This is a genomic window from Methylomonas sp. Uni0011, from assembly GCF_056850255.1.
Map to the genome: position 1 here is coordinate 1 of NZ_JBVVNO010000005.1, position 115343 is coordinate 115343.

General features: G+C 55.1%; 97 protein-coding genes (1 of these 97 running past the window's edge). 28 read left to right on the top strand and 69 right to left on the bottom strand.

Going from position 1 to position 115343, the window contains the following annotated elements; all coding sequences use genetic code 11:
* Positions 1-182: 182 nt before the first annotated feature.
* On the bottom strand, positions 183-2126 hold the full coding sequence (locus AC0IM9_RS08650; RefSeq protein ID WP_482803727.1) for a hypothetical protein: 1944 nt from the start codon (positions 2124-2126) through the stop codon (positions 183-185).
* 106 nt (positions 2127-2232) lie between these two features.
* Positions 2233-2709 carry a GNAT family N-acetyltransferase gene (locus AC0IM9_RS08655; protein ID WP_278211783.1) on the bottom strand — a complete coding sequence of 159 codons (477 nt, stop codon included), beginning with the start codon at positions 2707-2709 and terminating at the stop codon, positions 2233-2235.
* A gap of 216 nt (positions 2710-2925) precedes the next feature.
* Here AC0IM9_RS08655 and AC0IM9_RS08660 point away from each other — a divergent pair, with 216 nt between their 5' ends.
* A complete protein-coding gene (locus AC0IM9_RS08660; protein WP_482803728.1) occupies positions 2926-6615 on the top strand; it encodes a PAS domain S-box protein in 3690 nt (1229 codons plus the stop codon).
* Positions 6612-7592, top strand: coding sequence for a response regulator (locus AC0IM9_RS08665; protein WP_482803729.1), 981 nt, complete (start codon positions 6612-6614; stop codon positions 7590-7592). The genes AC0IM9_RS08660 and AC0IM9_RS08665 overlap by 4 nt, the downstream gene beginning before the upstream one ends.
* A gap of 69 nt (positions 7593-7661) precedes the next feature.
* On the opposite strand, the gene AC0IM9_RS08670 is transcribed toward AC0IM9_RS08665, so the two are convergent.
* The 4 genes from AC0IM9_RS08670 to AC0IM9_RS08685 are packed head-to-tail and all read right to left on the bottom strand — an operon-like array spanning position 7662 to position 12063.
* Positions 7662-9020: a DUF4129 domain-containing protein gene (locus AC0IM9_RS08670; protein WP_482803730.1), complete on the bottom strand. Its 1359-nt coding sequence runs from the start codon at positions 9018-9020 to the stop codon at positions 7662-7664.
* Positions 9017-10273, bottom strand: coding sequence for a DUF58 domain-containing protein (locus tag AC0IM9_RS08675; RefSeq protein WP_482803731.1), 1257 nt, complete (start codon positions 10271-10273; stop codon positions 9017-9019). Before AC0IM9_RS08675 ends, AC0IM9_RS08670 begins: the two co-directional genes overlap by 4 nt.
* A 4-nt stretch (positions 10274-10277) precedes the next feature.
* The gene (locus tag AC0IM9_RS08680) at positions 10278-11204 is read right to left on the bottom strand and encodes an AAA family ATPase (RefSeq protein ID WP_482803732.1); all 927 of its coding nucleotides are present in this window, start codon (positions 11202-11204) and stop codon (positions 10278-10280) included.
* Positions 11205-11223: 19 nt separating this feature from the next.
* Positions 11224-12063, bottom strand: coding sequence for a S26 family signal peptidase (locus AC0IM9_RS08685; protein ID WP_482803733.1), 840 nt, complete (start codon positions 12061-12063; stop codon positions 11224-11226).
* A 263-nt stretch (positions 12064-12326) separates the two neighbouring features.
* Between AC0IM9_RS08685 and AC0IM9_RS08690 the strand changes: the two genes are divergently transcribed.
* The 4 genes from AC0IM9_RS08690 (at position 12327) to AC0IM9_RS08705 (ending at position 16218) form a co-directional block, all read left to right on the top strand.
* Positions 12327-12785: an EVE domain-containing protein gene (locus AC0IM9_RS08690; protein ID WP_278211776.1), complete on the top strand. Its 459-nt coding sequence runs from the start codon at positions 12327-12329 to the stop codon at positions 12783-12785.
* A gap of 28 nt (positions 12786-12813) precedes the next feature.
* A complete protein-coding gene (gene fliK / locus AC0IM9_RS08695; protein WP_482803734.1) occupies positions 12814-14310 on the top strand; it encodes a flagellar hook-length control protein FliK in 1497 nt (498 codons plus the stop codon).
* 104 nt (positions 14311-14414) lie between these two features.
* Positions 14415-15422: a class 1 fructose-bisphosphatase gene (locus AC0IM9_RS08700; RefSeq protein ID WP_445370695.1), complete on the top strand. Its 1008-nt coding sequence runs from the start codon at positions 14415-14417 to the stop codon at positions 15420-15422.
* A gap of 88 nt (positions 15423-15510) precedes the next feature.
* Positions 15511-16218, top strand: coding sequence for a helix-turn-helix domain-containing protein (locus AC0IM9_RS08705; RefSeq protein ID WP_140912921.1), 708 nt, complete (start codon positions 15511-15513; stop codon positions 16216-16218).
* Position 16219: 1 nt separating this feature from the next.
* Here the strand turns inward: AC0IM9_RS08705 and AC0IM9_RS08710 are convergent, their stop codons facing one another.
* Positions 16220-16984, bottom strand: coding sequence for an ABC transporter permease (locus tag AC0IM9_RS08710; RefSeq protein WP_140912920.1), 765 nt, complete (start codon positions 16982-16984; stop codon positions 16220-16222).
* Positions 16981-17886 (bottom strand): ABC transporter ATP-binding protein, encoded by a 906-nt coding sequence (locus AC0IM9_RS08715; protein WP_482803735.1) that lies wholly within the window; start codon positions 17884-17886, stop codon positions 16981-16983. The genes AC0IM9_RS08710 and AC0IM9_RS08715 overlap by 4 nt, the downstream gene beginning before the upstream one ends.
* Before the next feature lie 119 nt (positions 17887-18005).
* Here AC0IM9_RS08715 and ppx point away from each other — a divergent pair, with 119 nt between their 5' ends.
* Together ppx and AC0IM9_RS08725 are read left to right on the top strand one after the other, a co-directional pair.
* The gene (gene ppx / locus AC0IM9_RS08720; RefSeq protein WP_482803736.1) at positions 18006-19508 is read left to right on the top strand and encodes an exopolyphosphatase; all 1503 of its coding nucleotides are present in this window, start codon (positions 18006-18008) and stop codon (positions 19506-19508) included.
* Positions 19502-20734 (top strand): hypothetical protein, encoded by a 1233-nt coding sequence (locus tag AC0IM9_RS08725; protein ID WP_482803737.1) that lies wholly within the window; start codon positions 19502-19504, stop codon positions 20732-20734. Before ppx ends, AC0IM9_RS08725 begins: the two co-directional genes overlap by 7 nt.
* Positions 20735-20825: 91 nt before the next feature.
* On the opposite strand, the gene rpoS is transcribed toward AC0IM9_RS08725, so the two are convergent.
* Complete coding sequence (gene rpoS / locus AC0IM9_RS08730) at positions 20826-21806, bottom strand: RNA polymerase sigma factor RpoS (protein WP_140912916.1); 981 nt, start codon at positions 21804-21806, stop codon at positions 20826-20828.
* Positions 21807-22661: 855 nt separating this feature from the next.
* Positions 22662-24320 carry an ATP-binding protein gene (locus tag AC0IM9_RS08735; protein ID WP_445370697.1) on the bottom strand — a complete coding sequence of 553 codons (1659 nt, stop codon included), beginning with the start codon at positions 24318-24320 and terminating at the stop codon, positions 22662-22664.
* Between the two features lie 217 nt (positions 24321-24537).
* Here AC0IM9_RS08735 and ald point away from each other — a divergent pair, with 217 nt between their 5' ends.
* On the top strand, positions 24538-25653 hold the full coding sequence (gene ald, locus AC0IM9_RS08740; RefSeq protein ID WP_445370698.1) for an alanine dehydrogenase: 1116 nt from the start codon (positions 24538-24540) through the stop codon (positions 25651-25653).
* A gap of 57 nt (positions 25654-25710) precedes the next feature.
* Entirely contained in the window at positions 25711-26472 is a 762-nt protein-coding gene (locus AC0IM9_RS08745) for a symmetrical bis(5'-nucleosyl)-tetraphosphatase (protein WP_482803738.1), read from the top strand.
* 67 nt (positions 26473-26539) lie between these two features.
* Here AC0IM9_RS08745 and AC0IM9_RS08750 read toward each other — a convergent pair whose 3' ends face one another.
* Positions 26540-27517, bottom strand: coding sequence for a malate dehydrogenase (locus tag AC0IM9_RS08750; protein WP_140912912.1), 978 nt, complete (start codon positions 27515-27517; stop codon positions 26540-26542).
* Between the two features lie 210 nt (positions 27518-27727).
* Between AC0IM9_RS08750 and AC0IM9_RS08755 the strand changes: the two genes are divergently transcribed.
* The 4 genes from AC0IM9_RS08755 to AC0IM9_RS08770 all read left to right on the top strand — a co-directional run bounded on the left by AC0IM9_RS08755 (position 27728) and on the right by AC0IM9_RS08770 (position 32075).
* Positions 27728-28585, top strand: a complete 858-nt coding sequence (locus AC0IM9_RS08755) for an NADP-dependent methylenetetrahydromethanopterin/methylenetetrahydrofolate dehydrogenase (RefSeq protein WP_445370700.1) — start codon at positions 27728-27730, stop codon at positions 28583-28585.
* A 13-nt stretch (positions 28586-28598) separates the two neighbouring features.
* Positions 28599-29954: a glycerate kinase type-2 family protein gene (locus tag AC0IM9_RS08760; protein ID WP_482803844.1), complete on the top strand. Its 1356-nt coding sequence runs from the start codon at positions 28599-28601 to the stop codon at positions 29952-29954.
* A 24-nt stretch (positions 29955-29978) separates the two neighbouring features.
* Positions 29979-31238: a serine hydroxymethyltransferase gene (gene glyA, locus AC0IM9_RS08765; RefSeq protein WP_482803739.1), complete on the top strand. Its 1260-nt coding sequence runs from the start codon at positions 29979-29981 to the stop codon at positions 31236-31238.
* A gap of 474 nt (positions 31239-31712) precedes the next feature.
* On the top strand, positions 31713-32075 hold the full coding sequence (locus AC0IM9_RS08770; RefSeq protein WP_482803740.1) for a hypothetical protein: 363 nt from the start codon (positions 31713-31715) through the stop codon (positions 32073-32075).
* 406 nt (positions 32076-32481) lie between these two features.
* Here AC0IM9_RS08770 and lolD read toward each other — a convergent pair whose 3' ends face one another.
* The 3 genes from lolD to fur are packed head-to-tail and all read right to left on the bottom strand — an operon-like array spanning position 32482 to position 34846.
* Complete coding sequence (gene lolD, locus AC0IM9_RS08775) at positions 32482-33180, bottom strand: lipoprotein-releasing ABC transporter ATP-binding protein LolD (protein ID WP_445370704.1); 699 nt, start codon at positions 33178-33180, stop codon at positions 32482-32484.
* Entirely contained in the window at positions 33173-34420 is a 1248-nt protein-coding gene (locus AC0IM9_RS08780; RefSeq protein ID WP_482803741.1) for a lipoprotein-releasing ABC transporter permease subunit, read from the bottom strand. Before AC0IM9_RS08780 ends, lolD begins: the two co-directional genes overlap by 8 nt.
* 9 nt (positions 34421-34429) lie before the next feature.
* The gene (gene fur, locus AC0IM9_RS08785) at positions 34430-34846 is read right to left on the bottom strand and encodes a ferric iron uptake transcriptional regulator (protein WP_140912906.1); all 417 of its coding nucleotides are present in this window, start codon (positions 34844-34846) and stop codon (positions 34430-34432) included.
* A 114-nt stretch (positions 34847-34960) separates the two neighbouring features.
* On the opposite strand from fur, the gene AC0IM9_RS08790 reads away from it, so the two are divergent.
* A complete protein-coding gene (locus AC0IM9_RS08790; RefSeq protein ID WP_482803742.1) occupies positions 34961-35503 on the top strand; it encodes an outer membrane protein assembly factor BamE in 543 nt (180 codons plus the stop codon).
* An 18-nt stretch (positions 35504-35521) separates the two neighbouring features.
* Here AC0IM9_RS08790 and AC0IM9_RS08795 read toward each other — a convergent pair whose 3' ends face one another.
* The 5 genes from AC0IM9_RS08795 to AC0IM9_RS08815 are packed head-to-tail and all read right to left on the bottom strand — an operon-like array spanning position 35522 to position 38331.
* Complete coding sequence (locus AC0IM9_RS08795; protein WP_482803743.1) at positions 35522-35995, bottom strand: LabA-like NYN domain-containing protein; 474 nt, start codon at positions 35993-35995, stop codon at positions 35522-35524.
* Positions 35996-35999: 4 nt separating this feature from the next.
* Positions 36000-36314 carry a pyrimidine/purine nucleoside phosphorylase gene (ppnP, locus tag AC0IM9_RS08800; RefSeq protein WP_482803744.1) on the bottom strand — a complete coding sequence of 105 codons (315 nt, stop codon included), beginning with the start codon at positions 36312-36314 and terminating at the stop codon, positions 36000-36002.
* A gap of 33 nt (positions 36315-36347) precedes the next feature.
* Positions 36348-36932 (bottom strand): tRNA 5-(aminomethyl)-2-thiouridylate-methyltransferase MnmM, encoded by a 585-nt coding sequence (gene mnmM, locus AC0IM9_RS08805; protein ID WP_482803745.1) that lies wholly within the window; start codon positions 36930-36932, stop codon positions 36348-36350.
* Positions 36910-37965 (bottom strand): NAD(P)/FAD-dependent oxidoreductase, encoded by a 1056-nt coding sequence (locus AC0IM9_RS08810; protein WP_482803746.1) that lies wholly within the window; start codon positions 37963-37965, stop codon positions 36910-36912. Before AC0IM9_RS08810 ends, mnmM begins: the two co-directional genes overlap by 23 nt.
* A 3-nt stretch (positions 37966-37968) precedes the next feature.
* Entirely contained in the window at positions 37969-38331 is a 363-nt protein-coding gene (locus tag AC0IM9_RS08815) for a HopJ type III effector protein (protein WP_482803747.1), read from the bottom strand.
* A gap of 219 nt (positions 38332-38550) precedes the next feature.
* On the opposite strand from AC0IM9_RS08815, the gene AC0IM9_RS08820 reads away from it, so the two are divergent.
* The 4 genes from AC0IM9_RS08820 to AC0IM9_RS08835 are packed head-to-tail and all read left to right on the top strand — an operon-like array spanning position 38551 to position 43030.
* Positions 38551-39201, top strand: a complete 651-nt coding sequence (locus AC0IM9_RS08820) for a polysaccharide biosynthesis/export family protein (protein WP_482803748.1) — start codon at positions 38551-38553, stop codon at positions 39199-39201.
* 26 nt (positions 39202-39227) lie between these two features.
* Positions 39228-40496, top strand: a complete 1269-nt coding sequence (locus AC0IM9_RS08825) for a hypothetical protein (protein ID WP_482803749.1) — start codon at positions 39228-39230, stop codon at positions 40494-40496.
* 1 nt (position 40497) lies between these two features.
* Complete coding sequence (locus AC0IM9_RS08830) at positions 40498-42240, top strand: lipopolysaccharide biosynthesis protein (protein ID WP_482803750.1); 1743 nt, start codon at positions 40498-40500, stop codon at positions 42238-42240.
* 19 nt (positions 42241-42259) lie between these two features.
* Entirely contained in the window at positions 42260-43030 is a 771-nt protein-coding gene (locus AC0IM9_RS08835; RefSeq protein WP_482803751.1) for a CpsD/CapB family tyrosine-protein kinase, read from the top strand.
* 93 nt (positions 43031-43123) lie between these two features.
* Here AC0IM9_RS08835 and acnB read toward each other — a convergent pair whose 3' ends face one another.
* From acnB to AC0IM9_RS08850, 3 genes are read right to left on the bottom strand one after another with little or no spacing between them, the layout of a single operon-like run.
* Entirely contained in the window at positions 43124-45685 is a 2562-nt protein-coding gene (acnB, locus tag AC0IM9_RS08840) for a bifunctional aconitate hydratase 2/2-methylisocitrate dehydratase (RefSeq protein WP_482803752.1), read from the bottom strand.
* A 21-nt stretch (positions 45686-45706) separates the two neighbouring features.
* Positions 45707-46333 carry a Uma2 family endonuclease gene (locus AC0IM9_RS08845; RefSeq protein ID WP_482803753.1) on the bottom strand — a complete coding sequence of 209 codons (627 nt, stop codon included), beginning with the start codon at positions 46331-46333 and terminating at the stop codon, positions 45707-45709.
* A gap of 22 nt (positions 46334-46355) precedes the next feature.
* A complete protein-coding gene (locus AC0IM9_RS08850; protein ID WP_140912895.1) occupies positions 46356-47366 on the bottom strand; it encodes an isocitrate/isopropylmalate dehydrogenase family protein in 1011 nt (336 codons plus the stop codon).
* Positions 47367-47620: 254 nt separating this feature from the next.
* Between AC0IM9_RS08850 and AC0IM9_RS08855 the strand changes: the two genes are divergently transcribed.
* The 3 genes from AC0IM9_RS08855 (at position 47621) to AC0IM9_RS08865 (ending at position 51819) form a co-directional block, all read left to right on the top strand.
* Positions 47621-48535, top strand: coding sequence for an ABC transporter ATP-binding protein (locus tag AC0IM9_RS08855; protein WP_482803754.1), 915 nt, complete (start codon positions 47621-47623; stop codon positions 48533-48535).
* Positions 48532-49827, top strand: coding sequence for a hypothetical protein (locus AC0IM9_RS08860; protein ID WP_482803755.1), 1296 nt, complete (start codon positions 48532-48534; stop codon positions 49825-49827). Before AC0IM9_RS08855 ends, AC0IM9_RS08860 begins: the two co-directional genes overlap by 4 nt.
* A gap of 153 nt (positions 49828-49980) precedes the next feature.
* A complete protein-coding gene (locus AC0IM9_RS08865) occupies positions 49981-51819 on the top strand; it encodes an ATP-binding response regulator (protein ID WP_482803756.1) in 1839 nt (612 codons plus the stop codon).
* A gap of 34 nt (positions 51820-51853) precedes the next feature.
* Here the strand turns inward: AC0IM9_RS08865 and AC0IM9_RS08870 are convergent, their stop codons facing one another.
* Positions 51854-52234: a type II toxin-antitoxin system VapC family toxin gene (locus tag AC0IM9_RS08870; protein WP_482803757.1), complete on the bottom strand. Its 381-nt coding sequence runs from the start codon at positions 52232-52234 to the stop codon at positions 51854-51856.
* A 323-nt stretch (positions 52235-52557) separates the two neighbouring features.
* Positions 52558-53232, bottom strand: a complete 675-nt coding sequence (locus AC0IM9_RS08875) for a response regulator (RefSeq protein WP_140912889.1) — start codon at positions 53230-53232, stop codon at positions 52558-52560.
* 185 nt (positions 53233-53417) lie between these two features.
* On the opposite strand from AC0IM9_RS08875, the gene AC0IM9_RS08880 reads away from it, so the two are divergent.
* From AC0IM9_RS08880 to AC0IM9_RS08890, 3 genes are all read left to right on the top strand, one after another.
* On the top strand, positions 53418-54776 hold the full coding sequence (locus AC0IM9_RS08880; RefSeq protein WP_482803758.1) for a hypothetical protein: 1359 nt from the start codon (positions 53418-53420) through the stop codon (positions 54774-54776).
* Between the two features lie 57 nt (positions 54777-54833).
* Complete coding sequence (locus tag AC0IM9_RS08885) at positions 54834-56597, top strand: hypothetical protein (RefSeq protein ID WP_482803759.1); 1764 nt, start codon at positions 54834-54836, stop codon at positions 56595-56597.
* Between the two features lie 130 nt (positions 56598-56727).
* On the top strand, positions 56728-58158 hold the full coding sequence (locus AC0IM9_RS08890; RefSeq protein WP_482803760.1) for an alkaline phosphatase D family protein: 1431 nt from the start codon (positions 56728-56730) through the stop codon (positions 58156-58158).
* Between the two features lie 34 nt (positions 58159-58192).
* Here the strand turns inward: AC0IM9_RS08890 and AC0IM9_RS08895 are convergent, their stop codons facing one another.
* From AC0IM9_RS08895 to AC0IM9_RS08970, 16 genes are all read right to left on the bottom strand, one after another.
* On the bottom strand, positions 58193-59053 hold the full coding sequence (locus AC0IM9_RS08895) for an HDOD domain-containing protein (protein ID WP_482803761.1): 861 nt from the start codon (positions 59051-59053) through the stop codon (positions 58193-58195).
* Between the two features lie 2 nt (positions 59054-59055).
* Positions 59056-64149 (bottom strand): EAL domain-containing protein, encoded by a 5094-nt coding sequence (locus AC0IM9_RS08900; RefSeq protein ID WP_482803762.1) that lies wholly within the window; start codon positions 64147-64149, stop codon positions 59056-59058.
* A gap of 9 nt (positions 64150-64158) precedes the next feature.
* Positions 64159-64695 carry a YfiR family protein gene (locus AC0IM9_RS08905; protein ID WP_186289602.1) on the bottom strand — a complete coding sequence of 179 codons (537 nt, stop codon included), beginning with the start codon at positions 64693-64695 and terminating at the stop codon, positions 64159-64161.
* A gap of 67 nt (positions 64696-64762) precedes the next feature.
* Complete coding sequence (locus AC0IM9_RS08910) at positions 64763-66751, bottom strand: TOL_0244 family TonB-dependent receptor (protein ID WP_482803763.1); 1989 nt, start codon at positions 66749-66751, stop codon at positions 64763-64765.
* A gap of 375 nt (positions 66752-67126) precedes the next feature.
* A complete protein-coding gene (locus AC0IM9_RS08915) occupies positions 67127-69925 on the bottom strand; it encodes a class I adenylate cyclase domain-containing protein (protein WP_482803764.1) in 2799 nt (932 codons plus the stop codon).
* A 42-nt stretch (positions 69926-69967) separates the two neighbouring features.
* The gene (locus tag AC0IM9_RS08920; protein ID WP_140912880.1) at positions 69968-70567 is read right to left on the bottom strand and encodes a histidine phosphatase family protein; all 600 of its coding nucleotides are present in this window, start codon (positions 70565-70567) and stop codon (positions 69968-69970) included.
* Between the two features lie 30 nt (positions 70568-70597).
* Positions 70598-71344: a phosphate/phosphite/phosphonate ABC transporter substrate-binding protein gene (locus AC0IM9_RS08925; RefSeq protein WP_140912879.1), complete on the bottom strand. Its 747-nt coding sequence runs from the start codon at positions 71342-71344 to the stop codon at positions 70598-70600.
* Positions 71345-71355: 11 nt separating this feature from the next.
* Positions 71356-71832: a PAS domain-containing protein gene (locus tag AC0IM9_RS08930; RefSeq protein WP_445370729.1), complete on the bottom strand. Its 477-nt coding sequence runs from the start codon at positions 71830-71832 to the stop codon at positions 71356-71358.
* Between the two features lie 27 nt (positions 71833-71859).
* Positions 71860-72222: a roadblock/LC7 domain-containing protein gene (locus AC0IM9_RS08935; RefSeq protein ID WP_140912877.1), complete on the bottom strand. Its 363-nt coding sequence runs from the start codon at positions 72220-72222 to the stop codon at positions 71860-71862.
* A 47-nt stretch (positions 72223-72269) separates the two neighbouring features.
* The gene (locus AC0IM9_RS08940) at positions 72270-72914 is read right to left on the bottom strand and encodes a hypothetical protein (protein WP_482803765.1); all 645 of its coding nucleotides are present in this window, start codon (positions 72912-72914) and stop codon (positions 72270-72272) included.
* Between the two features lie 4 nt (positions 72915-72918).
* A complete protein-coding gene (locus AC0IM9_RS08945) occupies positions 72919-73455 on the bottom strand; it encodes a GTP-binding protein (RefSeq protein WP_482803766.1) in 537 nt (178 codons plus the stop codon).
* Between the two features lie 21 nt (positions 73456-73476).
* Positions 73477-74685, bottom strand: a complete 1209-nt coding sequence (locus tag AC0IM9_RS08950) for a hypothetical protein (RefSeq protein ID WP_482803767.1) — start codon at positions 74683-74685, stop codon at positions 73477-73479.
* Positions 74682-75386, bottom strand: coding sequence for a type IV pilus assembly protein FimV (locus AC0IM9_RS08955; RefSeq protein WP_482803768.1), 705 nt, complete (start codon positions 75384-75386; stop codon positions 74682-74684). The genes AC0IM9_RS08950 and AC0IM9_RS08955 overlap by 4 nt, the downstream gene beginning before the upstream one ends.
* Positions 75387-75449: 63 nt before the next feature.
* Complete coding sequence (gene argH, locus AC0IM9_RS08960) at positions 75450-76841, bottom strand: argininosuccinate lyase (protein WP_482803769.1); 1392 nt, start codon at positions 76839-76841, stop codon at positions 75450-75452.
* Positions 76842-76895: 54 nt separating this feature from the next.
* Entirely contained in the window at positions 76896-78215 is a 1320-nt protein-coding gene (locus AC0IM9_RS08965; protein WP_482803770.1) for a sensor histidine kinase, read from the bottom strand.
* A complete protein-coding gene (locus tag AC0IM9_RS08970; protein ID WP_482803771.1) occupies positions 78215-78880 on the bottom strand; it encodes a response regulator transcription factor in 666 nt (221 codons plus the stop codon). The genes AC0IM9_RS08965 and AC0IM9_RS08970 overlap by 1 nt, the downstream gene beginning before the upstream one ends.
* Before the next feature lie 135 nt (positions 78881-79015).
* On the opposite strand from AC0IM9_RS08970, the gene AC0IM9_RS08975 reads away from it, so the two are divergent.
* Entirely contained in the window at positions 79016-79663 is a 648-nt protein-coding gene (locus tag AC0IM9_RS08975; protein WP_482803772.1) for a cytochrome b/b6 domain-containing protein, read from the top strand.
* 98 nt (positions 79664-79761) lie between these two features.
* On the top strand, positions 79762-80877 hold the full coding sequence (locus tag AC0IM9_RS08980) for a hypothetical protein (RefSeq protein ID WP_482803773.1): 1116 nt from the start codon (positions 79762-79764) through the stop codon (positions 80875-80877).
* A gap of 80 nt (positions 80878-80957) precedes the next feature.
* Here the strand turns inward: AC0IM9_RS08980 and AC0IM9_RS08985 are convergent, their stop codons facing one another.
* From AC0IM9_RS08985 to atpD, 12 genes are all read right to left on the bottom strand, one after another.
* The gene (locus tag AC0IM9_RS08985; protein ID WP_482803774.1) at positions 80958-83051 is read right to left on the bottom strand and encodes an EAL domain-containing response regulator; all 2094 of its coding nucleotides are present in this window, start codon (positions 83049-83051) and stop codon (positions 80958-80960) included.
* Complete coding sequence (locus AC0IM9_RS08990) at positions 83048-86041, bottom strand: hybrid sensor histidine kinase/response regulator (RefSeq protein WP_482803775.1); 2994 nt, start codon at positions 86039-86041, stop codon at positions 83048-83050. Before AC0IM9_RS08990 ends, AC0IM9_RS08985 begins: the two co-directional genes overlap by 4 nt.
* Entirely contained in the window at positions 86041-86664 is a 624-nt protein-coding gene (locus AC0IM9_RS08995) for a chemotaxis protein CheX (protein ID WP_140912865.1), read from the bottom strand. The genes AC0IM9_RS08990 and AC0IM9_RS08995 overlap by 1 nt, the downstream gene beginning before the upstream one ends.
* The gene (locus tag AC0IM9_RS09000; RefSeq protein ID WP_140912864.1) at positions 86654-87007 is read right to left on the bottom strand and encodes a response regulator; all 354 of its coding nucleotides are present in this window, start codon (positions 87005-87007) and stop codon (positions 86654-86656) included. Before AC0IM9_RS09000 ends, AC0IM9_RS08995 begins: the two co-directional genes overlap by 11 nt.
* A gap of 333 nt (positions 87008-87340) precedes the next feature.
* Positions 87341-88144, bottom strand: coding sequence for a F0F1 ATP synthase subunit gamma (locus tag AC0IM9_RS09005; protein ID WP_482803776.1), 804 nt, complete (start codon positions 88142-88144; stop codon positions 87341-87343).
* Positions 88141-89580 carry a F0F1 ATP synthase subunit alpha gene (locus AC0IM9_RS09010; protein WP_482803777.1) on the bottom strand — a complete coding sequence of 480 codons (1440 nt, stop codon included), beginning with the start codon at positions 89578-89580 and terminating at the stop codon, positions 88141-88143. Before AC0IM9_RS09010 ends, AC0IM9_RS09005 begins: the two co-directional genes overlap by 4 nt.
* Positions 89573-90328 (bottom strand): F0F1 ATP synthase subunit delta, encoded by a 756-nt coding sequence (locus tag AC0IM9_RS09015; protein WP_482803778.1) that lies wholly within the window; start codon positions 90326-90328, stop codon positions 89573-89575. The genes AC0IM9_RS09010 and AC0IM9_RS09015 overlap by 8 nt, the downstream gene beginning before the upstream one ends.
* Positions 90329-90374: 46 nt before the next feature.
* The gene (gene atpE, locus AC0IM9_RS09020) at positions 90375-90641 is read right to left on the bottom strand and encodes an ATP synthase F0 subunit C (RefSeq protein WP_140912860.1); all 267 of its coding nucleotides are present in this window, start codon (positions 90639-90641) and stop codon (positions 90375-90377) included.
* Complete coding sequence (locus AC0IM9_RS09025) at positions 90638-91324, bottom strand: F0F1 ATP synthase subunit A (RefSeq protein ID WP_482803779.1); 687 nt, start codon at positions 91322-91324, stop codon at positions 90638-90640. Before AC0IM9_RS09025 ends, atpE begins: the two co-directional genes overlap by 4 nt.
* Positions 91321-91599, bottom strand: coding sequence for an AtpZ/AtpI family protein (locus tag AC0IM9_RS09030; protein ID WP_278211722.1), 279 nt, complete (start codon positions 91597-91599; stop codon positions 91321-91323). Before AC0IM9_RS09030 ends, AC0IM9_RS09025 begins: the two co-directional genes overlap by 4 nt.
* A gap of 2 nt (positions 91600-91601) precedes the next feature.
* Positions 91602-92012 (bottom strand): F0F1 ATP synthase subunit delta/epsilon, encoded by a 411-nt coding sequence (locus AC0IM9_RS09035; protein ID WP_482803780.1) that lies wholly within the window; start codon positions 92010-92012, stop codon positions 91602-91604.
* Positions 92009-93445 carry a F0F1 ATP synthase subunit beta gene (gene atpD / locus AC0IM9_RS09040; RefSeq protein ID WP_482803781.1) on the bottom strand — a complete coding sequence of 479 codons (1437 nt, stop codon included), beginning with the start codon at positions 93443-93445 and terminating at the stop codon, positions 92009-92011. Before atpD ends, AC0IM9_RS09035 begins: the two co-directional genes overlap by 4 nt.
* Positions 93446-93682: 237 nt before the next feature.
* Between atpD and AC0IM9_RS09045 the strand changes: the two genes are divergently transcribed.
* A complete protein-coding gene (locus AC0IM9_RS09045) occupies positions 93683-94579 on the top strand; it encodes a hypothetical protein (protein ID WP_482803782.1) in 897 nt (298 codons plus the stop codon).
* Positions 94580-94805: 226 nt separating this feature from the next.
* Here AC0IM9_RS09045 and AC0IM9_RS09050 read toward each other — a convergent pair whose 3' ends face one another.
* From AC0IM9_RS09050 to AC0IM9_RS09130, 17 genes are all read right to left on the bottom strand, one after another.
* Complete coding sequence (locus AC0IM9_RS09050) at positions 94806-95909, bottom strand: M48 family metallopeptidase (RefSeq protein ID WP_482803783.1); 1104 nt, start codon at positions 95907-95909, stop codon at positions 94806-94808.
* Between the two features lie 34 nt (positions 95910-95943).
* Positions 95944-96624 (bottom strand): TIGR00266 family protein, encoded by a 681-nt coding sequence (locus tag AC0IM9_RS09055; RefSeq protein WP_445370748.1) that lies wholly within the window; start codon positions 96622-96624, stop codon positions 95944-95946.
* A gap of 210 nt (positions 96625-96834) precedes the next feature.
* Positions 96835-100374: a hypothetical protein gene (locus AC0IM9_RS09060; protein WP_482803784.1), complete on the bottom strand. Its 3540-nt coding sequence runs from the start codon at positions 100372-100374 to the stop codon at positions 96835-96837.
* Positions 100375-100526: 152 nt separating this feature from the next.
* On the bottom strand, positions 100527-101504 hold the full coding sequence (gene cysK, locus AC0IM9_RS09065; protein WP_482803785.1) for a cysteine synthase A: 978 nt from the start codon (positions 101502-101504) through the stop codon (positions 100527-100529).
* 89 nt (positions 101505-101593) lie between these two features.
* Positions 101594-102496 carry a LysR substrate-binding domain-containing protein gene (locus tag AC0IM9_RS09070; protein WP_482803786.1) on the bottom strand — a complete coding sequence of 301 codons (903 nt, stop codon included), beginning with the start codon at positions 102494-102496 and terminating at the stop codon, positions 101594-101596.
* A 34-nt stretch (positions 102497-102530) separates the two neighbouring features.
* The gene (locus tag AC0IM9_RS09075; RefSeq protein ID WP_482803787.1) at positions 102531-103574 is read right to left on the bottom strand and encodes a sulfate/molybdate ABC transporter ATP-binding protein; all 1044 of its coding nucleotides are present in this window, start codon (positions 103572-103574) and stop codon (positions 102531-102533) included.
* Positions 103575-103750: 176 nt separating this feature from the next.
* The gene (gene cysW / locus AC0IM9_RS09080) at positions 103751-104623 is read right to left on the bottom strand and encodes a sulfate ABC transporter permease subunit CysW (RefSeq protein ID WP_482803788.1); all 873 of its coding nucleotides are present in this window, start codon (positions 104621-104623) and stop codon (positions 103751-103753) included.
* 10 nt (positions 104624-104633) lie between these two features.
* Positions 104634-105461, bottom strand: coding sequence for a sulfate ABC transporter permease subunit CysT (cysT, locus tag AC0IM9_RS09085; RefSeq protein WP_140912846.1), 828 nt, complete (start codon positions 105459-105461; stop codon positions 104634-104636).
* Between the two features lie 112 nt (positions 105462-105573).
* The gene (locus AC0IM9_RS09090; protein WP_482803789.1) at positions 105574-106578 is read right to left on the bottom strand and encodes a sulfate ABC transporter substrate-binding protein; all 1005 of its coding nucleotides are present in this window, start codon (positions 106576-106578) and stop codon (positions 105574-105576) included.
* 201 nt (positions 106579-106779) lie between these two features.
* Positions 106780-108285 carry an alginate export family protein gene (locus AC0IM9_RS09095; protein ID WP_482803790.1) on the bottom strand — a complete coding sequence of 502 codons (1506 nt, stop codon included), beginning with the start codon at positions 108283-108285 and terminating at the stop codon, positions 106780-106782.
* Between the two features lie 129 nt (positions 108286-108414).
* Positions 108415-108588, bottom strand: coding sequence for a YezD family protein (locus AC0IM9_RS09100; RefSeq protein ID WP_140912843.1), 174 nt, complete (start codon positions 108586-108588; stop codon positions 108415-108417).
* Positions 108589-108795: 207 nt separating this feature from the next.
* A complete protein-coding gene (locus AC0IM9_RS09105) occupies positions 108796-111180 on the bottom strand; it encodes a tetratricopeptide repeat protein (protein ID WP_482803791.1) in 2385 nt (794 codons plus the stop codon).
* Positions 111181-111469: 289 nt separating this feature from the next.
* Positions 111470-112129: a hypothetical protein gene (locus AC0IM9_RS09110; RefSeq protein ID WP_482803792.1), complete on the bottom strand. Its 660-nt coding sequence runs from the start codon at positions 112127-112129 to the stop codon at positions 111470-111472.
* 13 nt (positions 112130-112142) lie between these two features.
* Complete coding sequence (locus AC0IM9_RS09115) at positions 112143-113837, bottom strand: putative porin (RefSeq protein ID WP_482803793.1); 1695 nt, start codon at positions 113835-113837, stop codon at positions 112143-112145.
* A 23-nt stretch (positions 113838-113860) separates the two neighbouring features.
* A complete protein-coding gene (locus tag AC0IM9_RS09120) occupies positions 113861-114523 on the bottom strand; it encodes an energy transducer TonB family protein (protein WP_482803794.1) in 663 nt (220 codons plus the stop codon).
* A gap of 9 nt (positions 114524-114532) precedes the next feature.
* Positions 114533-114937, bottom strand: coding sequence for an ExbD/TolR family protein (locus AC0IM9_RS09125; RefSeq protein ID WP_140912839.1), 405 nt, complete (start codon positions 114935-114937; stop codon positions 114533-114535).
* Between the two features lie 86 nt (positions 114938-115023).
* Positions 115024-115343, bottom strand: the final stretch of a protein-coding gene (locus AC0IM9_RS09130; protein ID WP_482803795.1) for a DUF2341 domain-containing protein. It continues 1468 nt past the right edge of the window; the window shows 320 of its 1788 coding nt (coding positions 1469-1788); its start codon lies off the right edge, out of view; it ends in the stop codon at positions 115024-115026.

The following is a 115343-nucleotide window of genomic DNA, read 5'->3' on the forward strand; positions in this document are numbered from 1 at the left end:
ACATAGCAATTAGGTTTACCGTTTCATTGCGCCCAATCCACCATATTATCGAAGACCAAGGTATATGACTGGTAACGAATCAATCTCTGTCATAGAATCACATTAGGTGACAGACCGCAAAGGGTCGAAACCAGCCAATCAACCTCGCAACCGAATAGCGCGGAACAACTCACAAACCCCGGCTATTTCAAACCATACACCTTCAATTGGCTGCAAACCGGCAACTGGTTATCCGGCGCGGTGCAATCCGAGGTGCCGATTCGGTAAATCATCACATACACCCGACCGTTGGCGACCACCGGCGGGATCATTCGCGACATTTTGCCCAGGCCGCCGTTATTGTCGTCGCCGGTGCGGAACAGGCGTTTCAGCTTGTTGCCCGGCAACACCGTGGTCGCGTCGTAGGCGACCAATTGGCCTTCGGCGAACGCCTTATTTGCATCGCCGAATTTGGAATAAACCGCCCAGACAATGGCAGAACCGAAGTCGATAGCGTGCGGAAACGCCGATGCGGCCGAGGGTTTGCCGGAGATCATCAGCAAACCGCCGGGCATGCCGCCGGGAGAGGCGACGCCGACCGAGGCCAGATCGTCGGCTTCGGCGCGGAAGCTGGGCAATTTGCCGTCCAGCGTCGAGAAATCGTAAGCCTTCAACCGCGAATTTTCGCCCCAGACGTAGACGATACCGCCGCTCTGGTCGCGTTGCGCCAGCGCCAAGGCATGGATATGGTGCATCTTGTTGTTTTCCGGATCGCCGCACGGCACGAACCAGCCGTGATCGCTGTGGCCGGCCGCCGGGCACGGCAGACTGCGGTTCAGGTGCTGCGCCCTGTCCCAGTTCTCGTCGATGCCGCCGCCGTAGTAAGTCGCCACCAGCGGCGGTTTGGACAGCAACTGGTTAAAGCGATCGTTTTTCCCCAGATTGAATTTATCCAGCGAATAAATGATGCCGTCCTTGGTGCCTTGCAGCAGCAAACTCGAACCCGGCACCAGCATCGGCCCGGCTGCGCCGAAATCCCAATCCGCACCGGCGGAACCGGCACCGGCCCGGCCGCAGGACACTTCCGAGTCGTTGTCCTGCCACAGGCAATCCTTATGTGCAACCCGCTCGTCAAGAAAGGCTTTGTAATAATCCACTTGCTCCAACAGCGGCCGGGCGCCGCCAAGGCCGGGCTTGAAGCGCAGTTTGATCATGCTTTCCGCCAGATCGACGCCGCCGTTATTGGACGTACCGTTGGAGGTGGCGACGTAGATCATGTCGTCTTCGGTGACCGGTGCGCCGCCGGCGTGCCAGATGCCGGCGCCCCACGAATTGAACGCGGTCGCGCAGAAGATCGCCGCTTCTTTGGAGAACCCCGGCTGCCCCAGCAGCGCGCGGGTATCGTAGGCGACGACAAAACCGTGCGGATTTTTGCGCCCACCCAGCAGCTTTTCCTCGTTGGCGGCAAATGCCATGACCAAGCCGTTATTCGCGGTCAATGCCAGACCGGCGCGCAACTTGGGATAGACATATTGCTTGGTCTGGTTATTCTCCCGGTAAAGCGCACCGGCGTCGTTGAACCAACAGCCGTTGCCTTCCTGCGACCGACCGAAAATCCTCACCGGCGGCGCTTTTTGGCTGCCGTCCGCGGGATTCAAGGCATAGACCCAATAGTCGCGGAGCTTGTTGTCGTTGTTTTTCTTTTGCCAGGAGGCGACGAATAAAGTATTGCTGGCCGGATCGACGATAGGTGTGGCCGATATGCCCCAGGTCGGCGTGTGCTTCCACATATCCATGTCCTGCGAACTGATTTCCGGCCCCAATTTGACGTTATAAAGGGTGGCATTGGTGCGGGCGTTGATGCCGACAACTTCGTTTTTCATCGTCGTGACGACGACCAAATCGTCGCCGTTGGCCGCGTTTTCCAGCACCAATGGCTGGGTTTCGACTTTGGCGTTGAAATCGTAGGTACGCAACAAACCGAAGCGGTCGGGGTTGACGTTATCCTTGTCAAGCAGCACTTCCTGATTGTTGGCGGCGGTGCGGAAATTGTTGCCGGCCCGTTGGGTAATACTGACCGCCACCGCCTGATTGACAAACACACCGCTTAACACGGCCCCGGCAAGACTGAGCGCAATTCGTTTCATGGCGTACTCCGGCTGTGGCAAAAGTCAACTGAGCCTAGAATTTATCGCTCGCCGCTGTCAAGCATTTAATAATCAAGGTTTTTTCTAGTCTGCCCGCCCGCCAACACTACGCCGTTTCAAGATCGTGCAATTGCGCCCGCATCACGCTAACCCGGCTGCCGCGGTATATTTCCTCGGCAACAGGCTGCCACCCCAGTGTTTCGTAAAAAGCAACACGATCCGGGGTAAACAAATACAACTGCTCGTAACCGGCCGCACCGGCTTGGGCCATGACATGCCGCACCAAGCGCCCGCCGATTCCCTGCCGACGAAACTGCGGCGCGACAAACACGCTGGCCAACCAAGGCGTCCACTGCGGTCGGGTTTCCATATCGCAGGCCACAATGGCCGCCGACCCGGCCAGACAACCTTGTCGCTCGTAGACAAAGGTCGATGGAATCAGGCCTGCCTGCAAATAAGCCTGCATCCTGGCGATGCGCATCGGCAAGGTTTCGCCCGGATTCAAATACGCCCATTCCGCTTGGTGCCAGGCGGCCAAAGTTGGCAGGTGATGAGGTGCGGCGGTCAAATCGACGATCGACATACGGTTTTGCTTATGTTGTTGAACTGGCCGGAATTATACGGAAACCCGGTGCCATGGAATCCGCGCTTTTTGCCAGCCCCCAATCTGGTCCGGTTTGACAAGCTCGCCCGCCGCGGCATGTTAATCCACTAACGGCCGGTAATATTCAAGCGTTGCAGCGCTGTCGGCATTCGGCGTAACATCGGCGGCAACGCCATCCCCGCGAGGCATACTCTGATGCTGCAAAAACGATTAATCGCGCTGTTGCTGCTCTTGATTTTGTTGCCGACCTTCGCGACCGGCTGGATGGCCTACCGCTTTGCGATCGACGATATTCTTGGCAACCGTCTCGACGCAGTCAGCCGCGTGGCTGAGAGCCGCCTGGAACAATTGGTGATGGTATTGCGCCGGGCCAATAGCCACACCAATGCCGCTTTGGCAGATTTGTTGGCCGAATGTATGGTCCAGGACCGGCTAAACCGGGACTGCGCCATGCGTAGCGTCAACGATTTCCTGCATCGGGAAGGCGCCGCAGGCGCTTGGCTATTCCGCAGCGATCGGACCGACACGTTGGCGATCGGCAATCCGCCGCTGCCGATCGCCGATTTCGCCCACTTTGGCCGTGACCAGCTCGCCGGCCTGATTCCATCCCTGCCCGATCGCTCCGGCTATTTTTATACGATTGCCGGCGATCCTGGCCAACCGTGGCAACTGGCTGTGTTTTACCAGGAAGCGCCGATCCAGGCCATTTTTGGCCCCCACGCGGTCCTCGGCCGCTCCGGGGAAAGCCTATTGGCCGACCGGCAAGGCATTTTCGTAACGCCAGCCCGTTTCCCGCCGGCCCCAAATCAAGCTCAGGCCACCGCCAACAGTCCTTTGGCCGCCTGCCTGGCCGGAGAAAACGGGCAAGGGCAAGACAAAGATTACCGGGGGCGAGCGGTGATCTACAGCTATCGCCACGTCGCCGAGATCGGCGGCGGCTGCATCCTGGCCCAAATCGAGCAAGACGAAGCCTTCTCGGCAATCCAAAGCCTGAAGCACAACATGTTGCTGGTGGTAACGGCCTTTATTGTGCTGACCGGTTTTACCTCGCAGGCGTTGGCCAAACGCATCGTCGCGCCGATCGCGCGCCTGACCTTGACCGCGCGCCGGATTCGCGACGGCGACTTCAGCCTGCGCGCCGAGGTGAGCGGGCACGACGAAATCGCCGAACTGGCCAGTTCCTTCAATCATATGACCGACGCCCTGGCCGACGCCCAGCACAATCTGGAAACGAAGATCGCCGAACGCACCCTGGCGCTACGTACCAGCGAAGAGCGTTACATCCTGGCCGAGCGGGCCGTCAACGATGGTATCTGGGACTGGAATATCCTGACCCACGAATACTATCTGTCGCCGCGCTGGAATAAAATTCTCGGTTATGCCGCAGGCGAATTGCCGAACGAGGAAGCGATCTTCTTCGAATTGATCCATCCCGACGACAAAGCCAGGGCCAGCGACGCCTTTGCCCGGCACTTGGAACGGAACGAACGCTACTCCACCGAACTGCGCTTACGCCATCGCGACGGCAGTTACCGCTGGGTCCTGGACCGGGGCGAGGCCTTGCGCGACGCAAACGGCCGGCCGGTACGCATGGTCGGTTCGATTACCGATATTACCGAGCGTAAGGCCGCCGAAGCGGAGTTGCTGGAATATCGCGAGCATCTGGAAGAATTGGTGGCGATGGCCACTACGGAAGTCAAGGCCATTGTCCAGACCGCCGTCAACGGGGTGATTTCGATCGACAGCAGCGGCATTATCCGCATGTTCAACCCCGCAGCGGAGAAGCTGTTCGGCTGGCGCAGCGATGAAATCGTCGGCAAAAACGTCTCACTCCTGATGCCGGAACCCGACGCCTCGGCCCACGACGGTTATATCCGCCGATTTCTGGCTCAGCGGCAATCGAGAATCCTCGGTACCGAACGCGAAGTCATCGCCCAACGCAAAGACGGCAGCCGCTTCCCGGCCAGTCTGGCGGTCGGCCACGGCATCATTTCCGAGGGCCGGCACATCTTCGTCGGTTTTATTTCCGATATCACATTGCAAAAACAGGCGGAGCTGGAACTGCGCCAAGCCAAGGAAGCGGCCGAGGCCGCCGCCAAAGCCAAAGCCAACTTCCTGGCCAATATGAGCCACGAAATCCGCACGCCGATGAACACGGTGATCGGCTTCGCCGAGGTCGCCCTGCAGGACGCCAACCTGTCGAATGCCACCCGCAATCACATCAAAACCATCCTCAGCTCGGGTCGGCATTTACTGAGCGTGATCAACGACATCCTGGATTTCTCCAAAATCGAGGCCGGCAAAATCGAATTGGAGTCGGTCTGTTTCAACTTGCCGGTCGCAATCCAGGAAGCGCTGCAAATCATGAGTTTGCGCGCCGCGGAAAAGGGTTTGCGCATCGATCTGGCGGTTGAGGCCGGCCTGCCCCACCTCTTCGTCGGCGATCCGAATCGGCTGCGGCAGATCATATTAAACCTGGTCGGCAACTCGGTGAAATTCACCGACACCGGCTATATTGCCGTCAGCATCGGCCGGGCGGAACAGCCGGAACTGCTGCATTTCGCCATCGCCGACACCGGCATCGGCATGAGCCCGGAACAAACCGAACGCATCTTCGAATCGTTCTCCCAAGCCGACGCCACCACCAGCCGCCGTTTCGGCGGTACCGGCCTGGGCACCACCATCAGCAAACAAATTGTGGAAATGATGGGCGGGCGGATTTGGGTGGAAAGCCAACTCGGCGTCGGTTCGGTGTTCCATTTCACGGTGCGGCTGCCGGAAGCGGCAGCCAACGACGTTTGCCTGTACGAATCGGCTGCGCCGCGCAAACGGGCTTATTACTCGCCGCGCCGCTTCAAAATCCTGTTGGCCGAGGATGTGGAAGCCAACGCGAAACTGGCTAGCCTGCGCCTGGAACAGCAAGGCCACCGGGTACGCTGGGTCAAAAACGGCGCCGAAGCCGTCGCGGCCTACCACGAATCCGACTTCGACTTGATTCTGATGGACTTGCAAATGCCGGTCCTGGACGGCATCCAGGCCACCCGTCAAATCCGCGAACTGGAGCAAGGCAGCCTGCGCCGGATTCCGATTTTGGCGCTGACCGCCAGCGTCCTCAGCCATGAACGCCGGGAGTCGCTGGCGGCCGGGATCGACGCGATTGTCGGCAAACCGATCGACATCGACGAACTGCTGGCGCAGATGGAAAATCTGACGCCGCCCGGTTTCGGCATTGCCAATAACGGCGGAGCGCCCGCGCCCACCAACGAAGCCTCTGTCGATTTCGCACCGCTGGCCGACGTTGCCGACTACCGGAAAGGCCTGAGCAATTGGCTGGACCCGTTGATTTACGCCGACGCGCTGCTTAATTTCGCCGCGCAACACGCTGCCGACGCCGACAACATTCAGCTCAGTCTGGCAAACGGCGACATTGAAGCCGCCAAGCGCAGCGCACACGCCCTGAAAGGCGTGGCCGGCAATCTGGCATTGGTCGACATCGCAGCCTTGGCCACCAACATCGATGCCGAACTGAAGAACGGCACACCGGCGCTGGCCGCAGCCCAAATCGACCGTTTGCGCAGTGCACTTGACCAAGCCGCCGCGGCAGTTCGCCGGCTTGAATTGCCGGAAAAACAGCCGGTGGCCAGCGCGGAAGCCTTCGACCCCGTGCACATCGCCGATCTGTTGCAACAGTTGCTACGGAACCTGGACACGTTGAATCCGGAAAAAGTCGAGCCGGTGTTGCAGGAGCTGGCGCCTTACCTGACAGCAACCGAATTGCAAGCCATCCGCTACGAATTGGACAGCTTCGATTTCGACGGCGCCAAGGCAGCGGTCGGACGGTTGCAGGCCAAACTCGCCGGTGCCGCAGAAGGAGAGCAAGCATGAAAGACAGTTACAAACTGCTGCTGGTCGACGACGAACCGAACAATCTGAAGGTGTTGCAGCAAATTCTGAAAGACCGCTACGAGCTGATTTTCGCCATCAACGGTGAAAAAGCGCTGGCCGCAGCGCGCGACCACCGGCCGGACCTGATTCTGCTGGACATCATGATGCCGGACATGGACGGTTATCAGGTCTGCATCCACTTGAAAGCAGACGCCGGCACCGCGAAGATTCCGGTCATTTTCGTCACGGCGATGGGCGAAACCGAAAACGAGGCCTACGGTTTCGACGTCGGTGCGGTGGACTACATTCAAAAGCCGGTTTCCGGCCCGATCGTGCTGCGCCGGGTCCAGACCCACCTGTCGCTGGTCCGGGTTGAGGAACTGGATGACTTGGCCCGCGCCGCGATCGAAATGCTGGGCGCCGCCGGCCATTACAACGACCCTTACACCGGCGACCACATTTGGCGGATGGCGGCCTATTCGGCGGCGCTGGCCCGTGCTGCCGGCTGGAGCCCGGCGCAAGTGGAAATGATCAAGCTGGCCGCCCCGACCCACGACACCGGCAAGATTGGCATTCCGCACGCGATCTTGAAGGCGCAATCCGGTTTGGCCGGCCGCGATTGGGACATCATGAAAACGCATTCGCAAATCGGCTACGACATACTGAGCAAGACCGACAATCCGGTATTCAAAATGGCCGCCGAAATCGCTCATTACCACCACGAACGCTGGGACGGCACCGGATATCCGGCCGGCTTGGCCGGCGCAGCCATCCCCGAATCGGCCCGCATCATCGCAATTGCCGACGTGTTCGATGCCTTGAGCAGCAAACGGCCTTACAAACCAGCCTGGCCGCAGGAAACGGTCCTGGAAACGATGCGTAGCGGCGCAGGCAGCCATTTCGACCCGCATTTGCTGGAACTGTTCATGGCGATCATGCCGGAAATACTGGCATTGAAGGCGCAGTTCGCGCCTTGAGCCGCGCCCGAACGGCAAGCCGAGAAACAGGCTCATGTCGGCGCTGGGTACGCGCCCGACGCGAGCGTTTCAAATCGATTCGCGATACATTTCCAGATAAATCCGCCGCATGCGTTGCAAGTGTGCCGGGTCGGCGGCGCCGGCCCCGTAGCGGGCTGCTTCGAACAAGTGCGTCAGCTCCTGAGCGTGGCGCTGGACCTGCCGACGCTGCAGCCGGTTGATCTGCGCCAGATATTCGCGCGTATTGCTGAAGCGCGATCTGGGCAATTCGCCGAGCGCAAACAAGCGTTCCATCGCCCGGTAGTATTGGCAAGCGCCGGGCTCGCCCCCGGCGTGGCGTCCGCAGCGGCCCAGATACCAATAATCCCAACGGCTAGCCAGCCAGATCGCCCAAGGCGTCTCCCGCAGCAGATTGCGGAAAGCCAGTATCACGGCCAGCAGAATCAATCCCAGCAACGCGAACATCAAATCCAGCCAATGTTCGCGCAGCCATTGCCGCAGCCAGCGCCACCAATCGAAGACGAGCAATACCGCCGGCTCTAGCGTTTCGCTGAATCCGGCCAGTTGCTCGATCGCCGATTTTTGCCATTGCGGCATATGCGGCCGCTGCGCCGCGACGCGCATTTCCTGCGGCCCGGGCCAGTGCATGCCCGGCCATTGCAAACCTTGGCCGCCGCCGGTTCCGTTTTCGGCGGTCCCGCCCTGGCTTTTAGTTGCGGCGGAACCGGTCTGGCCGCCGGACTCCGCCTGTTCCAGCTCGCCGCCCGGCGCGTGCGGAATATCCTGGCCGAAGCGCGATTCCAGATAAGGCCAACTGACTTGCGGCGTCAACAGGTACAAGCCGCCGCCGAGCAACAAGATGCTCAGCGTGGCGGCCAAGCTGGCGGCGCCCTGCCCCTGGCTGCTCGATGTCCGCGCCAGGCCGGTCAGGCGCAGGTCGTCGCTACGCTGGCCAATCTGGCTGGCAACCAAGGTAAACACGGCGGCCATCAGATACGGCAGGATATAAAACAGCATGGTCCAGTCCGCCCGGTAGTGGGAAGCGGCAAACAGCACCAAGGCCAGCGAAGTCAACAACCCCAGATGCAACTGGCGGCGGCTGGCGGTCGCGCAATTGTAAGCCGCTTGCAGCATCGCCAGCAGGTACAGGCCGGCGCGCGGCATGCCCCACAGCGGCAAGAATGCGAACACGAACAACACCAAACCGAAAAACAACACGAATTTTTGGGCAATGCCGCCCCAGCCGCCGGCTTTTCGGGCTTGGCGCCAGCCAACGGCCAGAGTGCCGCCGAAAACCACCGACCAAAACAGCATTTCCCTGCCGAAGCTGCCGTAGCCGATATCCAAAAACGCGTTGCAGGCCAGCGCCAACAGTTGCGCGGCGAACAACCCGGCATACAGCGATCCGGCAAGTTTGGTTTCGTTCACGAATTGAATACCTCGGTCAAATCGTCGCCTTTGCGCACGGTCAGGCTTGGCACGCCCATCTCCAGCAGGCCCAGGGTCAAATCCCTTGGCCGCGGTGCGGCGGCCATGCCGGCGCCGCTCGGAAAAAAACTGTCGCGATCGAAGCTTACCGCCAGCAAATTGGCGCCTCTGGCGCGCAGCAAAGCCAGCGCTTGGAGCGTCGCCGCGTCCCGGTGCGGCGGTTCGCTGAGCAGCAACACCACCGTCTCGCCGCGCTGGCAATGCAAGGCAATATCGGTCAACAGTTCGGCGTAGGGGGTGCGGCCGTCGCTGTCCGCCACGGCCAAGGCGTCCAATATATGCTGAAAGTGCAAGTCGCCTTTACCGGAAGCAAAGCGCACGGTTTGTGCCCCGTAAGCCAGCAAGCGGCTATGGATGTTTTGGCGGCAGGCATATCCGGCGACCGATGCGGCGATGCGTATCGCATACTCCAGGGTGCTGTGGCGGCCGCGGCCGACATTGGCGTCCTTGGCCAAATCCAGTGCAATGTAAAGGCAAGCCGAAGCCAGCGGTTCGAATTCTTTTACCATCAATTCGTTCATGCGCGCGGTGGTCGGCCAGTGCACGTGGCGCGGGTTGTCGCCGCTACGGTATTCGCGCAGGCCGGCGAACTCGGCCGCTCCGGCGCCCTCCGGCAAACAGTAGGCGCCGCGGTGAATCTGACTGGGCGCACCGAGCAAGGCCAAGGCCTGGATCGGAAACAATTTGGGGTAGATCGTGAATTCTGGCGTCGTCTGTTCTCCGGCGATACGCACTTCCGCCAAACCTAACGGAAACGACGAAGCCAGGCCGACCGGCCCCAGCAGGTAAAAGCCGCGTTTTTCGCATTGCAACGTCAACTCGAAACGGCGGCTAGCGCCGCCGGGGATGTACGAAATCCCGCCGAGCAAGCGAGCACCGGCGGCAGGCAGCGATTCGGCGGCGCCGACAAAAGGCAGATGGTCGGCCAATTCCAGCATAAAGCGCGGTAACAGGCCGCGGTTATGCACTTCGAATTCGAATTTAACCGTATCGCCTTCCAAAGCCCGTTGCGGGGCGATCCGACGGATTGCCACCCGCTTCAACAACAGGTAAGGCCAAAGCAAACCGCTGAGCAAACCGCCGCCGATCAAGGCCGCCAATAGCCAAGGCAGACTTTGTTCGCGGGCGATGGCGGCGGCATAAGCCGCCAACGCAAACCCGGCCAGTATCCAAAACCGGCGTTGAACCGACATCGGCCTACACCACCGGCGGCGGCAATTGGCCGAGAATCTCGGCCAGAATTTCGCCGGCGCTGCGGCCCAGCACCGCCGCCTGCGGCCGCACCAGCAATCGGTGCTCCAGTACCGCCGGCGCGATTAGCTTCACCAAATCCGGAGTGACGAAGGCTTGGCTGCGCAAATAGGCCAAACCTTGCGCGGCGCGCGCCAGCGCCAAGGTCGCGCGCGGGCTGGCGCCCAAACGCAAATCGGCGTGTTTGCGGCTGGCGGCGCCGATACCGACGACGTAGGCGGCCACATCCGGGCTAATATAGACATTTTTCACCTCGGCGCGCGCCGCCAGAATTTGGGCTTCGGTGGTAACCGGTTGCAGGGTCTCGATCGGATGGTTGTGCGCTTGCGCCGCCAAAATTTTGATTTCCTGGTCGATATTGGGATAGCCCATATGCAGCCGGATGAAAAAACGGTCCAATTGCGCCTCCGGCAGCGCATGGGTGCCGGCCATGTCAATCGGGTTTTGCGTAGCCATGACCGTGAATAATTTCGGTAATTCGTAACTTTGGCCGTCGACGCTGACGTGGAACTCTTCCATGCATTCCAGCAATGCCGACTGGGCCCGCGGCGTCGCCCGGTTGATTTCGTCGGCCAATAGCAATTGGGTGAATACCGGGCCGGGACGGAATTCGAAATCCGCGCTTTTCTGGTTGTATACCGCGACGCCGGTGATGTCCGACGGCAATAAATCGGGCGTGCATTGCAGGCGCTTCATGTCGACTTGGATCGACCGCGCCAATGCCCGCGCCAACATGGTTTTGCCGGTTCCGGGCACGTCTTCCAGCAGAATGTGGCCTTTGCAAAGGATGGCGACGCAAGCCAGTTCGATGACCGGCCGTTTGCCGACGATGACGCGTTCGACGTTTTCGATCAGGGTGTGAATGTTTTCCATAGCGAGCTATTGAGTTGAATCAGGAATTCGGACCGGCTTGGCCCAAGATCGGCTTATCGGCAAAAATGACCAGCAAGGCCAATAGCCCGACCGCCAAAGCAGAAGTACTCGCCGCGGCCGCCGACAAGCCCAAATACGCCAATGCCGACAGAAAAATGAAATAGATCGACGGCACGATTCCGGATAAACCGACGTAAATCCCGTAACCGGCAAGTAAAACCCAAACCAGCAGATTCAGGCCGACGACCCAGCGCACCGGATAGTAAACCGCCGGATGCAAGCGATCTTTATTTCTGGCCAGGGCCAGAAACACGATCAAATAAGCCAGTAACAATCCGTAACCGTAACCGAAAAACTCCGGATTTGCCGCAGCGGTCGAATTGTTGTTCAACACATAGAGCACGCTGCCGTCCAACACATTGGCGGGAATCAGATACTGCTGCAGATTGCGTTCGTTGCCGCCAATGTCCGCGGCGATATCCGGAAAACAGAACACCGCGTCCTGCGGCACGATTAACGAGCCTTGCGCCATCCGCAGTTGCGGATACACGGCCACCGGCTGGGCGTTCACCGTCAGGGTTTGCCCGGCAAAACCGACTTGGTCGCCCGGCATGCCCTGAATCCGAGTGATTTGCAGTTGTCCGGCAGCGTCGGTATAGCGGACCAAACGCCCCCGGCTCAATTCAATCCGATTCGACATCACCATGAATGCATTCTGACTCAGTTCGCGATAAGCCGGATTGGCGGACGCCATGCGGCTGACAGGATGGTTCAACGGCGCGTGGATTAGCGGAAATCCGAAAACGATGCCGGCCAACAGGCATAACAGATTCGGCCAAATTCTTAGGCTGGTAAGCATGAAACTCCTGGTTGGGGTCAATTGCAAATGGGCCAGCCAAGCGCCGCGACTGGCTGGTCGGCTCTAGCGTTGTTGCTGGGTAGCGTAAACATAGTCCAAGTTTTGGATTGCGTTGCCATGACTCGCTGCGTTACGGCGGGTATGCAATTGCGGCAGTTTGGCTATGGTTATGGCTATAACTTGATAAACTAAGGCCGCCCCCGGTTTCCGCTACCGGCCGGTTTTGGCCGACAGTAGACCGATTCGAATATCAAGGAGAATTTATGCGTTATTGGCTGATGAAATCGGAACCGGAAACCTTCGGTATCGACGATTTATATGCGCGGCCGCAGCAAACCGAACATTGGGACGGCGTCCGCAATTACCAGGCACGCAACATGATGCGCGACGAGATGAAAATCGGCGACCAAATCTTGTTTTACCACTCCAATTGCGACGAGCCCGGCGTCGTCGGCATTGCCGAGGTGGTCAGGGAAAGTTATCCGGATTTCACAGCGTTCGATCCGGACGACAAGCATTTCGATCCGAAAAGCCATCCGGATAAGCCGACCTGGTTCATGGTCGACGTCAAGTTCGTGCGGAAACTGTCGCGCACGATCAGCCTGCGCGAGCTGAAAACCAAATCCGAGCTGGGCGAGCTGGCTTTGTTGCGCCGCGGCAATCGGCTGTCGATCATGCCGGTCAGCGCCGAGCAGTGGGCGTTTATTCTGGCGCTGGAATAGCCGTCCTGCCGGCGGCAAGGTGACGCTCGTGGAAATCAAACTGCCGCTGGATGCCAATCTGCAAGCCGCCCTGAACAAAGTCAGCACCGCCTTTCCGGAGCTGAAACTGAATCAGGTTCTGGAAGCCAAGATCGCCGTCAATCAAGCCCAATTGAATCTGCTGACGGTAAACATGGCCGGCAAGGCCTTGACGCTGCAGACGCCCCTGCCCTTGCCGTTCGCTGCCGGCCAAAGCTTGCAGCTGCAAGTGGTCAAATTATTGCCGACGCCGGAATTCAAATTGATCGCGCCGCCGCTACCGGCCAATGCCAAGCCGACAGCCGGGGGCGAAGCGCCGCTGCTGAAACTGACCACTGCCGCCGCGCCGGCACAAGTGGCGGCAGCCGGCAATCCGTTACCAAACCTGCAACTCGGCCAGGCCGTGCCGGCCCAGGTGGTCAGCGTCGGCAAACAGGGCGTGACGCTGCAATTGGCTATGCCATTGCCTGCATCCGGCCAACCAGCAACCGATAACGTTGCCGGCCATTCGCCAGCTCAGCCGGTCACGCTGGATAGCCGGCAATTGCTCGAAGCCGATCCGGCCAAACCGGTGCTGGTGCCGGGTAGCCGCATCGAATTGCAACTGGTCAAGGCCGGCTCGCCGCCATTGTTCAGCGTCAGTCTGGCGCCGGCGGACTTGGAAGCTGAACTGGTCGCCGCCGCTTTCAAACAAGCCCTGCCGCAGCAAAGTTCGCCCCTGCTCATGCTGAACCGGCTGGACCATGCCGTCGGCGAATTGATCGCCGATAAAACCGTTGGCGAAACCCTGAAACATCTGGCTTTGCAGATTTTGCGGGCGATTCCGGATAAATCGGCGTTGTTCCAAGCCAACGATCTGAAAACAGCCGTCGCTCGCTCCGGCCTGTTCCTGGAAGCGCAATTGGCGCAAGCCGGCCGGCAGCAGGCGCCGCCTACGTTGGCGGACGACTTCAAGCTCAGACTGAGCAAGTTTATTGCGCAATTGGCGCTGGAATTGAAACCGGCTGCGGCGGAACATTCCGCCTCCGCCAGCGAACCGCTGCTGAGAGAGCTGTTGCAGCAAGCCGAGGGCAGTCTGGCGAAATTAACCTTGGACCAGTTGCATTCGTTGCCGAAAGACGATACGCCGCGTCAGGTTTGGGTGTTGGAGCTGCCTTTCCTGCAAAACGGTAAGCCGGACCTGCTGGAACTGGTTGTGGAGCACGATCGAGACGGCAACGGCAACCCGGCCGGACAGAACAACTGGGTAGTGAGCATTACCATTACCCCGCCGGAACTTGCTACAATACATTGCAAGCTCTCCTGTTACGACGGTAGCGTCAACACCCGTTTCTGGAGCGAATCGGCCGATACGGTCGAAAAAATTAACGCGCGTCTCGACTACCTGAGACGGCAATTCGAAGAAAAAGGATTGAAGCCCGGTTTTATGGATGCCCAACAAGGCAAACCTGCCCAAGAACACTCGCCGATAGCGTCGCCGCAAAGCTTGTTAAGCGAAAAAGTCTAGCTGCCTAACCTTGAACAGCCCGCTCACGTTCAGCCTTTACACTCATTTCCGCTTCGGCCGCCGCGCCGCGGCGTGCGCCGTTCATCCATTGGAGATACAGATTCATGTCTAACCAGCAAGTCACCCTTACCCAGTTCATCATCGAACAGCAGCGCGGTCTGCCGGATGCATCGGGAACTTTTACCTTGTTGCTGAACAACATCGTCACCGCCTGCAAACAAATCTCGCATCGGGTCAACTGCGGAGCCTTGATCGGCGTGTTAGGCAGCGCCGAATCGGAAAACGTGCAGGGCGAGGTCCAGAAAAAACTGGACATCATCACCAACGACATCATGGTCAAAGCCCTGGATTGGAGCGGTTCGTTGGGCGGCATGGCCTCCGAAGAAATCAACGATCCGATCAAGATTCCGAAGCAATATCCGAAAGGCAAATACCTGGTGTTGTTCGACCCGCTGGACGGTTCGTCCAATATCGACATCAACATGACCGTCGGCACCATTTTCTCAATTCTGCGTTGCCGCGAAGGCATCGAACCGGAAACCGAAGATTTTCTGCGCCGCGGCACCGAACAGGTCTGCGCCGGTTTCGTGTTGTACGGGCCGTCGACGATGCTGGTGCTGACCACCGGCAACGGCGTCAACGGCTTTACTTTGGACCAGGACGTCGGCGAGTTCATCCTGACCCATTGCAACATGAAAATCCCGGAAGACAGCAGCGAGTTTGCCATCAATATGTCCAACCAGCGCTTTTGGGAGCCGCCGGTAAAACGCTATATCGACGAATGCGTGGCCGGCGAAGACGGACCGCGCGGCAAAAATTTCAATATGCGCTGGGTAGCCTCATTGGTGGCCGAGGTGTACCGGATTCTGAACCGCGGCGGCGTGTTTCTGTATCCGCACGACTTGCGCGACCCGAGCAAACCGGGCAAGCTGCGTCTGATGTACGAAGCCAATCCGATGGCATTCATCATCGAGCAAGCCGGCGGTTTATGCAGCACCGGCCGGGAACGGATTTTGGATTTGAAACCGAATAGCATCCATCAGCGGGTGCCGTTGATTTTGGGCTCGAAGAACGAAGTCGAACGCATCATTGCCTACCATCAACAGGATTGAACATTTAAAACCAGAAACCGACTCCGGATGAGTCGGTAGCCGGTTGTGACCGGCGCGGCTACCTTATTTATCGGAAATTTAGTTTAACGTGACGATTAAAAATCAAGTCAATTGTGCCAACTGCGGCTTGGACAATATTTGTTTACCGCGCGGCTTGTCGCAAAGCGAAATCAACAACATCAGCCAAGTCGTAAAAGCCCGCAAAACCTTGCAACGCGGCGACTTCATTTACCGGGAAGGCGACAACTTTCGCGGCATTCTGGCCATCAAGTCCGGTAGCGCCAAACTGGTGGCCAACGACAGCCACGGCAACGAACATATTTTGAATATTTTGCTGCCGGGCGAATTGCTGGGATTCGACGGCCTATCGGAAGACAAACACAACTGCGCGGCGATTGCGCTGGAAACCATGAGTTTTTGCATATTGCCGGCCGACAACATGGACGACTTGTTCAAAAACGTGCCGAGTCTGACCAGGGAATTGTTTCGCCATACCGGCGAAAAAATGCTGGAAGACAAAAACCAGTTGGTACTAAGCAAGCGCCCGGCCGACGAGCGGCTGGCCTATTTTTTGATCAGCCTGTCCGAGCGCTTGAAGCGGCGCGGATTTTCCTCGTCGGAATTCAAGTTGTCGTTGACCCGCCAGGAAATCGGCAACCATCTCGGCTTGGCGCTGGAAACCGTCAGCCGGCTACTGAAAAAATTCCAGGACGACGAACTGATCGTGGTGCAGAACCGGTTTATCGCGATCAAAAACCCGACCGGCCTGCGCAACATGCTGTTGCCTTTGGAATAAATCAGTTTTTGATGCCGATGCCTTTGTGCAGTAAAAACAGGCTCAGGCCGGCCAGCAGCAGAATAAAGCCGGCCGTCATCGCAAACGCAATCTGAATTTGCACGTCGCTGACGCCGATCATGCCGTAACGAAAGGCGTTGATCATGTACAAAATCGGATTGCCCTGAGCAACCTTCTGCCAGATACCGGGCAGCATTTCGACCGAGTAAAACACGCCGCCCAAATAGCTGAGCGGCGTCAGGATGAAGTTCGGGATGATGGAAATATCGTCAAAACTGTCGGCGAAGACGGCATTGATGAAGCCGGCCAAGGCAAACAAGGTCGCTGTCAACACGAATACCGCTGCCGCGATATCCCAATGCAAAATTGCCGTGTCGGTGAAGGCCATCGAAATACCGGCCACGACCAAGCCCACCAATACGCCGCGGGCGATGCCGCCGCAAACGTAACCGGACAAAATCACATAATTCGGCACCGGCGCCACCAGCAGCTCTTCGATATGGCGCTGAAACTTGGTGGAATAAAACGAAGAAACCACGTTCGAATAGGAATGGCTGATCACCGACATCAAAATAATGCCGGGCACGATGTAATCCATATAGCGGACGCCGTGCACCAAGCCGATCCGGTCGCCGATCAATTTGCCGAAGATCAGAAAATACAAGGCCGTAGTGATGGCCGGCGGCAGCAAGGTTTGCGGCCAGATCCGGGTGAAGCGGCGAATTTCCTTGATTAAGATGGTCGAAAAGGCCACGGAATAGTTCATTGCACCAAGTCCAGGAAAAGTTGTTCGAGACGGTTGGATTTGTTACGCAGACTCAACACTTCAATCTGCCGGGCGGATAGCTCCTGAAACAATCGGTTTAAACCGAGGCTTTTCGGCACGGCCACTTCCAGACTGCGTTCCGAGACCAATTCGATATGGTAACCGGGGATCGCCGGCACGCCGCTCAGACTGCGCCCGACATCCAGCACGAAATGGTCGGTATGCATCCGGCCCAGCAATTGATGCATCGCCGATTTCTCGACGATCTGGCCGTTGTTGATGATCGCAATATTGCGACACAGGCTTTCCGCCTCTTCCAGATAGTGGGTCGTCAGGATGATGGTAGTACCCTGTTTGTTCACCGCCTGCATCATCTCCCACATCGACCGCCGGATCTCGATGTCTACTCCGGCGGTCGGTTCGTCCAGAATCAGCAGCCGCGGCGAATGCACCATCGCCCGCGCGATCATCAAGCGCCGTTTCATGCCGCCCGACAGCCGCCGCGACACGGTATCGCGCTTATCCCACAGTTCAACCTGGCGCAAGCACTGCTCGGTGCGTTGCATCGCCAACTTGCGCGGAATCCCGTAATAACCAGCCTGGTTGAAAACCACGCTGAAACAGGTTTCGAATTGGTTGAAGTTGATTTCCTGCGGCACCGCGCCGATGCAGGTTTTGGCCGCGACCGGGTCGGTGTCCAGATCGTGGTCGAAGATGCTGACCTTGCCGCTGGTTTTATTGACCAAAGAACTGATGATGCCGATCAACGTGGATTTGCCGGCGCCGTTGGGGCCGAGTAACGCGAAAAAGTCACCGCGTTCGACTTCCAGATCCACGCCCTTCAAGGCCTCGAAGCCGTTGCTATACGTTTTTTTTAAGTTTTGAATGGATAAAGCCGTCATGCTCTAAGTTATAATGGCCGCCGATGAAAGCTGGCGCCAGTTGGGAACGGTATCGCCAGTTAAGCTGCGGAATTCTATCAGACTCCGCCTTCCCCCGTAGTCCGAACAGGAACAGACTCGTGCCTCAGCAAATACCGACCAGCGTCGCCGCGGTCGATCTTGGCTCCAACAGTTTCCACATGATCATTTGCAGTTTGCACGACGGAAAGCTGCAAACCCTCGACCGATTGAAAGAAATGGTGCGCCTGGCAGCGGGACTGGACTCGCAGAAGTACCTGGATCAGGCTACGCAAGAACGGGCACTGGCTTGCCTGGAACGCTTCGGCCAACGCATTCGTAATTTCCCGCCGAACAGCGTGGCCATCGTCGGTACCAACACCTTGCGCATCGCCAAGAACTCGCAACAGTTCATCAAAAAAGCCGAACGGGCCTTAGGCCATCCGATTCATATCATTTCCGGCATCGAAGAAGCCCGTTTGATCTACCAGGGTGTGGCCCACAGTCTGGCCAGCAACGCCAATAACCGCTTTGTGATGGATATCGGCGGTAGCAGCACCGAATACATCATCGGTCGCAACGATGTTGCCCATACCAAGGAAAGCCTGAACATGGGTTGCGTCACGGTTAGCCAGCTTTTTTTTAAGAACGGCGATATCAACAAGCGAGCGTTCCGCAAAGCCACGCTGTTTGCCGAACAGCATTTGGAACCCTTCCAAAACACCTTCCATTCCCAAAACTGGGATGAAGCGATCGGCGCCTCCGGCAGTTTGAAGGCGATCAGCAACGTGCTGCAAACCTCGGGCTGGAGCAACAACGGCATTACGCTGGCCGGCATGGAGCAACTGGTTGCGCAATTGTTGAAGCTGGATAAAGTGGAGCAGATCAATTTCCCGGCATTGAGCCTGGAGCGCCGCCCGGTCTTTATCGGCGCGGTCGCAATCGTCTATGCGACGTTCAAGACCTTGCATATCGAACAGATGACGGTGTCAGACGGCGCGCTGCGCGAGGGCTTGGTTTACGACCTGTTGGGCCGCATCTATAACGACGATATTCGTTCGCAGACCAGTAAACTGATTGCCGCCCGCTACCACACCGATCAACGCCATAGCGAGCAACTGCAAGATACCCTGCGTTACATTGTGCGGCAATTAGAATCACACCCCTGCTTTCAAGACAATCCGGCCAGCCTGCAATTTTTGGAATGGGCGGCGGAGTTGCACGAAATTGGTTTCGAAATCGCCCATAGCCAATACCACAAACACAGCGCCTACATTCTGGAAAACGGCGATCTGGCCGGATTCTCCAAGCAAGATCAATTGCTACTGTCGAAGTTGGTACGCAGCCACCGCAAAAAGCTGCGTCTCGAGCGCTTCGCCGACTTGCCTCATCCCTGGCGGCAAAATGCTCCGGTTATGGCCATCGTGTTTCGCTTGGCGACGGTACTCCACCGAAACCGCCACAGCCAACGTGCCGACTTCAAAATCGATATCGACGGCAACACCATCAAACTCGCGTTTCCGGAAGGCTGGCTGGAACAGGCACCGCTGACCTACGCCGACTTGAAAAAAGAAATGCATTACCTGGAAGACGCTAATTTCGAGTTGATCATCGATCAATGCTGAAGGCTTTGTTATTCGCGCTGTTCTCGACCGCGGCGCTATTGGCAGTAATGTTGCTATTCGCGATCGACGACTCGCCGTTGCCCAGCTTGAATCAGGGACTGACCCGCGACGACATCCAACGCGCCAAACAATTGCTGCAAGTACGTCCCGAAGAGCGGAGTCAACTGAAAACCGTCAATTTGGATCAAAAGGATTTGAATATTGCCGCCAGCTATTTGCTGGACCATTTCGTCGAAAATACCACCCAAGTCCATTTCGGCCAGGATCGAATAGACTGCCAAATCGCAGTATTCGTGCCGGAAACCTTGTTCGGGCACTACCTTGATTTCAGTTTCAGCGTGCGGCAACTAAACGATAGTATTCGGTTAAAGTCGTTCAAAGTCGGCGAAATTTCGATTCCGGATCCGGCGGCAAACCTATTGATTCCAGCCTTGGTCATCCATACGCCGCTAAACGACTACTGGCAAGTTCTGACCCAGTATGTCAAAAATGTGCAAATCGGCCCACAAACACTGGAGATCAGTTATTTGGGCTCAATAGCGGACGCCGCCAAACAGTTGGTGATTCGAAAACACGCCGAGTATCCCAACCTGCACCTGTATCAACAACAAATCAACGATATCGTCAATCGACACGATCCGGACTGGCGCCTGTCCTTGATCGAATTACTGCAACCTTTATTCGCAACCGCTTACCAAAACACCCCCGAAGCCGATGCCATCCAGGAAAACCGCGCCATCATCATCGCTGTGGCCAGTTACATCTACAAGCGCGACTTACGCCGATTTTTGCCCTTGGGTTTGGTATACAGCAAGGAATACCCGGTCTTCGCCTACAAGCGCGTCGATATTCCGCAGCATTTCATCGCTTCGGCCTTGTTGGCGGCAGTGGATGCGTCGTTATTGGGCGAAAGAATGGGCGTGGACAAGGAATTGGGCGACGCCCGGCAAGGCAGCGGCTTCAGTTTCATCGACTTGTCCGCCGATATGGCCGGGAGCCGTTTCGGCCGGATGGCTATCGCCTCCCAGACCAAAGCCAGGCTACTGCAAAAATTAATGGCGGAGACCAAAGACTATTCGGCCATTATCCCCGAGGTACAAGACCTGCCGGAGCATATGGACGAAATGGATTTTAAGCAACGGTTTGAACGCGTAGGCAGCAAACGTTACCAGGAAGTTATTTCGGAAATCGACAAAAGACTGGATGATTTGCCGCTCTACCAATAAAAGCAAATTGCGAAAATGGACACCCAGACAACAACTCGCTCGAACCGGATCCCACTGCGGCAGTGGGACCGGTTGAAGATAATCACGCTAGTTAACTAAAAATGGATTCAAAGGAATAACCGCTGGTTTCCAAGATTTCCTTCAAACGTTTGAGACCATCCATCTGAATTTGCCGCACTCGCTCCCGAGTGACGCCCAATTCCAGAGCCACTTGTTCCAAGGTCGCATTTTCGAAACCACATAGTCCGTAACGCCGACAAATCACCTCGCGTTGTTTCTCGGCCAGTTGATATACCCAATATGTGACGTTATTTTGGATAAAGTTGTCCTGCAAAATTTCCGCCGGGTTACGGCTCTCTTCTTCGGAAATGGTTTCCAATAAAGGCTTGTCGAAATCTTTTCCGAAAGACACATCTACCGAAGTAACTCGTTCATTCAGTTTCAGCATTTTACTGACAGTTTTCGCCGGCTTATCCAAATGTTTCGCGATTTCATCAACGGTCGGCTCATGGTCCAGCTGTTGCGCCAGATTCCTTTGCGCTTTCAAATAAATATTCATTTCTTTGACGATATGAATCGGCAAGCGGATAGTCCGCGTCTGGTTCATAATCGCACGCTCTATGGTTTGTCGAATCCACCAAGTAGCATAAGTGGAAAAGCGGAAGCCGCGGTCCGGATCGAATTTTTCCACCGCTCTGATCAAACCCAGGTTACCTTCCTCAATCAAATCGAGCAAAGGCAAGCCTCGATTCAAATAGCGGCGAGAAATTTTGACGACCAAACGCAAATTGCTTTCGATCATGATTTTTCGCGCTTGTGGATCCCCTTGCTGAGTGCGTTTGCCGTATATCTTTTCCTCGTCGGCCGTTAATAATTGGGACTTACTGAGCTCGTTCAAGTAAGCGCGAGTAGCATCGAAACCGCTATCACTTTGCGAATCACCGCTTTCTATTTCAGTTAATTTGAAATTTTCATTAGGATCGACTTCAACTACATCGTCCTCCACATCCTCAAAAGAAATAAAGTCTGGAATATCCATATCTTTTATTACATCTAAAGTTTCTTCCATCATATTTAATCTCCCAGGTATTTGGCTTGCCGATTCAATTATTTTTTATTATCCAGCCGGATAAGCGATCTTCCTTTATAAACCTCAAGATGCCATGGGCGGTACCCGCCTCTTCTCTCTTGATACGAAGCATGAAAACCAGAGGCTCCACGTGCCGCTAGTGCTTTATTCCGAAAGACTCATAACGGACACTTACCTTAACGGCGTGACGCAGTATAACTTTAAAAGATTCGTCTTATAAATTGAATTCATTGATTTTTTTGCGGCGCACGTCTCTTTTTTTAATTTTATTTTAATCTCGCCATCATTTGATTTTTTCCGTTTTTGGCAGCGTTTTAGCGGCAAAAACTCGAGCTAGTACTTATATTTTGAAAAAATATAGTGATGTAATTCACGGTTGCAAAAAACAGTCCGCATTTTGGCCGAGAGTTATGAGCGGGTTATCGTTCGCCTAAAAGGTAATTGCCCGATGGGTTTGGCGCGGCTTGAAATTGCATAGACAGGCTATTTCGCTGCCTAATTTTGGTAGGTGAGGCGGTAGTCGGATTGGAGACTGTGGCGATGGAGCGGCGATGCGGAACCACGTCCCGCATAGCTCAGCCGAGTGAGCGCTTACCAGCCTGACGCATGACTGCCCCGGTAATACGCGGGCGGGCACGCGCTTAACCCGCGCACACCAGGGCCGGCTTCAAACGTTAGCAGGTTGGTGAAAAACTCTTTTTTGGCTTTGAATGGCTCTATATTTAGTGACGATGAAGCCGCTTTCCTACTAAATGCTGGTTCGATTGAGCAAAATTAGCGTCTCAAATATGGTTTTTCACCAACCTGCTAGGTACCGGCAGCCCATCGACTAACCGATTAATTCCGGTTCTGGGTCCGCCAATTGTGAACGATGCCTTCCACATCCAAATCCTCGGGGCCTTCGCGCCAGCTAGTGTAGTAATCGACATCGTTACTTTTCGGTTCGGGACTGGGCCGATAAATCTGCACCCTGGTCGGTAACGGCGCCGCCTCACCCAACACCAACGCCTCACCGCGGCCCAAAGAGCTCAAAATATCCGCCAGATCGCCCTCTGCTTCCGGTACCAAACCCCGGATATATTGCTGGTCGTCAGGGTTGGTGGTGCGTAAACAAATAAACGAGCTGCATTGCGCCAGCATCGTTTCTGAAAGTTCGGTCGGCCGCTGACTGACCACGCCGATAGAGACGCCGTATTTGCGTCCTTCCTTCGCAATCCGTTCCATCATTTTGCGGGTGCCGTCGAACTGACCGTTTTTTTCGCGCGGGATATAGGCGTGCGCCTCCTCGCAAATCAACGTGATCGGAAATTCGCGGCGGCGCGGGTTCCAATAGTTAAATTCGTAAGCCAAGCGGCCGACCTGGGCCGACACGGCCGGCCGGACGTCGGTCGGCACCGAACTAAGGTCCACCACGGTAATATTGGCTTTTTTGTCGCCAAGGCCGACAAACTGGCGCAACAAGCCGGCCATGCTGTCCGACGAATTACGCTTTTTCGGTTTCAACAAAAAATCGTAGCGCACATCGTTGAACCGACTCTGCATCCTGACCAAAAATTCGTCGAACTGACCGAACAACGCCCCTTTGGTCTTACCGAAGTCTTTACGCTCCTCGTTGGCCGCTTTGAATTGCATATACATTTCCGCCAACGAAAAATAAATCGGCGTATCTATCGTTACCGAAGCCAAGCCAATCGCCTTGGCTTCCTTACGTTTCAATTGCTGCAGAATTTCGCGCATAAACGCCATCTGCATCGAAGCGCCGTTGTCGTCGCGGTCGATGAACAAATCGACCAACTCGGCGTAGCTCATCATCCAGTAAGGCATCTCCATGTCCAACGCGTCGACATAATTGACCTGATCGGCCGGAAACGCCGATTCGATGCTGCCGTCGGGACGCTTCCAGCAATATTCGCCGTGCAAATCCAACATGACCATGTGCGTTTTCGGCATGGCTTTCATCGTGTGCTGGATCAAACTGGTGACGGTCCACGATTTACCCGAACCGGACTGGCCGATGATCGCAAAATGTCGGCCGAACAAGGCCCGCGGGTCCAAGCTCAGGTGGTAATCCTTGTGGCTGGCCAACTGACCGATAAAAAACTGGTAATCGCGAAATTTGGAAAAAATCGCATTGATCTCGCTCAGCCCAACGGCATAGACCGCGGCACCGGGCGTTGGATAATGGCGCACACCGCGAATGAACACATTGTTTTCGGTCAACTCCCCGACCGGAATCAATGCAATGAAACGATCTGTAGCCCGGTTCCCGGCACTATCGAAACGGTCACGTTCCCACATTTTAAACACCAACGCCAACACGCCGATATGCGACTGCCGAATCACGACGTAAGATCCGATATGGCCGGCCAGAATTTCCTCGTCGCCTAGCCGAATGATCGGCGCCGCGGTCGAATGTTCTTCGATGATGCGCGCATCCATGCCGTCGCCTCTCACTTCGGTCAAGTGGCCGATCAGAATGTTTTGGGTGTGGTTCATGACATCCTCTAAGCTGAAACTAACCGCTTAAGCTTAGTCAGTTTTTAGCCCTTCACCCCTTAGAGTGAAGGGTTTACGCCAAAACGACAGTAAAACCCGACAATTGCCTCCCGACTTCCGGCGAAGGGTTCGCAAGTTCTTGAAACTCGGCGACTTCGTCTCGGTCCATTTATTGCTATTATCCAAACAACGCTGGTCAACAACCCATGAGGTGAATATGAAAATCGGGATTCCGAAGGAAATCAAACCCAACGAAAACCGCGTGTCGCTGGTACCTTCCGGAGTAGCGGCCTTGGTAGCCGCCGGCCATAGCGTGACCTTGCAGCGCGGCGCCGGTATGGGCGCCGGCTTCAACGACGAACAATATCAAGCTGCCGGTGCCGGCTTGGCCGACAGCGCCGAAACGGTCTGGGCCGAAGCCGACATGATCGTCAAGGTCAAGGAACCGATAAAGGCCGAATGGCCGCTGTTGCGCAAAGGCCAAACCGTATTCACCTATTTTCACTTCGCTGCCGATCGCGAATTGACCGAAGCCCATCTTGCCTCCGGCGCGACCTGCATCGCCTATGAGACGGTCCAATTGGCCAACGGCGAATTGCCGTTGCTGACGCCGATGTCGGAGGTGGCGGGCCGGCTGGCGGTACAAGAAGGCGCTCACTACCTGGAGAAACTGTACGGCGGCCGTGGCATGTTGCTGGGCGGCGTGCCGGGCGTGTTGCCGGCTAAGGTATTGGTTTTGGGGGGCGGCGTAGTCGGCACCCAGGCCGCTAAAATGGCAGCCGGTCTGGGCGCCCAAGTCACGGTGATGGATTTGTCGCTGGAACGTCTGCGCCATCTCGCCGACATTCTGCCGGCCAACGTGCAACTGTTGTTCTCCAGCCGCCACGCCATCCTGGAACAAATCGCCGAGGCCGATCTGGTAATCGGCGGCGTGCTGGTGACCGGCGCCGCAGCGCCGAAATTGATTCGGAGAGAAGACCTGAAGCTAATGCAACCCGGCGCCGTGATCGTCGACGTCGCGGTCGACCAAGGCGGTTGCGTTGAAACCACCCGTCCGACGACACACGCCGAGCCGATTTATTTGGTCGACGGCATCGTCCATTACGCCGTGGCCAATATGCCGGGCGGCGTACCGCGCACCTCGACGCTGGCCCTGACCAACGCCACGTTACCTTATGTTCTGCAATTGGCAAACAAAGGTTGGCAACAAGCCTTGCGCGACAATCCAGCGCTGTTAAAAGGCCTTAACGTGATAGAAGGCCAGGTCACCTGCGCCGGCATCGCGGAGGCCTTCGCCATCGATTATGTCCCGGCCGAGCAGTTCATCGCGTGACTTACCCCTGTCGACGAAGCCTTGAATTAGCCCGAGACAATTAACGCGGAATCGGCAATGGCGCTCTATGCAATCGGCAGTATTAACGGCAACTACCAAGCCTTACAACAGTTGCTGGGTAAAATCGGATTCGATCCGGCAACGGACCGGATCTGGTTGGCCGGCAATTTAGCCGGCGACAATCCGCAAACGCTGGAGGTACTGCGTTTGGTGAAAAATTTGGGAAAAAGCGCGATTTCAGTACTGGGCGATCGCGACTTGCAGTTATTGTCGGCCGCGGCCGGCTGCGGCAATTCCGTTGCCGGTTTCGAGCCGGTGCTGGCCGCTCCGGATCGGGACGAGTTATTGAAATGGCTGCGCCAACGCGGTCTGATCCACCACGACGCTAAATTGAATTACACCCTGGTACACGCCGGCGTTCCGGCAGAATGGAGTTTCAGCCAGGCCATGACTTTTGCCTATGAAGTCGAATCGGTGCTGTCGCAAAGCCAATATCAGGCCTTCCTGGAACACCACCGCCAAGACCAATCGCGTTGGCATGCAAAACTGCGCGGCTGGAAACGGCTAAATTTCGTTGCCAACGCCTATACCCGGATGAAATATTGTAACGAAGCCGGCAAACTCGATTTCAGCGCCAGCGGCCCGGTGTCAGCGCAACGCGACGGCCTGCTGCCATGGTATCGGCTAACTAACCGTCAGGCCGGACAATTGCGTATCGTGTTTGCCGACGACGCCGGCTTTGAGGACCGGGATTGTTCCGGCGTTTTCCCGCTACCCGACGTCTGCGCACAAATAGCGGTTCGTCTGGCGGACGGCTAAAGGCAATGCAACTGTTTTGACTCAGGCCCCTGATCGGCTTAAAGCGAGCGATACCGGCAGTACCGGGTTATAGCAGATGCTGGATCGCCTGCCGCTCTTCCTTCAATTCCACTTCGTTTTGGCGCAAGCGCTCCAGGCTGAATTCGTTCAGATCCAAACCTTTGACGATCCGAATCTGGCCGTCTACGACCTGAACCGGGAATGAATAAACCAATCCTTCTTCGATGCCGTAACTGCCGTCCGACGCCACAGCCATACTAACCCAGTCGCCGGCATCCGTGCCCTGCGCCCAGAGGCGCATATGTTCGATTGCAGCATGCGCCGCAGACGCCGCGCTGGATTGGCCGCGTACTTTGATGATTTCGGTACCGCGGTATTGCACCGTCGGAATAAAATCGTTGACGAACCAATCGTGCTCGACCAAAGACAAGGCATCCATACCTTTGACTTTGGCATGATGCAAATCCGGATATTGGGTACAGGAATGGTTGCCCCACACGGTGATGTTTTTGATATCCCGGCTTAATACGCCGCACTTTTCCGCAACCTGGCTGATCGCCCGTTTATGATCCAACATCGTCATTGCGGCGAAACATTCCGGCGCCAGATCCGGCGCATTGTGAATCGCGATCAGCGCATTGGTATTGGCCGGATTGCCGGTGACCAGAACTTTGACCTTACGGCTGGCCACTTCGTTTAAGGCTCGGCCCTGATTGATAAAAATCTGGGCGTTATCCAGCAGCAAGTCGCTGCGCAGCATACCCGGACCGCGCGGCTTGGCCCCCACCAAAAACGCATAATCGACATTATCGAACGCCACTTTCGGGTCGTCCGTGATAATGACTTTATTTAATAGTGGAAATGCGCAGTCGTTCAGTTCCATGACCACACCCTGCAATTGTTTCATCGCCGGCGGAATTTCCAACAAGCGCAATACGATAGGCTGATCTAGCCCCAACAGTTCACCCGCCGCCAAATGAAACAACAACGAATAGCTTATTTGACCAGCTGCTCCGGTAACAGCAATATCAACGGGGGTTTTCATCGGGGCTCCTCATCATCTGTGAATGGACTGATCCGGCCCTGGCGGCGCGGTTAGCCGTTTCAATATGACATAAAGTTTTTGCTCAAACAATCTCTAATTCCCGCTTTATCCGGCCGGTTCCGAATGTGAAGCGGGCAAAACAAACTCCGGTATAATGCCGCCACCCAAACGCCAGTCTCCGGCCTCCAGCGTCTTTTATCAGGTAGGTTAATGAAAAAACTGCTCTTCCAATTTGACACCGATGCCCACCCTTCCGTCTTCGATACCGTCGTGGCCTACGATGGCGGCGCCGACCATGTGATCGGCCACGGCAGCCTGACTCCGGACAATGTCGGCGCCCTGGTCGACGGTACCATTTTCACTCGCGCACCGAAGGACAAAAAAAACACGGCGATCTTCATCGGCGGCAGCAATATGGAGGCCGGCCAGAAGTTACTGGCCGCGGTACAAAAACATTTCTTCCCGGGCTTTCAAGTGTCGGTAATGCTGGACAGCAACGGCAGCAATACCACCGCTGCAGCCGCCGTGGCCAAACTGGCCGGCAGCGCGCCGTTGGCCGGCAAAAAAGCCGTGGTATTGGCCGGTACCGGTCCGGTCGGCCAACGTGCGGCAGCGATGATGGCGCTTGAAGGCGCCCAGGTCAGCATCACCTCGCGCCACATTTTCAACGCCGAAAAAGCCTGCTTCGCGATGAAACAGCGCTTCGACGTCGACATCACGCCGCTGGAAGCCGGCGATTACGATAGCCGCGCCGCAGCGATCGCAGACGCCAACATCGTGTTGGCGACCGGTGCCGCCGGCGTCGAATTGCTGAAACCCGAACATTGGCAAGATAACCCTCATCTACAGTTGCTGGCAGACGCCAACGCCACACCACCGGTCGGTATCGGCGGCACCGACGTGATGGATAGAGGTCGGGAGCGGCACGGTAAAATCGTCTGGGGCGCGATCGGCTTCGGCGCCTTTAAACTGGCCCTGCATCGGGCCTGTATTGCCAAATTGTTCGAAGACAACAAGCAAGTATTCGACGCCGAAATCATCTTCGCGCTCGCCAAGGAAATGGCATAGCTGTTTGCCGGCCGTGATTCTCGCTGCCGAATCCGCCGAACGGGCAACTGCCCTGGCCGTCTTTCAGGCCGGCGTGGCGGCGGCCGATCCAGAAACCTGCGTCGGCAATTACCTGCATAAAGCGGGTAACAATCTAGTCATCGGCTGCGGCGGCGACCTCCGTAGCGGCAATTGGCGGCGAATTCATCTGCTCAGTTTCGGCAAAGCCGCTTGCGCTATGGTCAAAGCGGCCATTCGAATCATTCCGGATACGTGGCTGGCAGCACCCGGCATCGCCATCACCAACTACGAAAACGTCGTAGCGGTCGATAACATCCAAGTCTTTGGAACCGGCCACCCGTTGCCCGACCAAGCCGGCCTTCAAGCGGCGGAAACTCTGATCAATCGCCTCAACACCGTCCAAGCCGACGATTTGGTGCTGGCCTTGATTTCCGGCGGCGGTTCGGCGCTGTTACCCTGCCCGGTTGCCGGCGTCAGTCTGGCCGATAAAATCGCCACCACCCAATTGCTACTGGCATCCGGCGCCACCATTCATCAGATCAACTGCGTCCGCAAACATCTTTCGCGTTTGAAAGGTGGCGGACTGGCACGCTTGACCGCGGCCGCCGATCTGCACGCCTTGATATTGTCGGATGTGCTGGACGACGACTTGAGCGTGATTGCCAGCGGCCCCAGCGTGCCGGACGACAGTACTTTCGGCGAAGCGATCGACATATTGCAGAGTTACCGGGTCTGGCCGCAGATACCTGACGCCGTGAAGAACCATTTACAAGCCGGCCGACAGGGACTCTACGCCGAAACCCCTAAATCCGGCGACCCCGTTTTCGAAAACGTCGGTCACCACTTGATTGGCAGCAACGCATTGAGCGTCGATACAGCCGTCGCTGCAGCCAAGTCCTCCGGCTATGCCGCCGAACTGTTCAGCAAACGATTAAGCGGCGAGGCCCGGCTGGTGGCCGAACAGTTGTGTCGACACGCCGTGACAATATCGCGCGATCTGCAGCAACCGCTCGCAATCATCGCCGGCGGCGAAACCACTGTAACGCTACGCGGCACAGGCAAAGGCGGCCGCAATCAGGAACTGGCCCTGGCTTTCGCGATCGCGGCCGAAACCCAAGACTTAAATTGCCGCTGGACCTTTCTCAGCGCCGGCAGCGACGGCCGCGACGGCCCGACCGATGCCGCCGGCGCCATCGTCGACAACGGCAGCCTTAACCGCATCCGCGCCGCGGCTATCGACCCGGCGGCGATGCTGAACGATAATAACGCTTATCCGGCGCTGGACGCCGCCAACGATTTACTGAAATGCGGCGCGACCGGCACCAACGTTGCCGACTTGCAAATCCTGCTGCTGCATCCCAACGCATAACCCGAACCTTACCAGGAGACCACAATGTTTAAGCAGTCAATGACCATCGCCGGCTTTGATGACGAATTGTTCCGGGCCATTGAGCAAGAACGCCAACGCCAGGAAGACCATATCGAACTGATCGCATCGGAAAACTACGCCAGCCCGCGCGTCATGGAAGCGCAAGGCACGCTACTGACCAACAAGTACGCCGAAGGCTATCCGGAAAAACGTTATTACGGCGGTTGCGAGTACGTCGATATCGTCGAGCAACTGGCCATCGACCGCGCCAAGGCACTGTTCGGTGCCGACTACGCCAACGTCCAGCCGCACTCCGGTTCGCAAGCCAATATGGCGGTGTTCATGTCCTTGATTCAGCCCGGCGACACCATCCTCGGCTTGAGTCTGGCGGATGGCGGCCACTTGACTCACGGCGCCAAACCCAACTTCTCCGGCAAAATCTATAACGCCATCCAATACGGCTTGAACAAGGACACCGGCGAAATCGATTACGAGCAAGTCGAAGCGCTGGCTGTGGAACACAAACCCAAATTGATCATCGCCGGCTTTTCCGCCTATTCCAGAATCTGGGACTGGCAGCGTTTCCGCGACATCGCCGACAAGGTCGGTGCCTATTTGGTAGTGGATATGGCCCACGTCGCCGGTCTGGTCGCCGCCGGTTTATACCCGAATCCGGTACCGATCGCCGACGTCGTCACCAGTACCACTCACAAGTCGCTCCGCGGCCCGCGCGGCGGCTTGATATTGGCCAAGCACAACCCGGAACTGGAGAAGAAGATCAATTCCAACATCTTCCCTGGTATCCAGGGCGGCCCGCTGATGCACGTCATTGCCGCCAAAGCTGTGGCCTTTAAAGAAGCGATGACGCCGGAATTCAAAACCTATCAGCAACAAGTCATCAAAAACGCCCAAGCGATGGCCGTGGTGTTCATCAAACGCGGTTACGACGTGGTCTCCGGCGGCACCGACAATCACCTGATGCTGGTTTCGTTGATACCGAAAGGCATCACCGGCAAAGCCGCCGACGCCGCCCTGGGCCGCGCCCACATCACCGTCAACAAAAATGCCGTCCCCAACGACCCGCAATCGCCGTTCGTCACCAGCGGCATCCGCGTCGGCACCCCCGCCCCCACTTCACGTGGCTTTAAAGAAGACGAAGTCCGCCAGGTTGCTCATTTGATGTGCGACGTGATGGATAACATTGAGGACGAGAGTGTGATTGATGCGGTTAGGGAGAAGGTGCATTTGTTGTGTGCTAGGTTTCCGGTTTATTCAGCCGAATAGGATTTGGCTTGTGTGAGTTTGCTTAGATGATGTGTCGCTAACGCGACGGATGTTTTTGATGTCGGGTCTCGGCCCGACAGCCGAGATACTTTTCTTTGCTTGTCCAAAGAAAAGTATCCAAAAGAAAAGACACCCGGATGCCGCTTATCCCCTGCGCTCCTCGCTTTTGAACGGGGTTGCCGAAAGGGGCTTCCTGCCCCTTCGGCAACGCGCCGCATCCATGCGGCGCCCCTACGGGCAAATCCGTTCAAAAGCTCCGGTGCTCGGCGCGGCATATGGGAGAGAACCATGCCGAAAGTTGAAGGGAACCTTGTTTATTTTCTGGTAGCAAAAGAGTAAGGGTGAACACGGGTGTTGCCCACCGTTTGATTCCACGTGGGCAACACCCGTACTCACCCTGCTGCATACCAAAAGGAAACAGCATGATCCAAAGCTATATAAGCACTCAGTTGTATATAACAAGGATATGACATCATGAAACGCATAGCATTCTTATTGTTGGTGAATGTTGTACTTTATGGGTGCGCTTCTCGATCACTAATCCAAGAAGAAAATCCAATAAAAGTAATATCGAATTTTTATAACAGGAATGCGATTGTTGCTACTCCAACATTTGTAGGTAATGTCGTCTGCGGAACACCTTTCATTCTGCTTGCTGAAACAATCAATAAGTTATACACCGGAGATAAAAGCAAGAGTTACAAGTCTTTTATTAACAGCATTTGGTTGCTACCAGGTTGCAGTTGTGGCGCGGTCACAGGGTTGCCGTTTATCCCCATATCTTATGTTCTTGACAAATCAGACTCCGATCCCTTGGGGCTTGAGATAACACCCTAGGATGGGTCAGATACAATAAATCGTAAAACCTAAATTAACGAAAGTTAGCAAACCAGCAGCAATTCCATCTTTTTATGCTCAAGGCCGTAAGGTTCAACGCGGAGCACATCAGCTTTTAATCTTTCTGCAAACTTTACGAATATTAGGCGGTTTCAAATCCCGTTGAGGTTTCCCCCGTATGCCGACCCTCGATAAAAGCTTCGGCGCGCAGGAAATAAGCGGCATCCGGGTGTCTTTTCTTTTGGATACTTTTCTTTGGACAAGCAAAGAAAAGTATCTCGGCTGTCGGTCCGAGAACCGACATTAAAACCAGCCGTCGCGATAGCGACACATAATCCGGAAGACTCGCATCCCTGCGGTCTGGATTCCGGCAATCCATGCCGGAACGACGCACTATCATAGTCTGTCAGCCGTGATGAGCCCTATCAGGCACAATCAACCCATCCTCCATATACAACACATGATCCATCCGCGCTGCCAAATCCGGATCGTGAGTTACAACCAGAAAACTGACTTGCAGCTCGCGGTTTAACTCCAGCATCAGTTGGTAAATCTGCTCGGCGGTTTTACTGTCCAGGTTGCCGGTCGGTTCGTCGGCCAGGACGCATTTGGGTTTGTTGATCAAGGCGCGAGCCACGGCGGCGCGCTGGCGTTCGCCGCCGGACAGTTCGCCGGGTTTGTGTTGCATTCTATGGCCCAAGCCGACGCGTTTCAGTAATTCGGCAGCTTGTTGTTGCGCGGATTTAACCGAATGGTTACCGATCAGTAGCGGCATCGCCACGTTTTCCAGGATGGTAAATTCGCCGAGCAAATGATGGAACTGGTAGATAAAGCCGAGCGAACGGTTACGCAGTTGACTTAACTTCGCTGCACCAATTTGGTTTAAATCCGAACCGTCCAGAATCACCTTGCCTGAGCTGGGCTTATCCAAACCGCCCAGCAGGTGCAGCAAGGTGCTTTTGCCGGAACCGGAGGCACCCATGATGGCGACGCGCTGGCCGGCGTGAATCGCTAAATCGACGCCTTTTAGCACTTCAACATTCAAATCGCCTTGTTCGTAACGCTTGGTCAGCTGTTGGCATTGCAACACGATGGGACTATTCATAGCGCAACACCTCGGCCGGATTGACTCGTGCCGCTTGCCAAGCAGGATACAGCGTAGCCAATAAAGACAGCAGGAACGCGACGCCGGCAATCCAGTAAACGTCGTTCCAGATCAGTTTCGAAGGCACTTCGCTGATGTAATACACATCGGCAGACATAAACTGTACGCCAAAAGCCTGTTCGATGGCCGGCACGATGGTTTCCACGTTCAACGCCAACAACACCCCGCCAACTGTACCCAATACGGTGCCGATGCTGCCGATGATGCAGCCCAAGACAATAAAGATACCCATCACCGCGCCATTGCTCAGCCCCTGCGTTTTCAGAATCGCGATGTCGCCGCGCTTGTCGGTCACCACCATGACCAGGGTCGAGACGATATTGAACGCCGCCACCGCGACAATCAGCAGCAGGATGATAAACATTGCCCGTTTTTCGGTTTGTACCGCACGGAAGAAGTTGCTGTGAGCTTTGGTCCAGTCGCTGACGCGATAATCGTCGCCTAAGGCGTCGGCCATACTTTGCGTGATCATCGGTGCATTGAACAAATCGTCCAGTTTAAGCCGCAAGCCGGATACCGCCTGCTCCAGACGGAACAGCTTAGCGGCATCGTCGAGATGCATCAGCGCCATGTTGCGGTCGTATTCGTACATACCGACTTTGAATACGCCAACCACGGTAAAGCGTTTCATGCGCGGCAAGATGCCGGCCGGGGTAGAGTTGATTTGCGGGGTGATGATCGTAACTTTGTCGCCGATCATCACGCCCAGATAACTGGCCAGCTCGGCACCCAACACCACGCCGAATTCGCCTGGGACCAAATCCTTCAGGCTGCCGAACATCATTTTTTCAGCCACTTCTGATACTTTCGCTTCCTGTTCCGGCAGTATGCCTTGCAGCAAAGTACCGCTGACCTGACGATCGGCATTGATCATGACCTGACCGTGAATGAACGGTGCCGCACCCAACACGTGCGGCATTTCGCGGGTGCGTTGTTCCAAGGCCTGCCAGTCGTCCAACTGACCGTAGCGGCCGGTGACGGTACTGTGCGCGGTCATGCCTAAAATCCGCTCGCGCAATTCGGCTTCGAAACCGTTCATGACCGACAGCACGGTAATCAGAGCGGTTACGCCCAGGGCGATCCCCAACACCGAAGTTAGCGTAATAAATGAAATAAATTGGGTGCGCTTTTTGGCACGGGTATAGCGTAACCCGATGTACAGGATGAGAGGTTTGAACATGCTGGAGAGTTAGGGGGTTTTACAGGCGGCGCAGTAGCCGTAAAGATACAAGCTATGATCGGTCAGGGTGTAACCCAGCCGGTTGGCGATTTCGGTTTGGCGCTTTTCGATGACTTCGTCGGTGAATTCGTCGACTCTGCCGCACTTCATGCACACCACGTGGTCGTGATGCCCGCCGCTATTCAGTTCGAAAATCGAATTGCCGCCCTCAAAGTGGTGGCGATTGACCAAGCCGGCAGCCTCGAACTGGGTCAACACCCGGTAAACGGTCGCCAACCCGATTTCTTCGCCTTCGGCCAACAAAATTTTGTAGACTTTCTCTGCAGACAGGTGCCTGTCGTCCTGTTGTTTTTCCAGAATCTCCAAGATTTTGACTCTGGGCAGAGTGACTTTTAAGCCCGCGTTACGCAAATCCTGAGTTTCCATAGCCTGTCCTCGTATATCCAACCATCCGGCCATTGTATCGTTTTTTGCACCGAGCCGCAGACAGAATTGTGGGATAATGCCGGTCCGTTTGTCGCAAGACCACCAACATTTCTCATGAAAAAATCGTCTATTCTGCTCGTGGCTGCCGCCGGATTTGGATTCAGCGCCTGCAGTACCATTCTGAATAATCTGCCGGGTGTTTATACGCTGGATATCGAACAAGGCAACATCATCGACCAAAGCATGGTGAACCAACTACGGCCGAATATGACCAAACGTCAGGTGCTGTACATCATGGGATCGCCGATGCTGACCGATGCCTTTCACGAGAGACGCTGGGATTATCTCTATTCGGAACAGCCCGGCGGCGAGAACCGGATGCAGAAACGGATTTCGTTATTTTTTGAAGGCGACAACCTGATCGGCGTGCAAGGCGACTTCCGCCCCAGTTCGCTGCCAGTGGTCAAGGAATCCACCGAAACCAGCGTCGACGTGCCGAAACGCGATCTGGACCGCTCAATGTGGGAAAAAATTACCGGCTTGTTCGGCGATGACCCCGACCCGTTGACCAAGCGGAGCATCACCAACGCCAAAGAAGCCACCTCCTCAGCCGAAAAAGGCAAGGAACTGGTCGAAGAAGGCGCTGAACAGAAATAAACCGCATCCCTACGCGGCTTACAACAAAAACGCTTCCGCAATCGCGACGAAATTGTCGGCAGCGGCGATCAAGGCCGGGGCGGTCAGGCTACGCACCCCGTAGACATCGCAGGCCACACCGAAATCGCGTCTCACTTTATTCAGCAAGATTTCGAAATCGCCGTCGCCGGACAACAGTACGACCCGATCGACCTGTCGGGCAAAATCCAGCACATCAACGGTAATGCCGACATCCCAATCGCCCTTGGTACTGCCGTCGCGACGCTGGATATAAGGCTTCAGCTTTACCGTAAAGCCTATGGTTTTCAGAATATTCTGAAAACTTTGTTGCTTGCTGTCGCCACGATCGATTGCATAAGCAAACGCCGCCACGACCTGTTTATCGTTAGTGGCATGGCGCCAAAATGCGGTGTAATTGAAATGCTTTTGGTAGCGCTCTCGCGTCGTGTAATAAATATTCTGCACATCGGCAAAAATCGCTACCCGCTCCATCGGCTTATTTCAAAAACGAGCAGCAATAGTCGCTGGCAGTTTTGACTTTCATGGTAAATGCCGCGTTGGCCGGCACATTGAACGACTCGCCGCCTTTCACCGCTTGCCAAACATCGCTGCCGGGCAGTTGCACGTCCAATTCGCCGGACAGAATCTCCATTAACTCGGGGTCGGCGGTATTGAACGTATATTCGCCGGGCTGCATGAAACCCAGGGTCTTTATGGAGCCATCGGCAAAGCGAATGGTGCGGCTGTTGACTTTGCCGTCGAAGTAAACGTTGGCTTGTTTAACGATAGTGACGTTATTGAACTCTGACATTGTCCTGACTGACTGGTTAAAAAAGGAGGGCAATCATAGCAGATCGCCCCATTTACGCAGAATAAAAAGCCTGGGGGCTCCGGGCTTGTCGAACTGGCTCAGCACCAGCTCGGTTTCGAATTGGCTCGGGTCGAGACTGCGCATCCATTCCGCCAACCGTTCGGTTTCAGCGTCGCCCCCGGCGTGTCCGGGATAGGCCAAAACGGTAATGATTCCGGATTTGGCGAGCAGCCGGCACGCAGCAGCCATTGCTTTAAGAGTAGAATCCGCCCGGGTAATGACGGCTTTGTCTCCACCAGGCAAATAACCCAGGTTAAACATGACCGCTGCCACGCTACCCATCACACTTTCGGGCAAGACTTCAAGCAGATCGGCGTGACTGACCAAATGCAAGGTTACCCGCCTTTGCAAGTCGTGAGCCAGCAACTTTTGGTAGCTACTGACCAGGGCTTGGCGCTGCACGTCGAAACCAAAAACATGGCCTGTGGGACCGACCGTTTCGGCCAAAAACAGCGTATCGTAGCCGTTGCCGAGTGTAGCATCGACAGCGATGCTACCCGGCCGCAAACAGGATTTGACGGCAAGCTGGGCCGCGTTAACCAGAGAAATGCGAGGCATAGTATCGTTTTATATCGCAAGTTGACGGCAACGGCGCACGCTGCTGCAGAAAATCGGCAAAACGTTGCGCGTACCAGGGGATCAATAAACTGCCCTTGGCCCCGAAGCCGTTGAAGATGTGTAGACAGGAATACTGCGGATGTCGGCCTATCAGCGGCTCCTTATCCAGCGTCGCCGGCCGAATCCCTGTTTGGTGGCGGATCACCCGAATTCCGGCCATATCCGGCACGACCGTCTGCAAATCTGCCAGCAAGGCTGTTTCTGACGCAGGCTCCGGATCCAGATTCAAATTTACCGGATCAAAGGTCGCTCCGGTTTTGAATGTATCAGGAGTCAGCGGCAGCAACCAATGCCCATAATTCAGGATTCGACTCGGCAAGGGCGTTTGACTGGTGCAACTCAGAATCACCCCTTTCGCCGGCTGAAACGGTAAAGAGCCGAACCAGGGGTTGGTGCGCGCCATATGACCCTCGCAGAATACGATGCACCTGGGCTTGAGGTCCTGCCAGCGCAAATCAGCCCCCAGACAAATATCGGCATAATCGAACTCAGTCTGCCGATACTCGCCGCGCGAGATCAACCAAGTCCGTAAAGTGTCAAGCAAGGCTTCGGTCATCAGATACCCGGTCTGCAGCTGGTGCAGCGTACCGAATGGCGACAAGATCTCGGGAATGCCGGGGACCAATGCTTGTAAGTATTCGGCATATTCGGTTTGCTGCAGACGGCGTTCGGCTTGTCGCTTTTGCGTCGAATCGGACAAAATTTTCCACATCGGCTTTTCGACGTAGAATTCGCTGCCGAAGACACGCCGCAAGCGGTCATAGCAGGCCTTGGCTGCCGGCAATAATTCAGCAACGTTAGATTGCAAGACCAGTCGCTTACCGCTAACCGGATTGATCAGACCCGCCGCGACCCGAGACGCATTGCATTGGCCGTCGTCGACCACACAGACGCGTAGCCCTCTGCTAGACAATTGCCAGGCCAACAGACTGCCGGCAAGCCCCTGCCCGACAATCAGAACATCGACGTCCATCAACTATTTGGCTTGCAACGCCTCGCCGTCGAATGCGATGCCAGCCCAGCCGTCGCGCATGAAATTTCGGATATTTTGGTGATCGCTGCCGCCCGGATTGCCTAGCACGTCTTTCCGGTAATAGTCGCCAAATAAGGCTAAAGTGTGTTGTTCGGACAGGCCATGTATCCTGGCAAACGCGAAAATTCGGCATGACCCCTCGTTCTGCCCAGCCTCGTTTATCAGGCAAGGCTCGAAACCGTTACTGAATCGGGTTGGCCTGTATTCGTAATGGTCGGCAATTACGACCATCGTTTCTTTAAAATCAATAGCTTGGTTATTTTTTAACTTTTCGAGAAAATCGCTCAGCGATATTGGACTATTCATAAAATTCCCATATTATTCGCTCTGTTACAGCCAAAACCGCACAAAACGACTCAATTAAAGGTTATAATTCAAATCGAGGCCTTGTTGCTCGGCACCGCCACTAGCAACAGTCAGGATTGTCTTATTATTGTTATATTCCGTACTTACCATCTGGGCAGCCTGCACAACCGATCGGTTCTTACGGATTTCAACCTCAATAACATCATAAAGGGATACATTTTGAAACAGATAATTACACTTTTATCTTTCTGCCTGTTTTTCCCGGTCGCTACGCTAGCCGAGCCCGATCCAATATCCCAGCCCCCGCAAGCGGAACCCAGCCAATTAACCCCGGCCCCTACGCAATCGCCGAGCCCGAGCGTCATCATCGAACAAACCAACTTCGCCTCCTATCAACTTTCGCCCGGCGATGCTTTGGAAATCACGGTTTGGAAGGAAGAAGGCCTACAACAGTTGCAGATTTTGATCTCCCCGGACGGCACGATCATTTTCCCACTGATCGGTACGGTCGGCGCGGCCGGCAAAACCATTACCGAGCTGAAAGATAATCTCACCACCCGGCTGTCAGATTACATCGCCGATCCGTCGGTCAGCGTTAAGTTGCTCAACAACCAAGGCAACTCCGTGTTCGTGATCGGCAAAGTCAACAAACCCGGCCAGGTATTTTCCGGCCGCCGCCTCGATGTGTTGCAAGCGCTAAGCTTGGCCGGCGGTTTAACGGTATTTGCCAAGGAAGGGTCAATCAGCATCATCCGCCGCACCGGCGACCAGGTTAAAGTCTATCCATTCGATTACGACGACGTAATTAGCGGAGAAGATTTGGAGCAGAATATTCTTCTGGAACCAGGGGATACGGTAACCGTACCCTAATTGGAACTAGATAGGCGTTACTATCTATGAAGATTAAAACGGATTTTTTGTTACCGGCGTTGGTTTTGTGTTCTGGTAACGGTTACGCGCTGGATTTCTTGTTTGAGCCCGATTTTAGCTTTAAAGAACGCTACGACGATAACTTGCGTTTACAACTCAACCCGAAGCGCACTAATTTCATCAGTACTTTTTCCCCTGGTTTTATGGCCGGTTATTTAGCTAATAACAACGAATTCAAGGCTAATTTTAAGTGGAATGAGTTAATTTACCATGGTGAGTCTGCATTAGACTTTTCTGAGAAAATTGGCAGTATTAGCCATCAATATCGAAGCGAATTGTTTAAAACTGATTTGGCAGCTAGCTATTCAGAGCAAGCATCTTTAACGACTCAGTTAGACGAAACGGGCTCTGGAGACCTTCAAACCCAAGTTGCACGAACATCAAAATCAATTTCTCCAAACTTAACTTACTTCCTGAGTGAAAAAAACTCTTTATTGTTTGGACTTAATTACACAGATGTGGCTTTTGACAGACCGGCAAACTTAACTACACCACTTGGCTTTTCGGATTATACAAACCAACAGTTTAGCGCAACAGCAATTCACACTTATTCAGAACAACTTTCTTTTAATATTTCTGGCAGTTACTCAGAATTCGAATCAGCAAGCAACGGCCCCGGTTTATTTTTCGGACTACCTGTCGATACGGCTTTCTCTCAAAAGTCAACCACACTTAACTATCAAGCCGGACTGCAATACGCTTTTAGCGAACAAACCCGATTTTCGTTATCAGCCGGGATGCGTGACACCGATACTGATAGCACCCAAACCACAAAGCTATTCGGGACTCAAACAATAATTAACAATTTTTCAAGGTCGAGTAAATCCAGTGGTCACGTGTTTTCGGCAAACTTAAGCCGAAGTGCGGAGTGGGGAAGTTTAAATTTTAACGCTGGACAACAGTTAAATCCTGCAAGCTCTGGAACCCAACAAACGTCCACTTCGTTCTCTGCAGGGGCCAACTATAACTTTAGCGAACGCTGGACAGCTGGTGTAAATGCAACTTATCTTTCTGTAGACTCAGTTTCTACCTTTCGTGACACTAATACGAGTAATAATAGAAGTGTACTCAGCTTTTCCCCCAATATCAAATGGCATTGGACCGAAGAAGTCAGTTTGGATTTTTCATACTCTTATCGACAACAACAATTTGAATCCAACAGCCAAACCGCCATCGGCAATAGCGTGCAATTTCAGTTCTCATACCAACCTCAAATCAATCGTCAGGTGAAATAGCGTGGAAAATCAAACCCTCGACATCAAGGATTATCTGAAGATCATTAAGCGGCGCAGAAAATTTTTGTATATCCCTTTCTTGCTGATTGCTCTTGTCAGTCTTTTATTGGCTGTCTTATTACCGTCAATTTTCCGCTCCACCGCCACCATCTTGATTGAAGCCCAGGAAATTCCATCGGAATTGGTTCGTTCCACGGTCACGACATTCGCCGACCAAAGAATTCAGGTCATAAGCCAGAGAATCATGACGCGACCAAATTTGAGTGAAATCATCAAAAAATACGATCTCTACGCCGACGACCGCAAGAAGAAAACAGAGGAGGTTATTCTGGAAAAAATGCGTAAAAGCATTAAGGTTGAAACTATTAGCGCTGATGTCGCAGATCATCGTAGCGGCGCAGCTGCGCAAGCCACGATTGCGTTTACGTTAACATTCGATGACAAGTCACCTGCTTTGGCTCAGAAGGTAGCCAACGAATTAACCTCATTATTTTTGAAAGAAAACATCAAATCCAGAACCGAATCAGCGGAAAATGCGGCACTATTTTTAAGTGAAGAATCCAAGCGCCTTAAAGCCAAAACCCAGGAAATTCAAAATAGTCTCGCTACTTTCAAGGAACGTAACCTAAATCAATTACCGCAAATCAGCGCACTGAACCAACAGGAATTGACCTCACTCAGCAACCAGCTTTTATCGCTAGACAGCCAAGAGCGTTCTTTAAATGATCGGCGATTTTATCTGGAAGGCGAATTGGCGCAGATCGACCCTAACGCGATGGCAAGCAATGCCGCAGGCAATCGCGTTTTCGACATGAAAGACCGACTCAAAGAATTGCAATCACAGTATCCATCGATACTATCCAGCCATTCACCGAACCATCCCGACGTAATAAAAATAAAACGCGAGATCGAGTCTTTACAAAAAGAAATTGGCTCAAATTCGGATATTAATGCCTTGAATGCAGAATTGACTGACAAAAAAGCCGAATTGACTTTACTTTTAAAACAATATTCGGATAAGCATCCCGACGTGCAAAAGTTGCAAAAACAGATTTCCGCTCTACAACAGAGCTTAGTCGATGCAAAACAGAGTGAATATACCAATACAACCTTGCAACCTGACAATCCTGCCTATATTACATTAAAATCCCAACTCGATTCAGTTAAAACCGAGATCGATTCACTGAATTACACCCGCGGTCAAATTAAGGCAAAAATGGAAGATTTACGCAACAGCTTGCGCCAAGCTCCATTGGTTGAAAAGGAATACACAGACTTGTTGCAGGAATTGGACAACACTAATATACGATATCGCGAAGTAAGTGCGCGGGAAATGGAGGCACAAATTTCGCAACAATTAGAAATGGAAAGAAAGGGCGAGCGCTTTACGTTAATCGATCCGCCGCAAGAGCCGTTGGAACCGGTTAGTCCGAACCGAATTGCGATACTTATTCTCGGTTTGTTAGTAGCGATCTGCTCTGGCTTCGGTGCGGTAGCGCTAGCCGAAATATTCGACCCAACCGTAAACGGCCCCAAAGCGGTTACGGCTATCTTGGGAATGGAACCACTAGCAGCGATCCCTTATTTGGAAAGCGAGACAGAAAATAGATCGCAAAGCACCAGGCGAAAATTAGTGCTAGTAGGCTGTGTCGCAAGTGGCTTGTTAGCTGCCATTATTTTCCATTTCATGATCATGCCGCTCGACGTATTCTGGTACAAACTGTTGCGTGTAATTGGCAATTAACAGGCCAAGGAAATTAGGAATGAACTCAATCCAAAATACTGTAGAAGCTAGTAGTGGTAACGTCCGCTTCGACGACAAAGTCAACATCGCCTATACCCAAACCCGGATCCATAAACCCGACCAGAGCCTGCTCAAGCAAAATCGGGTTCTTTGTGCCGATTCGCCAAGTAAGTGGCTTGAATCTTATCGGATGTTGCGGACCCGTTGCGTGCAGCAAATGGATGCGATGGAATGGAAAACGGTTGCCATCACCAGCACCAGCGGCGGCTCCGGCAACAGCTTAACCGCAGTCAATCTGGCGATCAGCGTAGCGATGGAGTTGGATAGGACGGCGTTATTGGTCGACGCCAATCTGCGTAATCCGAGCATAGACCGTTTATTCGGCATCAAAGCCGATTCCGGTCTCAGCGACTATTTGTTGAACGATAAGGAAATCAGCTCGATGCTGGTCAATCCCGGCGTGGAGCGGTTGGTGGTACTTCCCGCCGGCAAGCCGCTGTTCAATGCCACCGAGATGTTGCGCTCGCCGAAGATGGTCCGGCTGGTCAACGAATTGAAAAGCCGTTATCCGTCGCGGATTATCATTTTCGATATGCCGCCGATCCTGTCGCATGACGATACGTTGGGATTCTCGCCATACGTGGACAGCGTACTGTTGGTAGTGGAAGAAGGCCATACCAAAACCGACGAACTAAAAAACGCTGCATCTTTACTAAAAGACGCTAACGTTTTGGGTGCAGTGTTTAACAAGGCTACCGACAACAAAATCGGCTTCAACGAGGCGGCGTAACAGCCGTATTACCCCGCCGCAAAGCAGCAAATTGACCAACAGCTAAACAGCCGGACCTACCTGCGACTCAGGTAGGCCGGTTGTTTAGCTAGTCTATGAAGCAACTTGCTTGGCTTTATCCTGGTAACTGTCGATCTGGTCGAAGTTCAGGTAGCGGTAGGTATCGGCGCTGGATTGTTCGATTGCCGCTGCATACTGCATATACTCTGCCGCGCTCGGAATTTTTCCCAGCAACGAACAGACCGCTGCCAGTTCCGCCGACGATAAAAACACGTTGGTATTGTTGCCCAAACGGTTGGGGAAGTTTCGCGTCGACGTCGACACCACGGTCGCCCCGTCCGCCACCCGCGCCTGGTTACCCATACACAGCGAGCAGCCCGGCATTTCAGTACGGGCACCCACCTTACCGAACGTGCCGTAGTAGCCCTCTTCCACCAATTGGTTTTGATCCATTTTGGTTGGCGGCGCCACCCATAACCGGGTCGGCAGCGCGGCGGTTTTTTCCAACAACTTGCCGGCGGCGCGGAAATGGCCGATATTGGTCATGCAGGAACCGATAAACACCTCGTCGATTTTGGTGCCGGCCACTGCCGACAACGGCTTGATATCGTCCGGGTCGTTCGGGCAAGCCAAAAGCGGCTCGGTGATTTGGTTCATGTCGATTTCAATGATTTCGGCATATTCGGCGTCCTTGTCCGCTTCCATCAATACCGGCTTATCCAGCCAGTCCTGCATTGCTTTGATCCGGCGTTGGATGGTCCGGGCGTCGCCGTAACCTTCGGCAATCATCCATTTCAACAAGGTGATGTTGGAGTTCAGATATTCACGGATCGGCGCTTCGTTGAGTTTGATAGTGCAACCGCCAGCCGAACGTTCCGCCGACGCGTCGGAAATTTCGAAGGCTTGCTCGACTTTCAAATCCGGCAAACCTTCGATTTCCAGAATCCGCCCGGAAAACACGTTCTTTTTGCCTTGTTTGGCGACGGTCAGCAAGCCGCGCTGGATCGCCGCGTAGGGAATGGCGTTCACCAAGTCGCGCAAGGTAATGCCGGGTTGCATTTGGCCTTTGAAACGCACCAGTACCGATTCCGGCATATCCAGCGGCATGACGCCGGTCGCGGCGGCAAACGCTACCAGACCAGAGCCGGCCGGGAAGGAAATACCAATCGGAAAGCGAGTATGCGAGTCGCCGCCGGTACCGACGGTATCGGGCAACAGCATCCGGTTCAGCCATGAATGAATCACGCCGTCGCCGGGACGCAAGCTAACGCCACCACGGGTCATGATGAAATCCGGCAAGGTGTGCTGCATTTGCACGTCGACCGGTTTGGGATAAGCGGCGGTGTGGCAGAACGACTGCATCACTAAATCGGCCGAGAAGCCCAGGCAAGCCAGGTCTTTCAATTCGTCGCGGGTCATCGGTCCGGTGGTGTCTTGCGAGCCGACCGTGGTCATCTTCGGTTCGCAGTAACTGCCCGGCCGCACACCGGCCACGCCGCACGCCTTGCCGACGATTTTTTGCGCCAGCGTATAACCTTTGCCGGTATCGGCAGCGGCGCCCAAGCGGCGGAATACCGTTGAAGCCGGCAAGCCCAAAGCCTGTCTGGCTTTGTCGGTCAAACCGCGGCCGATAATCAACGGAATCCGGCCGCCGGCGCGGACTTCGTCGAGAATCACGTCGGTTTTCAGTTTAAATTCGCACACCACGTCGTCGGTGCCGTGGCGTTTGACGACGCCCTGATAGGGATAAATATCGATCACGTCGCCCATCGCCATGCCGGCCACATCGCATTCGATCGGCAACGCGCCGGAATCTTCCATGGTATTGAAGAAAATCGGCGCAATCTTGCCGCCGATGCAGACGCCGCCGGCGCGTTTATTGGGAATGTAGGGAATATCGTCGCCCATGAACCACAACACCGAGTTGGTGGCCGATTTGCGCGAAGAGCCGGTACCGACCACGTCGCCGACATAAGCCACCGGAAAACCCTTGGCTTTCAGTTCGGTAATTTGCTGCTCGGCATTGGTGATGCCATCGCGCGGCATTTTCAGCATCGCTTTGGCGTGCAACGGAATATCCGGCCGCGACCAAGCGTCCGGCGCCGGTGATAGATCGTCGGTGTTGGTTTCGCCGGTGACTTTGAACACAGTGACAGTCAATTTCTGCGGAACTTCCGGCCGGCTGGTAAACCATTCGGCGTCGGCCCAAGATTGCAGCACCTGTTTGGCGTAGACATTGCCGGCTGCCGCTTTTTCCTGGACGTCGTGGAAGGCGTCGAAGATCAGCAGAATTTGCGACAATGCCTTAGCGGCTATCGGCGCCAAGGTGGCATGATCCAACAGCTCGATCAGCGGAGCGACGTTGTATCCGCCCAGCATCGTGCCCAGCAACTCGGTGGCTTTTTCCGGCGTAATCAGCGGCGACGACGCTTCGCCTTTGGCGATTGCAGTCAGAAAGCCGGCTTTAACATAAGCCGCTTCATCGACGCCGGCCGGAATTCGGTTTTCCAGCAAATCGATTAAAAAATCTTCTTCGCCTGCCGGCGGGCTTTTCAACAGTTCGACCAGCGCCGCGACTTGCTCGGCGTCCAGCGGTTTGGGAACGATGCCTTCGGCAGCGCGTTCGGCAACGTGATTTCGGTATTGTTCTAGCATGATGGTTTCCGATGAAAAATATTAGGCGTGGGGCGTCCCTGCTTCGAGGGCGGTCTGCGCGACCGCTTGCTCGGCGATAAAGGTCCGCATGTCTTCGTTGTCGACGCGGGCATAAATGTCGGCGACACCGAGAATCAATCCGACTGATTCGAAAGGCACGTCGTCGCCGAGAAAATAGTGATTGGAAACCCAACCCTCACTACGGCGACAGACTTCGACATCGACGATGTCCTGTTCGATCAGCACGTATTCCTGCAAGCTGGGAATACTTTGGTAGACACGGCGTTTGACGGTTTCGTCGAGGCGGCGGGTGGATTTAGAAAGGACCTCGACGACCAGTACCGGGGCTTCGGTATAGTACTCGCTGGTATAATTTTGATCGCATACCACCATCGCGTCCGGATAAAACACGTGTCTATCGGTTTTAATCTTGACGTTGGAGCCAAAGGCTTCGCACGGTTTGTCCCGCAAGTAATTTCGCAATTCGGCAAACACATTACCGGCAATTCGCTCGTGGTTTAAGCTAGCTCCGGACATCGCATAGACCTGACCATCCAAATACTGGTGCTTGGTATCGCTTGCCAGCTCACCCGCCAAGTAATCTTCGATCGAAATCCAGGCTTGCTCGAATCTTGGTTGCGCACTCATAACCGCCTCCGCCTCAGATTAATCACTCCATCGCATCGACAATGGCCTGCCCCATTTCCTTGGTTCCGTATTGGCTGGCCGGATTCAAATCCGGCGTCACATAAACGCCGTCGTTGACGACTTTTTCAATGGCATTTTGCATCCGCACTGCCGCCTCGTGTTCGCCGAGATGGTTCAGCATCATCACGCCGGCCATCATCACCGCAGTCGGGTTGGCGATGTTTTTACCGGCGATGTCCGGTGCGCTGCCGTGCACCGCTTCGAACAAGGCCGCGTCCTCACCGATGTTGGCGCCGGGAATCAGCCCCAAGCCACCCACCAGACCGGCGGTCAGATCGGACAAAATGTCGCCAAACATGTTGGTGGTAACGACCACGTCGAATTGCTCCGGTTTCATCACCATGTGCATGCAGGCGGCATCGACGATTTTCTCGTCAAATTCGATATCCGGATATTTGGCGGCGACTTCGCGAGCGGTTTTCAGGAACAGGCCCTGAGTGTATTTCAGGATATTGGCCTTATGGCAAACCGTGACTTTTTTACGGCCGTTGTCGATCGCGTATTTGAAGGCGTAATCGACGATGCGCTCGGAACCGGCCTTGGTCACAACCGCCAAGCTTTCGGCAATATCCTTGGCTGGGGTTAAATAGTGTTCCAGACCGACGTACAAACCTTCGGTGTTCTCGCGGACGATGACAATGTCGACATCGTCGTAACGGGTTTTCACGCCGTTCCAGCTTTTGGCCGGACGCACGTTGGCATAAAGATCGTATTGCTTGCGCAGTTCCACGTTGATACTTCTGAAGCCCTCGCCGACCATCGTGGTCAACGGACCCTTGAACGCCACTCGGGTCTGGGCGATCGATTCCATCGTCGCATCGGGCAATGGCGTACCGGTCCGCTCGTAAGCCGACATGCCGGCGTCGGCTTCGTGCCAGTGGATTTTCGCACCGGAGGCGTTAATCACCGCGACTGCGGCTTCCATAATCGAAGGACCGATACCATCACCTTTGATCAACGTGACGTTGTGCATTCATATCTCCTGCTTTTGTTTAAAAATGGTGCTCATGATACACCGTTTCGGTGCGCCGGCCCATGTGGGCGGCGCGCCTGCCAGGGGCCGGCCACCCTGGGTTGCCGATGGAATCCCAGTACTTGGCCGTCCTCAATATCTTCTCCAAGCAAATCTTGTACCGACAATCATTTTGGCCTGCACACCGTTCCGGCCCAGCTTTTCGCCGAAATTATCGGTATTATCCGGTTTAACTCCACCGCAAGGTCTTGCCGATGATTACCGTCGATGATCTGATTTTCGAATATCCCGGCGTGCGCGCGTTGGACCGGGCAAGTTTTACCGTCCCGCAAGGCCGAATCACCGCATTAGTCGGTCCGAACGGTGCCGGCAAGACCACCCTACTACGCTGTATGGCGGCGTTGGAGCAACCCGTCAGCGGCGGCATTGAAATCGGCGGGATCGACGTACTGGAACACCCGCGCGCTTGCCATCGTATCATCGGCTACTTATCCGACTTTTTCGGCCTCTACCAACGCCTGACTGTGCGGCAATGCCTGCACTACGTCACTCGGGCCCAGGGCATCGCCGCAGTCGATTGCGTTGCAGCAATCGCCGATGTGGCGAAGGGCCTGCAAATCGAAGATCGGCTGGACCAGTACCCCGGCGCATTATCGCGCGGCCTGCGGCAGCGGGTGGCCATCGCCCAGGCCATCATCCACAAACCCGCCGTGGTGCTGTTGGACGAACCGGCCTCCGGCCTGGATCCGGAAGCTCGCCATCAACTGGCCGAGCTGTTTCTGCAGTTGCAGCGCCAGGGCATGACCTTGATGGTGTCGTCACACATCCTGGCCGAACTCGAGGCATACAGCACCGACATGCTGGTACTACGCCAGGGCCGCATCGTCGAGCATGCCGTGATCAACGCGCCGACGCTACGCAAACCGTTCCGCCTGGTATTAGCTGGCGCATACCCGCAATTGACCGAGACCTTGCAAAAACTGCAGGGAGTGGAGCTGGTACGCACCGATCAGGACCGCATGGCGATCGTCAATCTGGAAAACGACGGCGACCGCCAACATCAGGTGCTGAAAGCATTGCTCGATACCGGCATGCCGGTGTGCGAATTCGGCCCTGCTACGGTCAATCTGCAAGACGCCTATCTGCAAACCCTGCATAAACAGCCATGACCACCAATCCCGAATTCGAACGCCAATTGCTGCTGGAATGCCCGCCGGCCCGCCTCAGCTCGGCCACTGCGGTGCTCGGCACCGTTTTCGCGTTTTGCTATTTTCTGGACGACTACCGCTTCGGCTCGATCAGCAGCGCAGCCGCGCTGGGCCTGTTCTGGCTGATTACCTTGCTGTGGGGCGCTCGCCAAAGCCTGGACAGCATCGTCGACGAATACCGCGACCGCACCTGGGACACGCAACGCTTATCGGCGTTGGGCCCTTGGCAAATGGCCTGGGGCAAATTGTTGGGCAGCACCAGCATGGTCTGGTACTGCGCCAGTTTTTGCCTGTTGGTGTACACCTTGTCGGCCGGCCAGAGTACCGACCTGCCCCGCTTTTACTTTTATGCCATCGCCGGCGGCTTGTTGGTGCAAAGTGCGGCGTTGTTATTGGGATTATTGGCGGTTGGGCGCGGCCAAACCAAAACCGGCTCGATTCTGCTGCCGGCGCTGATCGGCTTTGCCGTGGTCGCACCGCAACTCGGCGACTTATCGGAAATCGCCGGCCTGGGTTCCGCCGGATTTCGCTGGCAACTGTGGTACGGCTGGCAATTTGCGCAACAGGATTTCCGCCAATTCAGCCTGTTCTGCGCCGTGTGCTGGTGCATGGTCGCCAATTACCGGCTGCTGGCGCAAGCCTTAGGACTACGCAAGCCGCCAACGGCCTGGCTCGGCTTCATCGTATTTTTGGTGGTTTATCTGGGCGGAGTGATACCGTCTGGCAATTTTGGCTTGGCGATGGCCGGATTCGGCGTTTGCGGCGGCTTGACGTACCTAAGCGTTGTCGCCGAACCCCAGCAACCGATGCAGATCAAGCGCTTGCTGGAGTATTACCGGCAACGCAACTGGCGCCGGGTAATGGAAGAGTTCCCGCTAAGCTGGCTGAGCTTCGCGCTGGCCGTACCGTTTGCGCTATACCTCAGTGCCAATCGAGCCCATATCGCCTGGTTCGAGTTATCCTTGCACAGCTACCCGTTGGCAGCACTATTGCTGATCTTGCGCGACTGCGCGATTTACGTTTACCTCTGCTACGGCAAAAACCCGCAACGGGCATTTAATTTAAGTTTGCTGGCAGCGGTGTTGCTATACGGTGTGCTGCCCGGCCTGTTCAGCGCCCTGGGCATGAGTGGCCTGTCGGCGTTATTTTTTCCGCTCTGCGCAGATTCCGCATTGGCTGCCCTGCTCTATGCCGCTATGCAAAGCGCCGTTGTCTTGCGTTTGGCTTATCAGCGTTGGCGGCAAACCGTCTGATAAATAGAACCGTTTGGACCGTTAGAAATTACCTTGCCTAATTCTGGATTAGCCGGGAGAATGCAGACCGAGCCATAACAACAAAGCCACGCCGCCAGCGCTTGCGCGACTCCGTCATCCGCAGTTGCCGGCACCGCACAAGGAATCGGTAACATGCTCAGTTCCAGGCCGTTCATCGCACATTTTTCGGTAAAATCCTTTCTCCGACCGCCGGCCGCACCGGCCGCTATTTCCTTTAATCTCAAGGAATTGTACGCCGCGCTTACACCCCGCCGGCTATTCGCCATTCCGCAATTCGATGCCGACACCGAACAGGAGTTTTGGCGAGAACGTTACCGGGTACTGCTGTCCCCGCTGAAATGGGCGCTGGCCCTGGGCGCTTGCGCTTTTCTAGCCTATATCCTGCTCGATCTGCACACCGGAACCGCATCGACAGCCAACGCCTGCATGCGCCTGCCGATCGTGCTGCTGCTATTCGGCCTGTTCCACTATTTGCAACACTGTCCAAACGCAGCAGACAAAATCAACGGTGTCGCCAAACTGAGCGCCGGTTTGTCTGCAATCCAGCTGATCGCCGTGCTGTTGATCGAGGACAACCCGCGTTACTACCAGGAAACCTGGCCGGCGCTGCTGCCAATGTATTTTTTCAGTTACGGCCAGATGTTCATGTCGTTGCGGGCGACGATAGGTTTTGGCTGGAGCACGACGTTGGCGATGCCGCTGGCCGGCTACTGGTTGGGTTTGAGCATCGTCGATTTGATTCCGTCGATATTAAACCTGTTTATCGTCAACCTGTTCGGCGTCTGCACCCGCTGCCAACTGGAAGCTTACGCCCGCAATTCGTTTCGGGAAAAACGCAAAGTCGAAATCATCGCCGAACGCAAAAGCTGCTTCCTGCGCCAGCTCAGCCACAACCTGCGACAACCGTTGCAGGCCTTGAACTGTTACGCATCGGTCCTGGAAACGGCCTGCGCCGAACCGGCCGGCCAGCATTTGCAAGCAATCGCCGGTCGCATGGGCTTTGCCATCGACGAACTCAGCCGGGCCATCAACCACATCCTGGACATCGGCAACCTGGAAAACGGCACTCAGCGGCCATTGTTGGCTCATGTCGACATCAACCTGCTGCTGGCCGGGCTGGAAAACCAATTCGCCCCGCAAGCCGCCAAGCGCGATCTGAAATTGATCGTGCATCTGCGGCAAAGCCCGCCGTTCAATGTCTACAGCGATCCCAGCATTTTGAGCCAAATCATCGGCAACCTGCTGGATAACGCCATCAAATACACCCAAAGCGGCTGGATCGTCGTGTCAGCGGTCAAAATCGGCCCGGACCGGTTGAAGCTGCACGTTCGCGACAGCGGGCCCGGCATCGCCGCTGAGGTGCAAGGCGAGATTTTCAAGGAATTCGTCCGTGGCCAGCGCCGCACATCAGACCAGACGGTTCCCGGTTTAGGCATCGGCCTGGCCTATGTCGCCACCGCCATTCAACATCTACCCGAACATCGGCTGGAATTGTGTTCCCGCCCCCAACACGGTAGCGACTTTCGTATCGACCTACCAATCTCCCACTCGGCTGAAGCCTCAGGCAATTCGCCGACGCAAACCGGGGACTTGGCCGGCCGTTATATTTTAGCGGTGGACGACGACGCCGAAATGCTGGCAGCGCTGAGCTGCCAACTCCGGGCTTGGGGCTGCGAGGTGCAAACCGCCACGTCACTGGCCGAAACCCGATTGGCATTGGCCGACAATCTTTTGGTTCCGGATCTATTGATTACCGACTTTTACCTTGGCAACCAACAAACCGCACACGACATCGTCGCCGCGGTCCACGCCGACTGCGGCCCGCTACCGATTCTGGTGCTATCCGCGGCCGGCATCAGCGACCAGGACAAAGCCAAATGGCCTGCCAACACCTGTCTGCTGCGTAAACCGGCAAGGTCGGACGTGTTGATGGGGATGATGGTTAAGGCGCTGGAGCGAGAAAAAAAATAATTCGCCAACTACAGTAACGAGATATTAATCCGGTTTAATCGGGTTGGTAATGATCAAGCATCAGACCGTTGATCTGGGAAAAGTGTTTGACGTTGCTGGTGCATAACAGCTCCTTGCGCGCCATAGCGGTAGCAGCAATCAAGGCGTCGCCCATTTCCATACTGTGACTCAGCGCAAATTGGCGAACCAGTTGTCTGGCGTGATACGAAATCCCATGATCGACTTCATGAATGTTGAATTGTAGGGCTTGCAGCATATTTTCGAAGATCGCCAATTCCTTTTTGTTTCGACAAAACGGCACATACTCCATGTAGGTGACTGCGGAAATGGACCGTTGCTGAGTATCAAGAATCAACTGTTTGGCTGAGACGACGCCACGGTCGACATAGATCAAAATATTGGTATCAAAGATCACTCAGCCGACTCCGGCGACCTCTACGGATATTACGCAATTCATCTTCCACGGTCACGATACTGGCATCACGATGCATACCAAAAAACTCATTCATTGCCGCTTCTTGCTCCTCCGAGTTAACAGTGGGCACGGCAGGATGAACGACGCCAACTACTTGGCCATGATACGTAATCTCGACACACTCCCCGCGTTTAAGGGCATCGATCAGAGCTTTGTGTTTCGATTGAAGTTGGGATGCTGTGAGCTGCATGACAGGAACAAATAATTACTTTAGATTAAATATTTTACCATTGTGGAGGGACAAAACAATGTCCATGCAATCCTCAAGGTGCCGCCTCCGGCAAACCAAACACAATCCCCTGCTCGAATAACTTCACTAGCAACTCGGTGCGCCGCGACACGCCGAACTTCTGGAAAATCGGCCGCAGATGATTTCTCACGGTCTGTTCCTGAATATGCAATTTATTGGCGATGGACTTATTGGTATATCCGCAGGCAATCCAACGCAGAATCTCGAACTCGCGCGGCGTCAAGCCCAAGTTGGCTGGGTTGCTGACCCGCCGAATACCGGCTTCCGCCTCGGCATTGCTAACCTGTAAAGAAGCTTTACCGGCAATCGTCGCCGGCAAATACACCTTGCCGGACAACACGTCGCGTAAGGCCTCGACAAAAGCTTGCCGCGAAACGGTTTTCACGACAAAACCCATCGCCCCGAACTTCAAAGCCTGAAACACTATTTCTCTGTCTTCCACCCCGGAAAACATCACGACGCACAAATCCGGAAATTCTTGTTTTAGTTCGGCCAAACCCTCCAGACCCACGCGATCCGGTAACTGCAAATCCAGTAAAACCAAATTCAAGGCTTGCTCGCGGGCAATGACCAAGCCGGCGGCAAAGCTCTCCGCCTCGAATACCTGCACATCCGGGTAGATCTGTTTCAACAAACACGCCACGCCTTCGCGAGCGCAGAAGTGGTCGTCGATCAGCAAAATATTCATCCATCACCCTCTTGGCGTACCCGATTAAGCGATTGTAACTCCAGAAGGTAAGGATTCTACCCAGTACGTTTGTACTGGCACGAAAAACGATTGGATTAAGTAATTTCTTTGGTTGAGAATTGTTAAAAACCGAAATATTAAATCCTACTCACTGCCACTTCAAAATATAAACTGGGAGAGTATCAATGAACCGCCTAATCACTTGGACAATTAGTTTGACTTTATTTCAAGGATTAACAGGGTGTACTCCTAGCACTGGAACATTCGGTTTGGGTACGCCAACAATATTACCAGCGGAACTCTCCAAGAAAAGTCTGGATGAATATGCCAGTTATATGCAGACACGGATGAGTGTCAAGACAAAAGACACCGATATAGAAGATTTGGACCCGTTAAAGACGAATCGTGTGTCAAAAATTGAATACGCTCAGGCCGTTAAAGGCTCTGTATCCGCCTCACCAAATGCAACGTCGCCGATAAGCACATCAGGGAATAATGAGGAGATTTTGCCGAAAGCAAATGAAGTTTCGATAATCACTAGTAATGACAAACCGAACGGCCTTCTAATGGATAAAATCAGCACGTTAGAAGCTTTCGCTGCTCACAAACAACGCATGAAAGACTTAAGCTTTCTATACAAAGACAATCAAAAACAATTATATAAGATTGGCTTTACTCTTTGGATTGAACCTGAACGCCAAAATTATTGGGAATATATATGGCGCTGGGCTGATTTATACAACGGCTTTAGGAATTATACAAAAGATTATCATGCAGATATTAAATTTAGACTATGTAAAGATGAGAAATGTATTCAGCCTTTGGATAATTCTCAAGTAGTCCGTCTCGAACCAGAGCACGAAGGCGATATAGCAGATAGTTATTACGCCTCAATGAACCAATCCCAATTTGGACTTACCGGAACATGGACGGAAATCGCAGCTAATCTTGATTATGCGGAACGATTACGTCAAGCAGATGTTGAGCAGCGTAAACACCCAATTCTAAGAGGGATAATTGAAACAAAAAGCGAAAATGATACATGTGCTAAAGATTCAGGAATTCCTCTATGGAGTAAATGCAAGCGCGATGCCGACTTCCATTTCATAATTTCACCTCGACAACACGTAGAAGAGCGCACATTTTATATCCCAATCTTTATGAATCCTTATACAAACACACAACGCTTGGAGTCAGTGCCTTATCACGTGTCGGCGTATATTGAAACCCCAATTAAAGACAAGCTATACCTAGAGACGACCGCTTGTTATAAAGAATATGGTAAACCAGAGAGAAATTGCTCTAACAACTATATCCTTGATAACTCTGATTCAGAAAACTCGATGAAGATTATCGTCCCTATTTCTTTACCCAGAGATAGCTCTCAACCCGTAGTTGAAAAAGTGAAAATACCCGCTTCTGATCAGGCAATGAATATTGTTGAAAAAACAAAAATTGTTGAGACTAAAACCATTGAGAAGTTAAAACAAAAAAACGGCTCAACCACAAAAACAACAACAGAAACAACCAAAAGCAGCAAGTAGATTATATAAAAATAATATCTATCAATAAATTCAAATATCAAAAATAACGTTTACGGCTTGTTAAATACAGAATATGCAACCCTTAAAGTTTATATTCAAATGGTTATTGAAAAAATGACAAATAAAAGCCTTATTCTGACATTAATATTGGCAATAAACCTAGGAGGGTGTAGCTTAGCTCCAAAAAAGCTCAAAGTGCCAAACGAGCACGTCTTGATGTTCGACGAAGATGGAAAACCTCTGAATCCGCATGGAAATATCCCATTAATAAATACCGATTCGCTGGCAAATTCGCCGGAGAGCTGGCATGCTGATTTGGGGAAATACCGAAATCTAAGTTATGAACAGTTTGACGCCTATACTGACATAATAATCGATAACATTTTTAAGCAAGAATCTAGAAAAAAAATCCTGATTTTTATTCATGGTGGATTAAACACCCAAATGGACAGTTTGGCTAGACTTGCAGAAGACCCGAGAAACGGAGAAATATGCGATGATTCAAAAAACGATAAGGTTGCTTGCAAATCCAGAAACAAAATGATTCTTGAAGATAACAAATATTATCCTATTTTTGTAAATTGGCGATCATCTCTCATCAACAGCTATTCCGACGGACTATTCTCCATCCGTCAAGGAAAGAGTGCAGGCATTTGGGGTTACGTTACCGCTCCTTTTATTTTTGCATCCGACTTGACAAAAAGTGCTCTACGATGGCCAAATGTAATTGGAAGCTTGATATACAACGACGCTCAAACCGCTCCTGCTCTAAAAGACCCGCAAGATTATCCCGCAACAATTGCGAAAGAGACTTTGTGTAAAAAATACCAATATCCTTACAGAAACAAAGACAATCAACTCTGGGATCAAGAAGATTGCCTGAGCAATCTATCATTTTCTGAAGCACCTGATTTATTAAGACTTAAATTCAAGAAAACAAGTGGAAACAATACCAGAAACAAAATCATTAAGAAAGAAGAAAACTCAAAATCATTCGACATATATATAGGTGAAGATGAACGCCAAGCAGCCGAACTAGTCACTAACTTCGGTAGATATATAATTTCCTTCCCTGGAAAAATATTGACAACCCCAATCATCGATACATTTGGAGGAATGTCCTGGGATTTAATGCTGAGACATATAGACATGCTTTTTAACAGCGAGGAGGAACTAACTAAATCGGAGCTTACAAACACTGCCGCATCGAAACAAAAATTACTCGACATCCCAAAGCATGGCGGTCTTAGTCTATTTTTAAAAAAGCTTGCTGACAAACTACGCGAAGAAAACGATAAGGAAAGAGAAATAGTTTTAGTTGGCCATAGCATGGGAACGATTGTGGCAAACGAATTGATTCGCAACTTTGGTGAAGACCTTCCTATTTCAAAACTGGTTTATGTTGCTGGCGCAGCAACTGTACACGATTATGAAACGAAAATTTTTCCGTGGCTATCCAGGGATCATAACCGCCATATCTATCATTTCCAGTTACATCCTCGAGCTGAGGAAAGTGAGAAAATGGCGTTTGATATTCCCGCTCGTGGTTCGTTATTGGTCTGGATCGATAACTTTTTAGATAAGCCGTTGTCGCCTAAACAACGAACTGTCGGTCGCTATGATAATTTGCTGCCTAGCTTGCATAACACTCATTATTCTCTTCGTGATCAGATTTCTTTGAAAGTATATAGTGCTGGATCAGATGTAGAACATGCCAACCCACAAACACACAGCGACATGGCAAGCCGCTTTAAATTTTGGGATGACGAATGCTGGAACCCAAATAGTGAAAAACCTGATTGTGTTTTTCCCAACCAATGACTTTGAGCTTCATAAAATAACTCCTTGATTAAGTTATTTTTCATGAAAACCATCAGCGTAATTCAAATCTTGGATGTCTACCTGATAGTGGCAAATACGCCCTTACACCAAAAAATAGCAAGGTGCCACCATGACCATCACCCTAGGCCCCATCATCGGCCACACCACCGACACCTCCGCCAAAATCTGGATTCGCGGCGCGAAAGGTCCCAACCATAACAGCCGAGAGTTTTGTTACGGCGCGTTCGATTTATACGAGGGTGCCAAACTGGTCGCGTCGCAGTTTTGTTTCTTGAAGGATTATTACGACTTCACCGGCGTCGCCCAATTCGATCAGCTCAAGCCTAATACAACTTACCGGGTGGAATGCGGCGTCGTGTACAAACGCGATGCCGATGCGCCGCCGACCGGGACGCCGGTTCCCGGCCCGGTCGTTACCGGCGCGAAGAAAGCGGTAGCAACGTTCAAGACCGATCGCGGCAGCAACGATACCCGGCTGGAGTTCGTGTTCGGCTCCTGTCGTTATCTGTATTGGGACAATCTGTTTCAAAACGATGCAGAAAAAGGCGACAAGACTTTTCGCTCGATCGCCAACCTACATCTGCGGCGGCCGCTGGATTTCTTTCTGGCGGTGGGCGACCAGGTGTATGCCGATCCGTTGAACAAGCTGTACGAATACAAAAACTTCGACGCCTTGTGCGAGATTTACCGTAAGTCGTTTCAATTGCCGCATATTGCCAATTTGATGCGTAGCGTGCCGACTTACATGATTCTGGACGACCACGAAATTCGCAACGATTGGTCCAAGGACCAGATGCGCAGCGAGGCCGATAGCGGGTTTTATGCGATGCGGATGCGGGCTTACGCCTCCTACCAGCACCTGCATAATCCGGATACACCGAACGGCCAGTTCTGGTACAGCTTCGCGAAAGGGCCGTTTGCGTTCTTCGTAATGGATACTCGCACCTTGCGCATCAACGATGCCAACGCGGTGGGTGGTAAAACCCTGCTCGGCCGCGAGCAGCTAAATGCCTTTTTCGACTGGCTGCACCAGAACCGCGACGCGCCGGTCAAATTCGTCGTGTCCAGCGTGCCGTTTTTTCCGGACCCGAAACCCAACAAGGGCGGCGACGATAAATGGGCCGGCTTTAACGACGAGCGCAGCATGATTCTGGAATTCATCCGCGTAGAAGGCATCAGTGACGTGGTGTTCCTGTCCGGCGACGTACATAACTCCAGCTTCGCCCGGATGCGCTGTTACCAGGACCCCGCGTTTTTAACGACTTCGCTGGTGTCGTCGCCGTTTTACTGGCCGTATCCGCACGAAAGCGCCAGCGATTTTTACGGCGGCCGCACCTTGGAGTTCATGCAATGGACCGACGGCAACCGCCGCAGTCGCGACCGCATCGAATACCGTTACGAAGGCGAAGGCTTTATCGGCGACGAAGCCTTTATGGCAGTGTCGGTGGACATCGGCAAAGGCAAGCCATGGTGCAGCGCGGAGATTTTCGACCGCAAAGGCAACCCGTTTCCGGCTTATCCGCGGCCGTTTTTCTTTTGAGCCCAGCGTCGGCCTGGATGCAGCCGCGCCGCCCTTAACCGAACAACACCTTGGCCAGCTCTTTGGTCTTGACAAACTCGGTTTGCAGTTGGGCAAAGCAGCGTTGTTCCGTGTTTTCCGCGATAGCCAATATCTCCAGCATCTCCAACTTCGGCATTTCCGCATCCTTGAACAAGGCGCTGACCAAGCGCGTGGCAGCACCGACTACCAAGGTTTGCTGCCAATAGTCGCCGCGGTAACCGGGATGACGGTGATGTTCGATGATCGTACACAAGGCTTCCGGGATTCCCCAATAGCGCGCCAGATGGGCGCCGATTTCGCAGTAATCGGTGCCTACGGTCTGGCGCAATGCCTGGTTTAAATGCAATTGCGGATTGGCTCGCTTCAAGCGCACGGCTTCCTGGGTCTGTTCCGCCATAGTATCGGCCAGACATAACAAACCCAGGTTATGCAAGATGCCGGCGGTGTGCACGGTTTGCACAAACGCTTCGTCGACAGCCGCGTCCGGTAACGCCCAAGCCAGATCGGTCGCCGCTTGCGCCGCAAGCATACTGCTGACCCAGTAACGTCGGATATCGAAACTACGGCACTGATTGACGTTGAATGGCTTCATTACCGCCAAACCGATACTGACACCACGTACGATGTTCAAACCCAATTTGAAACAGGTGCGCTCTATCGAGGTGACCGCTTCGCCGTTGTTGTTCAGCCAGGCCGAATTGGCCAAGGCGATCAGGCGGGAACAAATCGTCGGGTGATTCTGCAACACTTTCGCCAAGCCGGAGTAGTCCAGACCGTCGTCAGACAAGGCTTGAATCAGGTGATGGACATCGTGCGGCAGGGCCGGCAGTTGCTTAATGTCGGCAAGTGCATCAGGTAAATCGAGTCGCTGCATATTCAATTGTCGGGCGGGATAAACGGACTGGGTTTGGCGTCGACGAACTCCAAACGAAAATCTTTCCGGAACAAGGCGGGCATCGCAATAGCCGGTTGCGGCGTGCTAAACAAGAATCCTTGCACGATCTGACAGCCCAAGCCGGTCATCACCATGGCCTGATCGATGGTTTCCACCCCTTCGGCAATCAGGCAAAAATGCATCGCATGAGCCATGCCAATGATGGTTCCCAATAGGATCGGCGTTTGCGGATTAATCAATACGTCTTGGACGAAGATGCGGTCAATCTTCAAACAGTCCACCGGCATTTGTTTTAACGAGACCAAAGACGAATAACCGGTACCGAAATCGTCGATGGCGATTTTTACCCCAAGTTCTTTGACCTTGTGGAATACATCGATATCGGCTGCGTCCTGCATCGCGCTTTCGGTCACTTCCAATTGCAGGTATTCGGCGGGAATGGCGGTTTGCTGCAGAATATCCCTTAGCGAGGAAATGAACAGCGGATCGCGGAAATGGCTGGCCGAAACGTTGACTGCCATCGTCATCAGCGGCAGTCCCTGCTCGCGCCATTCGGATAACTGCATACAGGCGCTACGCAGCGCCCATTCGTCGATCTTGCCGATCAGACCCAAAGTTTCCGCCAGCGGGATAAATTCGCTGGGCCCGATAATGCCCCGCTGCGGATGGCGCCAGCGGGCCAAGGCTTCGATACCGATCATCCGGCCGTCGAGCATGCCGACCTGGGGCTGGTAAAACAACTCGAACTGGCCTTGGTCCAACGCGTCGCGCAGCATTTGCTCGTCTTGTAAGCGTTTGATCGCCAGACCGGTCATTTCCGGCCGGTAATAGGCGTAGCGCTGTTTGCCGGCGGTTTTGGCCGAATACATCGCGGTATCGGCGGCTTTCATCAAGTCGTGCTCGTTGTCGCCGTCTTTCGGGTAAATGGCGATGCCGATACTGACCCGCGGCTTCAAATGATGGCCGCTCAGGATCAATGGCCGGTTGATTTCCTGCAAGCACCGTTCGGCGATATCCATGGCCTGGAACTCGTCGGTGATGGTATTGACGATGATGCAAAACTCGTCGCCGCCCAAGCGCGCAGCAAAATCTTCCTCCCGCACCACGCTTTGGATCCGCTGGGCGATGGCTTTCAGAAACTGGTCGCCGACGTTGTGACCAAAACTGTCGTTGACGTATTTAAACTCGTCCAAATCCAAAAACAGGAAGGCGAACTCCTGCTGGGCACGGGAGGCCGCCTTGATGGTTTGTTGCATCCGCGAATGGTAATGCACCCGGCTGGCCAAACCGGTGAGTTCGTCGAAATAAGCCAACTGGTGGATGATTTTTTCCGATTCCTTCTGTTTGGAAATATCCTGAACCGTCCCGGTAACGTAACTTTGCGCCCCGCTGTTGATCAACGCCGTATCCTGGCGCACCGTTATCGGTTCGTCGCTTTCGCTCAGCAGCCGGTATTCGGTGTATGGGGCCGGTTTGCCCTCCGCTGCGGCCTTGATCACCTCTTCCACTTTGGATCGGTCGGCGACATCGATCAAATCCAGATATTTGGCCAACTCGCCCTCGAAATATTCCGGATTCGTCCGGCATAGCTCAGCCAAGTACGGCGATATTTCGAACCTATCCAGTTTGGCGTCCCAGGTCCAATAGCCCAGGCCGGCTATGCGCTGCGCCGCCGACAATTGTTGCTTGCTATTGCGCAACTCGGCAGTGTCCCGATAGGAACGCAGCAAAAATTTGATGTGATGAATCAGCACCACGTGATTCAGCGGTTTGATAATGAAATCGGCGGCGCCGACCTTAAAGGCGCGATTGATCGACTCAATATCGTCCAGGCCGGTCGACATGATGACCGGTACATCGATCATTTCGGGTAAGGCCGTCATCCTGGCGCAGGTTTCGAAACCGTCCAGCCCGCCCATGATCGCGTCGAGAATCACCAGATCCGGAATGTCGCTCTGCAACATTTCCAGCGCTTGTTCGCCGCTGCAAGCTTCCTCGACCTGAAAACCGGCCGACTTCAATTGTTCACCGGTGATCAGACGGAAATTAGGATCGTCATCGACCAGTAACAAGCGCACCGCCTCGCCGGCAGACGCAGCGCAAGCCTGTTTGGCTGTCACCGCCGATCCGGCTGGGCTCGCATCGGCCAAATGGCGCAGCTCGTCCAAAACCTCCGGCAATTGCTGCTCGAATGTGACGATCAAGGCTTTAACTTCATCGATTAACCCCTGGCGACCGGCGGTCTCCAAAGCCAGACAGGTTTTGGCAAATTCCCGCGCGCCCAGATTGGCGCTGGCCGATTTGAGCGCATGTGCAATGTTGCCGGCTGCCAGCGGATCATTGGCGGCAACCGCCTCGCGCAGCTTTTCGGCATTCTCCGCCGCCGTTTGCAGATATAACGCCACCGCTTTATCGAACAGGCTGACGCCCTGCGCATCGACAACTTCGCGCAGCTCAGCGGTATCGGCTTGACAAATCGGGCCCGGCACAGACGGTTGCGGCAGCGCGGGCGGTACGGCTGCCGCTTTAAGTGCCCCGGCTCCAGTGCCCGGCAGCCAGGCCGCTAACAAACCGCGTAACTGCTCTTTGCTGAAAGGCTTGCTCAGATAGCCGTCCATCCCGGCCGCGTGGCACTGATCCTGAATACCTTTCTGCACGTCGGCGGTCAAGGCTATAACCGGCACCCGGCCTTTACCCGCCGCAGTTTCCTGCTCGCGCAAGTTGCGGGTCGCGGTAAAGCCGTCCATGACCGGCATGTGGCAATCCATCAAAATCAAATCGTAAGACCGGCTAACCGCAGCCTTTACCGCCTCTTCGCCGTTTTTTACGACGTCGGCGCTACAGCCCATATTCTCCAAAAAGCTTTTCACCACTTCCTGGTTGACCAGATTGTCTTCGGCAACCAGTATTCGCCCGCGCAAGCGGGCCGGCGAAACCGGTTTACCGGATTGCGACAGCTGCGGCTCGGCGACCTTGTCACGCGCCAAGGTCTCGCGCAGGCAGTTCAACAAACGCTGCTGAAACACCGGTTTATTCAGGAAAAAGCTAATGCCGTATTCATGGCTGCGTTCGGGTTGGAAGCTGACGTTCTCCGAACTGAGCATGATGATGGCGGGCTTGGGAATCCGCCGGTCGGTTTGAATCGCTTTTGCCAGCGATAAACCGTCCATGATCGGCAAATGCCAATCCAACAAGGCCAGTTGAAACGGCTGCTGCACGGCGGCGGCTTCCAGCAGCATTTTCAAGGCTCGCGGCCCGCTATCGACACTGGTGGGATTGGCGCCCCACAATGCCAACTGCGTGGTCAGAATATCGCGGTTGGTCGCGTTGTCGTCGACCACCAGAATATCCACGCCTTGCAAATCGGCCGTATCGGCCATCGGGATTGCCACCTGGATGCCCAAGCCGAATTCCAGATTGAAGTAAAACCGCGAGCCGACGCCGACTTGGCTTTCCAGATGCAGTTCGCCGGCCATCAACTCCACCAATTGCTTGGATATGGTCAAGCCCAGACCGGTACCGCCGTAACGGCGAGTGATACTGCCGTCCGATTGGGTAAAGCTGTCGAAGATCTCGTTTTGGCGGTCTTGCGGCACACCGATGCCGGTATCGATCACTTCGAACAGCAAACCGACCTTGTCGGCGGCCGCCGCGCTGCCGTCGATACGGCTGATTTTGAGTTGCACGTCGCCGCGTTCGGTAAATTTGATCGCATTACTGAGCAGATTGACCAGCACCTGGCGCAAGCGTTCGGCATCGCCCTGGACGATGTAATTCAGATCGTGGGGCATGTTCAAAATCAATTCCACGCCCTTGCGATGCGCCTGGTCGGCCAACAATTCCAAGGTTTCTTCCAACATCGGCCGCAAGTCGAACTCTTGCAGGATCAATTGCAGTTTGCCGGCTTCGATTTTGGAAAAATCCAGAATGTTGTTGATGATGCTGAGCAAGGAGTTGGCGGAACGGTATGCGGTTTCCGCAAAGCGTTTTTGCCGCTCGTTCAAGCCGGATGCCATCAGCAGTTCGGTCATGCCCAACACGCCGTTCATCGGCGTTCTGATCTCGTGGCTCATCGTCGCCAAAAACTGCGACTTGGCTTTGCTGGCTTGTTCCGCTTGCTCCTTCGCGGCCAGGGCATCGCCTATGCTGATGTTCAGTTCTTTGTTCGTTTCCGCCAATTGCCGGGTACGTTCCAGTACCTGTTGCTCGAGCGAATCCCGGTGCATCGCCAGCTGATCGTCGCGGAACTGGATTTCGGCAAGCATGGTGTTGTAGACCTCGGCCAAATCGCCAAACTCGTCGGAACTGGTTTTGCTGATGCGGTGGGAAAAGCTTTTTTCGTGGCCGACCGACTGCATCGCCTCCATCAACTTCAGTAGCGGCGCCAAAAAGATGTGCTGCATTTTGGAGGTCAACGCGCTGATGCACAGCATCGTGAACAGCACGATAATGCCGAGAATCAGATAAAAGGTTTTCAGGATCGCATAGAAACCGCTCTGGTCGTCGACCAAATGCAATATACCGACGGTGTCGCCGTCCAGCTCGATCCGCCGCACGAAATGCAAGTTGTTTGCCGCATCGTATTGAAATACGTCCTTGTCTGTGGCAGCGCCGTCGACGTACGGAAACAGTCTGTCGTACCAATGCGCAAGCGCACTTCCCAAGCTACCCAGCAAACTGCGGTTGGGATCCGGGGTTTCGGCCTGCTTCAAAAGCGCCAGGGCCTGCACGGACTCCCAGTGACTGACAGAGGATTTGGCGGAGTGGTAGTCGGCAAACAATTCGCCTTGTTTGTCGTAGAGCTCGGCGTTCAATATGCTGTCCCGAGTCCGCATACTCTCCAGCATCGTGTTGGCCGAAACCATATCGCCGAACACCAGCGCGGCGGAAATATTCGAAGCGATGATATTCGCCACCAGCACCAACTGCTGTTCGGTTTCTTTCTTTTTTGCAAAATACTCGTTGATGATGATTGCCGTTGTCGCCAAGCACAGCGTCAACATGGCGATCAAAGTCATCATCGACACCAATTTGATTTTGATCGGCGCGTTATTAAACCATCTGACAAAGGGCATAGCTGTCTCCTAACGGTCTCCGACGATCTTTGCCAGCCGCAACAGGTTGGAACTGATATTCAGCCCCGAAGCCTTGACCGCCGCCAGATTGACGTGCAGCTGAATTTTGCCGTCTACATTCACCATTGCCACCATACCGCCGTTTTCCACAAATCCCTCATCTTCTCCCATCGTCAAAACCGGATGGTTCTTCGTATCTAAAAATACCTGCAACAAAACATTATTCGGCAACTCACCGATGAACAAAATCTGGCATTGATTCAAATTACGCAAGCGCTCCGAATTGACGATCTTGATCGCACGGTCGCCGACGTTCTTGCCGTCGATCGAATCGAATGACTGCAACAATACGTTATCGCCCACCAGACACACGTTCAGAACGTTGGCATCCGTTTTAGCGCCCTCCGGCCATTGGGTAAACCGGGCGAAATTCAGGGTCAGCGCGGCCAACACCGTGTATTGCTCCAGCGCGGCCGGCGCCGCCGCGCAAACGCTTGCCGCCGCCGCAAATGCCGCAAAAGTACCAGCTCTAAAAACGTTTACCACATGACTCCGTAGTAGCAAGCCGCTATCCGATTGCAAATTTAGTTCGAAAATTAGAAAGCATCGCGGCTTAAAAACTCCAGGCCACTTTGCCGTACATGCCGCGATCGATAAAGGTCGGCAAGGTCTGGTTTTCCTGTCTGAATTCCAAATGGCTCTCGCTGAGCAAATTCTGCCCGACCAAAGACAGCTCCAGACTGGCGGCCGGCCGCCAGGCCAAACGCACATCCATCGTCACGTAATCGTTGATTTGCTGAACGCCGTAGACGCCAACGGACGCATTGGTATCGACGTAGCGAAACCATAAATCGAAATCGATGTCTTTGCGCACGCTCAATGCGCTGCGCAGACTGATGCGATGTTGCGGACTGGCTGCGGCGACCGCAGTATTTGTGGTTGCGGCGAAATCGGACTTCAGCAAGCCGTAGTTTGCATCCCAGCGCCACCAATCCAGCATTTGCCAGACTGCCGCGACCTCAAAGCCGTAGGTCTTGGCTTGAAAATTATTGTTCAGCGTCAACGGTACCACCACCACGCCGGACGACGGGTCGAAGGTTCCCGCACCTTGCGTAGCATTACGCAAATTATCGTAATCGTTATAAAACGCCGTGAAATCGACGGACAGCGATTTGATGAATGTGGTCCGGTAGCCCAATTCATACGCGATCACGTCTTCGGCCCGATAGCTGCGGTCGCCGTTCAAATAGATCGCCGTCGCCGGAAAAAAACCCTCCGGCGGCCGGACAGCTTGGAGTAGCGACATGTTCTGCTCGGCGCGGGACGGCGTTCTGACCGCGCGCGATACCGCTCCCCAAAACCGATGCTGCGGATGCGGCGCCCACATCAAGCGCGCGGTCGGCTGACCTTCGAAACCGCTGTAATCGTTATGTTCGAACTTGGAGCCCAAAGTCAACCACAAGGCCTGGTCGACCAACTCGATTTCGTCCTGGACGAATGCGCTGAACAGTTGGTCGTTGCGGCTCGCCGGACTCAAACGCAGCAAACGGCCGGTTTCGGTGTGGTCGTGGGTATATTGGTAACCAAAACCCCAAATCAACTCATGACTGTCGAACAAACCGAAACGGTGCTGGAAATCCAAATCCAAAGTATCGCGCCCTTCGCTGAACCAGGCCTCGTTACGCCGATAGTAGTCGTAATAGAGTTGCAACGAATAATCCGAACGGGTCGAAATGGTATGTTGCCAGCGGCTCAACAAATTGCCGCCGTAGGCGTCGACCTGTTCGCCGAATGCACTTTGGTAAGGCGCGGCGAGTTGTGGAATCGATAAACTCTGGTTGATGGAACTATGGTAAGCATCGCCCTGCACGGTCAATTCGTCCTGCATGGACAGCCGCGAATCCAGTCTGAACCCGCCCTGCGCTTTATCCCAGGCATCGCCGGCCGGGTCGCTGTTGGCGCGGCTGTAGGCGTCGCGCTGGAAACCTTTGACGTATGCTCGGGCGGTGGTGTCTTCGTTCAACCGACCGCCGTAACGGAAGCCACCGAACCCGCGCTCCTCAGTACCGCCGCCGGCCACCAGCAGGCCGCCCTGGGTTTTGCTGGAATGCTTGGTGATGATGTTGATAACGCCGTTTACCGCGTTTGCACCCCAAAGCGTGGCTCCCGGTCCGCGGATAACTTCGATCCGCTCCACGTCTTCCAACATCACGTCCTGGTTTTCCCAGTACACGCCGGAAAACGATCGGGTATAGGTGTTGCGGCCGTCGATCAAAACCAGCAATTTGTTGGCAAAACGACCGTTGAAACCGCGGGCGCTGACCGCCCATTTATTGGAATCGATGCGGGAAACGTCCATCCCCGGCGCCATGCGCAGAGCCTCCGGAATGCTGGTCACGCCCGAGCGTTTGATGTCTTCGTGGGTGATGACGAACACTGCGGCTGCCGAGTCGTTCAAGGCCTGCGCCTTTTTGGATACCGAAGTCACTTCGACGCTGAGCAAATCCTCGACATTCAATTCCAGCGCATCCTGGTTTTCCGCAGCGCAATGACAGGCTTGGTGTACTGCAAGCAGCAGTAGTCCGACTAGTGGTTTTTTCATAATGTAACTTACAACTGAATTGGCGTACCGTTGCAGTTAAGGCCGGCCATATCGGCTATTACTGTAACGAATGAAACGGGGCCGCCGATAGAATAGCCATTCGCGTAAAAATCCTGGGCCAAGGCTGGATTTTTCAGTTCCGCAGTCGCGGCGGCGGCGAAAACAGACGTGTCGGCGCATCCCTACAAATTAAGTTTAGTTCAATTTCGGACAAGACAACCCCGCCGGGCCGAACCGGTCCGGATTTAGCCGCCGGCGGCCGCGGTTATCGACCTCCGACTTGGTCGCGGTCCACGCGCGAATGTTGGAATAATCGGAAATCCCGGTTGGCAGCGGCGGTGCTCCAGGCAAAGCTGCCGGCACGACTTTCTGCGGTCAAATGTTTAATTTGTCTTCCATCTTTTGCTTGTAGTTCAGGAAGTGCACGGTCTGCAACTCCGCGCTATGTTCGGCGCCCAATACCCGGCAAGGCGCGTCAATTTCGGTGATATGAAACGGATAGTCGTCATGACTGTTGCGGTAGCCCAGAATGTCGCTACGCACGGCCTTGTAACTGTCGGGGCCGTCGATCAGGAAGCGACGTTCGTTGGCATAAACCGCCACCGCACCGCTGTCTTCACTGACGATCCTGACTCTCAAATCGAATGCGCTGGCGCCCAATTTGACTTGCACCGTTTGGCAGGACACAACCCCGGCCGAATTTCGTTGAATCTCGTAAAACCGGATCGCGAGCCGCTCCGGCAACTGGGCTTGCGCCAGCAAGGTACCGAGGAATACCGAGTAATGAGCCAATATGTGTTCCGGATTGGCGTTGTGATGCTGGCGGACGAACAACGAGCCCTTTTCGTCCAGAATGTAGACGGCGACGTGCTTGCTGGTGGCATGGTAAAACAGCTGTACCGTATCGGCCAGATTGTAACGATACAGCAGCGGGATATAGGTCTGTTCCAAAACGTAGTCGTCGAACAACACCGCGGAGAACTGCGGCTGCGGTTTGGCCAACTCCTGCAACAACTGGGTATGGTTGTCCAAGCCGAAATACCCCAAGCGGCCATTATTGAATTGAAACAGGCAGTAACCGGTTTCCGCCGGAATCAGGTAGCGTTGGGCACCGATACCGGCCGCTACGAAACACTTTCGCAGGTTGTTGAACAAGGACTCGATGCGCAACACGATACTGCGGCCGCGAACCGGGGTGTAACACAACACCCGCAGGGCATCGCTGCCAAACTGGGTTCCGCCGTTATGCACGACATCGAGCAAACAGTTAAACAAACCGTCCAGCCCGGCGTACCGCTGCAAGGTGACCTCGCCCCAGCTCGACACCGACAGTTTCTCGATCGACTGCACGAAACACTGGCGGGACTCGCCATAGCTCAACGGGTCGGAGCGTTCGCTCATCACCAACTGCTGGCCGTTGGCGTCGATCGCCAGGCTTTCGCCAAGGTTGACCAGCAACAGCGACGCCGACAACCGGTTCGGTGAGGCATAGGCACTCAAACCGCTGTCGCCGCCCGGCAACCGACTCTGAAAAAATCCATGCAATTCGTTGAGCAATTGGTAGGTATCGTTGCCGGCGAGTTTCAGACTCAGTGCAGATACCTGTAAGTTCAGCGCTTTCTTATACAAACCGTTCAGCACCGCCCAGCACAAAATCTCCAGCAAACTATCGGCCTGTTTGATGGCGCCTTCCGCCGACCCTTGTTGCGCTACGCTTCTATCGCTGTACAAACGCCAAATCGGCGCGGCGTGTTCGGCGGCGATTTCCTTCGCGATCAGCAAATCCGGCGTGGTATGCACCGCGCCGCGCGTGGTCAGAATCTCGATTTTGCCGGGGCGCTGGTCCAATCCGGCCCGCAGTTTGCGGCCGATCAAACCTAAATCCCGGTTTTCCCGTTGTGCTTGATCGATCGGCAAGCCGGTAAATTTGATGATCATCCGCAAGCACTGTTGCAACTGGTCGCGGATTACGCCGTGTTCGCTGTTGGCACGTTTGATATCCCAATAGCGTTGGCTGGCCAGATTCTCCAGCAAGGCTTCCGGCCAGTGCCATTGCTCGGCAACCTGGTGTAAAAAACTTTCCCGCAATTGCCTTAGCCGACTATCCAGTATCGGCCCGGAACCAGCCATAATCTTCATGTAAAAACACTCGCGGATCAGATCCAGACGCCGTTTGGAGCCGGCCTGACGCAAGTAGGCGTCGACCTTGCTGTACATCAACAAATACGGGTCCAGGCTTTCCACGCTGAAGTCGCCCCGGTAAACGGCTTGTTTCAAGGCTTGGCACAGCCAGTGCGGGCGCGGGAACTCGCTGGCATAGCTTTCCATCAGCAACAGCTTCAACAGAGATTTGTGCGGCGAAGTCAGAGATTTGTAGATATGCCAGAGCGTCGCGCTGACGAACTCGGCGGTCGGCATGTTGTTCAGATTGCCGAAATCCAAGACTTCGCTTTCTGCGACGAACCGGTTCTCGAGCAAATGCTGCACGTATTGCGCGTAATCGGCTTCCTGTTCGGGCGGCACCAGCCACCAAACCGGGGTGCGGCCGGCGACATAAATCGAGGTGCGGTAAAACTCTTCCAGCAACAAATAATGCTGGGTTTCGCCGCTGCTTTCCTGCGAAATCGGCGTGTTTTCGCCGCGGACGAATTGTTCGGCGTCGACCAGAAAAAAATGCGCCTCGATTTTCAACGCCGCCGCCCATTTCTCGACTTCGCGGGCTTTTTGCTGAAGCTCGGTCAATTCGTCGGCCGCCAATCCCGAAGCATGGCAAAGCCAGATGTCGATATCGCTTTCTTTGGAAAAAGCCATACTGCCGACGCTGCCCATCAGAAACAAGGCGTGAATCGGATATTGCCGTAGCGCCTTGCGTTTGTAGACAAAGCCTTTGGAAAACTGTTTGGCAACGTCCAACGTTTGTTTGCCGGGCGTATAGTCGGGAATGCCGGCCGGGCTTTCCAGCGAGACGAAGCCGGGCAACAGCGGGTGGTTTTGGTGGAATAGCAGCGGCAGCAATTTCAGAAAATCCTGCTGCCGCGGCTGCAGCAAACTCTGCACATGCAGCAATCGTTGCTGGTTGAAATACTTGAAGCGCTGCGTCACCGCATGCAGATCTTTTTTACTGATCTCTTCGCCTGGCGCGCCCAATCGGATTGGAAGAAAACGGTTCGTCACTGCGGCGCACCAAAATCGAAACGGCCTTGAGTATAGAAGAAATCAACCCGGCCGATGGTAGTTCAACTGCAGATAGCGGCCGTCTGCGCTATCGAAGGCTGTAAACCGGGTCAGTCCGGCCTGAGGAACCTCTATGCGGAAGGCTGCCGTCGGCGCCAGTTGCAGACAATGGCTCAACAGGCTGCGCACCACGCCGGCATGGCTGACGACCAGAATCTTCTTGCCGGCATGCGCGGTCAACAACGCATCCCAGGCCGTTTGCACCCGGCGATTGAATTGCCGGTAGTTTTCGCCGTTGGGCGGTGGCGAACGCTCCGGATCGCGGTAAAACGCATCCAACGCGCCGGGCCAATCGCGTTCGATTTGGTCGGCGCTCAGACCTTCCCAGGCGCCGAAATCGTACTCGGCCCAAGCCGGATCGACACACAATTCGGCTTGCTGCTGTCCGCACCACGCAGCGGCGAACGAACAACAGCGGCGCAATGGCGAACTCGCCACCACGTCCCAGTGCAGTTCGCCGCACTGCCGGTACATTTGCCGCCAACCGCGCTCAGTCAACGGATCGTCGGTGATTCCGCGGTAACGGGCGCCGCCGCGGGCTTCGCCGTGCCGCAAAACATCTACCGTGGTTACTATGGTCATGGCTGCGGCTTCCGCTGATAAAAATTAAGGTTAAGTATTGAGGGTATCCATCAAATCGATCATAAATTCCATTTCCTCGTCGTCGATCGCTTGCCAACCATTGAAGCCCAATGCAGCCAGGACGCCCCTGCCCTTCTCGTCCGCCGCCATCTCCAACAAAGCCCGGCAGAATTCGCCGCGCCTTGCCTGCAGGCGCGGGCCGATCAACAAGGCATGGTGGATCACGCTAATCTGGCTGCGCACCAATATCCGTAATTGCTTGCGAATCACACCCGACAAATTATCGTAGGCTTCGGCCAGAATGATACCCGCATCGGCCTCGCCTTTCAGCAAATGCTTTGCCACCAGAACCGGCGTGTCGGCCAAAACCGGGACAATGTTGCCGGCATCCAGGTCGGCCGGCTCCAACATGATCATGCCCATCAGCCGCACGTCGGGATCGTCGGTAAACGCCACCCGGCTATTGGCTTGCAGATCGGCGACATCCTGCACCGGATTGTCGGCATTGACGGCGATGATGGCCTCGTCGGCCTGGCCCAGAGCCTTGACCAGCGGCACGAAGCCCTTAGTCCTGACCAGCATGGCCGCGTCGAACGGGTTGGCATAAATCAAATCGATTTCATCCGCTTCGATCGCTTGATGCAGTTGCTGGTAATGGTTGTACATTTCCAGATGGATCGCGGTATCGGTTTGTTTTTGCAGCCAGGTGTTAAATATATACCAACCGGACAGCCGGTCGGGCGCGAAATCGGGACTGACGGTAAACAGAAATGACATGGCAGGCTCCGTTAACGTAGTGTCGGATAGAGTTTGACGCATTCGTCGACCTTGGTCCGCGACGGCTTGCGCCGGACCGAGGTATAGCCCACGACTTGACCGCCGCGCACGTTGGGGATGACGGTAGCTTTGACCCAGTAATAACCGCCGTCCTTGCGCAGATTTTTGACGTAACCCTGCCATTTCTCGCCGCGCTGAACCGTCTCCCACAAATCCTTGAACGCCGCCGCCGGCATGTCCGGATGACGCAGAATATTGTGCGGCGCACCGATCAGTTCGGCTTCGCTATAGCCCGACATTTCGACGAACGCCGGGTTTACCTGACGAATCACGCCCTCCGGCGTCGTGGTCGACACGATCAATTTGCCGTCCGGATACGGCGTTTCCAGTTCGGTGTACAACACTTTGCGGCGAGTACCGTCGTAGAACGTCAACTCGGTCTCCCGGTAATCTCCAACGATGTCTTCGGGTTTCATATCGCTAATCATGATCGGCTCCGTAGCATGGTTTCGGGATCACAGCATTTCGGAAATACTTTCCGCCGCGCGCTTGACGTCGAGAAAGATCAGGCCCAATTTGGCATTGGGCTTGGCTAACACCGTCAATACCGCTTCGCTGCCGGCGTAAGTCATCAGCACATAGCCGCGTGCGCCTTTGATCAACACCTGCTCCAGATTGCCCCGATTCAGTTCCTGGGCAGTACGGTCGCCCAAAGACAGCATCGCCGCACTCATGGCGCCGACCCGGTCTTCATCCATGCCGGCCGGCAATACCGAGGCCATCATCAATCCGTCCGTGGATATCACGCCCGATGCTTCAATATCGGCCGAAGTGCCGTTCAACTCCGTCAGTACCGAGGTCAGCATATCTGCTTTCATAATGGGTCTCTCCTAATAAATGATGTTGATAACGCAAGCGGACGAAACTAATCGCCTTTTTTGACGTAGCGGGTCGTCAGGCTCCAGGCCAGACTGACGAATTCGGCCCGATTGAAATGCGGCGTGCCGGCAATCGCCAGCACGAAGCGACGGCCACCGACGAACACAGGCCAGAAGCCGATCTGGCTGGCGCCGAACGCATCGACGATCGCCCAGGCGTGGCTGGCGATGCCCATGTTGTTGCTTAACAAACCGGAACGGCGTTTGTGTACGGTCGCCAATTCGGCGCTCAAGGCCGACAATTCTTCGGCGGCCTCGTGCGGAAAACCGCTACAAGCCAGATAAAAACCCTGGTCGTCAGCCAACAATACTTTGCCGGAATCGGAGATCGCCGCCAGCAGGCCCGGTAGCAGTTCCTCCAACGCGCCAGCCGGCGCCTGCAACGGCGTATCCACGCCTTGTACCCAGCCCAACTTCTGACAATGCGACAACATTTCCAAGGCTTTGTCTTCGTCTTCGATTTCCATCAGGCTTTGCAGTTGCGGTAAGGCCAGCGCCGGCGTCTGCGCCTGCTGCAACAGGCGCAGCAAAAAGCGCCGGGGTTTGTCGGAATCCGGATAAGCTACCGAGTAATAAGCCCCGGCCGGCGTCGGATATAAAAACAGGTCTTCGACGAGTTTGAAGCGCTCCATGCCCCTACTCCGCCATACCGGGATCAAGCGAATACAACAAGGCCTGCACCAATAACGAAACGTCGTTCTTTTCGCGGGCGTCCACCGCAAACACCGGCGGTTTGATGCCGAATTCCTGCAAGCGCGAGTGGTAATCGTCTATGGTCGGCCGGTTGCTGAGATCCATTTGGGTGACGCCGATGGCCAGACTGGTATCGCTGATGAATTTACTGAATGCATCCAGAAAGAACTTCATATCCTGAAACGGATCGGCGCGGGTGTTATCTAACAGCAAAATCAAGCCGATGCCGCCATGGACCAGAATGTCCCACATAAAATCGAAGCGTTCCTGCCCAGGGGTACCGTACAAATGGATCTTCTCGCCGCCGGCCAGATTCATCACGCCATAATCCATCGCCACCGTGGTCGAAGCTTTGCGGTTTTTGGTCATGTCGCTGGCCGCCGCGTCGGTTTTCACCGGCGGCGTGTCGCTGATGGCGTTGATCGCGGTGGTTTTTCCGGCCCCAACCGGACCGGTGAAAATAATTTTGTATTGGCTCATCGAGATTCCTGCTGAGAGCGGCTAGGCACCGCGCAATTTACTGAGAATTTTGCGTAACAGGCCTTGGTTCTGCGCCCGATCCGGTACCGGCGGGGCGATCACTGCATCCGCTTCGCGCTCGCTTTGCCGCAACAGTCCCAAGGCATGGCATGCGCTGATAAACGCAAACACATATTGCGGCTTGACGTTCAACACTCGACAAACCGCAATTGGCGTGGTCGGTGTTTTGACCAGCAATGCAGCAATGCGCAGCGCGTCGGGCGTGATGACCAAGCGGGTGAAATTGGGCCAGCGCAACAGAAATACCGGCCGCTGAATATCCAGTCCGATCGGAAACCGCCCTTTCGAAGTCCATAGCGCCAGCTTCCAGATAAACCCTGCCACGTCCTGATATTTCTCCGGGTCCCGTTCCTTATCGACGGCAGCCGGTTCCAAAGCCGATAAACTCATATTGCCGGCGGTGCCGGATTTGAAGGCGACGCCGGCAAATGCCCGTAATTGTTTGTCGTCCGCATCCAGCCACACTTCATTCTGCTCGGGAAAAATATACAGCGGCTTCCAGATCGAACTCAGCCGCAACGGCCGCACCTGCAATCCGGCGGTTTTCACGGCCGACTGCACATAACCCAGGAAAAACTGGCGCGGATCGTAACAAGCGGTTGGTAATTGCACCTCGTCGTCGAAATCGATATCGCCGAGCGTACCCAAAAACGCCGTAAAACCGCCTTCGTTGAGTTGCATCGCCGATTGGTGCTTAGCGGTCTTTTGCCGTTCCGCGTTAGCGGCGGGTTGGCTCGGTTTCGCCGGCTTGACGTAGACGTCCAGCGTCGTTTTGGGCGGTGCTACAGGGCGTTGCTCTTCCGCGGCAGTGACCGCCGGGGCTGGCGCCGGTTTGACTTCCGGCGCTTTTAGCAAGGCACCGATTTTGTCCAACACCCCGAGAATTTGCTCGACATTGACCGGCTTTTTGACGAAAAAAGTGTTGTCGATCTGTAAGGTCTGCAAGGACAGCAGGATGATCGGGCGGCCGGGCCTTGCCGCCTTGCACTGCTCAAGGATTTCCCGCGCCTTGACATGGTCGGCATCGATCATGTCGATCTGTGCCTCTTCAGCCGGGACGACGACTGCCGCACCGCGGCACGGGCCTTTCAGATACATTTCCATGGTCTTGCAAGTGCGGCCGTCCATACCGTGCAAGGCAATCCGGTAGGAATGGGCCGTCTTAGTCATGACGCTTGCCGTTGGAAAATATCTGCCAGCGCCTGCCAATCGTCCGCTAACGGAATAGCCAATTCGGCGAAGCTTCTTCTGGCATGTTCAAACCGCTCGCGGCTGCCGGTAGAACGGTAAAGTTCCAATAACGCCCGTTGCAATTCGGTCCGTTCCGGATCGACTCCCACCGCACTTTCCAGTACGTCCATCGCCTGATCGAGTTGGCTGTATTCGATGAAGTCGTTAGCCAGTGTCAGAGGGTCATGACTGGGAGCGATCGGCGCTTCGATTTGCACGACCAATTTGCTCCGGCCCTGCAGCCCGCCGGTGAATAAGGAATAGCGATTGCCGATTTGCTGGGGATCGTGCCGCCCCAATTCAAACAGGATATGGCAATGACGCTTGTCCAGACCCGACCGGCAAGCGTTGAGCAGTCGCCGGGCCAGCGCTTCGCCTTTGCCTTCCAGCACCAGCAACAAATCCAGCAGCGCCCCGTACAGCGCCGCCGGCAGCCGGTTTCGGAAACAGAAATGAATCCGCCGCAGGTGCGCCAGCAGATCGAGCGGATTCCGCCGAACCTTGACCGACAACACTCTGAGCGCGGACTCCGCGGACGATTCGCAACCGAAGCTCCCCAGTTCCCCGTCCAGCCAAAAATCGCTGTCAGGCTTCGGATCGGCTTGCTTGTCGACGATTAAAGTCGAATGAAAAACGGCCATCGCTACCTTCCTTCAAAAACGATGCCGGAAGGTTAGCAGTTAGGCCGGTTATTTCCAGATTGTTTATCCGGTTATTTGGTGTCTTGCTTCACAGATTGCCTTACGCACCGTCTCCGGAGCCGTACCACCGATCAGGGAACGCGCGGCAACCGAACCTTCCAGGGAAAGAATATCGAACACATCAGCGCCGATCGCGGCGGAAAACTCCTGCAACTCGGCCAAGGTCAGTTCCGATAAATCCCGGCCGCTGTTCAAACCCAGGCGCACGGCTTGGCCGACCACTTCGTGCGCATCGCGAAAGGCCATGCCTTTGCGCACCAAGTAATCCGCCAGATCGGTTGCCGTCGCAAAACCGCGCTTGGCGGACTGGTACATGTTTTCCCGTTTGGCTTCGACGCGCGGCATCATGTCGGCGAAGGCGCGCAGGCAATTGACCAAGGTATCGGCCGTGTCGAACAACGGTTCCTTGTCTTCCTGGTTATCTTTGTTGTAAGCCAAAGGTTGGCTTTTCATCAGCATCAGCAACGAAATCAAATGCCCGGCCACCCGGCCGGATTTGCCGCGCACCAATTCCGGCACGTCCGGATTTTTCTTTTGCGGCATGATCGACGAGCCGGTGCAGAACGCATCCGGAATGTCGATGAAATCGAACTGGGCACTGGCCCACAACACCAACTCCTCGGAGAACCGCGACAGATGCATCATCAACACGCTGCCGGCGGCGGCGAATTCAATCGCGAAATCGCGGTCGCTGACCGAATCCAGCGAGTTATTCGACGGCCGACTGAAGCCCAACAATTCGGCGGTCATAAAACGATCCAGCGGGTAGCTGGTACCGGCCAATGCCGCAGCACCTAGCGGCATCACGTTCAGGCGCTTGGCGCAATCCAGAAAACGCTCGCGGTCGCGGCTCAGCATCTCGAACCAGGCCATCAAGTGGTGGCCGAAAGTGACCGGTTGCGCCACCTGCAAATGGGTGAAGCCGGGCATGATGGTATCGGCTTCCTGCTCGGCCTTGTCCAACAATGCCAACTGCAAACGCTGCAATTGGCCGAGAATGTTGCCGATTTCGTCGCGCAGATACAAACGAATGTCGGTCGCCACCTGGTCGTTGCGGGAACGGCCGGTATGCAGCTTCTTGCCGGCGATGCCGATCAGGTCGGTCAGGCGCGCTTCGATGTTCATGTGCACATCTTCCTGCTTCACCGACCAGACGAATTCGCCGCGCTCGATCTCGCCGCCGATCTGGGCCAAACCTTTGCGGATATCCGCCAATTCCTGCTCGGTCAGAATACCGATTTTGCACAGCATCGCCGCATGCGCCAGCGAGCCTTGGATATCTTGTTGCGCCATGCGTTGGTCGAAATTCACCGATGCGGTGAATTCCTCGACGAAGGCGTCGGTGGCTTCGGCAAAACGGGCACTGGAGAGTTTTTCGGAATTTACGGTGGTCATGTTACTCGGCAGATTGAACGAACAAACGCCAATTATACCCGCCGCTGCCGGCGTTCAGCGCGGGAATTGCACACTGACGCGCAGGCCGCCGAGCCGGGCGGAACGTTCGATGGCTAAGGTTCCGCGATAAAACTCGGCGATATCGCGGACGATCGCCAGGCCCAGCCCGTGGCCTTGCACCGCCTCGTCCAGCCGCAAACCGCGCCGGCTGAGTTGTTGCATCTCCGTTGCGGAGCATCCCGGTCCGTCGTCCTCGACAGCGATGCGCATGGTCTGCGCGCAATCGATTTCGACGATGATGTGCCGTGCGGCCCACTTGCAAGCGTTGTCCAGCAAATTGCCGATCAATTCCAACATGTCTTCCCTATCGAAATTGATCGGCCGATCCGGCGCACTGATTCGAAAGTCCAGCGCCTTTTCCGAATAAATGTTGCGCAACAGCTGGGTCAAGGCGTCCAGTTCTTCCCGCGGATTAAACATGCTGGCCGATTGCAAATTGCCGGACAAACGGGCCCGTTTCAATTCGCGCTCGATACGTTCGTGCATTTTTCGCGCTTGTTGCTGCAACTGTTGCTGCAGTTCCGGATAATCCGCCAAAACCGGGCTTTCCGCCAATCTGAACAGCATCGCCAACGGCGTTTTCAGCGAGTGCGCCAGATTGCCGATTGCGGTCCGCGACTGGTGCAGGCGCCGCTCGACCAACAACAACAGGCGGTTGACTTCCCTGACCAGGGGTTTGATTTCCAGCGGCACCCGGGTTTGGATTTGTGGTTTGCGGCCGCCGGCAATCTCGGCCAGCTCGGCGCGCACGGCCTGCAACGGATGCAGAGCACGCCGGACATCGCCGGTTTGCAAACCGATGGCCAGCAGCAATACCAACACCGTCAACAGCAAGTACGCCAGCCGGATATGGTCGATATCGCGGCCGATATCGGTCAAGTCCTCGGCTATTGCAATCGAAACCGGATGGCCGAAGCGTTGCAAGCCCCGATTCAAAACCAACAACGGCTGCTTTTGTGGCCCATCGGCGTGGTGAAACAACTGCACCGTGCCGACAGGCAGAGCGGGAAACGGCAAGGTTTCGCTTTGCAAAGACTGGGAATAGTAAGTTCTTGGGCCGATGTGCAATACAAAATAGTGGCCGGAAAACGCCTGGCCGTAGACGGTGCCGATGTGGGAGCTGTCAAACTCCAGCAGGCCGTCGCCATTGGGCTGCAAGGTATCGATCAGAGAGTCGGCATCGTGCTGCAATCGGGTCGTCATCTGCTTTTCGGCAACGGCGCGGATCACCCAGTCCGCCGCCAGCCAATGGCCGACGAACACCGCGCTCAAAATCAACATCAAGCCGCGATTCAAGCGGCGTTGCAACGACATCAGGCTTTCTCGCCGAACACGTAACCCTGGCCGCGGCGGGTGGCGATCAGATCGTTGCCCAACTTGCGCCGCAAGCGATTGACGTAAACCTCGATCACGTTGCTGGCCGGGTCGCTGTCGCATTGGTAGATATGTTCCAGCAGATGGGTTCTGGTCAAAACTTTGCCGGGATGCAACATGAAATAACGCAGCAAGCGAAATTCGATCGCCGTCAGTTGTTCCGGGCCGCCGCCGTTAACGCTGACCGTTTGCGCATCTTCGTCCAGGGTCAAGCCGCAGCTCGCCAACTGCGGTTGCATCCGGCCGTGAAAGCGCTTCAACAAGGCCTGCACCCGGGCCAACAGTTCTTCGATATGAAACGGCTTACCCAGGTAGTCGTCGGCACCGGCTTTGAAACCGTCGACTTTCTCGTGCCAGGCGTCGCGGGCGGTCAACACGATCACCGGCACGTGATTCTCCGCCTGCCGCCAACGCCGCAACACCTCCAGGCCGGGCATTTTCGGCAAGCCCAGATCCAGAATCACAATGTCGTAGGATTCGGTAGAGCCCAGGAACTCGGCGGCCTCGCCGTCCATCGCGCAATCCACGGCAAAACCGGCAGTTTCCAGCTCGAGTTTTAGCGATCTCGACAAACCCGGATCGTCTTCCACCAACAATAAACGCATACGCGGCGCTCATCTCCCGCTTGTAAATCGCTCAGAGTTTAATGGTTTATCCGCCGGTGCGGCGATTTTTAAGATTGGTTTCATTTCGCCTGACTAAAATGCCGGCCATACCTCAACCATTCTGGAGCTTAATCCATGCAAAACGACAATTCGGTAGCTGTCTGGGATATTTTCGTCCGCGTGTTCCATTGGTCGCTGGTCACCGCATTTGCAGTCGCGTACGTCACCAGTGAAGAAGAAAATCCCTGGCACATCTACGCTGGCTACACGGTACTGGGCTTAATCAGCGCAAGATTGGTCTGGGGCTTCGTCGGCGGCCGCTACGCCCGATTCAGCCAATTCGTGCACTCTCCGGCTGCCGTGTGGCGTTATGTTTCCCAACTGCGCCAAGGCACTGCGCCGCGTTACCTGGGCCACAATCCGCTCGGCGGCTGGATGGTTTTGGCATTGCTGGCTACACTGTTCGTGGTGACGATCAGCGGCTTGAAAGTCTACGCCATCGAAGAAGGCCGCGGCCCACTGGCGCAGGACAGCCGCATGCTAAGCGTAATCGGCGCCGCCCACGCCGCAGAGGAAGCGGAAGGCAAAGGCAAGTCGGCTGAAGCTGGAGATGAGGCCGAGGAATTCTGGGAGGAAATCCACGAGATCGCCAGCAATCTGATGTTGGTCTTGATTGCGATCCATGTGCTGGGCGTCATCGTTTCCAGCAAAGTCCATAAGGAAGGTTTGGTGAAGGCCATGATCAGCGGACGCAAACCGAAATCGCCAAACTGTGAGGATTAACACAGTTTTCATGTTGAATTCATCTTGGTTTGCTATAAGGCATGCCGTCGTCGTGTAGACGATCTGCTTAGTCAAGTCCCAGCCAACCAGGAGCAATAATGGCGACCACACTCAAAACCCAGGCGTATGCCGCAACATTCTCTTTAGTCCTGTTACCCAATATTGCTTCGGCGAGTTTTCTCGGTTTTCTGGGCAATTTCGACGTCGTTAACGATACCGGCAACACCGCCCACGGCTTCGAAATCGAACTCGAAGGCCTGCACAGTAGCGACATTACCGACACCTTCGGCGGCGCCGGCCGCGGCTTTCCCAGCGGCACCGGCTTCGATCCCGGCAATGCGGTGGTGCGTTACGGCGCGCCAATGATCAGCGAATACACTAACGGTGCCGTATTTGGAACCCGGGTCACCTACGCCAGCGCGTGGGATGCCGCCAGCCAATCCTGGTTTTTCGGCACGCCGAGCGGCAACTTCGTCACCCCCGGAGACAACTGCTGGACCGGCGGCGGCGTCGGCTACAGCGCCGCCACCCCATGCGACCATTTCGGCGTCGGCACCAGTAAAAACGCCAGCAAAACCACCTATAGCTGGCTGTTCGACGACGGCAGCAATACCGGCAAACTCAGCAACAGCAACGGCAACGTGGTGCTGCCGGCACCGAATTGGAACGTGATTCCGGCCGATCCGGCGCCGGCCGGTCAGCCGCAACCGCAACCGGTGGTGGTGGCCGATATTCGCGCTCCGGAACCGGCGAAAGAAGACCAATTCGGCGAAGCGATCTGGGTAAAAGTGTTCCGAACCGAATTGGAACGGGAAGTCAAACTCGAAGAGCTGATCGGGGGCAATCAAGTCATCGAACAAGCCGAGACTGAAATCGAATGGCAATTATTGCAAACCGATCCGGACAATCCGGACGCCGGCAAATTGGAAGCCGGCTACCAAAACGTACTGGGTCAGAACGCGGAATCGGTGATCTTCCGTTACGAATTTTACAAGTATGCCGGCGAGTACGACCCGGAAAACCATGAAGCCAAAGCCAGCAGCGACTCGAACCCGTTGGATGCCGAAATCGGTACTTACCTCGGTGCTCAGAACGGCGCGGTCAATCTGAATGCTGTCGCGCCGGTGCCGGTACCGGCTGCATTTTGGTTAATGGGCTCCGGGGTATTGGGACTGTTGGCGGCCCAGCGCCGCAAACGAGCTGAGGCAGTTTGATCCGGCGCTAACCCGTTTGATACCGTTCGCATTGAGCCGGCCCTAAGACGGCGCAGCGCGAACGGTTCTCGCCGGCTGCGTCAATCCTCGGATTGCTGACGCCGCAACAACGCTTCGAAGTCTCGCTCCGATAGCGGTTTCGCAAAATAATAACCTTGGGCTTCGTCACAGCCGTGGGCGATCAGGAAAGCCAAATGCTCCGAGGTTTCCACGCCTTCGGCGATCACCTTGAAGCCCAGATTGTGCGCCAACGCGATCGTGGCCGAGGCGATCGCTCCATTATTGCGCTCGCCAACGTCGGCGGAAATATCTTGGACGAAGGCCGCGTCGATCTTCAAACGATCCAACGGCAAATTTTTCAGCTGGCCCAACGACGAATAGCCTTGGCCGAAGTCGTCCAAGGCCACCGTGATGCCTATTTCGCGAAACGACTGCAACATTTCGCCGGCCTGTACCGGTGAGGTCATTACGGCGGTCTCGGTAATTTCCAATTCCAACTCCAGCGACTCAGGGCTAATGTCGGCCAGCACCAGTGCCCGCTTTACCGCTTCGTACAGGCCTTTGTTTTGAAACTGTTTGGCCGACACGTTGATCCCGATCCGCTTTAGCGGTAATCCTTGCGCTATCCATTCGCCCGCCCGCCGACAGGCGTTTTCCAGCACCCACTCGCCGATTTTGTAAATTTGGTTGGTCTCTTCCGCCAACGGAATGAACACCGAGGGCGAAATCAATCCCTTGACGGGATGGCGCCAGCGTAACAACACCTCGGCACCCAGCAAACGTTCGTCCGGCAGCGAGAGTTGCGGCTGGAAATACAATTCGAACTGGCGTTTTTCGATCGCTTCGTGCAACTGGTTTTCAAGTTCCATTTTCTCGTGGGCGTTGCGGTTCATTTCCGGCGAGAAAAACTGAAAATTGCCGCCGCCTTCGGACTTGGCGTGGTACATCGCGGTATCGGCGCTTTTCATCAGGTCTTCCATATGCTCGGCATTATCCGGATAGACCGCGATACCGATACTGGAAGCGGTACGCAACGTGAATTTTTCTATCGTGAACGGCTGCCCCAAGCTATGGCAGATCTTATTCGCCACCGAAGAAGCGACATCCTCTATCGCGGCAGCTCTGATTACCACCACAAACTCGTCACCGCCCAGGCGGGCAACCATGTCGTATTCCCGCAACGAGGTTTTCAGCCGCTTCGCCACCTGAATCAGCAACTGGTCGCCGATGGAATGACCCAAGGTATCGTTGATGTTCTTGAACCGATCCAAATCCAACAACATGACGGCCAATTGCTCCCCCCCACGCTTGGCAATCATCAGCGATTGTTCGAGATAGAGTTGCAAGTGCAAGCGATTCGGCAATTCGGTTAACGGATCGTGGTGAGCCAGATGCTCGATCCGGGCGTGGGCTTCTTTCAGATGACTGATATCGACGAAGTTGGCCAAATGAAACTCGATGACGCCGGTTCGGTCGCGCACGACCGACACCGTCATCATTTTGGGAAATACGCTACCGTCCTTACGCCGGTCCCAAAGTTCCCCTTGCCAGAATCCAGTGTCCCGAATACCGGCCCACATCTTCTCGTACAACTCCCGCTCGGCCTGACCGGAAGACAACATTTTCGGGTCCATGCCCAATACGTCGGCCTTATCGTATCCGGTCAGAGCCGAAAACGCGGCGTTGACGTCGATGATGCGGTTATGGCGATCGGTAATCATGATCGCCTCCCCACTGTACTCGAACACATGCGCCGCCAAACGCAACTGCACCCGGTCCGCGTGGCGCTGAATCTGGTTGTGGACCCTTACCGACAAGACATTGGGCGAGATCGGTTTTACCAAGTAATCGTCCGCGCCGAGGTGCAGGCCGGCCAGCTCGTTTTGTTCCGAACTGTCGGCGCTCAGCAGAATCACCGGAATGTCGCCGGTTGCCGGCGACGCCCGCATCCTGCGCAATACCTCGATGCCGCCGATACCCGGCATTTTGACGTCGAGGACGACCAGTTTCGGCAGATCGTCCTGTTGCTCCAGCAAGGCTAAAGCGTCCGCGCCGCTGGTCGCGGTTTTCAGGCGGAAATCCGCCTTTAAGGCCGACACCAGCACGTGCAAGTTGGCCGGCAAATCGTCCACCAACAGTACCAGGGGTTTTAGGCTGGGGGCACTACCGCTCACGCTTGCCCCCCAGTGCTCGATTTCCAATTCGCGAATACCTCGCGCGCTTGCCGGTGGTCGAAATTGTCCAGATGGTATTTCAACTGGCGTAATAAAGCGGAACCGTCCGAGTTGTCGGCAGCCAGCCGGTCGAGGGCCTCAAGCAATGCATCGGGAATGATTTCCTGGCGCAGCAGATACGGCTCCAATTCCAGCAAGGTCTCGGCCGAGGCAACATAGTCGTTTTCTTCGACTTTGACGCTTGCGGTTTGGGGGTGCTTGCCCAGAAAAACTTGCATCTCCTTGACGGTTTCGGTGAACACCGTGTTGAATGCGTCCATCGACAAGGTCCCGCTGTCCAGCTTGATTTCCTCCATCAACCGGCTACAGGCGTCCGCCAACGCCGATGCGCCCAGGTTGGCCGCAACCCCTTTCACGGCATGGATCATATTGGCCGCGTCCTTTGGATTGCGCTTGGCCAGCAATGCGGTTAACTGCGCCGTAATATCGTGAAAACGCTCGATGAAGCTGCTGATCAGCCGTTGCAGCAAAGCGACGTCGCCGTCCAGCAGGCGCAAACTTTGGGTCACATCCAAAATGGGCCGATGGGTTATGATCGCGGCCTGTTCGACTTGCGCCGCCAACGGGCCGCGCCGACTGAAAAGCTCCAATACCCGGGCCAGATCCGTCGGTTCTACCGGTTTCGGAATAAAATCGTCCATGCCGGCCTCCAGGCAAGCTCTGCGATCTTCGTCCAAAATGGCGGCGGTCATCGCCACGATCGGCAGACTCCGGCCTTGCGGCATTTGCCGAATCAAACGAGTGGCTTCCTGCCCTCCCATCACCGGCATGTGCAAATCCATCAACACCAAGTCGAATGTGCGCCGCTTGACAAATTCGACCGCTTCCAAACCATGCCAGGCTACCGTAACATCTACCCCGCGTTTTTTTAAAAAATTGACGGCGACTTCCTGATTGATATCGTGATCTTCCACCAGCAACACCCTAAGCCCTTCGAACCGGCGCCTGGTCAGTTCCGGCGCAACCACGTCAGGATTGGTTTTACGGCTCAACAGCGCATCGAACAACTTGGAAGGCAGAATCGGTTTCGACAGCACGTTGTCGACGAAATGTGCATCGGGATGCCGCAGCAGCGCCTGCTTATCGTAAGCGGTGACCATCAACACCTTGAGCGGATCGTTAGCCTCTCCCCCGCTCAGCCGTTTTTTCAACTCCGCCGCCACTTGCAATCCGCTCATTCCCGGCATACGCCAATCCAACAGCACCGCGTAAAAGGGCCACCGTTCACGCGAGGCCTGTTCTATCGCCACCAACGCTTCTTCGCCGGAACCGGCCATGACCGCATGCATCCCCCATAAACCGATCAGACGCGACAGAATATTGCGCGACGACTCGATGTCGTCCACGATCAAAACCCGCTTGCCCAGCAAACTTTGCAAATCCCCGGCCGAGGTGTGCGACAGAACGGCCTCGCCCGGCATTAATCCCACCTCAATGGAAAAATTGACACAGGTACCCTGGCCGCAGGTACTGTTCATCTCGATATGCCCGCCCATCAGCTCCACCAGCTTCCGGGATATGGCCAATCCCAAGCCGCTGCCACCGAAGCGCCGCGTGGTCGAATTGTCGGCCTGCACGAAGGGATTGAACAGGGATTCGATTTTATCCGCCGACACGCCGATCCCGGTATCGCGGACGCTAAAAACCAGGGTCACGGTTTTTTCGGTCCGGCCATCCGCTTGTACCGACAGGTAAATTTCGCCATTTTCGGTAAATTTAATCGCGTTACTGATCAGATTGTTAAGAATTTGGGTCAGTCGATGCGGATCGCCCATCACGTAAAACGGCGTATCGGGATGAATGTCCACAAACATCTCCAAGCCTTTTTCTTCGATCTGGGCGCCGAACAAGTCGGTGACTTCCTGCAACACCGTCTCCAGTCTGATCGGCAGCTGTTCCAGCGCCACGGCACCGGACTCGAATCGGGAAAAATCCAGAATGTCGTTAATGATCCGGATCAGCACCTGGCCGGACTTTCTGACTTTATCCAATTGTTCGCGTTGCTCCGCCGTCAGTTCGGTTTCCAATACCTGGCGAGTCAGACCCAAAATCGCGTTCATCGGCGTCCGGATTTCGTGGCTCATATTGGCCAAAAATTGCGATTTGGCCACCGTCGCCGCGTTGGCGGCTTCTTCGGCGCGTTTGCGTTCGGTGATGTCGGTGCGAATCGCCAGATACCGCCGCGGTTTCCCATTCTGGCCGATGTCCGGCACGATAGTGGTCGATACCCAGTACAGCTCGCCGCTCTTGGTCCGGTTGCAGATATCGCCCTGCCAAACCTTGCCTTTGCCGATAACCTTAAACATATCCCGAAAAAACTGCTGCGCATGCAGCCCCGAGTTCAACAGCCTGTGGTTCTGGCCGATCAACTCCTCCCGCGAGTATTGGCTGACCTTGCAAAACAGATCGTTAACGTAAGTAATGGTGCCGTCCACTTCAGTAACGGCCACGATTGCGTGCTGGTCGAATGCGTATTTATGAAAACTCAGCTCGGCGACGTTATCCAGCAGTTGGCTATCGCGCTTGACCGCCGCCGTAATATCGTTGATTTGAATCAAACAAAGACTCGAATCTTCAGTATTGAGCGGCGTAACCTTCAATTGCTGATCGATGGCTGCGCCGCTGGCAGCAGTCAACGGCAGCGGATTGCGGTTTAAGGTATGGGAAATAATCGACGACATGCCGTGACTCAAAGCAACGTCTATCGCTCTTTGCAAACTGCCGCCGGCCGCATTGGGGAATAGTTCGGCTAAAGATTTGCCGAACGCCCGCTCGGCATCGATACCGCTGCACTTCGCCATCCAAGGATTCCAGGCAACGACGGCAGAAGCCCGGTTCACAACGATCAATCCAAACTGGCAGTTTTCGAAAATAGCCTGAAACAGGCTTGACCTGACGAAATCCGAATCCGGCTTACTATTCGCCACCATCACATACCCAGATAAGACTTGACGCTTTGCTTGAATATCGACATCGATTCGACGTCCATCAAAAAGGTGACGTAACCCTCGACGCGGTTCTTATCGAGCGAGAACTCCATGTTCAACAACAACACGCAAGCCTCGACTTTTTCGCGCAACTCGTTGTCGGTAAGGATGTCCGCCAAAGAACCTTTTACGAATTCGGGGATGCCGCCGGAAATCCGCTGATTGAACAGATCGGCGATGCTGCACAGACAACCGTTTAATATGACATTGCCGATTTCCGCCATGGCCTCCTGTTCCATTTCGGTCAAGTCTTCCAGCGACAAGTCCTGCTGCAGTACGGCTCTGACCAACTGCAGGCTTTTTTCCTCGGGAAACAGCAGCAGTACGTCGCCGCCCATCACGCCGTCGAATTGCTGGCAAACGCCGCTGACATCGCGATCGGTCTTGGCTTGAATCACCTTCAAAGCCTCCGGACGCGAGACAAAGGTCACGCCGGGCACACTCAGTTTCACCTCTTCGTTGACCATTTCGCTGAGTACGCTGGCAGCGTAACCCATGCCGATATTAAGGACTTCGGCCACGGCATCTAAAAAATCTTCGTCATTTTCAATCAAGTTATCCGACATAGGCTTTGATCTTGGCTTCTGTGATCGGTTTGGGGATAAAGTCGATGTGCAATTGCACCGCCAGATTCTTTACCGCCTCTTGCACGTTGGCGGTCAGGAACGCCATCTTGGCCTCGGCTTGCATCGGACGGATGATTTCGGCCGCTTGGCCGCCTTCCATGACGGGCATGTTGTAATCCAGCAAAATGATGTCGTATTTGGCTTCGCCGGCTCTGTCGATCGCTTGCTGCCCGTTCTCGGCTTCGACGATATGCCAATCGGGATGCGCCTCCAGAATGATTTTTTTCACCATCATTCTGGACATCTTGCTGTCGTCGACAATCAGACAATGTTTTTCCGTCATGTTTTACTCCATCTGTAATAAGTTGAAAGGACGCGGCACCGGCTGTTAGCAACCAAGGCCTCCGGTCGCGCTGCAACGGCCCGCTGGCCGCAGCGCGTTACCGGTAAACTGTAGCCCATACTCGCGGAACTTGAAGCCAAGGTCAGTCCGGGCCGCAACAGTTGCGGCAGTCGAGGCAATTTTGAAACGAGAACGCAAGAGGGATTGTGCCTAGGCAGGTAGCGGGGCACGGCGCCGATCGGCCGGGCCGGTTTTTTGCAGACGACTGATTGAAAAGAGCAAGGTGGCCGCCCGATCCGGTGCCGGGTCGGGCGGTTGACTGAGTGCGGTTTGCTAACGCCGGCCGACCATCAGCTCGATTTCCTCGACGATTTCCTCCTGCCGCAGACGGTTGAGCTGGCGTTGCAAGTCCTCGCCGCCGTGTTCCAGATGACGTAGCGCAGTTTCCATCTGCATCAAGCGCATATGATTTTCGACCCGAATCGAACGCAACAGCAGCGCCAGCAGCACATGGAACCAATACTGTTCGGCAACGCCCATCGCAACTGCGGCAGGACGCTGATAAGTCAACGGCAGTTCCAGCGGAACACTCCCGCCGGCAATGGGTGGCAACGGCCACAAGCGCTGGCTGCGAGCGCCCTGCTCGTCGCGGATGCAGACCATCAAACCATAATCGCTATCGCCGCGCAGTTCGGCGACCGCCGCCAGAATCCGGTCGATCGCCGCCGGCGCGTCCAGACCGCCCTCGGCGCCGTCCAGAAAAACGGCGGATTCATGACCGTCGAATAGGCAATGCAGGCGCTCGCCCACCAAAATCAACGGCGCTTCAAGCTCGGCTGCACCCTGCCAAAAACGCAGCACGTCTTCGTTGAAACTGCCGCAAAAGCCGCGCACCGAGCCGAACAACAACCAGATATCGGCGCGGGTTTTGGCGGTATCGGCATAAAACGCTTCCGGCAAGGCGCCGGACAAATCGTGCAAAGCGGCCAGCAACGACTCTACGACCAGCTGCTGGCCGGCTTCGCGCTTGCCGACCTTGCGCAATTCGGCCAACGCAAAACTGCGCATCGCGCCGAGGATGCCGGACAATTCGTCGAACAGCGCCAACCGCGCTTCTACTTCCCGCCGCTGGCTCATGGTTTAGCCGCCAGCCATTGCCTGAGCGCCGCCAGCCATTGCTGCTTCGGCGAGTCCAAGCTCAAACGGGTCTCCGCCAGTTGCTGCAGCAGAAATGCCAACACCCCGGCCGCTTGTTCCGGCGCGACACCGGCCAGCAAACCTTCGCCGTAAGCCAGCAACCAGGCCAGATGCGCCGCTTCGGACCAAGGCTGCAAGCGGTCCTGCTTCAGAATTTCCCGCAACAGCCGGCCGCTCTGCAATTTTTCCTCGACGCTGGCTTCCAGCCGGGTGCCGAAGCGGGCGAACAGTTCCAGCTCCAGAAATTGCAGATAGTCCAGCCGGATATGGGCAGCGGCGTTTTTGATGGCCGGATGCTGGGCCTTGCCGCCGATCCGCGACACCGAGCGGCCGATATCGATGGCCGGCAGGATGCCGGCGGCGAATAATTTGCTCTCGAAATAAATCTGGCCGTCGGTAATCGAAATCAGGTTGGTCGGGATATAGGCCGACAATTCGCCCTGCCGGGTTTCGATGATCGGCAGCGCGGTCATGCTGCCGCCGCCGTGTTGCAGGCTCAACACCGTCGAGCGCTCCAGCAAGCGCGAATGCAGATAAAAAATATCCCCCGGATAGGCTTCGCGGCCCGGCGGCCGTTGCAACAACAGCGACAACTCGCGGTAGGATTGGGCGTGGCGGGTCAGATCGTCGTAGACCACCAGCGTGTCGCGGCCCAGCCGCATCCAGTGCTCGGCGATGGCGCAGCCGGCAAACGGCGCCAGATAGCGAAAGCCCGGCAAGGCGTTGGCTTCGGCCACCACCAGCACCGTGTAATCCAGCGCTCCGGCGGCACGTAAGGCTTCCAAGGTGCCGGCCACCGACGAGCGCGGCTGGCCGATCAACACCATCACGCACAACACGTTGCGGCCGCGCTGGTTCAACACCGCATCCAAGGCCAGGGCGCTTTTGCCGACGCCATCGTCGCCGATGATCAATTGGCGCTGGCCCTTGCCGATCGGGATCAGACTATCGACGATCTTGCTACCGGTATAAAACGGCTCGCTGACGAAATCGCGTTCGATAATGCTCGGTGCGGCCGCTTCCAACGGCCGGAACTGGCGGGTTTGCGGCGCCGGCAAACCGTCCAGCGGACTGCCCAGCGGATCGACTACCCGGCCGAGCAAGGCGTCGCCGACGCCGATCTCCAATTTACGGCCGATGTGCTGTACCGCCATGCCGGCGGTGACGCCGCGGCTCTGCGACAGCAGGATCGCGCCCAACACTTCCTTGCCGAGTTGGAATACCAAACCCGAACTACCGTCGTCGAAGCCGATCAATTCGTCGAGCCGAGCCGAAGGCAGACCGCGAATCCAGGCGATGCCGTCGCCGATACCGGCCACACAGCCGCGTTCGGACAGGCGCAGGCCGAAGCGATAGGGCGCGTTCGCCTCAGTCATGGTTGGTTTGGCGGCGAAAAAAAGCCAATTCGTCGGCCAAATTGGCGTGCAACTGGCATTCGCCGACTACGGCGCGGACGCCGGCGATCAAGGCCGGATCGATGGAGAAGTTGAAAGTCAGCTCGCGACCGGCCGCCGCCGACAACGCTTGGCAGAGCCGGCCCTGCTCGGCGTCCGTCAAGGGATGGGCGCTGGTTACCGTCACCGCCGACGCCTGGATCAGCCCCGCCGCCGCTTTATGCAACGCTGCCAGATCCGCTTCCGGCAATTGCCGCAAATCTTCCAGGAAAATCTCGACGATGCGTCCGGTCAAATCCGGCGCGGCCAAACGCTGCAGCATGGCCGCGGTTTGGGCGTAAGCCTTGGCCGCCGCTTCGCGGATCAAAGCGGCTTCGCGAGTCGCAGTGGCCGCCTGATTGCGCACCCGATACTTGGCTTCTTCATCGGCCAGGGTTTTCCGCAGCGCTTCGAGTTCGCGACTGCGCAATTGCGCCAACTCTTCCTCCAACGCCCGGCGCGCGGCGTCCTGCTGTTGCTGCCAATCCGCCAGGCGCGCCTGGTACTGGCCTTGCAAGGCTTCGGCTTCGGCGTGCAATTGCGCGGCGCGTTCGGTTTGCTGGTTGATGCGTTGCTGGCGGGCGTCCAGTAACGCCAAAACCGGCCGGTACAGAAAACGCTGCAGTATCCACACCAACACCAGGAAATTGAGGATTTCCAAAATAAACGTGGTCCAGTCGAGTTGCATCATGGCAGAAGTCCGGTGGATTGGAGGGCGATACCGATCACTCGGCGGCCTAACCCAGGAAATATTCCAGCAACGGGTTGCGGAACAGCACGATCAAGGCCACCACCAGACAATAAATCGCCAGCGATTCGATCATCGCCAAACCGATAAATAAGGTGCGGGTGATGGTTTTTTCCGCTTCCGGCTGCCGGGCCAGCGCTTCCAACGCGCTGGCAATGGCCTTGCCCATCGCGATGGCCGGCAGCATGGTGCCTAGGGCGATGACCAAGCCGGCCACGCCGGTGGAGATGATGCTGAACAGATGTAAATCGGTCATGACGGATTCTCCGTGACTGAAGTGTCGGATTCGTTGGGTTCCAGCGCGCCGGCGATGTAAATCAAGGCCAGCATGCCGAAGATATAGGCCTGCACCACGGCTTCGACCACGTGCAGCATTAACAGTGGCACCGGCACCAAAAAGCCGGCGATCAGCAATACGAGCAACGCGGCCATTTCCAGACTCATGACGTTGCCGAACAAACGGATCGCCAAGGCCAGCGTCCTGGTCAATTCGCTGATGATATGAAACGGTAGCAGGATCACGCTGGGTTCGATGTAGTGGCGCAGATGGTTGCGCAGGCCGCGGTCGCGAATCCCGAACCAATGGGTGGAAACGAACACCAGTACCGCTAACGCGGCCGTCGCGGATAAATCACGGGTTGGCGAATGCAAGCCCGGAATCAGGCCGACCAGATTGGCGACCAACACGAACAGCCACAGCGTCGCGACGAACGGCAATACCCGTCGCACCGCAGCTGCCGGTAGCACCTCGCCGATTGCGCCTTCGATCGCCACCACCACCGCCTCCAGCGCCGTATGCAGCCGCCCCAATCCGCCCTTCGCCGGCCAGCGCAGCAGTAACGCCAGCAAGGTAAATCCGGCCATCACGCCCCAGGTGGTCAACACCGTGCCGCTGATCGCCAACGGCCCGAGATGCAAGGCAAGGTCGGGCTCGGTCATCGCGAATGCTCCTGTAAAAACCGCAGCGCATTGTAGGCACCAACCACAATGCCCAACACGATCAGGCTGACGGTCCAGCGCACCGAATAACCGTCCGCCAACGTATCCAGCCAACGCCCGAGGTAGGCGCCGGCGACGATGGGCACGACAAACAACAGCCCCAGCGTACCGCCGTACAGCAACACACCGAACCAGGACGCCGATTGCCGGCGTTGTTCCTGCAAGCGCCGCGCATCGCGCCGGGTGAATTCGATCAATTTATTCCGAAAACTCATGGCTATCGCCCCCCAGCAACCCGGTTACTCAACTCCGCCAAACGCCGCAGCAGCGAGCGTTCGATTTCGGTCAGCGTCGCTCGCGCCCGATGTACTTCCGAATCGGTGCGCGCCATTTCCGCCGCCAATTGTTCGCAGATCGCGTCCGGATCGTCGCCGAGAAAATAGCGGACTGCCGTCAGCGTCATTCGATTATCGGCAAAACGCAACACGCCGCCCGGCAAGGCCAGATAGCGCCAGACGCCCGACTCATCGCTAAACCGCGCCAGCCCATAACGCAATAACGCAATCATCCGCACGTGGCCGGGCAAAATCCCGAAACTGCCGTCGGCGTCGGCACCGACGAATTGGCCGACTTGCTCGAAATGTTCGACGCCGCGGCTATCGAGCAAAGTCAGTTCAAACCCGCTCATGCCGGCATCGCCCCCTTCATGTAACAGTCCGCTTCGCTGAGCGAGTCGTACTTGCCGGCGATGAAGGCCTCGCAGTCGGCGATGGTCTGTTGCAGCGGCACCCGCACGCCGGGCAAGCCGGTATGGTCGGCGACGGTAACGAAAGGTTGAGTCAGATAACGTTGCAGGCGGCGGGCACGTTCGACGATGCGCCTGTCCTCGACCGACAATTCCTCGATGCCGAGCATCGCGATGATATCTTCCAGCTCGCGGTAGCGGGACAAATGCTCGCGTACCGCCCTAGCCACCTGATAGTGACGCTCGCCGACGATATGGCGGTCCATGATCCGGCTGCCGGAGCGCAGTGGGTCGATTGCCGGGTAAATGCCCTTGGCCGCCTGTTGCCGCGACAGGATAACGACGCTATCCAGATGGCCAAGTATCGTTGCCACGGCGGGATCGGACATGTCGTCGGCCGGCACGTACACAGCCTGCACCGAGGTAATCGAGCCGGAGCGGGTCGAGACGATGCGTTCCTGCAACGATGCCACTTCGGTCAATAAGGTCGGTTGGTAGCCCACCGTGGCCGGCATCCGCCCCAACAAACCGGAAATCTCGCTACCGGCCTGAACGAACCGGAATATGTTGTCCATCAGAAACAACACCTCGCCGTGCAGCGTATCGCGCAGATACTCGGCATAGGTCAACGCGGTGTAACCGACATGAAAGCGCACGCCGGGCGATTCGTCCATCTGGCCGTAGACCAGCAAAGCTTTGGGCAGCACGCCGGCGTCGGCCATTTCGTGCCAAAGTTCGTGGCCCTCGCGCATACGCTCGCCAACCCCGGCATACACCGATACCCCTTGCATCGTGGTGCTGACCGCATGCATGAATTCCATCATCAATACCGTCTTGCCGACGCCGGCGCCGCCGAACAGGCCGGTCTTGCCGCCGCGCACGAAGGGGCACAGCAAATCGATGACCTTGATACCGGTTTCCAGGATCTGCGAGGCCGGCAAGGTCTCGGACAATAACGGCGGATTAGAGAGGATATTGCGAAACTGCTTTTTCGGCAGCGGCGGGCCGCCGTCGAGCGGTTCGCCGAACAGATTCAACATCCGCCCCAAGCAGGCCTGATCGACCGGCACGTGCAACGCGTCGCCGCGGTCGTAGACCGGCATGCCGCGATACAGCCCGGATACCGGATGCAGGGCAATCGCCCGCACCAAGGTTGGCTCCAGGTGTTGAAACACCACCATCACATAAGCCGATCCGCCGTTGATCACGTCCAAAGCCTGGCCGATCGGCGGCAGATACTCGCAGCGCACGTCCACCACCGGCCCCTGTGCCGCTTCGATGCGGCCGACCGGTTGCTGCGAGTGGGGCTTGGTTTCCGCCGGCACCGAAGCGGATATGTCCGCTGTTGCCTGCCGGGCGATTGCTGCGTCTGCCATAAGCGCGATTTCCATATAAAACCTACCGAAATACTACTCCTAAGCCCCGATTTTCACCAGCGCCGCCCCCGCCCGCCATTCAGCTCCCAATTTATCTAATATCGTGATTAACAATTCTAATAATATCGTTTTATTTCACAAAACACAGTCGTTAACATTGCTCGATATAACGCCGGGCGGCACTGTCCCGACCGGCTGCCCTGCCCGCTCTAAAATTTCAATCGAGAGGAAGCGATCATGCCTTTGCAGCAACTAGTGGAATATTTCAACGACCGCCTGGAACAGGAGCACAGCGATGGTATCCGGCCGTTTTTGTTGGAGAACGGCACCGTACACGGCATGTTCGGGCCGATCAAAGTCGGCAGCACCTTGGCGCCGATCCGGGAAACCTTGCGCACGTCGCAGGTAGTCGGCCATATCGCGCAATTGACGGTCGCGGCAAATCCGGTACAGACGCTGTTGGGTAACGAGCTGGACAATCTGCTCAGTCTGCCTCAAGCGCCCGGCAACAGCGATTCGGTGATCAATTTCGACCGGCTGACCCGCACCGTGCACATGCTGAACTACCTGCCGCAGTCGCATCTGGACGAATTGCTATTTCTGTACGTCGATCCGCGGCATATTCTGGGCGTCAAGGCCGACCACGGCGCTTATTTCGAAGAGATCATCGTCAAATGCGGCCTGCAAACCAGCAACGTGGCCATTGCGCTCAGTGTCAGCAACGCCTACACCCGCTTCTTTCCGTCCTTGCAAAAAGGTCTGGAAAATTACCAACGCCGCGGTTACCGGCTGGCGCTGAAATTCGACGTTCAGTCGCTGGAAAAAGCCGCGCTGGAATTGATCTCCCGCTTATCGCCGGATTTTGTCGGCTTATCCGCCGAGCATTTGGATCAAGTCAGAGACAACCAGTTGCTGGGCAAAATCCAGCAACTGAACAGCCTGGTCACCTCGGTCAATGGCCGCAGCCTGCTATTGGATGTCGCCGACAAGCGCAGCGCGGCATTGGCCAGACAGAGCGGCTTCGATTTGGTACAGGGGCGTTATTTCGAACTGCCGGTGACGTCGGCGAATAGGCGGGACGCAGCACATCCGCTTGGCACCACGCAGAGTTACTCGAGCCGCGGCGCGTTGTGAAAGGATTCGAGGCCATTCAGCTTGTTGCAAAGCGCGATTTGCTGGAAGTTCTATCAATGACTTCAAGCAGACCAGACTGTTAGAACTAGAGTAATGCGGTAGCGCCGAGTTCCCCTCACCGTGCTGACCGGATACGTCATGCATACGCTGGATGTGCACAGCGAAAACCCGACGCGGAAAGCGATGGGTGGGGACAGTTCTCAGCGCGATCGAAGATCTGCGCGCTTTACTTTATCCCTTGTTTGACTTTGCCCCAATCCATCTCGAACCGAAAGGGCTGTGCCGGCTCGGCGGCGGCTGTCACGCGTTGAATGCGCTCCTCGGTTAGCGGATGAGTTTGCAACAGCACCGGGATACTGCCGGTCAGCGTATCCGCGGTTTGAATTTTTTTAAAAAAAGCTGCCAGGTTTTGCGGCGATAAGCCGGCAGCGGTCATGATTTCGATCGCCCCGTCGTCGGCGCGGCGCTCCTGATCGCGGTCGAATGACAGGCTATCCAGTTGCGAGCTAAGTTCGATCAACTGCGACAGTACCGACACGTCGCCGAATACAATGCCGATCAACACACCCATACCGGCCTGACGCACCAGTTTTCGCATCCCGTGTCGCTGCAGCACATGGGTCAATTCATGCGCCAACACGCCTGCGACTTGTTCGGGATTGTCGGCATTTTCGATCAAGCCGGTAGTCACCACCACGTAACCGCCGGGGAAGGCAAACGCGTTGATCATGTCGGCATCGACCACCGCCACCTGGTATGCGATCTCCGCGCCGTCGAACTGATCTATGCGGTTAACGATGGCGTTAACCCCGTCGGTGACGGTCTGATCCGCGATAGTTCGTTTACCGGTTTGGTAGTGTTCGAAGGCAACTTCGCCGATTTTTTGCTCCCATTCATAGGGAATCAAATCTGCGACCAAGGGGGCGGCATAGTGCAACGCCGCATATCCACCGACAAAAAACGCCGCAATCAGACCCAGGTAGACCGGCACTCGATGTTTTTCGCCGCTGAGTGTTTGACGCTGCCGGGTTTGCAAGGCAGTTAGGTGCGCGTGAGCCGGTTGCGGTAAATTCAGCGACAGCAGGGTAACGAATAGGCCGGGCTCCGCGCACAACAAGGCGTGTCGACCATTGTGGTCTGACCAGCCGATTTGCAAGGTCGTACACGGGTCGCCGATCAATTCCAAGGTGGTGCCTTGCAGAGCAATCGTCTGTCGCCCCCGCTCGGCCAGTTCGAATTCGATCAGTCCGTGCGCGGATACGGTAAACCGCACACTGAATTTGTCGCGCCCGGCATAGTAAAGCCCATTGAAATTGCTTCCTGAATTCATAGTCTTCTGTGCGCTGAATAGTCTATCCGCGGTATCAGCGGGTCGGGATGAACTGGCGTAGCCAAGAGCCGAAACCCGGCGAGTTGCGGGTTTGAATATAAACATCGCCCGGCCCCGTAAACCGGCAGACCAGACCTTCGCCGCTGGTAAAGCTGGAAATCCAGCCTTTGGCGGCTTTTTCGATTTTATAATTGGCGTTGGCGCTCCAGGCCACCATATGGCTGTTGTCGATGATTCGGGTTTCGCCGGGTGCCAGCGACAGCTTTTGGATGCCGCCGTAGGTGCTGATCGCAAGTTTGCCCTGCCCGCTTACCCGCATCACGAAGAAGCCTTCGCCGGAAAACAGACCCTTGGTCAGGTTTTGCGCCTTAGTGGAGACTTGCACCGATTGCTCGGCTGCCAAAAATCCGTCTTTCTGTAAGATGTATTCTTCCGAACCGTCCATCTCGAGTATGGCGATTTCGCCGGGATAAGCGGACGCCATCAACACTTCGCCGGGCCCGCGTGCCGCAGTAACGGTTTGAAAAAACAACGACTCCCCGGTCAGCAGTTTGCGGGATAACCCGCCCAGCAACCCTCTTTCCATTTTTGAACTCACATCCAGCGTCTCGCTCATGGTGATCATCGCACCCGACTCGGCTTTGATGGATTCGTTGGGCTCCAGACAGACCCTTAAGGTCGAAAATGCGCCGGGGTTGGTTATATCGAATTTCATACATCGCTCCTATGTTGACTATGGCCGGCGCCTAGTCTAACGGATTTCATAGTTCAGTTTTAAAAAAGCAGATTTTGCTTGGCCACGAGCTAGCGATGTCACGAACAAGGAAGAAGGGGTCAGGCATAAAAAAGCAAAGCCTTTCAAGGACGATTACTTGCTAGATCTGGCCCTTTTCCTGTTCGAAGAAAACCGGCAATTCAGGCACTACTAACCTCCCCCATATTCGTCTCGAACTCGTTTTGCATCTGTTTCATAACTATCCGACAAAGCATTTAACGTCTGGGCAAACCTGACATAACCTTCATTTTCCATGTCCACTGCTTGTACGCGATATTTTTCCGCAAGTTTCATTTCCTGTTCCCCGCTAGGGTCAACATAGTAAGCTCCGCGGGAATTCCGAATGGCGAAGTAATATCCTCGCCTGAGCGCTTCGGCGTCTTTTTCGTTCAATTGACCAGCCGCTACCCGACTAATCCACAGACCATTTGGGTCGGGCGGGCAATGCATCAAGACCTGACCAACTTTGGACATTGCCACATCAAAATGACCAGACTCCTCAGTGAGCTCCCTGACCCGATTGATCCAGACAACTAATTTGTCTGAACTAAAAGTCCCATCGTCTTCAATACCAGGAGGCATTTTCCAATCGTTCAATAAACGATAAGCGTTGTTCGCAATCGATTTTTGTTGCTCGGAAACATCCTGAATTTCTAAATCCTTTTTGTCCGGACGATAAATTAACCGTATAGCTTCACAGAAGAATTCCGGATCGCAGGCAAGCCGTTTTTCTAAATATACTGGCCTAGCTCCATGGTAGCCATTTAATAGAGGTAAATACGCCCATTCAACTCGAAAGAGGTCGTCCGGCGAAGTCTCGGTTGATTCTTGTAAATACTTGATCAAATCAACAATATGGTGGCTTGCTAAAGAATGTTTCGGTTCGGGCGTCGATACCGCCTCCATTAATGCCCTAACGCATTGTTCTATTTTGAGTGCTTTATGATCATGCCGAATCTTATCAAGGCAATCGATGGCTGAGAGCGGCCGCCCATACTCAATCAACTTGTCCACGGCAAAAGCCAAATCGCTATCTGGTTGGTAGGGATTTACCCAAGCGTGTTGCCAATAATCAATCTCGGATTCATGTAAATGTTGAGCAACACGTTGCCATGTGCTCGGCTTAAACGGTAACTGACTATAAAACTGAGAAATTTGGGGCTTTTTCCATGTGGACATATCCAATCCGTCTGCCCATGGCCAACCATTTATGTGGAAACGAGTTCCAACAAAGGCTGATATAAAATTATCCAATTGTAAATTTTCTTTATTGAGATATTCCGGCAACAAAAACGCATCAATTTTATCGTCGGCGATATGCGCCAATGCTTGCCCAACCTGGTTAGGCGATTTCACGGTTTCGGCAAACCGGATAATGGTAGTAATACCATTTTGATCTAATAAATCTTTTGCCGCATCAATACGGCGCTGATTTAGTTTTTTCAGTTTCTCGTCCCAAGATATTTCATCGTCATATTGTTCAAAGTCTCGATTCGAAAACAAATGCTGGTAACGGATATAGGGAGTTGAAGGAGCCAATTTTTCCGCCACTTCTTCGATCGGCTTCAACAACGATTCATCTGCACTCCACTCCGCGTCTGGAAAGCGGCGATGTTTGGCAACAAATCCGACTAGTTTTTCCCACAATTTTTGTCGAACATCTTCATCAAAACCAACCACGGTTTCCGATCTCAATGCACTAAGCAATTGATCGTATGCAGGATTGGGCAAACTATCGAAGCGCTCGACCAAGGCTCCCAACCTGATCGGATCGTAACCCGCCATTGCAACGGCTTGCTCCGCGTAAAAGCTTATTTGTTGCCAATATTCTTGCTGGGTGACGCCTTTCTCCCAATCAGCCGGAATCACGTTTCGCCAAACAGGCTTATGCGCGCCAAACGATGACTGAAGTTGGTTGGGTAATAAATTCAGGATCAACGACCACGCCACATCGGGTTGATCATTCTTTAAGGTACGAATGACAGCTTGGCGCTTTTCAAATGGCGCGATGGTCTGGGGTAACCATGGCAGTAAAATCGTAGATAAAGAATTTGCCGGACGGTTGGACCATTTGCCGCCGGGATCATGGCTTGCGAGTTCACCAAGCAACGAGCAAGCGCTGACCAGATAGGCTTCATCCCAGGCTAACGTTTCCAAGGCCCATAGCAATCCAGTCAGATAGTTGCCACCATGTATTCCGTCGCCTTCTTGCGCGAATAGCTCGTCAAACGGACAAGGCGTTTGGTTTAACGCATTCCCGACAGCGCGTAAAAACTCCCTCGGCGCGGCTTCTGCTAAGGTCGGTAGCAAGTGATTTAGCGAACCCCATAGCCGCCAATCGGCACCGGTGAATATCTCTCTGATTGCCAAAACAGCGGTAACCTCGGCCTTATTCAGGGAGCAATGAGTTAGCCAATCCGGATAAGCGCCCAACAATGCCAAACCCTCGGCGAATCCACTGCGCAAGCATTGGGAATGGGATAAAACTTTGCCGTAAATATTGGCTGCAAAGCGTTGATCGGCGGCTAATTCGAAACAGGGATCGCTTTCGCGCAATATCGAAACTGCGATTTGTTTGAATATATCAAGGTTCTGGTCAAACAATTTACCGCCAAGTGCTTGCAACAGCTCAATGCGGCGATGCACCGTCCACACGCCGTTTTTGATAGTAACTGGCGCATCGAGCAATGCTAACCAAGACTTAGGCTTTTGAATCCAATCGTTATAGTTCTCGCCAACCAAAGCGGTCACGACTTCCAAATCGGCCGATTTTTGTTCGTCCCAGCAGCCGATTAAGACTGCGATAGCTAGCGCGGTTGCATGTTGGTGCTGACTCCAATCGATTGGCTCAAGTGGTGTTTGGGATTTGAGCAACGCGGTTGGGAAATGGCTAACCTTTCGTTCCTGGAAAAGCGCTTTGATGTCTTCCGGTAAATTTTCCAGTGTGATCGTTCCGGCGCTCTGATTCCACGTTTGAACAATATCGACAATACGCGACCAAACCAATTGGGGTTCTGGCGTACTGAACTGAGAAATATGCGAATGCAATAACGACAGCACCACGCCTTCCTCTTTGCCCAGGTCATAACCCAGCCAGTGAAAATGTCTGAGAAAAGCATAGAGTTGATCGTCAGCGACATTGCGATTGCGGTTGGCGGATTTCAAGTGGTACCGGATCACTTCAAGTTTTTCGCTACTGCTCGACGGACTGAAGTTGGCTTGTTTGACGTTTCTGAAAAATTCGTCAACGCTAGCTGTGCGTTTAGCCTGTTCCAATAGCCATGGTACTGTTTGGAAATCTTTCGCTGTTAGTGGCCCCGTGATTAGCGCAATAACATCCTTGTTTTTATTGAAAATTCGTTGGTTGTTGAAATCGCTCCAGGCTGCGTCGATGACATCTTTTAGCTGTTTATCGCTTTTGACGAAACTAACAGCGTGCTTGACTTGGCCTAATAATTTCTGAGTTTCTCGGGTTCTCGCGTTTTCTACAAAAACGATCAAATCGTCGGTATCGAAGCCGTCAATTTTACCTTGCAATTTGACCTCGCTGATCGGCCAGCGAGAAAGGCACGGTACATGGCCACCAGTCAACATCAAGGTAACGAAACAGGCTTGAACATGAGCTTCGAAATGCGCCCCGCCGCCACCTGTAGAAAATGGATTGCTCAGTTGTTTTTTACCGTTAGCCACTAGTCCGTTTTGGTCGTAAATAAGTCACACATGAATACAGCGATAACTATTAGTATCCATTCTCAGCGCATAAAAACCAACCGCATTTGGAAATGGATATTGCTCGACGAGGATTGTGCATATCCTACGCCGAGCAACGAAATCACCACCGCTTACACCGCCACACCCTGGGCATCGAACAAACCTTCAAACAAGGCCGAACTCAAGTAGCGCTCGCCCGAGTCCGGCAAAATCACGACGATGGTTTTGCCGACGTTTTCTTCGCGCTTCGCCACCCGCACCGCGGCGGCGACCGCGGCACCGCAGGAAATGCCGGCCAGAATCCCCTCTTCCCGTGCCAAGCGCCGGGCATACTCAATCGCGTCGTCGTTGCTGACCCGCTCGATGTCGTCGACCAGCGACAAATCCAGAATGTCCGGCACGAAGCCGGCGCCGATGCCTTGGATTTTATGCGGCGCCGGTTGTAGCTCCTGGCCGCTACGGAACTGGGTCAGGATCGGACTGGCTTCCGGCTCGACCGCAATCGAGACGATCGGCTTACCCTGGGTCAGCTTGATGTAACGCGACACGCCGGTGATGGTGCCACCGGTGCCGACGCCGGAAACAAAGATGTCGATCGCGCCGTCGCTGTCGCGCCAGATTTCCGGGCCGGTGGTTTGTTCGTGAATCGCCGGATTAGCCGGGTTCTTGAATTGTTGCAATAAAACATAGCGTTCCGGATCGGAGGCGACGATTTCCTCGGCTTTGGCGATCGCGCCTTTCATGCCCTTGGCGCCTTCGGTCAACACCAGTTTGGCGCCGTAGGCCACCAGCAATTTGCGGCGTTCGATGCTCATGGTGTCCGGCATCGTCAAGGTCAGCGGGATACCGCGCGCGGCGGCGACAAAGGCCAGGGCGATGCCGGTGTTGCCGCTGGTCGGTTCGATGATTTCCTTGCCTGAGCCCAGCAGACCGCGCTGTTGGGCGTCGTTGATCATGGCCGCGCCGATCCGGCATTTCACCGAATAGCCGGGGTTGCGGCCTTCGATCTTGGCCAGCAAGGTCACCGGCGCGCCGTCGGTGATGCGGTTGAGTCTGACCAGCGGTGTGTTGCCGATCGATTGCGAATTGTCGGGGTACCAATATGCCATGTTGATGTCCTTGCGCCGCAGCGGCGCGAATAAGTTAAATGCGTTAAATGCGTTGAAACAATCCCCTCCCATTGTACGCACCGTCCGATTTAAGAGGTAGCCCGGCCGCTGCCGGCGTTTAACAACTCGCCGATAAAGCAACGCAAATAAGTGGGTAAATACAGTTGCTTAAGATACGCCAATTTGGTCATAGAGCGCGGGATCAAATGCGCCAGATCGATACAGATCAGATCGCTGTCGTTGCCCGGCTCGTACGACGCACCGGAAATGATGCCCACTCCCAGACCGAGCCTGACATAGGTTTTGATCACGTCCGAGTCGGCGGCGGACAAGGTGATATCCAGTTCCAAGCCGTGCTTGGCGAAGGCTTTTTCGATATTGGAGCGACCGGTATAACCCGGCGAATAGGTCAATAACGGATAGGACGCCAGCCGCTCCAGCGTCAGCTTGGCGTCGGCGAGCGGATGGCCCTGCGGTACGATCGCGACGTGGTTCCATTCGTAGCACGGCTTGATCACCAGCTTCTCGCTGTCCTCCATTTTCTCGGTACAAATCGCTATGTCGGCTTCGTGGCGGTACAGCAAATCGATGATTTCGCCCGGCGACGACTGCACCATGTAAATGGTCACGCCGGGAAATTGCGCCCGAAATTTGCGGATCGGCTCCGGCAACAAATACTTGGCCTGCGTGTGCGTCGTGGCGATGTGCAAGGCGCCGTTGCGGTTGGCCTGGTAGTCGTCGGCGATGGTCTGGATGTTGCGTTTGGCCAGATCGATGCCTTCGATTTCCCGCATCACCCTTTCGCCCAGCGCGGTAAAACCCAGGATTTTCTTGCCGTGGCGTTCCAGCAGCGGCGAGCCCAGTTCCTCTTCCAGCAATTGAATATGCCGGCTGGCAGCGGATTGGACGATATTGACCTTGTCCGCCGCCTTGGACAGGTTGAACTGGGTTTCCGGCAGCAGGCGCAGTAGTTCCAATTGGCTGAAATTCATCGATGCACACTCCTTTGCCGAAGCCGGCTAGTCATCAGTTGAACCAATGCGCATGTTTGATCCGCAGCGCCACCCGGTCGCCCTTCTGCAAGGCCAGTTCGCGGAACTGTTCGTTGGGCATTTCGGCGTAAATCGTGGCGCCGGAACCGTTGGCGCCGTCGCGGTTCAATTCCAGCCGGATCGTGCCGCCCAGATGTTGCCAGTCTTTCAGATAAACCGGGGCTTGATTCTGGTCTACTGGTTTTTCGACGCCGATATGGTGCGGGCGGACATGGGCGACGATGCCTTGCGAGTCGTCGACGATCACGCCGCTTTGCTTGAGCCAGAAATGTTCCTCGTCGTCGAGTTTGAACACATTGGTCTGGCCGATGAAACGGGAAACGAAGTCGCTGGCCGGATGATCGTAGATTTCGCTCGGCGTACCCTTTTGTTCGATCTTGCCATGGTTCAACACCACGATCTGGCTGGAGACTTCCATCGCCTCTTCCTGGTCGTGGGTCACGAAGATGCTGGTCACGTTCAGTTCCTGGTGCAAATGCCGCAACCAAAGCCGTAAGTCCTTGCGCACACTGGCATCCAGCGCGCCGAACGGCTCGTCCAGCAGTAATACCGACGGCTCGACCGCCAAGGCTCTGGCCAAGGCGATGCGCTGGCGCTGGCCGCCGGACAATTGGTCCGGGAACCGGTCGTGCAACCAATCGAGTTGCACCAAGTTCAGCAAGTCGTGAACCTTCTTGCGGATGATCGCTTCGCTGGGCCGGTCCTTGTGCGATTTGACCCGCAAGCCGAAGGCGATGTTGTCGAACACCGTCATGTGCCGGAACAGGGCGTAATGCTGAAACACGAAACCGATCTGCCGGTTTTTGACCGGCTGCTGGGTGACGTTGTCGCCTTTTAAAAAAACCTCGCCCTGGTCGGCCTGCTCCAGACCGGCGATGATGCGCAGCAAGGTGGTTTTGCCGCAGCCGGACGGCCCCAACAGCGCCACCAGTTCGCCTTCCGGAATGTCCAGGTTGATGTTGTCCAGGGCTTTGAAAGCGCCGAATTGTTTGCTGATGTTTTGTAGGGTGATGCTCATCTGTTACCTCTGTGAATCTAACTTGGCCGAGGCCTTGAAAGCCGACGTGTCGGGTTATACCCATAGGGCACAAGCGCCTAGCGGCTCGGTAACCGCTCCTGCGTTACCCTACCTCCTTTATGCCCCAGAGGGTATGCATCCATGCAGTCGTAACCCGACCTACGTTGTTTCGATTTTTATGCCTTCGCCTTTTTCCGGTCTTCGCTTTGTTTCCATTCCAGCAGGGTTTTGAAGATCAGGGTCATGATCGCCAAGCCGGCCAGGATCGACGCACCGGCAAAGGCGGCGACGAAGTCGTATTCGTTGTAGCTGACCTCGACGTGCAGCGGCAGGGTGTTGGTCAGGCCGCGAATATGGCCGGATACCACCGACACCGCACCGAACTCGCCCATCGCTCTGGCATTACAGAGCAGCACGCCGTACAGCAAGCCCCATTTGATGTTGGGCAAGGTAATCTTGAAAAAGGTTTGCCAGCCGCTGGCCCCCAAGGACAAGGCCGCTTCTTCCTCTTCGTGGCCGATTTCCTGCATCAGCGGGATCAACTCGCGGGCGACGAATGGAAAGGTGACGAACAAGGTCGCCAGGACGATGCCGGGCACTGCGAAGATAATCTTGATGTTATGTTCGGCCAACAGCGGCCCCAACCAACCTTGCGAGCCGAAGATCAATACGTAAATCAAACCGGCGATCACCGGCGACACCGAAAACGGCAAATCGATCAAGGTAATCAACAGGCTTTTGCCACGAAACTCAAAGCGAGAGATAGCCCAAGCCGCCGATACGCCGAACACGGTGGTCAACGGCACCGTGATGGCCGCGGTCAGCAAGGTCAAACGCATCGCCGCCAGAGCGTCCGGATGTTGCAGCGCCGTGGCATACGCTGACCAGCCCTTGCTGAAGGCATTGATCAAGACCGTCGCCAGCGGCAACACCAAAAACAGGCCGATGGTGGCCAGACTGATGCCGATCAGCACCAGCCGCACCCAGTCGGCATCTTTCAGCGCCAGCGCGTTGGCCGGTTTTCCTATAGCTGTAGAAATCGCACTCATCGCCGTCTCCTTAAAGTTGGCCGCTACGGCGGCGCACCCACCATTGCAGGCTATTGATTAACAGCAGCAACAGGAACGAAATTACCAACATGGTCAGACCTATCGCCGTGGCGCCGGCATAGTCGTATTGTTCGAGCTTGGTGATGATTAACAGCGGCACCACTTCCGAGATGTAGGGCATGTTGCCGGCGATAAAAATCACCGAGCCGTACTCGCCGACGCCGCGGGCAAAAGCCAAGGCAAAACCGGTAATGGTCGCCGGTAGAATGTTGGGGAAAATCACTTTGATGAATGCCTGCCAGCGGCTGGCGCCCAGGCTGGCAGCGGCTTCTTCCATGGCCAGATCGAATTCCTGCAACACCGGCTCGACGGTACGCACCACGAACGGCAAGCCGATGAAAATCAACGCGAACACGATGCCCAAGGGTTTGAACGCAATCTGCACGCCGGTAGCTTCGATCACCCATTTGCCGATCCAACCCTTGGGTTCGTAGATCGTCGCCAGCACGATGCCGGCCACGGCGGTGGGCAAGGCAAACGGCAAGTCGATCAGCGCGTCGAACAGTTTTTTGCCCGGAAACGGATAGCGCACCAGGGTCCAGGCGATGACAAAGCCCAAGGCCGCGGCGACGGCGGCCGCGATCAAGGCCGCGCCGAAGCTGACTTGAAACGAGGCAATCACCCGCTTGTTGGTCAAAATCCCCCAAAACTGCTCCAGACTCAGATTCAGCGATTTCAGCAACAAGGCGCTGAGCGGAATCAAGACGATCAGCGTCAGGTAGAGCAAGGTAAACCCTAAAGCGGGGCGAAATCCGGGCATGATGTGGCTTTGTGGCATAACTATTTTTATGTAGGTCGGGTTAGCGAAGCGTAACCCGACGTTTGGCAATCGATTTGTCGGGTTACGCTTCGCTAACCCGACCTACATTTTCATTCGCAACAATATCTTTCTACGGCGTATAGATCTGGTCGAAATTGGCGCCATCGTCGAAGTGTTCTTTCTGCACCTGCGCCCAGCTGCCGAAGCGCTCATTCACCGTGAACAACTCCAGTTTCGGGAAGCGTTTCAGATCCTCGGCATCGGCGTGTTCCGGATGCGACGGCCGATAGAAATGCTTGGCGACCAGTTTTTGGCCGATCGGGGTGTACAGATAATTCAAATAGGCTTCGGCCAAGTCCTGGGTGCCGTTTTTCTTGACCACTTTGTCGACCACGGTCACCGGCGTTTCGGCTTTGATGCTGGTCGGCGGCACCACGATTTCATATTCGCTGGCGCCGAACTCCTTCAAGGCCAGGAAGGCTTCGTTTTCCCAGGTAATCAACACATCGCCGATGCCGCGTTGAATAAAGGTCGTGGTCGAACCACGGGCGCCGGAATCCAGTACTGGCACATTTTTAAACAGCTTTTTGACGAAATCCTTGGCGGCATCCTTGCTGCCGAATTTTTTCTCGCCGTAAGCCCAGGCCGCCAGATAGTTGTAACGGGCGCCGCCTGAGGTTTTGGGATTGGGGGTGATCACTTGCAAGCCGTCCTGGGTCAGATCGCCCCAGTCCTTGATACCTTTGGGATTGCCTTTGCGCACCAGAAACACGATGGTCGAGGTGTAAGGCAGGCTATTGTCCGGCAGGCGTTTTTGCCAGTCTTTCGGCAGCAAATTGGCTTTCTCGGCGATCTGGTCAATGTCGTAGGACAGCGCCAAGGTCACGACGTCGGCTTCCAGGCCATCGATCACCGCCCGGGTCTGTTTGCCGCCGCCGCCGTGCGATTGTTGGACGCCGACGTCCTCGCCGGTTTTTTGTTTCCAGTACTTGATGAATTCCTTGTTGAAATCCTGATAGAACTCGCGGGTCGGGTCGTACGACACGTTCAGGATGGTCCGGTCCGCTGCCGCCGTGGCGCTAGCCAGCAGGCCGAATGCAAGCAGCACGGATTTAACGGTGTAACTCAGCTTCATAATGACTCCTCAAGAGATTGATTCGGTAGGCGGCCGCGGAAACGCCCGGCGTTAACACCTTTGGCGATATGGTACGCGGCCTTTTATCTGATTTAAAATGATCGTTTTCGAGATATATATCTTATTTAGGGATATAAAAACCCACGGCTCCGCCCGGCTCGAGCAAGCGGCCAAACCTGTTCCGGGGGAATTAGTGCCTAATTAATGATATTTGGGCTTGCCGTCGCCGAACGCATTCAACGAAACTTCGAAATAAAAGAAGTTGCTCGGTTCGTTGGTAAAAGGGCCGTTGGCTCTGGCCAAAGAGGTCGTATAGTCTCCTGGCGTGTAGTGGGCGTAACTCAAGCTCCAATCCACGAAAGCATTCAACTTGTGGCGCAGGCGGATATCGAATTCGTGACCCATAAAGGTCTTGCCGTTGCCATTACCCAAACCGGCCCGCCGCCAACCGCCGGCATCGCTCTCCAGCCAATAGGCGTTGTAACCGGTATCGATCCGCACATCCTTGTAGGGCGTAAACTCCAACCGCGCCTTGGGGGCATGAATGTTGTCCCACGAGTAATAGTCGTTGCGCGACCAAGGCTGGTTAAAGCCGTAGAAAGCATCAAAGCGTTGATTGGTGCGGTCGCCGCCGGTTTTATCGCCGGTACCGTAGCCGTAATACAGGCTGGCGCGGGGTTTCCAGTCGTGGTCGAAGGTGTAACCCAACTCCAGCGAGTAAGCCAACGCGTCGTGTTGTTCGACGATCTGCGAATAGTTATTGCGGTTGGTTCCGGTCAAGCGACCTTGATGACCGAACTGCTTGGTGATATCGGCATCGAAATCGAAGCCGCTGTCCCAAAACAAGCCGTAAACCCGTAAACCCGGCGAATAAATATCGGCATCGGCTTTGCGGTTGGCATTGATCGGATTGCGCGGATCGCCATCGACGTGCTTACCCAGAAAATACGGCTGGATCGTGACATAGTCCGACCATTGCTTCCAACTGAACACCGCGCCATAGAACCAGGTGTCTTCGTCGGGCTGGTCGAAGTCGTATTTCAAGCGGTCGACCGGTTGAAATACGAAGGTATCCAGATCCCAGTTGTTCTGCTTCTTGCCGAAGCGCACCCGATAACCTTCGAAATTGTTGGTGGTGTTGCGGAATTCGTTGTTACCGACCAAGCGCCGGTCCAGTAGCTCCAGATGCTGACGGCCGGCGCGAATGCTGATCGGCCGGTTATGGCCCAAGGCATTGGCGAAATACAACTCGGCATAACCCTGGATCATTTCGAATTCGTTGACGTCGGCGTCGGTCCGCGAGTAGAGGCCGTTATAGCTGCGGGCGTCCTCCAGTTCCAGGACAAAGCGTAGCGGATCGAGAATATCCTTTACCCCCAGAAAAGCCCGGGTTCGTAACAACCAGATATTGTCGGGATCGGGCCGGTAAACTCCGCTGTTGTTTGCCCCTACCGGGCGGTAATCGTTTTCCCGGTATTCGTAACGGCTGCGAAAATCCAGACCGACGTCCAGCCACTCTACATTGCGGAATTGTTCGAATTGGGTTTTGCTCAAGTTTCTGACATAAGCCGGCGTATCCGGTGCCGGTTCCACGCGGTAGCCTTTGGTCGGCCGGTAATAATCCTCGGCAACGGCGCTCCCAATTAGGCCGAGCAGTAAGCCGATCGCGCCGGTCGCCGATCGTGCGCTGATGTGTTTTCTTCTCATGGTTAACTCGTGTATTCGGTTGCAGACGTGGAATCAAAATTCCTGATTGGCTAACTTCCGGCGATCCGGTCGGTTATCGGTGCTATTGGTTTTTTCGCCGCGGGTACGGTAGAACTGGGGTTAGATGCGTCAGGCACTTTTCACGCGAAACTTTTCATGTTTCTCGATTTGTACCACACGGCCGTCGTGCACCACGATTTCCACCGAACCGAAACGCAGCCCCCGCAAGATGGCAATGACTTGCCTGACCAGCTCTTGCTGCTGGGCCGATGTTGAAAAGTCGGTTTCGAATTGGATTTGCATGTGGTCTCCGCGCGCATGAACTGCATAAGAACTCCCGTTGCGAAACATGTTACGAAAAACAAATAGCCGTTTGAAACGGTAAATATCGATTATTAAATCGAAAAAAAAGATAAAGCATGAACACACCAGTACATAGCAAAACCTGAGGGCAAAAAAAAAACGCCGGCCCTTGCGGGACGGCGTTTTCCGGTGGCGAAGCGCGGCGGTTTACAGCTTGCCGAGCACTTCCTTGGCTTCGGCCAAGCCGTCGAACTCGACTTTCTTGTCGACCGCTTTTTGCAGATACTCGCGAGCTTTGACCGGATCGTTGGTTTTGTAATAAATCATGCCCATGTGGTAGTTGCTGATCGGCGATTGTGCGTCGCGTTCGATCGACTTGGTCATGATTTCCTTGGCCTTGTCGTAATTGCCCTGCTTGTAGGCAATCCAGGCCACGGTATCCAGCATATTTGGGTTGTTGGTTTTCAGCAGGGGTTCTGCCAGTTTGGCAGCCCGCTCCAGATTTTCCGGCGTCGCCGCGAAATCCGACAAGTAGCTTGCCAGATTATTGACCGCCACCGCCGAATCGGGATGCTGTTTGTAGGAAGCTTCATACAGGGCTAACACTTCCTGATTCTGACCGTCGCGGTGGTACAAACGAGCCAGATCGTCGACCAGTTCCATGGCGCCGCCAGTTTTCTCGATACCTTTTTTATAAATATCGATCGCGCCGGCTTTGTTTTTCTGGGCCAGTTCGATCAAGGCCAAGTTGCGATAAGGGCTATACCAATCGGGTTTGATCGACTGCGCCTTCTGGTAAGCGGTTTTGGCTTCGGCAAACTTCTGCTCGTTCAGATAGGCGCCACCGATCAGGTTATAGGCGACGAAATGGTCCGGCTGTTGTTTGACCACCTGTTGCAACTTGGCCAAGGCTTTGTCCGATTGTTTTAACACCAGATAGCTTTTCACCATTTCGGTCAAAGGCTCCACCGCATCCGGTTTCCGCTCCAAGGCCTTGCTAAAGGCTTCGACACTTTCCGCCAGCTTGTTTTCCGCCTGGTAGGCCAAACCGGACATGTAAAAACCGGTAGCGTCCTTGTCGTTCAAATCCTGCACCTGCTTGGCCGCGGCTTGGGCTTTGTCCCAGTGCTTTTGCGTCACTTCCAGTTTGAACAGAGCTTCCAGACCCTTCAAGCTTTTCGGATTGGCTTTCAGCAAAGATTCAAGTTGGGCTTTGGCTTGGTCGGGCTTATTACCTTTCAAAAACAGGCCGACCAAATCCAGTTGCGCGGTTTCGTCGGTCGGTGTCAGCGACACGACTTTTTCCATGTTCTCGCGCGCCAGTTCATCTTCGTTATTGCGCAGATGCGCCGCCGACAGCATTTTCAACACGCCGGTGTTGTTGGGCTGATCGACCAGAACCGCCCGGAAGTCGGCGATTGCGTCCGGAATCCGGTTTTCCGCCAGCGCAAATTGGCCGCGCATCGTCAACGCTTCGGCGTCGCGCGGATTGTTTTCCAGTACTTCCTTGATCAGGGCTTTGGCTTCGTCGCCGCGTTTGGTCAGGGCATACAAGGCCGCCAATTTATTGCGCGCGGTGATCGCGTTCGGGCCTAATTTGTCGCGGTCGACAATTTCTTTCAAAGTGGATTCGGCCTTGTCGAATTCTTTTTTGGCCAGATGGATGTTAGCCAGTTTGAATTTCAATTCGTAGGCATCCGGCTTTTGCTCGATCATCGGCAGCAGTTCGGCAATCGCCACTTCCGGCCCGCGCTTTTCCAGCAAAAAATCGATTAAGTAGGTTTTTGCAGTATCGTTGTCCGGCATTTGGGCGACGGCGTTACGCAAAGTGGCCTCGGCCTTGTCGACTTGCTGAGTGCCGACCTGAAACAGCGCCAGGCTGCGGTAATGCTGCAATTGCTGCGGTTCGAGCTTGACGATGTCCGCCAGCGTTTTCTCCGCTTCCGCCGCATTCTGGGTTTTGGCGTACAAACCGGCCAACATGCTGCGCAGCGGCACATTGTCTGTCTTTTTGGCAATCGCCTGTTGCAATAGCGCAATGGCCTGATCGGTTTTGTCCAGACGGGTTTGAATCGATGCCATCATCAATGTAGCCGGCACGTCGTCCGGACTTTGCTTCAGCGCGCGTTCGACCGAAGCAATGGCGCCGTCGTTATTGTTTTTGGCTGATTGCACGCCGGCCAGCAACACCAGCGCTTCGACGTTGTCCGGTTCTTTCGCCAGCGCTTCACCGACCATTTTTTCGGCATCGTCGACCATCCGGTTCAATAACAGTAACTGGCCGACCCTGACTCTGGCCATCACATGATTCTCGCTGCTGGCGACAACGCCGCTGTATTCCTTGAACGCGGCTTCGATTTTACCTTGCTTGCTTAGGGCCTCGGCCATTTGAAACCGGCTTTCGGCGTCTTTCGGATCGATTTGCAAAACGTTTTTAAAGGCCAATTGGGCTTTCTCGTAATCGCCCGCTTGAAACAGCTGCTTACCCTCTTCCATGTATTTCGCTTTCCGTTCCTCGGCGCCGTTACAGGCCACCAATCCGGTCGTCAAAACAACAATGCCCAGATTTTTCAAAAAATTATGTGTTGTCATGAGTATCTCGATGATTCTTGCGTGTGGTTGTTTAGGACGCGCCGGTCGAAGCGGATGACTCCATCCCGCCCGGAACAGATTCAAATAGACACTGAAAAATCAACGCCTTATATCTGGTCCGCAATGATCTTCCGTCGAAAAACGGAACTTCGAATATCGTTTCCTTAGCCGCTTTAAAAACGCTGCTGGCCCGATTTTAACTTATTTGTATCGTTAAACTGGTACTGGCTTCGGTAATTTGCGGGGAAACGAGGTGCGACATGACGCCGCACCCCGGCAACGGAAAGGCTTATTGGGCGGGGATACCGGCCTCGACCGCGGTTTGCTCCGCCAGCTTGCCGGCACGCAATTTGTCTTCGTATTCCTGGACGATGTTTTCCATTTCCACACTATTGAACTGCAACAAGGTTTCCTGCTCCAGCAAACCGGACAGGGCGCCCTTGTTCTGGTAGCGCTGCAGCAAGTCCTTTCCGGCTTCATAGAGCTTCAGATTATGCTCGCCGCAAAGGTTCAACTGCTGCTCGGTGGCCTGCTGTTTGGTTTTCAACGCCGCCAGTTGGCCCGCCAATTCCGCTTTGGCCTGATTAACTTCCTGGTTCTTGGCGAAGGCCTCCTGCAAGCGGGCGTTGGATTTTTCCAGACGTTCGCGCACTTCGCCGGCGGCATTGCGCTGGGCCGACAATTCGCTACCGAGTTGCTCCTTGGCCGCAACGGCGGCGGAATGCTCTTTCTTCAGTTGCTCCAACTGCTTGAGTTGCTCGTTCAATTTGGCGGTTTCGGCCTGGGCCGCGTCGCGCTCGGCGGTCAGGCTTTTCACCATGCCCTGCAGTTTCAATACCGCGCCGCTGTCTTTAGACGCCTCGCGCGGCGCAGCCGAAACCGTCGCCGAAACTGCCAGCGCCAGCAACAATCCCGCCGGCAAATGCCAGGTAATGTGATACCGCTTCATGTCGCCTCCTCGCCTAGAACTGGGTGTTGATATCCATTTGCAGCACGTCGACGCCCCAGGTCGGGCCGCTGATCATATCGGCCGTCAGCCAGCGTCCGGTCAGCCAGACGTTTTTCATCAAACCGTAGTTGCCGCCGATGAACCAGCCTTTGAAGTTGGTGCCGCCCAAATGGAAGTCGGAATCGGTAAACGCATCCAGTACCGAGTCGCGGCCGACGTATTTATAAGCGGCGAATACGTTCCAATGTCCGGCCACTTCCGCCTTGGGCCAACCGAAATCGGCGCGGAACTGCCAGGCCGTGGTCTTGGCATCGACCGCGGAACCGTACAAGCGACTGACTTCCTGTTTGTCGAAGCCGATGTTTCTGGCGTAGTCGCCGCTGATGCGTAGATGGTACGGCGCGAACAAGGCCATGTCGTAAGAAGCATTGATATTGACGATGTTGAAATCCGACGCCAAACCGACCATGGCCGGCAAGGTGCCGGGCGCCAAGCGGGTGCCTTCCTTACAAATCGTCGCCAAGGTGTTGCCGCCTTGCATGAACTGCGGTCGCGAGGCGGTATTGGCTCGATTGTTGGTGTCGCAGGTGCCGGAAGCGGTGGTATTTTGCCTGGCCTGCAGGTTGACGTAATCGTAATACGCCGCGGCCAATTTCAAATTGTCCTGGTTGGTAAAGGCCCAATCCATGCCGGCCTGGCCGCCCAACAGCCACTTGTCGCTGCTGAAACTGCTCTCCTGCAACGGAAACGCGCCGACCGTCAGATAAGCCTGATGGCTCTGGTCTCCCGCATCCATCAGTCTGCCGGAGTCGCCCAAGTGGTGGCGCCATGTCGCGGCAAAGCCCTCGAACGACAAATCGACGTCCCATAGCAACTCGCTACCGCCGGTAAACTCGCCGCCGCCGGTATACCACGGGTTCTTGATCCGGCCGCCGCTCAGCGTCAGCCATTTGAATTTGTTGTCGTCGGTCGCATCGTATTGCAGGTAGGCGCGGTCGACCGTGAAATCGTAATGGTTACCAAAGTTAGCCAGATCCTGGTTGGTCGATACCGGATCGCGCTGGTTGCCGGTCGCCAGCCTGACGCCGGCCTTCAAGTTGTCGGTGACGTTAGCATCGATACCGATCCGCAACCTTTCCCTGAAACGATGGCGGTCTTCGGTGGTGTTGTAAAACGCATCCAGGCCGGCATTGGTAACACCACCGGCATTGTTGATAGCCTGGTAATCCAGATAAGAATTTGGGATATTGTCCGGTGCCTGATAATCGTGCTGCGAACGCAAGCGCAAATCGCCGGACAATTTGAACTTGCGGGTCCAGTCCGGCAACGCATTCGGCAAACCCCATTGTTCGTTCTTGGCTTTTTGCATCACGTCGCCGACCACTTCTTCGCGCAGCTCGCTACGCACTTGCTGGCGAATCTCGTCCTTGACGAAGTCCGGCACGTAAGCCACTCGCACTTCGTCGGCCGGCACGGCCTCTTTCTCGCCGGCCGCTTTGGCGGCGGCGACCTGTTGGCCGGCGTCGGCTTCGGCCTGCTTGATCATTTCGTTGGCCGCCTTGTCGGTCAGAACGCCCTGCTTCACCAATTGCTTGATCAAATTGGTGGTGGTGTTGCGCAGCTTCAGCAATTCTTCCTTCTCGCCGGCCTGGACGCTGCCGATCAACCCTGACAGCGCCAGGGCCATCAGCCGTGTTTTGTTCGCCATTGTTTTGTTCTACCTATGATTTTTTAAATTCTCGATGAAATCTTCAATTTGACCGGTTGCTGCATGCCGGGCGGCGGCGGTTCCGCGACCCGGTCGAACTTGTTCAGCAAACGGCTCAACAGCTCGTCGATTTCGGCATCGTTGCTGCCCTTGGCTAACTCCACCCGTTCTACTGAACCGTCCGCCTTTAACCAGACTTTGACGATGGCGGTATAACCCTTGCGCCGCAGCTCCTCGTGGTTGTTCAGCAGAGCCGAAATGCCGTTCTTGATCAGACCGCCGTACCAGGCGTAGGGATTGCCGCTGCCGCCGCCGAACAGGCCGGTACCACCTTTGCGGGCGGCCAGACCGAAACCGTCGGAGCCGGCCGCGCCTTCGGCATCCAGCCCCAAATCGCGCGGCGGCGCCTGTTCCGGCTCGGGTTCCGGCTCGGGCTCGGGTTCCGGCTCCGGTTCCTTGATTTTTTCCTTGATTTCCGGCTCGGGCGGCTTCTCCACCTTCGGTGGCGGAGGCGTTGGTGGCGGCGGTTTCAGCAAGGTGATAGGTTGGATTTTCTTTTCGTTTTTGGCCGGTTTGTTACCGGCGAAGTCGATGATGACTTTGACGATATAAAAAATCGCCACCGCCGCGATCAAGGCGCCTATCACCATGGGTATGTAAACCCGCCAATGCTTCTTTTTCGACATCGCGCCAACTTATTTCACGAGGTTCTGCGTGACCAGACCGACCTGGGTGATTTCCAGTCGGCCCAGCAAGGCCAGAATGTCGACCACGCTTTGGTATTGCACCGTGGCATCGCCCTTGACCACCACCGGCAATTCCGGATTTGCCGCCTTGTATTGCAGCAGCGTGGATTCGAGCTGTTCCATCGTCACCGGAAAGGTATCCAGAAAAATGGTGCCGTCGGCAGTGACGGTAATCGCCTTGGTTTGCGGTTTGGCCAAACTTGGGGTGTTGCTGGCCTTGGGCAGATTGACCTGGACGCCCTGCACCGCGGCGGTGGTCATCAGGATGAACACCACCAACAACACGTAAGCCAGGTCCAGCATCGGCGTGACGTTGATTTCGTCGTATGCGGCGTTTTCTTCTTGAACTTTCATTAGGTATTCTCTTGACTGCGTAGGTTACGCAGGCGCTACCGGCAACTGTCCGCCAGGTGAGCGCTGCGTCTGCTAAGAATGGGATATCAGCTATGCTGTTCGGCGAGTTTGGCGATGAATTCGTCAACGAAGACGTGCATATCGGCGGTGATTGCCTTAATCATGCTGCCCAGGTAGTTGTAGGCAAACAGCGCCGGAATCGCCACGCCCAGACCGGCCACGGTCGCAGCCAAGGCCGCGGCAATACCCGGTGCGATTGCATTGACGTTGACTTCGCCGCTGGCGGCAATCGCGGCGAAGGTGATCATCACCCCGACCACGGTACCCAGCAGACCCAGGAACGGGCCGCCGGAAATGGCAATGGTCAATAGCACCATCTGCGAATTGAGTTTTTGCAGTTCCCGCA

Excerpts from the sequence above, each read along its gene's own strand:
- AC0IM9_RS08650 (WP_482803727.1), bottom strand. The coding sequence starts at position 2,126 with ATGAAACGAATTGCGCTCAGTCTTGCCGGGGCCGTGTTAAGCGGTGTG.
- AC0IM9_RS08655 (WP_278211783.1), bottom strand. The coding sequence starts at position 2,709 with ATGTCGATCGTCGATTTGACCGCCGCACCTCATCACCTGCCAACTTTG.
- AC0IM9_RS08660 (WP_482803728.1), top strand. The coding sequence starts at position 2,926 with ATGCTGCAAAAACGATTAATCGCGCTGTTGCTGCTCTTGATTTTGTTG.
- AC0IM9_RS08665 (WP_482803729.1), top strand. The coding sequence starts at position 6,612 with ATGAAAGACAGTTACAAACTGCTGCTGGTCGACGACGAACCGAACAAT.
- AC0IM9_RS08675 (WP_482803731.1), bottom strand. The coding sequence starts at position 10,273 with ATGTCGGTTCAACGCCGGTTTTGGATACTGGCCGGGTTTGCGTTGGCG.
- AC0IM9_RS08680 (WP_482803732.1), bottom strand. The coding sequence starts at position 11,204 with ATGGAAAACATTCACACCCTGATCGAAAACGTCGAACGCGTCATCGTC.
- AC0IM9_RS08685 (WP_482803733.1), bottom strand. The coding sequence starts at position 12,063 with ATGCTTACCAGCCTAAGAATTTGGCCGAATCTGTTATGCCTGTTGGCC.
- AC0IM9_RS08690 (WP_278211776.1), top strand. The coding sequence starts at position 12,327 with ATGCGTTATTGGCTGATGAAATCGGAACCGGAAACCTTCGGTATCGAC.
- AC0IM9_RS08700 (WP_445370695.1), top strand. The coding sequence starts at position 14,415 with ATGTCTAACCAGCAAGTCACCCTTACCCAGTTCATCATCGAACAGCAG.
- AC0IM9_RS08710 (WP_140912920.1), bottom strand. The coding sequence starts at position 16,984 with ATGAACTATTCCGTGGCCTTTTCGACCATCTTAATCAAGGAAATTCGC.
- AC0IM9_RS08715 (WP_482803735.1), bottom strand. The coding sequence starts at position 17,886 with ATGACGGCTTTATCCATTCAAAACTTAAAAAAAACGTATAGCAACGGC.
- AC0IM9_RS08725 (WP_482803737.1), top strand. The coding sequence starts at position 19,502 with ATGCTGAAGGCTTTGTTATTCGCGCTGTTCTCGACCGCGGCGCTATTG.
- rpoS (WP_140912916.1), bottom strand. The coding sequence starts at position 21,806 with ATGATGGAAGAAACTTTAGATGTAATAAAAGATATGGATATTCCAGAC.
- AC0IM9_RS08735 (WP_445370697.1), bottom strand. The coding sequence starts at position 24,320 with ATGAACCACACCCAAAACATTCTGATCGGCCACTTGACCGAAGTGAGA.
- ald (WP_445370698.1), top strand. The coding sequence starts at position 24,538 with ATGAAAATCGGGATTCCGAAGGAAATCAAACCCAACGAAAACCGCGTG.
- AC0IM9_RS08745 (WP_482803738.1), top strand. The coding sequence starts at position 25,711 with ATGGCGCTCTATGCAATCGGCAGTATTAACGGCAACTACCAAGCCTTA.
- AC0IM9_RS08750 (WP_140912912.1), bottom strand. The coding sequence starts at position 27,517 with ATGAAAACCCCCGTTGATATTGCTGTTACCGGAGCAGCTGGTCAAATA.
- AC0IM9_RS08755 (WP_445370700.1), top strand. The coding sequence starts at position 27,728 with ATGAAAAAACTGCTCTTCCAATTTGACACCGATGCCCACCCTTCCGTC.
- glyA (WP_482803739.1), top strand. The coding sequence starts at position 29,979 with ATGTTTAAGCAGTCAATGACCATCGCCGGCTTTGATGACGAATTGTTC.
- AC0IM9_RS08770 (WP_482803740.1), top strand. The coding sequence starts at position 31,713 with ATGAAACGCATAGCATTCTTATTGTTGGTGAATGTTGTACTTTATGGG.
- lolD (WP_445370704.1), bottom strand. The coding sequence starts at position 33,180 with ATGAATAGTCCCATCGTGTTGCAATGCCAACAGCTGACCAAGCGTTAC.
- AC0IM9_RS08780 (WP_482803741.1), bottom strand. The coding sequence starts at position 34,420 with ATGTTCAAACCTCTCATCCTGTACATCGGGTTACGCTATACCCGTGCC.
- fur (WP_140912906.1), bottom strand. The coding sequence starts at position 34,846 with ATGGAAACTCAGGATTTGCGTAACGCGGGCTTAAAAGTCACTCTGCCC.
- AC0IM9_RS08790 (WP_482803742.1), top strand. The coding sequence starts at position 34,961 with ATGAAAAAATCGTCTATTCTGCTCGTGGCTGCCGCCGGATTTGGATTC.
- AC0IM9_RS08795 (WP_482803743.1), bottom strand. The coding sequence starts at position 35,995 with ATGGAGCGGGTAGCGATTTTTGCCGATGTGCAGAATATTTATTACACG.
- ppnP (WP_482803744.1), bottom strand. The coding sequence starts at position 36,314 with ATGTCAGAGTTCAATAACGTCACTATCGTTAAACAAGCCAACGTTTAC.
- mnmM (WP_482803745.1), bottom strand. The coding sequence starts at position 36,932 with ATGCCTCGCATTTCTCTGGTTAACGCGGCCCAGCTTGCCGTCAAATCC.
- AC0IM9_RS08810 (WP_482803746.1), bottom strand. The coding sequence starts at position 37,965 with ATGGACGTCGATGTTCTGATTGTCGGGCAGGGGCTTGCCGGCAGTCTG.
- AC0IM9_RS08815 (WP_482803747.1), bottom strand. The coding sequence starts at position 38,331 with ATGAATAGTCCAATATCGCTGAGCGATTTTCTCGAAAAGTTAAAAAAT.
- AC0IM9_RS08825 (WP_482803749.1), top strand. The coding sequence starts at position 39,228 with ATGAAGATTAAAACGGATTTTTTGTTACCGGCGTTGGTTTTGTGTTCT.
- AC0IM9_RS08835 (WP_482803751.1), top strand. The coding sequence starts at position 42,260 with ATGAACTCAATCCAAAATACTGTAGAAGCTAGTAGTGGTAACGTCCGC.
- acnB (WP_482803752.1), bottom strand. The coding sequence starts at position 45,685 with ATGCTAGAACAATACCGAAATCACGTTGCCGAACGCGCTGCCGAAGGC.
- AC0IM9_RS08845 (WP_482803753.1), bottom strand. The coding sequence starts at position 46,333 with ATGAGTGCGCAACCAAGATTCGAGCAAGCCTGGATTTCGATCGAAGAT.
- AC0IM9_RS08850 (WP_140912895.1), bottom strand. The coding sequence starts at position 47,366 with ATGCACAACGTCACGTTGATCAAAGGTGATGGTATCGGTCCTTCGATT.
- AC0IM9_RS08855 (WP_482803754.1), top strand. The coding sequence starts at position 47,621 with ATGATTACCGTCGATGATCTGATTTTCGAATATCCCGGCGTGCGCGCG.
- AC0IM9_RS08860 (WP_482803755.1), top strand. The coding sequence starts at position 48,532 with ATGACCACCAATCCCGAATTCGAACGCCAATTGCTGCTGGAATGCCCG.
- AC0IM9_RS08865 (WP_482803756.1), top strand. The coding sequence starts at position 49,981 with ATGCTCAGTTCCAGGCCGTTCATCGCACATTTTTCGGTAAAATCCTTT.
- AC0IM9_RS08875 (WP_140912889.1), bottom strand. The coding sequence starts at position 53,232 with ATGAATATTTTGCTGATCGACGACCACTTCTGCGCTCGCGAAGGCGTG.
- AC0IM9_RS08880 (WP_482803758.1), top strand. The coding sequence starts at position 53,418 with ATGAACCGCCTAATCACTTGGACAATTAGTTTGACTTTATTTCAAGGA.
- AC0IM9_RS08890 (WP_482803760.1), top strand. The coding sequence starts at position 56,728 with ATGACCATCACCCTAGGCCCCATCATCGGCCACACCACCGACACCTCC.
- AC0IM9_RS08895 (WP_482803761.1), bottom strand. The coding sequence starts at position 59,053 with ATGCAGCGACTCGATTTACCTGATGCACTTGCCGACATTAAGCAACTG.
- AC0IM9_RS08900 (WP_482803762.1), bottom strand. The coding sequence starts at position 64,149 with ATGCCCTTTGTCAGATGGTTTAATAACGCGCCGATCAAAATCAAATTG.
- AC0IM9_RS08910 (WP_482803763.1), bottom strand. The coding sequence starts at position 66,751 with ATGAAAAAACCACTAGTCGGACTACTGCTGCTTGCAGTACACCAAGCC.
- AC0IM9_RS08920 (WP_140912880.1), bottom strand. The coding sequence starts at position 70,567 with ATGACCATAGTAACCACGGTAGATGTTTTGCGGCACGGCGAAGCCCGC.
- AC0IM9_RS08925 (WP_140912879.1), bottom strand. The coding sequence starts at position 71,344 with ATGTCATTTCTGTTTACCGTCAGTCCCGATTTCGCGCCCGACCGGCTG.
- AC0IM9_RS08930 (WP_445370729.1), bottom strand. The coding sequence starts at position 71,832 with ATGATTAGCGATATGAAACCCGAAGACATCGTTGGAGATTACCGGGAG.
- AC0IM9_RS08935 (WP_140912877.1), bottom strand. The coding sequence starts at position 72,222 with ATGAAAGCAGATATGCTGACCTCGGTACTGACGGAGTTGAACGGCACT.
- AC0IM9_RS08940 (WP_482803765.1), bottom strand. The coding sequence starts at position 72,914 with ATGGAGCGCTTCAAACTCGTCGAAGACCTGTTTTTATATCCGACGCCG.
- AC0IM9_RS08945 (WP_482803766.1), bottom strand. The coding sequence starts at position 73,455 with ATGAGCCAATACAAAATTATTTTCACCGGTCCGGTTGGGGCCGGAAAA.
- AC0IM9_RS08950 (WP_482803767.1), bottom strand. The coding sequence starts at position 74,685 with ATGACTAAGACGGCCCATTCCTACCGGATTGCCTTGCACGGTATGGAC.
- AC0IM9_RS08955 (WP_482803768.1), bottom strand. The coding sequence starts at position 75,386 with ATGGCCGTTTTTCATTCGACTTTAATCGTCGACAAGCAAGCCGATCCG.
- argH (WP_482803769.1), bottom strand. The coding sequence starts at position 76,841 with ATGACCACCGTAAATTCCGAAAAACTCTCCAGTGCCCGTTTTGCCGAA.
- AC0IM9_RS08965 (WP_482803770.1), bottom strand. The coding sequence starts at position 78,215 with ATGTCGTTGCAACGCCGCTTGAATCGCGGCTTGATGTTGATTTTGAGC.
- AC0IM9_RS08970 (WP_482803771.1), bottom strand. The coding sequence starts at position 78,880 with ATGCGTTTATTGTTGGTGGAAGACGATCCGGGTTTGTCGAGATCGCTA.
- AC0IM9_RS08975 (WP_482803772.1), top strand. The coding sequence starts at position 79,016 with ATGCAAAACGACAATTCGGTAGCTGTCTGGGATATTTTCGTCCGCGTG.
- AC0IM9_RS08980 (WP_482803773.1), top strand. The coding sequence starts at position 79,762 with ATGGCGACCACACTCAAAACCCAGGCGTATGCCGCAACATTCTCTTTA.
- AC0IM9_RS08990 (WP_482803775.1), bottom strand. The coding sequence starts at position 86,041 with ATGGTGGCGAATAGTAAGCCGGATTCGGATTTCGTCAGGTCAAGCCTG.
- AC0IM9_RS08995 (WP_140912865.1), bottom strand. The coding sequence starts at position 86,664 with ATGTCGGATAACTTGATTGAAAATGACGAAGATTTTTTAGATGCCGTG.
- AC0IM9_RS09000 (WP_140912864.1), bottom strand. The coding sequence starts at position 87,007 with ATGACGGAAAAACATTGTCTGATTGTCGACGACAGCAAGATGTCCAGA.
- AC0IM9_RS09005 (WP_482803776.1), bottom strand. The coding sequence starts at position 88,144 with ATGAGCCAGCGGCGGGAAGTAGAAGCGCGGTTGGCGCTGTTCGACGAA.
- AC0IM9_RS09010 (WP_482803777.1), bottom strand. The coding sequence starts at position 89,580 with ATGACTGAGGCGAACGCGCCCTATCGCTTCGGCCTGCGCCTGTCCGAA.
- AC0IM9_RS09015 (WP_482803778.1), bottom strand. The coding sequence starts at position 90,328 with ATGATGCAACTCGACTGGACCACGTTTATTTTGGAAATCCTCAATTTC.
- atpE (WP_140912860.1), bottom strand. The coding sequence starts at position 90,641 with ATGACCGATTTACATCTGTTCAGCATCATCTCCACCGGCGTGGCCGGC.
- AC0IM9_RS09025 (WP_482803779.1), bottom strand. The coding sequence starts at position 91,324 with ATGACCGAGCCCGACCTTGCCTTGCATCTCGGGCCGTTGGCGATCAGC.
- AC0IM9_RS09030 (WP_278211722.1), bottom strand. The coding sequence starts at position 91,599 with ATGAGTTTTCGGAATAAATTGATCGAATTCACCCGGCGCGATGCGCGG.
- AC0IM9_RS09035 (WP_482803780.1), bottom strand. The coding sequence starts at position 92,012 with ATGAGCGGGTTTGAACTGACTTTGCTCGATAGCCGCGGCGTCGAACAT.
- atpD (WP_482803781.1), bottom strand. The coding sequence starts at position 93,445 with ATGGCAGACGCAGCAATCGCCCGGCAGGCAACAGCGGACATATCCGCT.
- AC0IM9_RS09045 (WP_482803782.1), top strand. The coding sequence starts at position 93,683 with ATGCCTTTGCAGCAACTAGTGGAATATTTCAACGACCGCCTGGAACAG.
- AC0IM9_RS09050 (WP_482803783.1), bottom strand. The coding sequence starts at position 95,909 with ATGAATTCAGGAAGCAATTTCAATGGGCTTTACTATGCCGGGCGCGAC.
- AC0IM9_RS09055 (WP_445370748.1), bottom strand. The coding sequence starts at position 96,624 with ATGAAATTCGATATAACCAACCCCGGCGCATTTTCGACCTTAAGGGTC.
- cysK (WP_482803785.1), bottom strand. The coding sequence starts at position 101,504 with ATGGCATATTGGTACCCCGACAATTCGCAATCGATCGGCAACACACCG.
- AC0IM9_RS09070 (WP_482803786.1), bottom strand. The coding sequence starts at position 102,496 with ATGAATTTCAGCCAATTGGAACTACTGCGCCTGCTGCCGGAAACCCAG.
- AC0IM9_RS09075 (WP_482803787.1), bottom strand. The coding sequence starts at position 103,574 with ATGAGCATCACCCTACAAAACATCAGCAAACAATTCGGCGCTTTCAAA.
- cysW (WP_482803788.1), bottom strand. The coding sequence starts at position 104,623 with ATGAGTGCGATTTCTACAGCTATAGGAAAACCGGCCAACGCGCTGGCG.
- cysT (WP_140912846.1), bottom strand. The coding sequence starts at position 105,461 with ATGCCACAAAGCCACATCATGCCCGGATTTCGCCCCGCTTTAGGGTTT.
- AC0IM9_RS09090 (WP_482803789.1), bottom strand. The coding sequence starts at position 106,578 with ATGAAGCTGAGTTACACCGTTAAATCCGTGCTGCTTGCATTCGGCCTG.
- AC0IM9_RS09095 (WP_482803790.1), bottom strand. The coding sequence starts at position 108,285 with ATGAGAAGAAAACACATCAGCGCACGATCGGCGACCGGCGCGATCGGC.
- AC0IM9_RS09100 (WP_140912843.1), bottom strand. The coding sequence starts at position 108,588 with ATGCAAATCCAATTCGAAACCGACTTTTCAACATCGGCCCAGCAGCAA.
- AC0IM9_RS09105 (WP_482803791.1), bottom strand. The coding sequence starts at position 111,180 with ATGACAACACATAATTTTTTGAAAAATCTGGGCATTGTTGTTTTGACG.
- AC0IM9_RS09110 (WP_482803792.1), bottom strand. The coding sequence starts at position 112,129 with ATGAAGCGGTATCACATTACCTGGCATTTGCCGGCGGGATTGTTGCTG.
- AC0IM9_RS09115 (WP_482803793.1), bottom strand. The coding sequence starts at position 113,837 with ATGGCGAACAAAACACGGCTGATGGCCCTGGCGCTGTCAGGGTTGATC.
- AC0IM9_RS09120 (WP_482803794.1), bottom strand. The coding sequence starts at position 114,523 with ATGTCGAAAAAGAAGCATTGGCGGGTTTACATACCCATGGTGATAGGC.
- AC0IM9_RS09125 (WP_140912839.1), bottom strand. The coding sequence starts at position 114,937 with ATGAAAGTTCAAGAAGAAAACGCCGCATACGACGAAATCAACGTCACG.